This is a genomic window from Inquilinus ginsengisoli, assembly GCF_050434925.1.
Taxonomy (GTDB): Bacteria; Pseudomonadota; Alphaproteobacteria; order DSM-16000; family Inquilinaceae; genus Inquilinus; species Inquilinus ginsengisoli_B.
The window spans coordinates 1,497,936-1,607,466 of sequence record NZ_JBNDJK010000001.1 but is presented as its reverse complement, the minus strand read 5'-3'; the positions used below and the strand labels follow the sequence as shown (position 1 = coordinate 1,607,466).

At 67.1% G+C, this 109,531-nt stretch carries 122 protein-coding genes, 1 tRNA gene, 7 pseudogenes and 1 other annotated feature (2 of these 131 only partly in view); of the genes and pseudogenes, 56 read left to right on the top strand and 74 right to left on the bottom strand.

The features are described from left to right. Nucleotides 1-944, top strand: partial view of a GDP-L-fucose synthase family protein gene (locus QFZ27_RS07920; RefSeq protein ID WP_429225594.1) — the 3' portion only. The gene continues 124 nt to the left of window position 1, outside the view; the window shows 944 of its 1,068 coding nt (coding positions 125-1,068); the start codon falls outside the window, past its left edge; the stop codon is at nt 942-944. Between the two features lie 398 nt (nt 945-1,342). Here the strand turns inward: QFZ27_RS07920 and QFZ27_RS07915 are convergent, their stop codons facing one another. Beyond that, on the bottom strand, nt 1,343-2,155 hold the full coding sequence (locus QFZ27_RS07915) for a LuxR family transcriptional regulator (protein ID WP_429225593.1): 813 nt from the start codon (nt 2,153-2,155) through the stop codon (nt 1,343-1,345). A gap of 994 nt (nt 2,156-3,149) precedes the next feature. Next, entirely contained in the window at nt 3,150-4,484 is a 1,335-nt protein-coding gene (ltrA, locus tag QFZ27_RS07910) for a group II intron reverse transcriptase/maturase (RefSeq protein WP_429232426.1), read from the bottom strand. 1,131 nt (nt 4,485-5,615) lie between these two features. On the opposite strand from ltrA (QFZ27_RS07910), the gene QFZ27_RS07905 reads away from it, so the two are divergent. Beyond that, nucleotides 5,616-5,900, top strand: a complete 285-nt coding sequence (locus QFZ27_RS07905; protein ID WP_429225592.1) for a DUF6894 family protein — start codon at nt 5,616-5,618, stop codon at nt 5,898-5,900. On the opposite strand, the gene QFZ27_RS07900 is transcribed toward QFZ27_RS07905, so the two are convergent. The 7 genes from QFZ27_RS07900 to QFZ27_RS07870 form a co-directional block, all read right to left on the bottom strand. Further along, the gene (locus QFZ27_RS07900) at nt 5,885-6,394 is read right to left on the bottom strand and encodes a sigma-70 family RNA polymerase sigma factor (RefSeq protein WP_429225591.1); all 510 of its coding nucleotides are present in this window, start codon (nt 6,392-6,394) and stop codon (nt 5,885-5,887) included. The genes QFZ27_RS07905 and QFZ27_RS07900 overlap by 16 nt on opposite strands. A 386-nt stretch (nt 6,395-6,780) precedes the next feature. Beyond that, the gene (locus QFZ27_RS07895) at nt 6,781-6,930 is read right to left on the bottom strand and encodes an ATP-binding protein (RefSeq protein WP_429232425.1); all 150 of its coding nucleotides are present in this window, start codon (nt 6,928-6,930) and stop codon (nt 6,781-6,783) included. Further along, entirely contained in the window at nt 6,930-7,271 is a 342-nt protein-coding gene (locus QFZ27_RS07890) for a hypothetical protein (RefSeq protein WP_429232541.1), read from the bottom strand. Before QFZ27_RS07890 ends, QFZ27_RS07895 begins: the two co-directional genes overlap by 1 nt. Nucleotides 7,272-7,506: 235 nt before the next feature. After that, a complete protein-coding gene (locus QFZ27_RS07885; RefSeq protein WP_429225589.1) occupies nt 7,507-8,493 on the bottom strand; it encodes an HWE histidine kinase domain-containing protein in 987 nt (328 codons plus the stop codon). Between the two features lie 433 nt (nt 8,494-8,926). Then, nucleotides 8,927-9,589: a tyrosine-type recombinase/integrase gene (locus tag QFZ27_RS07880; protein ID WP_429225588.1), complete on the bottom strand. Its 663-nt coding sequence runs from the start codon at nt 9,587-9,589 to the stop codon at nt 8,927-8,929. Between the two features lie 168 nt (nt 9,590-9,757). Next, nucleotides 9,758-9,982: a hypothetical protein gene (locus QFZ27_RS07875; RefSeq protein ID WP_429225587.1), complete on the bottom strand. Its 225-nt coding sequence runs from the start codon at nt 9,980-9,982 to the stop codon at nt 9,758-9,760. Beyond that, a complete protein-coding gene (locus QFZ27_RS07870) occupies nt 9,979-10,224 on the bottom strand; it encodes a hypothetical protein (protein WP_429225586.1) in 246 nt (81 codons plus the stop codon). Before QFZ27_RS07870 ends, QFZ27_RS07875 begins: the two co-directional genes overlap by 4 nt. Before the next feature lie 13 nt (nt 10,225-10,237). On the opposite strand from QFZ27_RS07870, the gene QFZ27_RS07865 reads away from it, so the two are divergent. Then, nucleotides 10,238-10,603, top strand: coding sequence for a hypothetical protein (locus tag QFZ27_RS07865; RefSeq protein ID WP_429225585.1), 366 nt, complete (start codon nt 10,238-10,240; stop codon nt 10,601-10,603). Between the two features lie 102 nt (nt 10,604-10,705). Here QFZ27_RS07865 and QFZ27_RS07860 read toward each other — a convergent pair whose 3' ends face one another. Both QFZ27_RS07860 and QFZ27_RS07855 read right to left on the bottom strand, forming a co-directional pair. Beyond that, the gene (locus QFZ27_RS07860) at nt 10,706-12,766 is read right to left on the bottom strand and encodes a glycoside hydrolase family 65 protein (protein ID WP_429225584.1); all 2,061 of its coding nucleotides are present in this window, start codon (nt 12,764-12,766) and stop codon (nt 10,706-10,708) included. A 7-nt stretch (nt 12,767-12,773) separates the two neighbouring features. Continuing rightward, nucleotides 12,774-13,658, bottom strand: a complete 885-nt coding sequence (locus QFZ27_RS07855; RefSeq protein ID WP_429225583.1) for an SDR family oxidoreductase — start codon at nt 13,656-13,658, stop codon at nt 12,774-12,776. 235 nt (nt 13,659-13,893) lie between these two features. On the opposite strand from QFZ27_RS07855, the gene QFZ27_RS07850 reads away from it, so the two are divergent. The 3 genes from QFZ27_RS07850 (at nt 13,894) to QFZ27_RS07840 (ending at nt 16,630) form a co-directional block, all read left to right on the top strand. Further along, nucleotides 13,894-14,430 carry a DUF4142 domain-containing protein gene (locus tag QFZ27_RS07850; RefSeq protein ID WP_429225582.1) on the top strand — a complete coding sequence of 179 codons (537 nt, stop codon included), beginning with the start codon at nt 13,894-13,896 and terminating at the stop codon, nt 14,428-14,430. Between the two features lie 492 nt (nt 14,431-14,922). Continuing rightward, nucleotides 14,923-15,387: a DUF2243 domain-containing protein gene (locus tag QFZ27_RS07845; RefSeq protein WP_429225580.1), complete on the top strand. Its 465-nt coding sequence runs from the start codon at nt 14,923-14,925 to the stop codon at nt 15,385-15,387. A 313-nt stretch (nt 15,388-15,700) separates the two neighbouring features. Next, complete coding sequence (locus tag QFZ27_RS07840) at nt 15,701-16,630, top strand: sigma-70 family RNA polymerase sigma factor (RefSeq protein WP_429225579.1); 930 nt, start codon at nt 15,701-15,703, stop codon at nt 16,628-16,630. A 109-nt stretch (nt 16,631-16,739) separates the two neighbouring features. On the opposite strand, the gene QFZ27_RS07835 is transcribed toward QFZ27_RS07840, so the two are convergent. After that, nucleotides 16,740-17,494 (bottom strand): IS5 family transposase gene (locus tag QFZ27_RS07835; protein WP_429225578.1). Its coding sequence is split into 2 segments (ribosomal slippage): nt 16,740-17,153 and nt 17,156-17,494, totalling 753 coding nucleotides; the frame shifts between segments, so codons are not numbered across the junction. A gap of 240 nt (nt 17,495-17,734) precedes the next feature. On the opposite strand from QFZ27_RS07835, the gene QFZ27_RS07830 reads away from it, so the two are divergent. After that, nucleotides 17,735-17,902 carry a hypothetical protein gene (locus QFZ27_RS07830; protein WP_429225577.1) on the top strand — a complete coding sequence of 56 codons (168 nt, stop codon included), beginning with the start codon at nt 17,735-17,737 and terminating at the stop codon, nt 17,900-17,902. A 119-nt stretch (nt 17,903-18,021) separates the two neighbouring features. On the opposite strand, the gene QFZ27_RS07825 is transcribed toward QFZ27_RS07830, so the two are convergent. Further along, nucleotides 18,022-18,255: a hypothetical protein gene (locus QFZ27_RS07825; protein WP_429225576.1), complete on the bottom strand. Its 234-nt coding sequence runs from the start codon at nt 18,253-18,255 to the stop codon at nt 18,022-18,024. A 609-nt stretch (nt 18,256-18,864) separates the two neighbouring features. Here QFZ27_RS07825 and QFZ27_RS07820 point away from each other — a divergent pair. Further along, nucleotides 18,865-19,347: a cupin domain-containing protein gene (locus tag QFZ27_RS07820; protein WP_429225575.1), complete on the top strand. Its 483-nt coding sequence runs from the start codon at nt 18,865-18,867 to the stop codon at nt 19,345-19,347. Nucleotides 19,348-19,418: 71 nt separating this feature from the next. On the opposite strand, the gene QFZ27_RS07815 is transcribed toward QFZ27_RS07820, so the two are convergent. From QFZ27_RS07815 to QFZ27_RS07795, 5 genes are all read right to left on the bottom strand, one after another. Continuing rightward, entirely contained in the window at nt 19,419-20,579 is a 1,161-nt protein-coding gene (locus QFZ27_RS07815; protein WP_429225574.1) for an FUSC family protein, read from the bottom strand. Nucleotides 20,580-20,837: 258 nt separating this feature from the next. Next, nucleotides 20,838-21,311, bottom strand: coding sequence for an NUDIX hydrolase (locus QFZ27_RS07810; protein WP_429225572.1), 474 nt, complete (start codon nt 21,309-21,311; stop codon nt 20,838-20,840). Between the two features lie 832 nt (nt 21,312-22,143). Next, complete coding sequence (locus QFZ27_RS07805; RefSeq protein ID WP_429225571.1) at nt 22,144-23,535, bottom strand: FAD-dependent oxidoreductase; 1,392 nt, start codon at nt 23,533-23,535, stop codon at nt 22,144-22,146. A gap of 61 nt (nt 23,536-23,596) precedes the next feature. Next, the gene (locus tag QFZ27_RS07800; RefSeq protein WP_429225570.1) at nt 23,597-24,334 is read right to left on the bottom strand and encodes an SDR family oxidoreductase; all 738 of its coding nucleotides are present in this window, start codon (nt 24,332-24,334) and stop codon (nt 23,597-23,599) included. 111 nt (nt 24,335-24,445) lie between these two features. After that, the gene (locus QFZ27_RS07795) at nt 24,446-25,366 is read right to left on the bottom strand and encodes a LysR family transcriptional regulator (protein WP_429225568.1); all 921 of its coding nucleotides are present in this window, start codon (nt 25,364-25,366) and stop codon (nt 24,446-24,448) included. Between the two features lie 356 nt (nt 25,367-25,722). Between QFZ27_RS07795 and QFZ27_RS07790 the strand changes: the two genes are divergently transcribed. Further along, nucleotides 25,723-26,421, top strand: a complete 699-nt coding sequence (locus QFZ27_RS07790; RefSeq protein ID WP_429225566.1) for a peroxiredoxin-like family protein — start codon at nt 25,723-25,725, stop codon at nt 26,419-26,421. Here QFZ27_RS07790 and QFZ27_RS07785 read toward each other — a convergent pair. Beyond that, a pseudogene (locus QFZ27_RS07785) lies at nt 26,418-26,863 on the bottom strand (Tn3 family transposase); the annotation flags it as partial. The gene QFZ27_RS07790 and the pseudogene QFZ27_RS07785 sit on opposite strands and share 4 nt — an antisense overlap. Before the next feature lie 56 nt (nt 26,864-26,919). On the opposite strand from QFZ27_RS07785, the pseudogene QFZ27_RS07780 reads away from it, so the two are divergent. Beyond that, nucleotides 26,920-27,620 (top strand): annotated as a pseudogene (locus tag QFZ27_RS07780) (IS6 family transposase). A gap of 179 nt (nt 27,621-27,799) precedes the next feature. Here the strand turns inward: QFZ27_RS07780 and QFZ27_RS07775 are convergent. Next, nucleotides 27,800-28,009: a ribbon-helix-helix domain-containing protein gene (locus QFZ27_RS07775; protein ID WP_429232424.1), complete on the bottom strand. Its 210-nt coding sequence runs from the start codon at nt 28,007-28,009 to the stop codon at nt 27,800-27,802. Between the two features lie 508 nt (nt 28,010-28,517). On the opposite strand from QFZ27_RS07775, the gene QFZ27_RS07770 reads away from it, so the two are divergent. Then, on the top strand, nt 28,518-28,658 hold the full coding sequence (locus QFZ27_RS07770; RefSeq protein WP_429225564.1) for a YHYH domain-containing protein: 141 nt from the start codon (nt 28,518-28,520) through the stop codon (nt 28,656-28,658). A gap of 330 nt (nt 28,659-28,988) precedes the next feature. Continuing rightward, nucleotides 28,989-29,456, top strand: coding sequence for a hypothetical protein (locus QFZ27_RS07765; protein WP_429225562.1), 468 nt, complete (start codon nt 28,989-28,991; stop codon nt 29,454-29,456). Between the two features lie 489 nt (nt 29,457-29,945). Here the strand turns inward: QFZ27_RS07765 and QFZ27_RS07760 are convergent, their stop codons facing one another. After that, entirely contained in the window at nt 29,946-30,872 is a 927-nt protein-coding gene (locus QFZ27_RS07760) for a methyltransferase domain-containing protein (protein ID WP_429225560.1), read from the bottom strand. A 184-nt stretch (nt 30,873-31,056) separates the two neighbouring features. Next, nucleotides 31,057-31,112: a sequence feature (sul1 is cis-regulatory element that is thought to sense ions involved in sulfur or methionine metabolism; They are found in Alphaproteobacteria), on the bottom strand. Between the two features lie 475 nt (nt 31,113-31,587). Continuing rightward, complete coding sequence (locus QFZ27_RS07755; protein ID WP_429225559.1) at nt 31,588-32,046, bottom strand: thermonuclease family protein; 459 nt, start codon at nt 32,044-32,046, stop codon at nt 31,588-31,590. A 198-nt stretch (nt 32,047-32,244) separates the two neighbouring features. Between QFZ27_RS07755 and QFZ27_RS07750 the strand changes: the two are divergent. The 5 genes and pseudogenes from QFZ27_RS07750 (at nt 32,245) to QFZ27_RS07730 (ending at nt 35,998) form a co-directional block, all read left to right on the top strand. Next, nucleotides 32,245-32,984 (top strand): annotated as a pseudogene (locus QFZ27_RS07750) (DUF2243 domain-containing protein). A gap of 333 nt (nt 32,985-33,317) precedes the next feature. Continuing rightward, complete coding sequence (locus QFZ27_RS07745; protein ID WP_429232423.1) at nt 33,318-33,608, top strand: sigma factor; 291 nt, start codon at nt 33,318-33,320, stop codon at nt 33,606-33,608. Further along, a complete protein-coding gene (locus tag QFZ27_RS07740; protein ID WP_429225558.1) occupies nt 33,520-33,825 on the top strand; it encodes a sigma factor-like helix-turn-helix DNA-binding protein in 306 nt (101 codons plus the stop codon). Before QFZ27_RS07745 ends, QFZ27_RS07740 begins: the two co-directional genes overlap by 89 nt. Nucleotides 33,826-33,947: 122 nt before the next feature. Continuing rightward, entirely contained in the window at nt 33,948-35,342 is a 1,395-nt protein-coding gene (locus QFZ27_RS07735; protein ID WP_429225557.1) for a hypothetical protein, read from the top strand. Between the two features lie 23 nt (nt 35,343-35,365). Next, nucleotides 35,366-35,998, top strand: a complete 633-nt coding sequence (locus QFZ27_RS07730; protein WP_429225556.1) for a DUF4142 domain-containing protein — start codon at nt 35,366-35,368, stop codon at nt 35,996-35,998. A gap of 54 nt (nt 35,999-36,052) precedes the next feature. Here the strand turns inward: QFZ27_RS07730 and QFZ27_RS07725 are convergent, their stop codons facing one another. From QFZ27_RS07725 to QFZ27_RS07715, 3 genes are all read right to left on the bottom strand, one after another. Then, on the bottom strand, nt 36,053-36,271 hold the full coding sequence (locus tag QFZ27_RS07725; RefSeq protein WP_429225555.1) for a hypothetical protein: 219 nt from the start codon (nt 36,269-36,271) through the stop codon (nt 36,053-36,055). Nucleotides 36,272-36,489: 218 nt separating this feature from the next. Then, the gene (locus QFZ27_RS07720) at nt 36,490-36,975 is read right to left on the bottom strand and encodes a hypothetical protein (RefSeq protein WP_429225553.1); all 486 of its coding nucleotides are present in this window, start codon (nt 36,973-36,975) and stop codon (nt 36,490-36,492) included. Then, complete coding sequence (locus QFZ27_RS07715) at nt 36,938-37,951, bottom strand: PAS domain S-box protein (protein ID WP_429225551.1); 1,014 nt, start codon at nt 37,949-37,951, stop codon at nt 36,938-36,940. Before QFZ27_RS07715 ends, QFZ27_RS07720 begins: the two co-directional genes overlap by 38 nt. 668 nt (nt 37,952-38,619) lie before the next feature. On the opposite strand from QFZ27_RS07715, the pseudogene QFZ27_RS07710 reads away from it, so the two are divergent. Further along, nucleotides 38,620-39,024, top strand: a pseudogene (locus QFZ27_RS07710) (transposase); the annotation flags it as partial. Between the two features lie 12 nt (nt 39,025-39,036). Further along, the gene (locus QFZ27_RS07705; RefSeq protein ID WP_429232422.1) at nt 39,037-39,285 is read left to right on the top strand and encodes a DUF2934 domain-containing protein; all 249 of its coding nucleotides are present in this window, start codon (nt 39,037-39,039) and stop codon (nt 39,283-39,285) included. Nucleotides 39,286-39,626: 341 nt separating this feature from the next. On the opposite strand, the pseudogene QFZ27_RS07700 reads toward QFZ27_RS07705, so the two are convergent. Further along, a pseudogene (locus QFZ27_RS07700) lies at nt 39,627-40,379 on the bottom strand (IS5 family transposase). 188 nt (nt 40,380-40,567) lie between these two features. Here QFZ27_RS07700 and QFZ27_RS07695 point away from each other — a divergent pair. Continuing rightward, on the top strand, nt 40,568-40,933 hold the full coding sequence (locus QFZ27_RS07695; RefSeq protein ID WP_429225550.1) for a hypothetical protein: 366 nt from the start codon (nt 40,568-40,570) through the stop codon (nt 40,931-40,933). 120 nt (nt 40,934-41,053) lie between these two features. On the opposite strand, the gene QFZ27_RS07690 is transcribed toward QFZ27_RS07695, so the two are convergent. Next, entirely contained in the window at nt 41,054-43,162 is a 2,109-nt protein-coding gene (locus tag QFZ27_RS07690) for a phage protein GemA/Gp16 family protein (RefSeq protein ID WP_429225549.1), read from the bottom strand. A gap of 42 nt (nt 43,163-43,204) precedes the next feature. Here QFZ27_RS07690 and QFZ27_RS07685 point away from each other — a divergent pair, with 42 nt between their 5' ends. Further along, entirely contained in the window at nt 43,205-43,396 is a 192-nt protein-coding gene (locus tag QFZ27_RS07685; RefSeq protein WP_429225548.1) for a hypothetical protein, read from the top strand. 5 nt (nt 43,397-43,401) lie between these two features. Here QFZ27_RS07685 and QFZ27_RS07680 read toward each other — a convergent pair whose 3' ends face one another. Continuing rightward, the gene (locus QFZ27_RS07680; protein ID WP_429225546.1) at nt 43,402-43,575 is read right to left on the bottom strand and encodes a hypothetical protein; all 174 of its coding nucleotides are present in this window, start codon (nt 43,573-43,575) and stop codon (nt 43,402-43,404) included. A 296-nt stretch (nt 43,576-43,871) separates the two neighbouring features. Next, a complete protein-coding gene (locus QFZ27_RS07675; RefSeq protein WP_429225545.1) occupies nt 43,872-44,096 on the bottom strand; it encodes a hypothetical protein in 225 nt (74 codons plus the stop codon). Between QFZ27_RS07675 and QFZ27_RS07670 the strand changes: the two genes are divergently transcribed. The 4 genes and pseudogenes from QFZ27_RS07670 to QFZ27_RS07655 all read left to right on the top strand — a co-directional run bounded on the left by QFZ27_RS07670 (nt 44,082) and on the right by QFZ27_RS07655 (nt 45,475). Beyond that, nucleotides 44,082-44,204 (top strand): hypothetical protein, encoded by a 123-nt coding sequence (locus QFZ27_RS07670; protein ID WP_429232540.1) that lies wholly within the window; start codon nt 44,082-44,084, stop codon nt 44,202-44,204. The two genes, QFZ27_RS07675 and QFZ27_RS07670, sit on opposite strands and share 15 nt — an antisense overlap. Next, complete coding sequence (locus tag QFZ27_RS07665) at nt 44,183-44,635, top strand: CheR family methyltransferase (protein WP_429225544.1); 453 nt, start codon at nt 44,183-44,185, stop codon at nt 44,633-44,635. The genes QFZ27_RS07670 and QFZ27_RS07665 overlap by 22 nt, the downstream gene beginning before the upstream one ends. Further along, nucleotides 44,632-44,913 (top strand): annotated as a pseudogene (locus tag QFZ27_RS07660) (hypothetical protein); the annotation flags it as partial. The gene QFZ27_RS07665 and the pseudogene QFZ27_RS07660, both read left to right, overlap by 4 nt. A gap of 37 nt (nt 44,914-44,950) precedes the next feature. Beyond that, nucleotides 44,951-45,475, top strand: coding sequence for a mandelate racemase/muconate lactonizing enzyme family protein (locus QFZ27_RS07655; RefSeq protein WP_429225543.1), 525 nt, complete (start codon nt 44,951-44,953; stop codon nt 45,473-45,475). Between the two features lie 47 nt (nt 45,476-45,522). Here the strand turns inward: QFZ27_RS07655 and ltrA (QFZ27_RS07650) are convergent, their stop codons facing one another. After that, entirely contained in the window at nt 45,523-47,001 is a 1,479-nt protein-coding gene (ltrA, locus tag QFZ27_RS07650; protein WP_429225542.1) for a group II intron reverse transcriptase/maturase, read from the bottom strand. A 357-nt stretch (nt 47,002-47,358) separates the two neighbouring features. On the opposite strand from ltrA (QFZ27_RS07650), the gene QFZ27_RS07645 reads away from it, so the two are divergent. Then, the gene (locus QFZ27_RS07645; RefSeq protein ID WP_429225541.1) at nt 47,359-47,532 is read left to right on the top strand and encodes a hypothetical protein; all 174 of its coding nucleotides are present in this window, start codon (nt 47,359-47,361) and stop codon (nt 47,530-47,532) included. A 7-nt stretch (nt 47,533-47,539) separates the two neighbouring features. Beyond that, nucleotides 47,540-49,168 carry a GMC family oxidoreductase gene (locus tag QFZ27_RS07640; protein WP_429225540.1) on the top strand — a complete coding sequence of 543 codons (1,629 nt, stop codon included), beginning with the start codon at nt 47,540-47,542 and terminating at the stop codon, nt 49,166-49,168. Between the two features lie 274 nt (nt 49,169-49,442). On the opposite strand, the gene QFZ27_RS07635 is transcribed toward QFZ27_RS07640, so the two are convergent. Beyond that, nucleotides 49,443-50,240 (bottom strand): Crp/Fnr family transcriptional regulator, encoded by a 798-nt coding sequence (locus tag QFZ27_RS07635; RefSeq protein WP_429225539.1) that lies wholly within the window; start codon nt 50,238-50,240, stop codon nt 49,443-49,445. Nucleotides 50,241-50,469: 229 nt separating this feature from the next. On the opposite strand from QFZ27_RS07635, the gene QFZ27_RS07630 reads away from it, so the two are divergent. After that, nucleotides 50,470-50,856, top strand: a complete 387-nt coding sequence (locus QFZ27_RS07630) for a hypothetical protein (RefSeq protein WP_429225538.1) — start codon at nt 50,470-50,472, stop codon at nt 50,854-50,856. Nucleotides 50,857-51,168: 312 nt separating this feature from the next. On the opposite strand, the gene QFZ27_RS07625 is transcribed toward QFZ27_RS07630, so the two are convergent. From QFZ27_RS07625 to QFZ27_RS07545, 17 genes are all read right to left on the bottom strand, one after another. Continuing rightward, on the bottom strand, nt 51,169-51,537 hold the full coding sequence (locus tag QFZ27_RS07625) for a sigma factor (protein WP_429225536.1): 369 nt from the start codon (nt 51,535-51,537) through the stop codon (nt 51,169-51,171). 720 nt (nt 51,538-52,257) lie between these two features. After that, entirely contained in the window at nt 52,258-52,713 is a 456-nt protein-coding gene (locus tag QFZ27_RS07620) for an HD domain-containing protein (protein WP_429225534.1), read from the bottom strand. 659 nt (nt 52,714-53,372) lie between these two features. Further along, a complete protein-coding gene (locus tag QFZ27_RS07615) occupies nt 53,373-54,182 on the bottom strand; it encodes an autotransporter outer membrane beta-barrel domain-containing protein (protein WP_429225532.1) in 810 nt (269 codons plus the stop codon). Between the two features lie 3 nt (nt 54,183-54,185). Next, a complete protein-coding gene (locus tag QFZ27_RS07610; protein WP_429225530.1) occupies nt 54,186-54,317 on the bottom strand; it encodes a hypothetical protein in 132 nt (43 codons plus the stop codon). A gap of 158 nt (nt 54,318-54,475) precedes the next feature. Continuing rightward, the gene (locus QFZ27_RS07605) at nt 54,476-55,024 is read right to left on the bottom strand and encodes a c-type cytochrome (RefSeq protein ID WP_429225528.1); all 549 of its coding nucleotides are present in this window, start codon (nt 55,022-55,024) and stop codon (nt 54,476-54,478) included. Beyond that, nucleotides 55,005-55,916 (bottom strand): cytochrome c oxidase assembly protein, encoded by a 912-nt coding sequence (locus QFZ27_RS07600; RefSeq protein ID WP_429225526.1) that lies wholly within the window; start codon nt 55,914-55,916, stop codon nt 55,005-55,007. Before QFZ27_RS07600 ends, QFZ27_RS07605 begins: the two co-directional genes overlap by 20 nt. Next, entirely contained in the window at nt 55,913-56,257 is a 345-nt protein-coding gene (locus QFZ27_RS07595; protein WP_429225524.1) for a hypothetical protein, read from the bottom strand. The genes QFZ27_RS07600 and QFZ27_RS07595 overlap by 4 nt, the downstream gene beginning before the upstream one ends. Continuing rightward, a complete protein-coding gene (locus QFZ27_RS07590; protein WP_429225522.1) occupies nt 56,257-56,853 on the bottom strand; it encodes a cytochrome c oxidase subunit 3 in 597 nt (198 codons plus the stop codon). The genes QFZ27_RS07595 and QFZ27_RS07590 overlap by 1 nt, the downstream gene beginning before the upstream one ends. Then, complete coding sequence (gene ctaD, locus QFZ27_RS07585) at nt 56,850-58,778, bottom strand: cytochrome c oxidase subunit I (RefSeq protein WP_429225520.1); 1,929 nt, start codon at nt 58,776-58,778, stop codon at nt 56,850-56,852. Before ctaD ends, QFZ27_RS07590 begins: the two co-directional genes overlap by 4 nt. Beyond that, on the bottom strand, nt 58,775-59,785 hold the full coding sequence (coxB, locus tag QFZ27_RS07580) for a cytochrome c oxidase subunit II (RefSeq protein WP_429225518.1): 1,011 nt from the start codon (nt 59,783-59,785) through the stop codon (nt 58,775-58,777). Before coxB ends, ctaD begins: the two co-directional genes overlap by 4 nt. Further along, nucleotides 59,782-60,327 (bottom strand): c-type cytochrome, encoded by a 546-nt coding sequence (locus tag QFZ27_RS07575; RefSeq protein ID WP_429225515.1) that lies wholly within the window; start codon nt 60,325-60,327, stop codon nt 59,782-59,784. The genes coxB and QFZ27_RS07575 overlap by 4 nt, the downstream gene beginning before the upstream one ends. A 1-nt stretch (nt 60,328) precedes the next feature. Continuing rightward, entirely contained in the window at nt 60,329-61,141 is an 813-nt protein-coding gene (locus QFZ27_RS07570; RefSeq protein ID WP_429225514.1) for a substrate-binding domain-containing protein, read from the bottom strand. Next, on the bottom strand, nt 61,122-62,921 hold the full coding sequence (locus tag QFZ27_RS07565) for a methanol/ethanol family PQQ-dependent dehydrogenase (RefSeq protein WP_429225513.1): 1,800 nt from the start codon (nt 62,919-62,921) through the stop codon (nt 61,122-61,124). Before QFZ27_RS07565 ends, QFZ27_RS07570 begins: the two co-directional genes overlap by 20 nt. Before the next feature lie 77 nt (nt 62,922-62,998). After that, entirely contained in the window at nt 62,999-63,781 is a 783-nt protein-coding gene (locus QFZ27_RS07560; RefSeq protein ID WP_429225511.1) for an SDR family NAD(P)-dependent oxidoreductase, read from the bottom strand. Further along, nucleotides 63,774-64,286, bottom strand: a complete 513-nt coding sequence (locus QFZ27_RS07555; RefSeq protein WP_429225509.1) for a cyclase dehydrase — start codon at nt 64,284-64,286, stop codon at nt 63,774-63,776. Before QFZ27_RS07555 ends, QFZ27_RS07560 begins: the two co-directional genes overlap by 8 nt. A gap of 9 nt (nt 64,287-64,295) precedes the next feature. Beyond that, nucleotides 64,296-65,465 carry a zinc-dependent alcohol dehydrogenase gene (locus tag QFZ27_RS07550; RefSeq protein WP_429225507.1) on the bottom strand — a complete coding sequence of 390 codons (1,170 nt, stop codon included), beginning with the start codon at nt 65,463-65,465 and terminating at the stop codon, nt 64,296-64,298. Between the two features lie 38 nt (nt 65,466-65,503). Continuing rightward, entirely contained in the window at nt 65,504-66,010 is a 507-nt protein-coding gene (locus tag QFZ27_RS07545) for a ferritin-like domain-containing protein (protein ID WP_429225505.1), read from the bottom strand. Nucleotides 66,011-66,038: 28 nt separating this feature from the next. Here QFZ27_RS07545 and QFZ27_RS07540 point away from each other — a divergent pair, with 28 nt between their 5' ends. From QFZ27_RS07540 to QFZ27_RS07480, 13 genes are all read left to right on the top strand, one after another. Next, nucleotides 66,039-66,701, top strand: coding sequence for a PRC-barrel domain-containing protein (locus QFZ27_RS07540; RefSeq protein ID WP_429225503.1), 663 nt, complete (start codon nt 66,039-66,041; stop codon nt 66,699-66,701). 68 nt (nt 66,702-66,769) lie between these two features. Continuing rightward, nucleotides 66,770-67,078 (top strand): hypothetical protein, encoded by a 309-nt coding sequence (locus QFZ27_RS07535; RefSeq protein WP_429225501.1) that lies wholly within the window; start codon nt 66,770-66,772, stop codon nt 67,076-67,078. Between the two features lie 15 nt (nt 67,079-67,093). Continuing rightward, nucleotides 67,094-67,681, top strand: a complete 588-nt coding sequence (locus QFZ27_RS07530; RefSeq protein ID WP_429225499.1) for a hypothetical protein — start codon at nt 67,094-67,096, stop codon at nt 67,679-67,681. A 124-nt stretch (nt 67,682-67,805) separates the two neighbouring features. Continuing rightward, nucleotides 67,806-69,113 (top strand): Nramp family divalent metal transporter, encoded by a 1,308-nt coding sequence (locus QFZ27_RS07525; protein ID WP_429225497.1) that lies wholly within the window; start codon nt 67,806-67,808, stop codon nt 69,111-69,113. 9 nt (nt 69,114-69,122) lie between these two features. After that, on the top strand, nt 69,123-70,874 hold the full coding sequence (locus QFZ27_RS07520; RefSeq protein ID WP_429225495.1) for a hypothetical protein: 1,752 nt from the start codon (nt 69,123-69,125) through the stop codon (nt 70,872-70,874). Between the two features lie 187 nt (nt 70,875-71,061). Next, nucleotides 71,062-72,174, top strand: coding sequence for an NAD-dependent epimerase/dehydratase family protein (locus tag QFZ27_RS07515; RefSeq protein WP_429225493.1), 1,113 nt, complete (start codon nt 71,062-71,064; stop codon nt 72,172-72,174). Beyond that, nucleotides 72,171-73,274, top strand: a complete 1,104-nt coding sequence (locus QFZ27_RS07510; RefSeq protein WP_429225491.1) for an NAD-dependent epimerase/dehydratase family protein — start codon at nt 72,171-72,173, stop codon at nt 73,272-73,274. Before QFZ27_RS07515 ends, QFZ27_RS07510 begins: the two co-directional genes overlap by 4 nt. After that, the gene (locus QFZ27_RS07505) at nt 73,271-74,563 is read left to right on the top strand and encodes a TIGR04295 family B12-binding domain-containing radical SAM protein (protein ID WP_429225489.1); all 1,293 of its coding nucleotides are present in this window, start codon (nt 73,271-73,273) and stop codon (nt 74,561-74,563) included. The genes QFZ27_RS07510 and QFZ27_RS07505 overlap by 4 nt, the downstream gene beginning before the upstream one ends. Beyond that, on the top strand, nt 74,560-75,684 hold the full coding sequence (locus QFZ27_RS07500; protein ID WP_429225487.1) for a glycosyltransferase family 4 protein: 1,125 nt from the start codon (nt 74,560-74,562) through the stop codon (nt 75,682-75,684). Before QFZ27_RS07505 ends, QFZ27_RS07500 begins: the two co-directional genes overlap by 4 nt. Further along, a complete protein-coding gene (locus QFZ27_RS07495) occupies nt 75,681-76,793 on the top strand; it encodes a CgeB family protein (RefSeq protein ID WP_429225485.1) in 1,113 nt (370 codons plus the stop codon). The genes QFZ27_RS07500 and QFZ27_RS07495 overlap by 4 nt, the downstream gene beginning before the upstream one ends. Continuing rightward, nucleotides 76,790-77,887, top strand: a complete 1,098-nt coding sequence (locus QFZ27_RS07490) for a CgeB family protein (RefSeq protein ID WP_429225484.1) — start codon at nt 76,790-76,792, stop codon at nt 77,885-77,887. The genes QFZ27_RS07495 and QFZ27_RS07490 overlap by 4 nt, the downstream gene beginning before the upstream one ends. Next, nucleotides 77,884-79,047 (top strand): CgeB family protein, encoded by a 1,164-nt coding sequence (locus QFZ27_RS07485; RefSeq protein WP_429225482.1) that lies wholly within the window; start codon nt 77,884-77,886, stop codon nt 79,045-79,047. The genes QFZ27_RS07490 and QFZ27_RS07485 overlap by 4 nt, the downstream gene beginning before the upstream one ends. Before the next feature lie 28 nt (nt 79,048-79,075). After that, nucleotides 79,076-80,119, top strand: coding sequence for a UDP-glucuronic acid decarboxylase family protein (locus tag QFZ27_RS07480; protein ID WP_429225480.1), 1,044 nt, complete (start codon nt 79,076-79,078; stop codon nt 80,117-80,119). 3 nt (nt 80,120-80,122) lie between these two features. On the opposite strand, the gene QFZ27_RS07475 is transcribed toward QFZ27_RS07480, so the two are convergent. The 11 genes from QFZ27_RS07475 to QFZ27_RS07425 all read right to left on the bottom strand — a co-directional run bounded on the left by QFZ27_RS07475 (nt 80,123) and on the right by QFZ27_RS07425 (nt 89,951). Then, a complete protein-coding gene (locus tag QFZ27_RS07475) occupies nt 80,123-81,052 on the bottom strand; it encodes a methyltransferase domain-containing protein (protein ID WP_429225478.1) in 930 nt (309 codons plus the stop codon). Beyond that, nucleotides 81,049-82,032 (bottom strand): GNAT family N-acetyltransferase, encoded by a 984-nt coding sequence (locus tag QFZ27_RS07470; RefSeq protein WP_429225476.1) that lies wholly within the window; start codon nt 82,030-82,032, stop codon nt 81,049-81,051. Before QFZ27_RS07470 ends, QFZ27_RS07475 begins: the two co-directional genes overlap by 4 nt. Further along, on the bottom strand, nt 82,029-83,087 hold the full coding sequence (locus tag QFZ27_RS07465; protein ID WP_429225474.1) for a glycosyltransferase family 4 protein: 1,059 nt from the start codon (nt 83,085-83,087) through the stop codon (nt 82,029-82,031). The genes QFZ27_RS07470 and QFZ27_RS07465 overlap by 4 nt, the downstream gene beginning before the upstream one ends. Further along, complete coding sequence (locus QFZ27_RS07460) at nt 83,078-83,908, bottom strand: PIG-L deacetylase family protein (RefSeq protein WP_429225472.1); 831 nt, start codon at nt 83,906-83,908, stop codon at nt 83,078-83,080. The genes QFZ27_RS07465 and QFZ27_RS07460 overlap by 10 nt, the downstream gene beginning before the upstream one ends. Before the next feature lie 3 nt (nt 83,909-83,911). Next, the gene (locus tag QFZ27_RS07455) at nt 83,912-84,841 is read right to left on the bottom strand and encodes a glycoside hydrolase 5 family protein (RefSeq protein WP_429225470.1); all 930 of its coding nucleotides are present in this window, start codon (nt 84,839-84,841) and stop codon (nt 83,912-83,914) included. After that, entirely contained in the window at nt 84,838-85,599 is a 762-nt protein-coding gene (locus QFZ27_RS07450) for a TIGR04290 family methyltransferase (protein WP_429225468.1), read from the bottom strand. The genes QFZ27_RS07455 and QFZ27_RS07450 overlap by 4 nt, the downstream gene beginning before the upstream one ends. Nucleotides 85,600-85,613: 14 nt before the next feature. Continuing rightward, on the bottom strand, nt 85,614-86,432 hold the full coding sequence (locus QFZ27_RS07445; RefSeq protein ID WP_429225466.1) for a nucleotidyltransferase family protein: 819 nt from the start codon (nt 86,430-86,432) through the stop codon (nt 85,614-85,616). A 3-nt stretch (nt 86,433-86,435) separates the two neighbouring features. After that, entirely contained in the window at nt 86,436-87,527 is a 1,092-nt protein-coding gene (locus tag QFZ27_RS07440) for a CgeB family protein (RefSeq protein ID WP_429225464.1), read from the bottom strand. 9 nt (nt 87,528-87,536) lie between these two features. Then, nucleotides 87,537-88,133 carry a histidine phosphatase family protein gene (locus QFZ27_RS07435; protein WP_429225462.1) on the bottom strand — a complete coding sequence of 199 codons (597 nt, stop codon included), beginning with the start codon at nt 88,131-88,133 and terminating at the stop codon, nt 87,537-87,539. Then, entirely contained in the window at nt 88,130-89,227 is a 1,098-nt protein-coding gene (locus tag QFZ27_RS07430; RefSeq protein WP_429225460.1) for an inositol-3-phosphate synthase, read from the bottom strand. The genes QFZ27_RS07435 and QFZ27_RS07430 overlap by 4 nt, the downstream gene beginning before the upstream one ends. Before the next feature lie 220 nt (nt 89,228-89,447). Continuing rightward, complete coding sequence (locus QFZ27_RS07425) at nt 89,448-89,951, bottom strand: sigma-70 family RNA polymerase sigma factor (protein ID WP_429225458.1); 504 nt, start codon at nt 89,949-89,951, stop codon at nt 89,448-89,450. A 275-nt stretch (nt 89,952-90,226) separates the two neighbouring features. Here QFZ27_RS07425 and QFZ27_RS07420 point away from each other — a divergent pair, with 275 nt between their 5' ends. From QFZ27_RS07420 to QFZ27_RS07385, 8 genes are all read left to right on the top strand, one after another. Next, nucleotides 90,227-90,472 carry a hypothetical protein gene (locus tag QFZ27_RS07420; RefSeq protein ID WP_429225456.1) on the top strand — a complete coding sequence of 82 codons (246 nt, stop codon included), beginning with the start codon at nt 90,227-90,229 and terminating at the stop codon, nt 90,470-90,472. A 469-nt stretch (nt 90,473-90,941) separates the two neighbouring features. Continuing rightward, nucleotides 90,942-91,583, top strand: a complete 642-nt coding sequence (locus QFZ27_RS07415; protein ID WP_429225454.1) for a PAS domain-containing protein — start codon at nt 90,942-90,944, stop codon at nt 91,581-91,583. Continuing rightward, nucleotides 91,471-92,037 (top strand): HWE histidine kinase domain-containing protein, encoded by a 567-nt coding sequence (locus QFZ27_RS07410; RefSeq protein ID WP_429225452.1) that lies wholly within the window; start codon nt 91,471-91,473, stop codon nt 92,035-92,037. The genes QFZ27_RS07415 and QFZ27_RS07410 overlap by 113 nt, the downstream gene beginning before the upstream one ends. A gap of 209 nt (nt 92,038-92,246) precedes the next feature. After that, on the top strand, nt 92,247-92,591 hold the full coding sequence (locus tag QFZ27_RS07405) for a hypothetical protein (RefSeq protein WP_429225451.1): 345 nt from the start codon (nt 92,247-92,249) through the stop codon (nt 92,589-92,591). Between the two features lie 3 nt (nt 92,592-92,594). Then, complete coding sequence (locus tag QFZ27_RS07400; protein WP_429225450.1) at nt 92,595-93,197, top strand: hypothetical protein; 603 nt, start codon at nt 92,595-92,597, stop codon at nt 93,195-93,197. Between the two features lie 92 nt (nt 93,198-93,289). Beyond that, complete coding sequence (locus tag QFZ27_RS07395) at nt 93,290-93,895, top strand: hypothetical protein (protein WP_429225449.1); 606 nt, start codon at nt 93,290-93,292, stop codon at nt 93,893-93,895. Next, nucleotides 93,871-94,179, top strand: coding sequence for a hypothetical protein (locus QFZ27_RS07390; protein WP_429225448.1), 309 nt, complete (start codon nt 93,871-93,873; stop codon nt 94,177-94,179). The genes QFZ27_RS07395 and QFZ27_RS07390 overlap by 25 nt, the downstream gene beginning before the upstream one ends. Further along, complete coding sequence (locus QFZ27_RS07385; protein ID WP_429232539.1) at nt 94,176-94,616, top strand: hypothetical protein; 441 nt, start codon at nt 94,176-94,178, stop codon at nt 94,614-94,616. Before QFZ27_RS07390 ends, QFZ27_RS07385 begins: the two co-directional genes overlap by 4 nt. A gap of 13 nt (nt 94,617-94,629) precedes the next feature. Here the strand turns inward: QFZ27_RS07385 and QFZ27_RS07380 are convergent. The 4 genes and pseudogenes from QFZ27_RS07380 to QFZ27_RS07365 form a co-directional block, all read right to left on the bottom strand. Then, nucleotides 94,630-94,857, bottom strand: a pseudogene (locus QFZ27_RS07380) (CHC2 zinc finger domain-containing protein); the annotation flags it as partial. Nucleotides 94,858-95,317: 460 nt separating this feature from the next. Next, complete coding sequence (locus QFZ27_RS07375; RefSeq protein WP_429225447.1) at nt 95,318-95,515, bottom strand: MGMT family protein; 198 nt, start codon at nt 95,513-95,515, stop codon at nt 95,318-95,320. 32 nt (nt 95,516-95,547) lie between these two features. After that, nucleotides 95,548-95,949: a type II toxin-antitoxin system VapC family toxin gene (locus QFZ27_RS07370; RefSeq protein ID WP_429225446.1), complete on the bottom strand. Its 402-nt coding sequence runs from the start codon at nt 95,947-95,949 to the stop codon at nt 95,548-95,550. Next, on the bottom strand, nt 95,949-96,194 hold the full coding sequence (locus QFZ27_RS07365; RefSeq protein ID WP_429225445.1) for a type II toxin-antitoxin system VapB family antitoxin: 246 nt from the start codon (nt 96,192-96,194) through the stop codon (nt 95,949-95,951). Before QFZ27_RS07365 ends, QFZ27_RS07370 begins: the two co-directional genes overlap by 1 nt. 222 nt (nt 96,195-96,416) lie before the next feature. Between QFZ27_RS07365 and QFZ27_RS07360 the strand changes: the two genes are divergently transcribed. Continuing rightward, nucleotides 96,417-97,562 (top strand): type IV secretion system DNA-binding domain-containing protein, encoded by a 1,146-nt coding sequence (locus tag QFZ27_RS07360; protein WP_429225444.1) that lies wholly within the window; start codon nt 96,417-96,419, stop codon nt 97,560-97,562. A gap of 243 nt (nt 97,563-97,805) precedes the next feature. Here the strand turns inward: QFZ27_RS07360 and QFZ27_RS07355 are convergent, their stop codons facing one another. From QFZ27_RS07355 to QFZ27_RS07320, 8 genes are all read right to left on the bottom strand, one after another. After that, on the bottom strand, nt 97,806-98,465 hold the full coding sequence (locus QFZ27_RS07355; protein WP_488168140.1) for a sulfite exporter TauE/SafE family protein: 660 nt from the start codon (nt 98,463-98,465) through the stop codon (nt 97,806-97,808). Nucleotides 98,466-98,508: 43 nt separating this feature from the next. Continuing rightward, a complete protein-coding gene (locus QFZ27_RS07350) occupies nt 98,509-98,859 on the bottom strand; it encodes a cytochrome c biogenesis CcdA family protein (protein ID WP_429225442.1) in 351 nt (116 codons plus the stop codon). 9 nt (nt 98,860-98,868) lie between these two features. Then, nucleotides 98,869-99,552 carry an SCO family protein gene (locus tag QFZ27_RS07345; protein ID WP_429225441.1) on the bottom strand — a complete coding sequence of 228 codons (684 nt, stop codon included), beginning with the start codon at nt 99,550-99,552 and terminating at the stop codon, nt 98,869-98,871. Between the two features lie 80 nt (nt 99,553-99,632). Next, entirely contained in the window at nt 99,633-99,923 is a 291-nt protein-coding gene (locus QFZ27_RS07340; RefSeq protein ID WP_429225440.1) for a hypothetical protein, read from the bottom strand. A gap of 58 nt (nt 99,924-99,981) precedes the next feature. After that, nucleotides 99,982-100,284, bottom strand: coding sequence for a hypothetical protein (locus tag QFZ27_RS07335; protein ID WP_429225439.1), 303 nt, complete (start codon nt 100,282-100,284; stop codon nt 99,982-99,984). Beyond that, nucleotides 100,281-100,910, bottom strand: a complete 630-nt coding sequence (locus QFZ27_RS07330) for a TlpA family protein disulfide reductase (protein WP_429225438.1) — start codon at nt 100,908-100,910, stop codon at nt 100,281-100,283. Before QFZ27_RS07330 ends, QFZ27_RS07335 begins: the two co-directional genes overlap by 4 nt. A gap of 8 nt (nt 100,911-100,918) precedes the next feature. Continuing rightward, complete coding sequence (locus QFZ27_RS07325; protein ID WP_429225437.1) at nt 100,919-101,359, bottom strand: DUF411 domain-containing protein; 441 nt, start codon at nt 101,357-101,359, stop codon at nt 100,919-100,921. Nucleotides 101,360-101,386: 27 nt separating this feature from the next. Beyond that, a complete protein-coding gene (locus QFZ27_RS07320) occupies nt 101,387-102,775 on the bottom strand; it encodes a multicopper oxidase family protein (protein WP_429225436.1) in 1,389 nt (462 codons plus the stop codon). 1,484 nt (nt 102,776-104,259) lie between these two features. Here QFZ27_RS07320 and QFZ27_RS07315 point away from each other — a divergent pair. Next, the gene (locus QFZ27_RS07315) at nt 104,260-104,463 is read left to right on the top strand and encodes a hypothetical protein (RefSeq protein ID WP_429225435.1); all 204 of its coding nucleotides are present in this window, start codon (nt 104,260-104,262) and stop codon (nt 104,461-104,463) included. Between the two features lie 14 nt (nt 104,464-104,477). Here QFZ27_RS07315 and QFZ27_RS07310 read toward each other — a convergent pair whose 3' ends face one another. Further along, nucleotides 104,478-104,732, bottom strand: coding sequence for a hypothetical protein (locus tag QFZ27_RS07310; RefSeq protein WP_429225434.1), 255 nt, complete (start codon nt 104,730-104,732; stop codon nt 104,478-104,480). Nucleotides 104,733-104,918: 186 nt separating this feature from the next. On the opposite strand from QFZ27_RS07310, the gene QFZ27_RS07305 reads away from it, so the two are divergent. Next, nucleotides 104,919-105,263 carry a hypothetical protein gene (locus tag QFZ27_RS07305; RefSeq protein ID WP_429225433.1) on the top strand — a complete coding sequence of 115 codons (345 nt, stop codon included), beginning with the start codon at nt 104,919-104,921 and terminating at the stop codon, nt 105,261-105,263. A gap of 463 nt (nt 105,264-105,726) precedes the next feature. Further along, nucleotides 105,727-106,772, top strand: a protein-coding gene (locus QFZ27_RS07300) for an IS630 family transposase (protein WP_429225432.1) whose coding sequence is annotated in 2 segments (ribosomal slippage) — nt 105,727-106,213 and nt 106,213-106,772 — 1,047 coding nt in all. Because the reading frame shifts where the segments join, the coding sequence is not laid out codon by codon here. Nucleotides 106,773-106,803: 31 nt separating this feature from the next. Here QFZ27_RS07300 and QFZ27_RS07295 read toward each other — a convergent pair. Further along, nucleotides 106,804-106,968 carry a hypothetical protein gene (locus QFZ27_RS07295; protein WP_429225431.1) on the bottom strand — a complete coding sequence of 55 codons (165 nt, stop codon included), beginning with the start codon at nt 106,966-106,968 and terminating at the stop codon, nt 106,804-106,806. Nucleotides 106,969-107,259: 291 nt separating this feature from the next. Then, nucleotides 107,260-107,334, bottom strand: a tRNA-Gly gene (locus QFZ27_RS07290). Between the two features lie 167 nt (nt 107,335-107,501). On the opposite strand from QFZ27_RS07290, the gene QFZ27_RS07285 reads away from it, so the two are divergent. The 3 genes in view from QFZ27_RS07285 to QFZ27_RS07275 are tightly spaced (at most 60 nt apart) and all read left to right on the top strand, a layout consistent with a single transcriptional unit that may run on beyond the window. Then, nucleotides 107,502-108,116 (top strand): prolyl-tRNA synthetase associated domain-containing protein, encoded by a 615-nt coding sequence (locus tag QFZ27_RS07285; RefSeq protein WP_429225430.1) that lies wholly within the window; start codon nt 107,502-107,504, stop codon nt 108,114-108,116. A 60-nt stretch (nt 108,117-108,176) separates the two neighbouring features. Continuing rightward, nucleotides 108,177-109,094 (top strand): thioredoxin, encoded by a 918-nt coding sequence (gene trxA, locus QFZ27_RS07280; RefSeq protein ID WP_429225429.1) that lies wholly within the window; start codon nt 108,177-108,179, stop codon nt 109,092-109,094. Nucleotides 109,095-109,107: 13 nt separating this feature from the next. After that, on the top strand, nt 109,108-109,531 hold the 5' portion of the coding sequence (locus tag QFZ27_RS07275) for an LON peptidase substrate-binding domain-containing protein (protein WP_429225428.1). The gene runs 236 nt beyond the window's last position; the window shows 424 of its 660 coding nt (coding positions 1-424); its start codon is at nt 109,108-109,110; its stop codon lies off the right edge, out of view.

Below are 109,531 nucleotides of genomic sequence, written 5' to 3'. Positions count from 1 at the left end.
TGCTGGCCGACCGGTCGGCAGTGGACCTGACCTGTCAGGCCGCCACGCAGGCCTGGATGGAACGGGAGCGGCCTGAGATCGTGTTCGCGGCAGCGGCGCGGGTCGGCGGGATCGTCGCGAACGCGACCTATCCCGCGGACTTCCTGTACGAGAATCTGATGATCACCGCGAATGTGATCCATGGGGCGTACCGGACCGGGGTCGAGAAGCTGCTCTATTTCGGCTCGAGCTGCATCTATCCTCGCGACGCCGTCCAGCCGATCTGCGAGGACGCGCTGCTCACCGGCCCGCTGGAGAAGACCAACGAAGGCTATGCGATCGCGAAGATCGGTGGCGTGAAGCTCGTCGAGACCTATGCGCGCCAATATGGCTGCCGCTTCGTCTCGGTGATGCCGACCAACCTCTATGGCCCGAACGACAATTTCGATCTGGAGACGTCGCATGTGCTGCCGGCGCTGATCCGCCGGATCTATGAGGCGAAGCGACAAGGCCAGCCTGTTGTCACGCTTTGGGGCTCGGGCCGACCGCGGCGCGAGTTCCTCCATGTCAACGATGTCGCCGACGGATGCGTGGCGGTGATGCAGCGCTACGATCAGCCGACTCCGATCAACATCGGCGCCGGATCCGACATCACGATCGTCGAGCTGGCCGCGCTCATTGCCGAGATCGTGGGATATGAGGGCGGCTTCAGCTTCGATAGCAGCCGACCAGACGGCACACCACGGAAGCTCCTCGACGTGAGCAAGATAACGTCCCTCGGCTGGTCCCCAACGATCGGCCTCGCCGAGGGCATCCAGGCGACATTCGAGCATTGGCTCGCGGTTGAGGCGGCACGCGCCGAATCCATGACGACGTCGAGAGACCAGATCCTGTTGCCTGTCGGCGTCCACGAAAGGCAGCCGTCGCACGGGCAGGTTGGGCTCATGTCCGAACGGCCAACCTGACAGGCGACGGCCGGTCGGGCACTCTCGTCTTTTGCCGCTGACCTCGATCAGCGGACCTGATCTCGAGCACGGGATCGGGCCGGCGGCGAGGCGCGCCAGCACCCGACGACACTTGCCGCCGGTGACTGGCGCCCGCGCCTCAAAAAGAATCCCGCCGAAGCGAGGCTGAGGCATCCAGCGACGGGAGCTAGGACGCCGCCGTCCCGTCATCCATTCCAAGAAATGTCGACGGCTGTCCTGGGTCTGGCCAGCCGAGCGCAAGGCTCGCCTCCAACCGTGCCCTGCCTTCGGTTTCGACATTGCGATGTCGAGTGGGGAGGCAGCGAGCGGCCTGCGCGCCATGGCGCGTCTCGTTCGGTCTGGTACGCGACCGGGTGCTCAGCGCTGGTTTGGAACGGCTAACAAGGCGCCATGGGCCACCTCGGGCCCGCCTTGGTTGCGTGCAGCCTGAACGCCACCTCGGTCCGGTTCCGAGCCTGCAGCTTCTTCATAATGCCGCGGATGTGCACCTTTACCGTGCTTTCGGAGAGGTTCAGCTCATAGGCGATGACCTTGTTCGGTTTCCCACGGCAGATGCCGTCGGCGATCGCCGCCTGCCGCGCGGTCAGACCGAACACGCTCCTGGCATCCGGCGGAAGCTGCCGCGGTGCGCCGCTCGTGTCGAGGAGCGCGCTGGCCGGCACGAACACGCCGCCGGCGATCGCCAACGACAGTGCTCCGATCGCGACGCCGAGGCTGGCGGTGGTCGGGATGCAGCCACGCACGCCATGGGACAGGAATTCGATGATCTGATAAGGATCCTCGATATCGCCCATCACGAGCACAGGGATCTGTGGATACTCCCGCGCCAGGCATCGCAGGTCTGCAGCCAGATCCGGATTGTCGCTGCCGATTCCACCGATCCCGAGCAGGATTGCCGATGTGCTGTGCCGGTTTTCGTCGATCAGCCATTCGCCGATTTCGGCGTATGTCCGGCTGTTGAAGCCCCCATTTGCTGTCGCAAGGGCGGTCGTGAGTACCTCCCTGCCAAGAGCACGGCGATCGACGATCGCAATCAATGAGGTGTCGGGACCATCCTTCGCGACGGCCTGGGTGCTCGATTCGTCGGTTGGTGCAAGAGCGCACTTGGTTTCCGCCTCGTATGGCGGCGTCCACTCCGCAATAGCGGCAGATCTGTTGAGATTGTGAGCTTTTTGTTTGTACGCAAGCATTAGCCTCTCCTGTTCTGGCTGAAGGTCCGCCTCAGCAAGTCGCTCAATCGAACTTACGGCATTTCCGTAAAATGGAAGAAGGTATGCGAAATAAAACAATGAATGGTACGACGATATCTGTTCGGTGATGATAATTATCACAAGCATTCGCATTGCATCTGGCCGCGCACACCCAAGATCACATTTTCAACGGCGGCCTAGACAAAGGTCGGACAATACACGCCTCTCGCGCGGCGACAAGTTGCTAATCTGCTAATCGACTGCTGATCGTTATTCGTCAGTTGTGGCTCTTTTATTGGCGGTCCACTCACAACAACATTGAGTAAGGTAAGACTCAACCTCCGCACGCCGTCAAGCGGGAATCATAACAATTTAGGTAAATCCGGCAGATCGGCGCACGGGTGCACGGTCGGTGCCACCCCGGCCCGGAGAGGATCCGCATCCGCGCATCGAGGCCGCGAGTACCGGCGTCTGGGTGCGGTCACCGCCACCGGTGGCGTCGCAGCCCCTCTGAAGGCTTCGGAACGCCGGCCCCGCTCCCGGCCTCATCTCCCGCGCAAGGGCCGGCATCCGAAGCCCTAAACATATGCGGTCACCGCGTTGTCGCCGCAGCGACACCGGACATTGCCCGCACCTGCGACATCCGGTCCTTCCGGCCCAGCCCAACCCGATGATGATCCCCGAGACCTGCCATCGGACTCGACCCTCCGATCGGACATGGCCGGCCTCGATCGATCGCAGCATTTCCTGCGGCTCTGTTCTCATCGGCTCTGACCCAAGGCGCGTCGGAGCCGGAGTGCAAGGATAGCCTCGGCAGCGACATCGCGCTTCGGCACGCGATGGGATGTCGGCTTAGGTGTAACGATGGAGTCGACACCGGACTGTGATGCGCGGGCTGTGACGCGCCATAGATCGGGATAGGGGGACGCCTCACGGCGCCGCCCCTCCCACACCACCGGGCATACGGGTCACGTACCACGGCGGTTCGACCGGATTAAGCTTGGACAGAGACATAGAGGCGGGGGAGACCGAGCGACTCGATGTGGTGGTTGCGCAGGGCCTGTTGGACCGCCGGGTGTCCTGACATGCGCCAGAATCCCGTCGGCGAACCGGCGGCAACCGCGGCACGGAGCTTTGGTACGCCACGACGGCGCAGCTCTTTGTAGCGGTTGTGCCCGTTCCCCCATTGCCGCCAAAGATACGAGCGCAGTCGTCGGCGGATCCACGCTTCCAAGTTCGTAAGCACCCGGGGGGTCTGGCAGAAGCCGAAGTAGCCGCGCCATCCGATGAGGTATGGCTTCAGCTCTTTGATCAGCTGCGCCAGACTGATGCCCCGTGTCCGGCGTGTCATGTCCCGGATCAGCGTCTCGAATTTGTCGAGGGCCTTCGGCGCAATGCGCCGCTCGCCCCCGTCATTCGAGATGCTGAATCCAAGGAACTTCCGCTCCTCCGGACGCGCCACCGCGCTCTTCGCCGCGTTGACCTTCAGCCGTAGCTTCTTGGTCAGGAACCGGCTGACGGAGGCCATGACCCGTTCGCCGGCGCGGCGGCTGCGGACATAGATGTTGCAGTCGTCCGCGTAGCGGCAGAAGCGGAGCCCCCTTCGGGCCAGTTCCCTGTCGAGGTCGTCGAGCAGGAGATTGCTTAGGAGGGGCGAGAGCGGGCCCCCTTGCGGGGTCCCCTCGTCCACTGGACGGACCAGGCCGTTCTCCATCACCCCCGCATTGAGGAATGCGCGGATGAGTTTGAGCACACGCTTATCGTGCACCCTCGCGGCAACGCGCGCCATCAGGTTGTCGTGATTGACTCGGTCGAAGAATTTTTCGAGATCGATGTCAACCACATAGCAGTAGCCCTCGGCAACGTAGCGTTGCGCTTGGGCTACAGCCTGATGGGCGGAGCGTCCCGGGCGGAAGCCGTAGCTGTGCTCGGAGAACGTCGGGTCCCACTGCTCCTGGAGAACCTGCAGCAAGGCTTGCTGGATCAGTCTGTCGACGACGCAAGGCACGCCGAGCTTTCTGACCCCGCCGTCCGGCTTGGGGATTTCGACCCGCTTGACCGGCTGCGGCTGGTAGGTTCCCTCAAGCAATTGGGACCGGATGTCTGGCCAATGCTTACGCAGGTAGTCCTTGGCATCGTCGATGGTCATCCCATCCACGCCCAGACTACCTTTGTTGCTTCGAACGCGTTTCCACGCTGTTTCCAGATTCTCCCGGTTACACACCGTCTCCATGAGGTGTTCTGTCCAGGCCGGGCTTTCGGGTGCCGACTTCGCCACGGATGGTTCGGCCCCTTCGTGGCCGCTGACCGGGGGTTCACCCCTGCCCATCGGTTCGAGGGCCAGTACGCACTGGGTCTTCTGCCGCTTTCCATTCATGAGTTGTCGGTCCTACTTGCCACTTCCCATCGTTCGGGCCTTCGGTGATCGTTCCCGGCTCGGCCTATCCGTTGCTCCGCCTTTCGGCTTTGGAGTGCCTCACCAGCCTTGCCGACAGCATCACCTACCACGCCCTCTGCTGACTCCTGCGTCACGGTCAGGTCATCTTGCGATTCCCTCAGTTCCGAGATCGGAACATGATGCAGGCCTCCCCAGGTAAGCTCGATCGCCTTCCCCGCACCCCTGCCGGATCTACAGCCCTGTCCCTTGATGGATATGGACTTCGCGGCTAGTCGCCCGCTCGTCCGGCCAGGGATGCCTCCTATCCGGTTTCTGTTCGTCAGGTCGCGGTTTGCTCCACGCTTCCTTCAGACACCACCTCGCGATGATGCCCTTGCGCTTCACTAGGCCTTCACCTCCATCAGGTTGGCCAGGGGACTTGCACCCCCAGGCGGTCGAACATGCTGGGCACACGACTAAGCCGCTCCGCGGCATAGGAGGGCGGCGCTGTTGAGCCGGTCTGGGCCACGATCGCGGGTGTCTGAAGCAGGGGTCCACTCCCTGCAGACAGGAGGCTTCCGTGATCTCTGCACCCGTCGCCTCGCTGCGCCAGCGGATGATCGAGGACATGAGGATCCGCCGTTCGGGCCCAAGACCCAGCACGACCATGTCCGGGTGGTGCCCGACTTCGCCCGGTTCCTGGGCCGGTCGCCGGACCGGCCGAGCCGGAGGATCGCGTCGGTACCAGCTGCATCTGGCCGCCAGGGCGCCTCACCCGGCAAGATGAACCTTGCGGTGTCGCCGCTCCGAGGGTCGCTACAAGAGTAGGAGCGTAGGCGTCCGGAGTCCACGAACAAACCGGCAAACCTCATGCGATTTCCGCGGAGGAGGTCATGCTGCGGCCGGGACGTTGGTCGCCGTTCTGCGCAGGGGACGAAAGGCGCCGCTGGGGGGAGATCCTGGCGCACTGAGACAGCCCGAAGGAACATCCTCGACGGCGGGTGGATGACGGACGCTGCGGCACCGCTTGGGCCATCTGACCGTTGACTGCCTGAATATCCTTGAGAAGAGGCGATCGATAGGGTGCCGCGCTACTATTTTGAGCTCGCGGATGGTGGTCGTGAGTCTGATGACCGCGGCACGGAATTGCCCGACCACGATGCCGCCAGACTGGCCGCCATTGTGTTCGCAGGTGAGTACATCTCAGACCATCCGGAAGTGGTCGTCGACCACCGATCTCTGAGGGTGCTGGTGACCGGCGAGGCAGGCGTCGAACGCCTCGCGGTAGCCATCACCGTCGCAAGCGCCGGATCGCCACAGTCAGGCAGAGACGGCGGGGCAAAAACCTCGATTCACCGTCCGGAATAGGCAATTCCAGTATCGCGTCGGAGGAATTCCCGCGCTCGGCCGAGCCGCGATCTTACCGTTCCAATTGGAATGGCGTGGGTAAGCGCCGCTTCCTCGTAGGACTCGCCGTCGATCGCGACTGACTGCACCAAGTCCCGATGATGTGGCTCCAGGCGCTCTATCGCAATCCCGAGCCGCGCTAGGTCCAGGCTGTGCTCCTGACTGGGCATCATTGGCCGATCGAAATCCTCGATCGGTGCCGTCACGTACCGCTTTCGCTGCTCGAACTGCGACAGAAACACGCGCTTCATTACGACGCAAAGCCAGCCGGCGATGTTGGTGCCGGGCTGCCAGAGATGGAACTTGGTGTAAGCACGCAGAAGGGTGTCCTGGAGCAGATCCTCGGCATCAGCGCTGTTGCGGGTAAGGAACCGAGCATACCGGCCGAGCTCCGCCAGGACCGGTGCCACTGTCGCGGTATATTCCGTACGGCTGACAAACACATGATCGGCCATCTATTCCACCTTCCCAAATAATAAAAAGGACGAGATCGAAGCGAGGCGAAGCGAAGTGATGAATTACCGCGGCAGTGATGAACTAACCGTGGCTGGCCGGCAGCGTTCCCCGCTCCAACGAGGCGGAGCGGCAATAGTTTTCCCTTGATCATCTGTCTGGAGCGACGGTGGCTATTGACCGTGTTCCTGCTTTTGCGGAGCGACACAAAGCCGCGTTGCGGCAACCGTCGAATTGGTTGGCTTCAGCTCTCGCTGAAGGAGAGGCGCGCGAACGCGGCTGGCGGAGCGAAGCGCAAAAGGTTCCTGAGGTCTCACGGGGTTGAGCCGCGGGGGTGGGGTTCGGGCTGCGTCATGCAACCGTCTCCCGTCTGAGGGTTCATACTTGATCAGGCCGGCGCGGCGTTTCTCGCGCAGCCGGCGCCTGTCGCCGCGGATCGCAGGACGTGGCTGTGGTGCAGCCGGTCGAGGATGGCAGTGGCCAAAACCGGGTCGGGGAAGACCTCGCCCCATTCACCGACGGAGCGGTTCGAGGTGATCAGCAGACTGCCGCGCTTGTAGCGGCGGGAGACGAGCTGGAGAACAGGTGCCCGGAGTTGGGCTCGAAGGGCAGATAGCCGAGCTCGATGATCAGCAGCTTGTGCTGCCGCAGCCGAAGCCGCAGGAGATCCTGACGGCGCCGCAGAACCAGACGCCGGTGGATGACCCAAGGCGATCCCCTCGGCGTCGCTCGCGGCCCCGGCTCAGGGCCCGATAGCCTCACGCAGGGCCGCCAGGAGCGGTGTTCGTCGAGCGGCTTGCCGATGTTGTGTACTCCCGCCAGAGCCTCTCCCCCAACAAGCTCCGGCCGGTCATAGGCGCTCGCCACGATGAAGGGCACGTTTCGCTCTCGTAGACAGGCGATACCGCTCCGTCCTGCAGGGTGACATCGAGAACCGCAACGGCCGGCTGCTCGGCTTGTAAGAGGCGCAGAGCCTCAGCGACAGTGGCAGCGGGTCCAATGACGGTCCAACCATGCCGGCTCAGGATCAGATCGAGATCCATGGCGATGAGGAACTCGTCCTCGACGATGAGAACTGCTCTCGCCACAGCCACAAGCTCACCTGGATCTCAGATCACGGCATTGGAACCACAATCTCCAAGCTTAAACCGGAAGGCAGGTATTCGAGTTCCACTCGACCACCGAGCTCGCGCGTAGCGACGAAATCGATGAGACGGGTGCCGAAGCCGGCGGTGGCCGGCGGCGTCACCGGGGGCCCGCCGCGTTCCTGCCAGCGAAGCCCGAGCTTCGGAGCGCTGTCTTTGGACACATCCCAGAGGATCCGGACTTGGCCCTCGGGCGCCGAAAGGGCGCCGTGCTTCACGGCGTTGGTTGCGAGCTCGTGCAGGATCAGGCCAATGGGCACAATCTGAACCTGTGCGAGCGTAACGGCCGGGCCGGGTTCAACGATGATTTTCTTCTCACCGGCGGCGTAGGGCGCGACGGTCTTCTCGATCAGTGTGCGCAGCCCGATCTCACCGGGCTGGCCGAACGCCAGATCATGAGCGGTCACGAGCGCCTTGAACCTGCCAAGGAAGTCGTCCCGATACTCCACTCCGGAACGGCCCTCTGCCACGGTCTGTCGCGCCATCGCCTGGACCATGGCGAGCAGGTTCTTGATCCGATGCCGCAGCTCGCCGACAAGCATGTCGGACTCGGCTTCGCGCTGCCGGCTCAGCGTGGCATCGACAATTGACACCAGCATGCTCTGGCTGGACCTGTCGGGCTGGAATAGCCGATGAGCGGAAACGAGCATCGTGCGCCGGCCGATGTTCGGGTCGTGCACGACTTCATAATCGATGACCGCCATGCTCTTGGTGATGACGTTTTCGAGCAGATGGCGCAGATCGGGAATGTCCCACTGGCCATCGCCCAGATCGTAGATCGGCCGGCCAAGGGTCTCGTCCTGGGCCACCTGGAAGGTGTCATAGAAGCTTCGGCTGACGGATTCGACGCAGTGATGGTTGTCGAGAACGAGCAGTGGCTCGGGAATGGTATCGACAATGCTCTGCGCCTGAATGTGCGCATTGCGCATCAGGCGGTAGATGTCCACGAGATTCATCAGCCTTCCCCGTCCTCCCGATCGGAGCGGTTCGGGCCAATCAAGGCTCAGCCGCTGGTGAGAGAATGCTCTTCATTTGCGCTAAGAGCTAGACAGGGAGGTGTGTTCCCAGGGGCGCTGTCAACCATGCAGCGGAGTTGTGCAATGCCGGCCGCATCAGGCTGAGCCGATGCCAGCGACGAGTGCCGCTGGCTTGATGAGCCGCCAGCCACTCCGGACTTCCGCTTTCCGCCCAGTTGCCGCCGGATAGGCCGAACTGCGGGTGCTGGAAGCAGCTGTCGCCTCGGTGCTGAATAACCGGTCTGACCCGATCCGACCCGAAGCGATCCTCTCCGCTTCGGGGCGATTGGATCGCCGGAAATGTCCGCTTCCGGGAAGCCAGGAGGGCCGGCGACCGTCCGCAAAGAGCCGATCGCGGAAGGGAACCGAGCGCCTATCGGCCCTGCAACAGCTTGCCCGTAAAATTCCCAGTCCATAGACTCGAGTGCCGCCGATAGATCCGGGCCGCGCTGTAGCTCTTCCAGCGCCCGTGCTCCATCGCCTGTTCGAAGGGCACGCCGAGCCGGTCCGCCGCGGTCATCATCCCGGCGCGCAGGCTGTGCGCCGAAAACTCTCCCGCCTCGACCCCGGTGCGGATCAGCACCCGCTTGACCAGGCGTGCGATCGTCGCCGGGTCGACCGGCAGCAGGCGGCCGTCAGCGCCGGGCATCAGGTTGCCGCCGCGGTCGAGCCGACCGAACAGGGCGCCCGCGGTTTCGCCACGGACTTCGAGCCAGCGGCGCAGCGCGGACACGGCGCAGAGCGGCGAGCCGGGCACCGCCTCGATGCCAACCTCGGCGCCGTGGCGCTCTTGGTCGGCCGTGGAGCGGCCGACGAACAACACCAGGCCCTCGGCAGTGAAGCTAACGTCCCGCAAGCCGAGGGCGGCGAGCTCGGAGCGGCGGAAGCCGCCGGCGAATCCAGTCAGCAGCAGCGCCATGTCCCGCCGGGCCCGGCGTCCCTCCCCTGCCCTGACGGCGAGGTTGGTGCCGGCCAGGTCGGAATGCGCGCCCGGGGTCAGCACCAGGGCGGCGGCGCGTAGGTTCGGCTCTAGCACGGCCGCCTTGCACACCGGCCGGGCGCCCTTGGTGCGGCGCAGGCCCTTCAGGAACGCCTCGAACTCGGCGTCAATCGTGCCGTAGCGGCCGCTTCAGCCGCTTGCGGATCGGCACCACGGCGGCGCGGCGCAGCGTCGGCCGCGGCCTCGGGGTTCTCCCCGGTTGGATCAAGGCCGAAGCCAAGGCACCAGTCGCTCCAGGCGTGCCAGCCCTTGCCGTAGGCGATCCGCGTGTTCTCGGAAAAGCGAGGCTTCGACCAGCCGGCCGGCCTGCTGCGCGAGCGCCTTGATTTCGCCGATCTTCGCCTGGCTCAGGGCAACCGGCCCCGCCGGTGGTGTCCATGGCAACGCCGCGGGCATCGGCGTGGCGGCGTCCTCGATCCAGTCGGTCATGGCTGGACCGTCGCGCGCAGCCGCGCCAGCGCGGCCGCCTCCTCCTGCCGGATCCGCGTGATGGCGGCGGCGACCGCCGCCGGCGCGCCGTCGGCCAGCGCCCGGCGGAGGCGGTCATCCTCGGCATGGTCTATTCGGGCGTCGGATTTGGAACCGACCCGCCGTCCAGCGGTGTTGGCAGGCGGCGCCGCCATCGAATTCGAGCTGCGTTCGGGCGCGAACTGCCCAAGCCTACCTGACATATGGTGATCTTCCATGATCAAGCTTCTTTCCGGTTGTGCCCTCGTCGTCACTCTGTCGAGCTGCACTGGCCAGGCTCCACTCTCGGCACCGCCCGACCCAGCCGTGGCTGAGAGGGTCCGCACGGCATTGGGAAACGACATCTGCGCCGACCGACTCGCCAGTGCTCTGACGGCGCATCACCTCACTGCCAGCGGCATCTCCCGTATCGAACTGGCCCCGGTGCTGCCCGGCTACCCGACAGAGTATAGCTTAGCGCTCCGCCAGATGTGGGTCCGGCCGGCCGGCCAGCCCGGCGCGATCGTGGTGCAATACGACCCACGGGGCTGTCGGATTGCGCAGGTCTATGCCCGGGACGGGGCTACGCTGCCGACCGCCTGACGCCGTCGGCCAGGACCAGCTTCGCTCCGTTGCCGATCCGGACGCCATGGCCTTCCCGGAGCCTGCACGCGACCTTCGCCGGGAGATGCCGACTGACTGTCGTCAACTGTCGAGGCTCGCCCTGTGAGCGCCGTGCTCGGCAATCAGCCGCGCCGGTTTTCCCCGGATCGACAGCTCATCGACCTCGATGCGGTCCCATCCCTCCGGCAGCACGACAGGGCGCTCCGCCCAATCGGCGGGTTCGGCGGCGGACGGGCGCAGGCCGGTGAAGCCGAGCAGGAGGCTGATCAGAAAGCCACCGATATTCGCTAGGAAGGGACTCGCCCTCGGCTGGTCCGGGAAGACGTCGGGCCGGTATTCGAGCGTCTGCATGACGGGGCCGGTGCAGAAGCGGCCATAGCCGTCGTCCAGGAGCTTCGCCGCGAGCGGGCGATCTCCCGTCCTGGCCGCCCAGGCGCCGAACAGGGCCGACAGCATCGGCGCCCCGACATACTGATCGGCGAGCCCGAGATAGAATCTCAGGGTCGCCTGCTCGACGGCCCGGTCCAAGGGATGGCCGATGGGGAAGATCCCCATCAGCGGATCCGGCGTGGCCCCCTTCTCCTCCGACGGCTGGAAGCCGTCATGCGAGATGACGACGTCGCCGCGCCGCGGAAGGACCAGCCCTTCGCGGATCCTGGTCCAGGCCGGGTCGAATCTGCGGCCGAGGCGGCCCGCAGCATCGATGGCGTCGTCGAGCACCTTGCGGGCGGCCATGACGGTGTAGGCCGCATTGTCGCAGGGGGATTCCCGCTCCGCGATCCCCATCGTCTGACTGATCTCGTAACCGCGGTCTGTCTTGGTCGCGCGCGAGACGAGCCAGTCGGCCACGCCGGAGAGCACGGGCCAAGCCTGGTCCTGCAGAAACCGTTCCTCACCGGTGACATTTGCGTAGAAGCTGAAGCCCAGAGCGACGTCCAGCGAGACATGGTCCTCATACCAGGAGGCCGAGCCGGGCATCGGTGCCGCCTCCTCGCCGGTCGACGGCGCGCTCTCCCACGGGAACTGGGCGCCGCGGCGGCCGACCAGCTTGGCATTGCGGTGCGCCGCCTGCAGATGCTTGGACCGATAGCCCAGCAGCGTCGCCGCCGCTTCCGGCTGGAACAGGGTGACCGGCGGGATGGCGAAGGCCTCGATGTCCCACATCACATGGCCATAGTAGTAGTGATAGTCGCGCCAGGCCGAGAGCCCGAAGATCGAGGTCGACGCCGGCGACGACGCATGCACCGATGCGTTCAGGTAATAGAACGCGGCATCGGCCATCGCCTGCCAGCGCTCATCCGCGCCGATCAGGCGGATGCGGCGGGTCCACAGCCTGGACCAGCAGGCCCGGTTGGCATCCCGGAGCGTGTCGAAGCCGTCGCGGAGCGCCTTTCCCAGCAACCGGACGGCCTGGTCGTCCGGCTGCTGGTGCAGCGTGCTGGCGACGACGCTCACGATCTGCTCTAGCCGGAAGGCTTGGCCAGCCTTGGCCTGGAAACCATACTCGGAGACGACGGTCTGGGCGTGCAGGCTCGGCTTGTCCGGCTCGGTGTGCGCCCCGTGCAGCTTGGTGTGATATGCGATGCCGCAAGTGGCGAGCGCGCCGGCGCTCTGCCACCGCAAGGCGCCGTCGCAGGATGCCCCGTCATCGCCGGTGCCGTCCCGCTTGAGGCGGATGGGGAAGCCGTTGACGCCGCGGCCGTCGATGAGGGCACGCAGCTTGACCTCGGAGGAGCCCTCCAGGCGCAGTTGCACGGACTGGCAGGCGATGGTGGGCCGGTCCCGGCTGCAGAAGGTCAGGACGGTGGCATGGGCCCGGACGCCGTCGAGCGCGAAGACCAGCTCCGTCGTCAGCTCCGCCGCAGAAAAATCGTAGGCTTGCCGGGTCACCGTGACCTGGCTCGGCACGTCCGACATCCAGATCCCGTTGAGCGCCAGATCGACCGCGAGCGGGTAAGGTGCCGCGGCGGCCGCTTCGACGTGATGGATCGGATCCTCGCCGGAGAAGCCCGACACCATCATGACCCCGGCGCTGAGCGCGTTCGGGCGAACCCTGAGGCCCAGGAGGCCGTTCGAGAGATAGGCCGGCAGGTCGTTGCCGCCGGTGCCTTCGACCGGGGGCGGACTGATCGGTGTCGACATGCCGGTTCTAGGTCCAGTGGGCGGAATCGCCGGCGTCGATGCTGAGGGTTTCGCCGCTGATGAAGCGCGCCTCGTCGCTCAGCAGGAACAGCACGGCGGCGGTGATGTCCTCGGGCTTGACCCAGGCGATGCCCATCGGGGTCGCGTCCTTCTTGGCCTGCAGATAATCGTCCCGCGTCGGCTCCGGCTTGTCCGGCACGGCCTGGCGGTAGCGGATCGGGTTGTCCATCATCGGCGTGTCGACGGGCCCGGGCAGGATCACGTTGACGGTCACGCCGCTCTTCGCCACCTCGAGGGCCGCCGTCTTGGCCAGCCCGATCAGGCCCCATTTCGACGCGACGTAAGGCGCAGCGTTGGCTTCGGCATGCCGGCCGGATCCCGAGCCGATGACGACGACCCGTCCGCGCCCCTGGCCCGTCATCACTTGCAGGCTGGGCGAAAGCACATTGAACACCCCCTGCAGGTTGGTCCGCAGCACCAGGTCGAAGGTTTCTGGCCGGGTCTCGGTGATCGGCCCTTCGATGGTCACGGCCGCATTGGTGATGAGGTAGTCGAGGCGCCCGAGTTCCCGGGTGGCGCGGTCGACCAGAGATGCCGCCTGGGACGGCTCGCCGACATCGGCCTTCAGCGCGATGCAGCGCCGGCCGTGGGCTTCGACCCGGCGTGCCGTTTCATCGAGATTGGCGGCGGTCGCCTTCGGATAGGGGGTGCCGTCGGGCAGATCCTCCAGGATGTCGCAGAGGACTAGGTCGCAGCCTTCCCGCGCCAGCGCGACGGCGTGCGACCGGCCCATGGCGCGGGCAGCGCCGGTGATGATGGCGACACGGCCCTGGAACCGCGGCGACGTGGAGATCGGCGGAGCGGGCGACGGATCTGGAGAGGGTGACACCATGAGAGAGCCCCACTGAATGTCGCACGAAAGGCGATGGAGACGTGTCGAACCGCGTTGGATCGGCGCCTGCCGCGATCATCCGGCCGCGGAGGTCAGGTGCAACGCCAATACAGGTTGCCAGTCGATGGTTCCGGGGCGCTCCCGGCCGCCTCGTACATGCCGCCCGCTCTCTTCGGAACGCGTGTGCCCATTCCACCCGTTGAACCGGCACCACCCTCTTTCACAGGACAGACCCATGCGGCGTCATCTCCTCTCATTCGCCATCGCGATCGCCACGGCAGCGCTCGCAGGGCCCGCGAGCTTTGCTCAGACCACGGCCACGACCCCGTCGCCCGGGCAGTCGCCGACCGCCATCTACGTTCAGAAGGCAGCGGCGAGCGACCAGTTCGAGATCCAGTCGAGCACGATCGCATCGCAGAAGTCGACCAGCGCGGACGTCAAGACCTTTGCCCAGATGATGGTCGACGATCACACGAAGTCGTCCGAGAAGATCGCGGCAGCGGCGAAGGCCGACGGGGCGGCTCAGGTGCCGACCACCCTCGATCCTGCCCACAACGCACAGCTTCAGAGCCTCGAAAAGGTGTCAGGGCCGGAGTTCGATCGCCTTTACATGTATATGCAGGTCAAGGGTCACACCGACGCGCTGCAACTGCACCGGACCTACAGCGAATCCGGCGACGACGCGAAGCTGAAGGCAGTTGCGACCGAGATCGTGCCGGTCGTCAGCCATCATCTCGACGAGGCGAAGCGCATTGCTGGCGCTCTGCAGTGATCTTCAGCCCTTCGCGAGGGCACATGGAAGCAGCGAGGGGCACCAGGCCTCCATCAGGCGTCGAGGAGGAGCGAAGGCTCGCATTTGATTGATGTCCCGGGGAACCACGGCCCGAGTTGTCTGGCCGTCAGGGCCGTTGACGACCGGAACAGGCTTGAAAGGACCGATTCATGGGGCGCCATCGGGGCAGGTCGGCGCACTTCCCGTCCGGTTTGACGAGGATGGCACCCTCGAGATCTTCCTCATCACCAATCGCCGCTCGCGGAATTGGATCATCCCAAAGGCAATCCGATGAAGCGCCTGGCCCCACACCATGCCGTGGCCCGCGAGGCGTTCATCGCAAACGCAAGGCGCGGCGGCAGGTCCGCTGCCGGGTGGCCGTCCATGTGATGACGGTGGAGCGGCGCCTGGAGCGGTTCCGAAAATGGGCACGCGCGCCGTCCGTTGGTTCAAGGTCGACGAGGCGCGGAGCGCAGGTGAAGGGAGACGGTCATGCGATCGAGCACGAAATGGAGCGTGGCGCTGGGTTTCGCCCTCGGTGGCTTTTTCGACGGCATCCTTCTGCACCAGATCCTGCAATGGCATCATCTGCTCAGTCTAGTTCCGGGCATCGGCGATCTGCGGATGCAAGTACTGTGGGACGGCTATTTTCATGCGCTGATGTATGTCATTGCGGCCGTCGCAATCTGGGGTCTGTGGCGGGTGCACCTGACTGTAACTGGCCGGCCGCTGTTCGGCGCGGTCCTCATTGGCTTCGGCCTGTGGCACGTCGTCGACGCCGTGCTCGCGCACTGGGTGCTCGGCATCCACCGGATCAGGATCGACAGCGCCAGCCCTCTGGCCGCGGGGTCTTCGGCCTCCTGCCGATCGCGCTCGGCTGGACGATGCAGCGGTGCGGCGGCGAACCGAAACGGACCGGAGGTCCAGCAATCGCCCTCCTGCTCCTGGCCGGGCTGACCGGAGCTGCCGGCGCGTGGGCAATGCGCCCCCCGCCCGCTCAGTCCTTTACTACTGTCGTGCTCTACCCCGGGAATACAGGACAGCTAACGAATAGATCAACCACTTGGGCGAATTAACATTCTACATTTATGCGAATTTAATGCTGCTGTATCAGCCTGTTCGGAACTTGTGCAGTACTTTTGGCAAAAGTATTTTCGTGCCGAGCCACATTGTTATGGAACGTTGACCCAGTTGCGCCCCGTTGTTCCGATGGAGCACGGAGGACCAGACGGCGATTTCGCCAACGACCAGGCAGCTGTTCATCACGGAGGTGCTGCCGCACATTGCCGAATTGCGTCGCTTTGCCTATTCGCTGACCCGGAACCGGGCGGATGCCGACGACCTGCTCCAGGACACGATGGCGCGCGCCATGGTCAAGCTCCATCTCTGGGAGCCGGGGACGCGCATCGTCCCATGGATGGCCGTGATGATGCGGAACATCCGCCGTTCCGCCTTCAGCCGGGCCTGGAACAAGGTCCAGTGGTGCGAATTAGAGGATTTCGATTCCGCTGCGCCGGCCCCTCAGTTCGACAGCGTCGCGCTGAAGGAGACGAGCAAGCTCTGGTCCGAGATGCCGCGTAATCAACGCGAGATTCTCGAGCTCGTCGCATTGGACGGCTTGTCCTATGAGGAGGCGGCGGACCGGCTGGCCATCCCGGTCGGGACGGTACGATCTCGCCTGTCCCGGGCCCGGGACGCTCTGCGGCTCTCGACCTTGGGGAGCGAGGCGCCCGAGGGGCCAGTCGCCGGCCGCGAGCAAGCCTCGGCGGACCGGCGCCGCAAGCCCGGTCATCATGGGCAGGTCCAGGCCGGTCGGCTGTCGAAGTCCGCGGCCCGCCCGGACCGCAGGGTCATGGTGGTCGAAGACGAGATCTGGCTCGCCATGGCGCTCGAAGAGGCCGTCCGGGGCGCCGGATTCGAGGTCATCGGCCCGGTGGGCCGCCTGCAGGACGCCATCGACTTGGCGAAATCGGAGGCCATCGACGCCGCGGTGCTGGATATCCGATTGGATCACGAGATGGTCTTTCCCGTCGCCGACATCTTGCTCGACCGGGACGTCCCCTTCGCCTTCGTGACCGCATCTCCGGACTCCGAGATCCAGTTGCCGTACCGGAGCAGACCCGTGTGGAACAAGCCGATCAGCCGGTCCCGGTTCCGGCAGGACATCGAAGCCCTCGTCGATCGCGACACCGTTGGATAGGCACGAGTGCTCGGCGACTCCGGCAGCAAGCTTTCCAACGCGCGATGATCGCCCATATCGTGCGTTGTTATCAACGCGTTATACCAACCGCGCTAGGCTCCAGACTCAATCAGATCCAGAAGACAAGCAAAGTTGCGAGGGCGACGGCGGACAAGAAGTTTCGGGCCAGCTTGTCGTAGCGAGTGGCGATACGTCTGAAATCCTTCAATCGGCCGAAAGCATTCTCGATCAGATGGCGAGATTTGTAGCGAGCCTTGTCGAGCGGGATCTTGCGCTTGCGGTTGGCCTTGCCGGGGATCACTGGCCGGCCGCCGCGGGCGCGGATCATCGCGCGCAGGCCGTCGGCATCGTAGCCCTTATCGCCGATGAGATAGCCCAAGCCCGCCGCCCGCTCGATCAACTTCGGTGCAGCGGTCACATCGGCGACGTTGCCGGGCGTGAGGTCGACGACGAAAGGGCGGCCGATCACGTCGGTGAGCGCATGGATCTTCGTTGTGTTCCCACCGCGCGAAGGCCCGACGGCCTGCGCCTTGGCCCCCCTTTTCCGCCATAGGCGGCGCGCTGGGCCTTCACGTAGGTGGCGTCGATGGCGACGGCGTTGGTCGCCGCACCGGCGCTGGCGAGCGCTTCCAGCATGCCCGTCCAGAAGCGCTTGCGCGACCAGCGGTTGAAACGGTTGTAGATGGTCGTGGCCGGGCCATACGCCCCGGGGCAATCTTGCCAGCGATAGCCGGTCCTCAAGACGTGGAAGATGCCCGACATGACGCGACGGTCGTCCTGGCGCCGCGCCCCAGGCTGGTTCGTCGGCATGAACGGCTCGATCGCCGCCCACTGCTCGTCGTTGAGCCAGAACAGATTGCTCATCAGTCGTCCCCGCTCCCTTCTGGTCGATCCGGGATCCGGGCGAATCACGATTCACCGACTTCATCAAGAGGATGATTGGGTTTTAACCCTAGGAAGACCGTCAACTGGCTTTGGCCCTCTGCCTATGAGAGACTGCGCAAGACTCCAACACGGCCGACTTTGATATTCCTGCGTAATTGGCGGGGCATCATGTTATTTAGAAAGATCCCAGCGACTCTCAGACCTTGGCCGAGCCAGTTCGTGCCCATTGAGTTCAACGACGCCCAGCGGGTGGCTGTGTTCGAGCTGATCGCCATGGCGGTCAAGGACGGCACCGGGGTGATCCGTGTCGAGCTCAACGACCTCAATGCCGAGGATGGCCGGAGGCTGGGCAGCTGGGAAGTGGTGGTCCAGAGGACGGCGGAGTAGGAAGGGCGAGGTCGCGCCATTTCCGGCCGTTGCTGCGGGCTCTCCAAACCGGACGTGGCCGCAGGCGACCCTTGGATCGGCGACGGCTATGCGGTGCTCCTCGCAGGGCCGAGTTTATGTCAGAATATCAATTTCTCGAGCCTAGCGATTTGCTTCCTGAGGGTCTCGATTCTCTTCTTTCGCATCTCCTCAGCCCTGGCGACCGCCCCTTCGCGAGACTCATGCCAGTGTGGCTTCGCGATCACGCCCCAGAAGCCGTCGCCCTTCGGCAGGACAACATCGTCGCCGCGGTGCTCGGCCTCGACCTCCTGAATGCCGCGTGTCAGCGCGTACTTCGTGATCCAGACCTTCACTTTCAGTTCTCCCCAGCGTCAGTTGGTCGAGCGTCCAGGGCGGTTCGACCTTCGGGCATCAATCCGGCGTCCCAATCGTCGTCATAAGTCTCGCTACAAGGATAGGACATAGGCCGTCCGCGATCCCTGAACAGATCTGGAACGAGCGTGGTCAGAGAGCGGGCTCTGATGGTGTTCTTGAGGTGGCGGAAGCTTAGATCCTGCCAGTTGCGTCCACGCTCTTCGGCCATCGGATCGTGCACGCCACCCGATATGAAGACGCGCGGGGGATGGCCCTTCCCTGCCGGCCTGGCGCGTCGGGACGGCGCCATTTCCGGCCACGATATCTCCGGCTCAACACCGGACGTCGCCAGAACCTAACGGCTCCGCGGGTTTGCGGCTGATCGGGTAAGCTGCGCGCACCACAAGCGGTCATTGGGGACCTTCCCAACAGCGGACACACTGAGGGACGGCGGCGATGGCTCAGACCACGCGGGATACGAGGGGATTTGCGGAGCTTACGTGACCTGCCCTCCTCAGTCCGCTGGCCATCTGTACCTCGGAGCAGTTCCGGGCGCATGTCGCGCTCGGATCCTATCGGCCCTCCAGCGGCATCGTGAGGATGGACGCATGAGCATATCCTTCCTTCATTCCCGGGGCACGCAAGCCCCCATCCGGATCCCCGCCATCGGTCTCGAACTGTTTATCCGTATGCCCCTTGTCGCGAGCGCAGGCGAGTTCTGCTTCATCGAGACGATCAATGCGCCGGGTGCGGGCCCACCGCGGCATCGGCACCGCGAGGCGGAGATCTTTCGCGTCATCGAGGGATGCTACCTCTACGAGGTGGACGGCCGGCGGTTCTTCGCCGAGGCTGGCGATGTCGTGAGCATTCCCGGTGGCGCAGCCCATGGCTTCGTCAACGTGACAGACGCTCCGGCCCGCCAGTACATCCTCATCACCCCGGCACTCGATGCCGAAGCCTTCTTCACGGAGCTTGCGGGCACGATGCGGGCTGGCATTCCGGATCGGGAGGCGCTCAACGCCTTCGGGGCCAGGTGGGGCGTCGAATTCCTCGGGCCGCCGCTGACCCGGGGCGATCTTCCTGCCCACTGAGCCGGGCAGGGCACCACCGGGCGCCCTCCGCAGCCGCCGAGGAGCTTCCTGCGAGTATTTCTCCCTGAGCCTCATCCCCCGTCGGGCGGCGGCCGACCCGTCCGGGCGGTCTGCAGCGGCGCCAGGAGCATGGCAGCCGCCAGTCCGAGCGCCCCGCCGAGCAAGGTCTCCCAGGCCCGTGCTGCGAGCAGCCAGATCGAATGCTCGCCCGTGACCGCCAACGTCACGACGAGCGTGAAGGCGTACGCTCCGCAGGCGATATCGTATCGCTCGGGCAACGCCATCGCATAGATGATCATGGCAAGCGCCGCCGCGGCCCAGATCAGGAGCGGCGCATCGACGGCGATCGGGAGGCAGATGAGCCCCAGCGGGACACCGACTGCGGTGCCCATGATGCGGCGGCGCACCCGCTCGATCGTTCCGGTCGGCGAGCTGGTCACGACATACGCGCACGCCGTGATGGCCCAAGCGGATTCGGCAAGCCCGATCATGTCGTTGAGGGCAACGATGACGAGGGTGGAAGCCGCTGCCTGCAAGCCGGCGACGAGCTCCGGCGACAGGCCGTCCCGACCGCCGATGGAGGCGGGAGCCGAGGGGATCGGCGGCGGGCGTTCGGCCGGGCCGCTCAGAACGCGGGGGACGATCGCCGCAAGCGTTGCGACGGCGGCAGCAACCCCGACCATTGCGATATCCGCCTCGGTCAGGCCGGCGCCATAGGCGAGGAGCTGGCCGATGAAGACCTGCGAACCGATCCCGGCGCCCAGAATGCCGAAGCGCTTCAGATACCCGACCAGAAAGGCACCCGTCGCGAGCGTCAGCTCCGATCCGGCGTGGCCGATCCCCGTCAGCAACGGGCTCAGGAGGATGAAGATAGCCGCGCCCAACGCTGCGGCGGTGCACAGAAGGAGCAAGTCGCGGCTGGAGTCGCCCCTCGTGGAGCGGCCTTCAGACACGCTCGCCCATAATGCGAATCCGCCGGCCAGCACGCTGGGCGACGCGCCTCCGGCGATGCCGCGATCAATCTCCGGCATGCCCCCCAGCATCACCGCGATGCCGTATGCAGTGACCAGGCGCAGCCCCTTGATACGGCGATGCGTGCTCGGATCGATGCGGTCCAGCCATCCTGCAAGCGATGCCAGGAGTCCGGTGACGCTCCGGCGTGCACCGTCGGATGCAGCCTCGTGGTTCGATCGGCTGGGCTCGGCGGGAGCCACCTGCTTGTCGTCGTCCACGGCCGCCCCCTACGTCGCATGGCACTGGGCTGACCACATCACGCAATGGAGTTCGAAACAATGGTCCGCCAGTGTCCGGAATGCCGGTCGGCTGCGCAATAGCTTTCGCCGGCCCTACTACGTGTGCTTGGATCTCAGATCACGCCAGAGAGCGGACATGACCGGACGCGACTCTTCCCGGCCAACCCAAACCGGCGCGTGGCCCGAAAGCGGCCACCGCCGTCGTCCCTGGGAAGTGGACATGGCGGAAGCCGACCCTCAGCTGCCGCTTGTGTCCTTGGCCGGCATCTTTCGATCAACAAACGCCGAGACGAGATCCTTGGCGCCCGGTTCGTCGAGCAGTGCAATTGCCCCGCTCGGCTCCAGCCACCGAACTTCACGTTCAAGCTGCTCGGGCCATGTCCTGTGCTGCCGTTCGACGAGGAGGGGAAATACGTGAATCTCGCAAGGGACGATCCGCCCATCATCGTCAAGGATCTTGTCGTAGGTGAAGCTCCCGATCGGCCTGGTGCCGACAACGCCGCGAACACCCGCTTCCTCAAACGCCTCTCGGGCAGCGGATTTCGCTGGCTTGAGCCCTTTGATCGGCCAGCCCTTGGGTAAGATCCACCGCTTCGTCTGTCGCGACGTGACAAGCAGGATCTGCAGCGAGCCATCGTCCAACTGGCGGTAAGGCAAGGCTCCATACTGGACCCGGATCGCCTTGCCCTTAGCCTTCTTCTTTTCCGACATGAGCTGTTGGATCGACCTGGATTTTGTAGACGGAGCGACCGGTTGAGCCGACCGCCCGGTCAAGATGGAGGGTCATCCCTAGAAGAGGCAACTCTATTCGGCCATCACGGGCGCGCGCCGTTCTATGGCCCCTTTCCGCCCTTCCCGGCCCGGCAAGAGGGCGCCACAACCGCTCATCGCGCCGGTACCTCCAAAGCCGATAAGCGCTTTTGAATTCGGCGCTGCGGCTGATTAGGGTCCGACCCGGAGCGTGGTGGGGAGAGCCCCGGGTCGGGCCGGATGACACTCAGGAGCATGGCATCCACGCGCATTTAGCGCCCGCTGCGGAGGGCAGTCGATCCCCCATTTCGAGGGGATCGCTCCGTCGTTGTTGTGCAGTGGCTGCTCGATATTCGCCAAAGCGCTCGCTCGCCGTGTCAGAGCGCACCAGCGGCGGGAGCAATGAGAGCCTCAGCCGATCGGCAGTCTGCCGAAAGCTGCCGCGGTGGGTCGGGCGGAGGTGCGCCAATAGCGGTCATGGCGGTGGCGTCCCGATACTGGACACGTGCCGGACCCGCCGCAGTCTATCGAGAAATGACGATCGGGGCTGGTCGGACCTCGCTCAAACCGGACATCGCTCCGGCGGCTCGGAAGCGGACATGCGGCTGGCCAGGCGGTGCCGTCTCCGGACTGCCGGCCAAGGTAACTTATCGCCTCGAGGTTGACCTGGCCCGCCATATGCGGGTGGCGGGCCAGACCCATGCTGTCGATACGAGGTATGAACCGCCGCCCGTTTCCGGGCGGCCGGCCAGTCGTCTGGATCTCGTCGATGTCGTGCCGCCAAGCCGTTCTTTCATTGTGCCGGCGGCACATTCGACAGGAGCGGCCCGAGTCCTTCTGCGATGGTCAGGTGCGAAATCACGGCGTCGCGGAGCTTCTGGTAGGGCAGCCCGGCCAACATCGCCGTCTGGATGGCGGCCAGGACCTCACCGGCCTCAGAGCCGATCATGGTGAAACCGACGATGCGGTCGTCCCCACCGATGAGCACCTTCATGAAGCCCTGTGTCTCGTCCGTCGCCTCCGTGCGCAGCACGTTGGCCATCGGCAGCATCGCGACGCGGACCGCGATCCCTTGACGCTGCGCTTCGCCCTCGCTGAGCCCGATGCGGGCCAGCTGCGGGTCGGTGAACATGACATAGGGAACCAGCCGGTCACGCGTGCTGCGGCTGCCGCCCGCCATGTTGTCCCGGACGATCCGATGATCGTCGACCGAGACATGGGTGAATTGCGGGCTACCGGCCGCCTCGCCGATCGCCCAGACGCCGGGCGCGCTGGCCTGCAGCCGGTCGTTGACGCGGATGAAGCCGCGGGCGTCCAGCTCGATTCCGGCCCTGTCAAGACCGATCCCTTCGGTGTTCGGGACGCGCCCGACCGCGACCAGCAGATGGCTGCCCTCGACCGCCCGCTGACCGGACGCCATGCGGACCGTGATGATGATCTTGTCGCCGGACAGGCCCTGCACCGCCGCCGGCTCGGCACCCGTCAGCACCTCGATGCCATCGCCTTCGAGAATCCGCTGGATCTCCTCAGCCACGTCGGGATCCTCCCGGCCCATCAGGCGGGGGCCGGGCTCGACGATCGTCACCCGGCTGCCGAAGCGGCGATAGGCCTGGGCCATCTCGATGCCGACATAGCCGCCGCCGAGCACCATCAGATGCTCCGGCAGGATATCCAGCTCCAGCGCGCCGATATGGGTCAGCGGGCGGGCGGCCTCGATCCCGGGAATGGCCGGAATGGCCGCATGCGTGCCGACATTGACCACCACCTGGTCGCCCGTCAGCAGGCGCGTCCCGCCCCCATTCAGGGCGACCTCGATGGTCTTCGGCGCCACGAAGCGCCCGGTGCCCATGATCAGCTCGGCCCCGCTCTCCTTGTAGGCGTTGAGGTGGAAGGCGATCTCGCGGTCGACCATGCCCTGCTTGCGGCTGCGGACCGCCGCCATGTCGGTGTGGACGGGGCCGGTCACGCTGCCGAATTGCGTCGCGTGCTGCGCCAGATGGGCGACCCGCGCGCTCCAGATCTCGTTCTTGCTGGGCAGGCAGGCCACCGCCGGGCAGGAGCCGCCGACCCATTGGCGCTCCACCACGGCGATCTTCTGTCCCGAACGGGCCAGGGTCCAGGCGAGCAGCTTGCCGCCCTGGCCGCTGCCGAGGATCAGGGTGTCGAAACGTTCCGGTTCGGTCATCTGCGTTCTCCGGTTCGATGGATGTGCCGAGGCGGGACGCTCGCGGTCCCGCCCTTCGGGCTCAGTACTGGGCGACGCCGCCGTCGACGAAGATCTCGGCGCCGGTGACGTAGGCGCTGTCGTCCGAGGCCAGGAAGACGGCGGCCTTGGCGATGTCGTCGGATGTCCCCAGCCGGTCCAGCGGGATGTGAGGCACCAGCGACGATTTCACATCCTCGCTCATCAGCACCCCGAGGCCAGGGGTCTCGATGTGGCCGGGGCTCAGCACGTTGATGCGGATGTCGCGGCCCTTGAGATCGAGCATCCAGCCGCGGGCGAAGGAGCGCACGGCCGCCTTGGTCGCATCGTAGACCGAGAAGGATGGATAGCCCTTGATCGACGCGATCGAGCCGGTGAGGATCACCGACGATCCCTTGGACAGCAGGGGCAGGGCCTTCTGCACGGTGAAGAGCAGGCCGCGGACATTGGTGTTGAAGGTCTTGTCGAAATGCTCCTCGGTGATCTCGCCGAAGGTGCCGAGCTCGTAGACGCCGGCATTGGCGAAGAGGATGTCGATGCGGCCGGCCTGCGCCTTCACGACCTCGTAGACGTGGTCGATGTCGGACAGGCTGGCGGCGTCCGCCTGGATGGCGGTGACGTTGCGGCCGATCTCGGCAACTGCCTTGTCCAGCTCCGACCGGCGCCGGCCGGTGATAAACACCCGGGCGCCTTCCTCGACGAACCGCTTGGCGGTCCCGAGGCCAATGCCGGCGCTGCCGCCGGTGACCACCGCGATCTTGCCCTCGAGTTTTCCTGCCATGGCTCCGTTCCTTCTGCTGCGGCCCGCTGATGGGCCGCGGAAGCCCTCGTTTCGGGATGACGCGACAGAAGGTACGGCCGGCTGGATGCGGCAGGTAGGAAGGGTGCCGGACTAGGATCTATTCTCGCCGGGAATGAGCGCGTCGGGCGACACCGCCAATTGTTCCTCGACGAAGGCGGCGAAGGCCCGGGCCTTGGCGCTGGCGATGCGGCCGACGGGGAAGACGGCCCAGAGATCGATCGGCGCGATGGTCCAATCCGTCAGGACCGCCTTGACCTGGCCGGACGCCAATTCCCGCGAGAACATCCATTCCGACGCCACCGCAAGCCCCATTCCGGCGAGGACGGCCGAGCGGACGCCCTCCGCGGCCGACATCCGAAGGCGCCCCCTCACGGTCACCGAGATCTCCGACGATTCCTTCCGGAACATCCAGGCGTCCCGTCCCGGTCCTTTGGCGTAGACGATGCATTCATGCGCAATCAGTTCGCCCGGGATGCGCGGCTCGCCGGCCCGCTGGAAATAGGTGGGCGTGCCGATAACCAATCGGGGCGCCTGGGCGATCCTTCGCGCCGTGAGGCTCGAATCCGTCAGCTCGCCCATGCGCAGGCTGATATCGATCCCCTCCTCGATCAGGTCGATCTGGCGGTCGTCGAGCACGACCTCCAGGTCGAGATCCGGATGGCCGGCCAGGAACTTCGGCAGATGCGGGATGACGTGCAGGCTGGCGAATGTGGGCGCCGCGCTGACGCGCAACCGGCCGGTCAGGCTGGCGCCGGCCCCGCGCGCGGCAAGATCGGCCTCGTCCGCCTCCTCGATCGCGCGCTTGGCCCGGTGGTAGAAGTTATCCCCCGCCTCGGTCGGAGCCAGCCCGCGCGTGGAGCGCAGCAGCAATTTGACGCCGAGCCGCTCCTCGATCTGGGCAATGGTCTTGGACACGGCCGGCTGGCCGACGCGGAGCTGGCGCGCCGCCTCCGAGAAGGAGCCCGTCTCCAGCACCCGGACAAAGGCTTCCATCGCCGCCAGCCTGTCCATGCCATGCTCCTTCGGAATAGGGCGATGCCTCATGCCTGACAGAGGACAGATCATAAGCATCGTCATTCCATTCGGGAATGAATCTTATTCGGACCGGCCGGCTACCTTGGTTGCCCGACCACCGTCACCTTGAGAGCGGGCCGGCCGCGGATATCGCGGCCGGCACCCTCTCAACGGAGACCGACCATGTCACTGCAAGCCAAGCTCGACGCCTTCAAAGCCGATTTCGAGGCTGGGAAGCCGCCCTACAACGTCCCACCCTCCGTCATCGAAACCATGCATCGCGCGACCGCGGAGCTCATCGTCTCGGGCGCAGCCGACAAGGCCCTGAAGGCCGGCGACAAGGCGCCTGCTTCATGCTCAACGACCCCGAGGGCCGACCCGTCAGCTCCGCCGACCTGCTGCGAAAGGGCCCCCTGGTCGTCAGCTTCTACCGTGGCGTCTGGTGCCCGTACTGCAACATGGAACTGCAGGCGCTGGAAGCGGCCAAGCCGGAGTTCGAGAAGCTCGGCGCGACCCTGGTCGCGATCTCGCCCCAGACGGCGCCGAACAGCGGGAAGTCGATGCGCCAGAACAGCCTGACTTTTCCGATCCTCTCGGACGCCAAGGGTGCGGTCGGCGCCGCCTTCGGCCTGCGGTTCCAACTCCCGGGCTATCTGGTCGAGCTTTACAAGGGCCTGAAGAACGACCTGCCGGTGTTCAGCGACGATCCGAGCTGGACGCTACCGATGCCGGCCCGCTACGTCATCGCCCAGGACAGGACGATCCTCTACGCCGAGGTCAACCCCGACTACACGCGCCGCCCGGAATCCGGAGGACATGCTGCCGGCCTTGCGTCAGGCCTCTGCGAGCCGCGCCGCCTGACGTTCTGTTTTAGAAGGCGCAGGCAACTTCGCAAATGCCGCATCGACCGCCCGGGTCATCTCGGCCCGGGTGGTTTGCGGCGCTCGAGTGCACAGGCCTGCCAGGCACAGAGTTCCGCCCAGTTCCACGCTAGGGGTCACGACACGAAAGTGCTCAAATTGTCCGGTTCATGGGAACGGAAAGGGAATTAGGCCGCGAGCAAGGACACCGGCCGGCGGAGAGGCCTTAGACCATCGGCCGGCACGGGGTCGGCACCCCAGACATAGTCGCCGGTGAGGCCGATGTGCTCCCAGCCGAGCGGCGCGACGTGGCGGGCTAGGTCCGGGCGAACGTCGATCCCGCGCTTGTCGAGATCCCCCAGCGCGGCCTGCAAATACCGGTGTTCCACAGGATGATCGCCGATACGAGCAGATTCAATTCCGAGGCGCGGTAGGTTTGGTTCTCGAAGCTGCGGTCGCGCATCTCCCCGAGCCGGTTGAAGAAAATAGCCCGCGCCAAGGCATTGCGCGCCTCGCCCTTGTTGAGTCCAGCGTTGGCCCGCCGACGGAGCGCCGGATCGCGCAGCCAATCCAGGGTGAACATCGTGCGCTCGATGCGGCCGAGCTCGCGCAGAGCCAGGGCCAAGCCGTTCTGCGGGCTTGTCACGTTCACGGTCTTGCGGGGCGCCAGCGCTGAGCGTAGCGATAGTCATGACCCCGCCTTGCTATTCCGGTTATTGCTTTCCATCGGACGTGATTCAGCGCGCCGTCTGGATGCATCTTCGTTTCACCCTGAGTTCCCGCGACATCGAGGACCTGCTCGCCGAGCGCGGCATCGAGGTGACGTACGAGACGATCCGCCGCTGGGTGAATGCGTTCGGCCCGATGATCGCCGGCGCCTCCGCGCGAAACGGCCAGCGCCGCACCGGCGCTGGCACCTCGACGAGATGTTCGTCCGGATCGGCGGCAAGCCGATGTATCTCTGGCGAGCCGTCGATGCCGAAGGTGAGGTGCTCGAGGTTCTGGTTCAGGCCAGGCGGGACGCCGCTGCCGCCGGCAAGCTGATGCGCAAGCTCCTCCGTAGGCAGGGCATCGCTCCAACCGCTTGGGTCACCGACAAGTGTCCGGCTTACGGCGCGGCGCTTCGTGATATGCAGCTCGACGGCATCCCCCACCTTCGAGGCAAGCGGCTGAACAACCGGGCCGAAAGTTCCCACGTCCCGGTCCGGCGTCGGAAGCACAAGCTGCAGCGGTTCAAATCGGCCGCCTCGGCGCAACGGTTCCTGTCTTTGCACGCCGCGACCTACAACACCTTTAATGTCTGCCGCCACCTCACCACCGCCCGCACGCACCGCCGTTTTCGCGCCGAGGCATTTGCGGCATGGCGGGATGCGGCTGGCGTCACGGCCTGAGCCTGGCGGATGCCGGCCCAATCCCGGCCACGCTCGACAACGTGACAAGCCGACGAAAGAAACCGTCCAATGCGCGATACTGCCATTATCGCATGTTATTCAGCGTCTTAGCTTACCCCCATCGGGCGACCTCGCGCCGGAGGAGGTGGGGCAGCCGACGGGGTTTGCCCCTGTCACCCTCAACGCTCGGTGGAGCCAGGAGGTACTCTGGGCGTGCGCCCGTTCGCCAGGGCCCAAAAGTACCTCAGCACAAAGACGCGGATGGCACCGGACAGGTTGACACCATCCGGGCTGGCGGTCCAAATTCTGGACACTAAAGAATTAATGGAGATGTCTTCCCGCCGCACAATGTCCTCAAATGCGTCCCAGAACGGCTGCTCCAATCGCATGCTAGTCCGGCGCCCCTGTACGGAGATATTTCGGGTCAGATGGATTGCGGCCTCTTTCGGATTCCATATCGACATCGTCTCAATTTCCACAGCAGTACTTTATTGTCTGATTGTTAATTTTGAGCAGTTTAACAGAAGGATTGCAATACGAGTTTAGGCCCTTGCGAGGCTTTCATTCATATAACTCGAATTCCCACAACAGTCTAAGATTTCCTCCGGAGGTCCGCGTCAGAGGTTTCGTCCTTGTCGACCATTGCTCGGATGCATTCGGCACCGGGAACCGGATATCCACTATCGAAAGCGGCCATTCAGCGGTCGTGGGTGCAAGTTCCGCGTTCCGGCACCGACGGTGACGACCGCTTTCGGGCGCCTGGCTGCGGCACCGGCCGCCCTGGCCCATTTGGGACGATTGCGCGCATGCCGCCGACCGTACATTATCCCGACAGGGTGATTTTTATCTCAATTCGACCCTAACTTTCCTGAGACCTTTTCGACTCCGGAGACTGTGATGCTCAAGATCATTCTCGGCGCACTGTTCTCGGTCTTCCTGCTTACCGGCACGTCTTTCGCCCATTCAGGCGGAACCGACGCGAGCGGCTGTCACCAGGACCACAAGAACGGCGGTTATCATTGCCACAAGCGAAAGTGAAAACGGGAGGCAAGCAAGTTCCTCCTGCCATGCGGGAATCGGCATAGGATCGGACAGGCTATCGTCCCCTGCCGGGGGTTGAGAGTACCTGTCCGGTCCCATGTGCCGGAGCTGCAGGGACGTATGGCGGGGGGCCGACCCTGCGAACTCCAGGGGGAAGCGTAGGCCCTGTAGTTGGTCTCGGCCTAGATGGCTTTCCGGCTGCAGCCGCGGTGACCCGACGATAGGCACCGGTCCATCAGCGGGTGGATGGTCTACTCCATCTTCGCGCGTTGGCCGGGCGGCATCATGTCTGCGAATGGAAGCCGATGGGCAGCGGAGTGAGCATCCATGCCGAGTCCGACCTGGGTCACCCCTGAAGAACTTGATCAGATCCGGCGCCTAGAAAAGCAGGAGGCGGAGAGCGGCGTCGGCCTAGCTGCCTGCGAAGCGGCCTACAAGCTCAAGGCGCTAGCGGAGACGTTACCCGAGGCGGCGGCGGAAGCTGGCCTGGCATACGGACTCGATCCGCCGTCCGAAGACACCGATGGCATGGAGCATTCCCACTTTGCCTGGAGGTGGGCGGACCGGGATTTCCACCTGTATCTCATCGTCGACGGGGCTCATCCGCCTGGCGAGAACGCAGATGGCTATCTGCCGCTCTACATCGACGATGTCCTCGTGCTGAGCATGAACACGTATCGTGCTGCCGCTGACGGCTATCAGAAGGTCCACGTCGACCAGGTCACGACCTTCGCGCCTGGCGACTGGCCCGCGCAGCTGTGGCCTTCGTGGAAACGCTCAACGGCTAGTGGTTGAATCTAACGCTTGGTACCGGAGTCGTAAGTCCGAGAGGGGCGGGAAGAGGAAGTTCGAAGCCGGTGCCGAGCATTTCCGCATCGCGCGATAGCGGTCACAGCGCCGGCTAGTCGAGCCGACATCTCCAGTCTTGGCCGGTGCGGCCGATCGCTTTCAAAGCATCGGCTTCAGAACGAGCGCTGGTCTGCCGATTGCGAGGCCACCTTTGCAAGCGCATTTACCTTTCGGGCGGACACGCTTGCGACCTTGAGCGCAATTGCCAGGCCGCGCTACTCCCCGGCGGCCCAGATGACCGGCCGCCGCGCCTTCGCGCTGAAGATCACGCAGGGGCCATTGCCGCCTTTGCATTCGACTCCCGTCGGCATCGGATCGAGGGCGCGTACCATGAGTCGGCCGAGCCGGAATGCGCCACACGATGCCGCGTCGGCATCTCCAAGACGGGCACGCCCAAGTCCTGCCCGCCTCGGCTAAGCCGCCCGAAATCCGGACTCAACCCTTCTCGTGCACGGAACGAAAGGCTACAAACCGATAACCGGCCGTTGTCTCGTGTAGTCTATTGAGCTCGTTTAGGTGTTTAGCCGAACGAAACACATACTTCAGCCTCCACAACAGCTTGTGCATCAATTCGGCCGGCACGACCGGTAGCCTGCGCAGCCAGTTCGGGAGTCTGATCGGATACAGCGACATCTCGGCTTGGGCCCGCAATCCAGACCACGTTCGGTTGGGAGCAATTATTGCTGACGAGAAACCGGCATCACGTAGCGTCTGGTAGAGACCGAGATGAGACATATGATGATAGCTATTGAGGTGGAACGGTTCGAGAAAGGCAACGGTCCCTATCATGACCCCGCCGGGCTTCAAAACGCGATACGCCTCCGACATTGCGATCCCTGGCCGCGCTATATGCTCAAGAACAGCAACACAGGTTATCAAACTAAAACTTTGGTCTCGAAATGGCAGCGCATGCGCGTCAACAAGCACGTCAGCGGCGGAGCCCGAATAATCCACGCCGACATATGAAAGGCCTGTCAGATTTTCAAACAACGGCTTATTTAGAGGATATTCTCCGCAACCCAAATCAAGCATCCACTCGTCGCGACCAGAGTGAGGCATATAGCTCAGTTGCTCGGGTATGAGCCGGTTGCCGTAGGTCGGCTCAAGTTTGACATTGTGCCAATTGCGGATCGCCGAATACGAACTGGGTTGCAGTGCCTCCACAAAAGTGCCTGCCGGCGGCTCTTCCATATTCCCGACGACCACCGAGAAAGACGCGGGTATCGGTCCGTGTGGACGTAAATCAGGACGATCGTCGTCCCGCGTATAGACCGCGTTGCATTTGGGGCAGGTTAAAATCGCATTGGCAGACCTCAAGTCAGAATGGCAGGATGGGCAAGCCAGTATTTCGGTTAGCATCATGGGTTTATCAGCCAGGCTACGCGAGCGATTGGCACGAAGTATCCAGAACTGGCCATCTGCGGGACATTCCGGCGATGTGAATTGATCTGAAATTGAATTCCCCCATACGGAGGAAATCGCATCACATTGAGGGCGGTATTCGCAGCAGACGGCAGCTACAGAGGAGCTGCCTCTCGCTCGCCAGCGTTATCCGGCGGATCGGCGGCCGGAAGAGCCACCCGGGTTTTCACCGGGTCCATGTGAATAAAATTACAATAAGAGCTTTTGGCGTTCGTGCAACGGGCCTGCAGGATGCGCGACCTCATCAGTTCGGATATCAACTTATCTAGAGGGATTGTCAAAGGATGCACCCCACTTGAAGCCTCTCCGCAAGGTGCTTACTCGAACCCTTCTCGTTCTTAGGGGCTGCATGCGCAGGCCGATTGTGAGCAGGCTCGCGACCACGATATAGATCAGCATCCGAACGCCTGCCAGCTCAGCGGCACGCAGATGTCGTGGCGAGGCGCCTGGCGCTCACGATCGTCGCCTCGACCGCCGAGCGGGGCCCGGCCGAGATGCCTCGGACCCTAAAGGTCCACTGAGAGAGCGGTGGTCAATTCGGATCTTCCGCAAAGGGGTGGATACCGGAAATTATGGCTTTCGTTACTGGTGGGCCGCTTCGGGTCGAAGGGCGTCTTCCGTATCGGGTACCAAGCGGCAGCCTTTTACCACTAGATCACCGCCGGTGCTGCTGTCGGAACCGCGCTGGCGCCTCGCAATTGGCATGCCCCGCCCAGACGCCGCGGCCAGCCTGTTCTGCCTCCTCCTGCGCCGAGAGGAAGCGGTCTTTGCTGTACCGCGGCAGCGCCCAAGCCCACCCGGACCACACCATCGCGTCGCCGATGCTCCGGCCGCCTACCGAGCAATCGGCGACCGTACGGCCATATCGGTCGCGGTCCTTGGTCTCGCACTGCAACTGACCGCGCGCCACAAGCGACCGCAAGGCCTCCGTTGCCTCCTGGCCGATCGGCTCCTCACGGCCGTTGGTCAGACACTTCTGGCGCTTCTCCGGAGCGTCAAAGCCCCACAGCCGGACACGGTCGCCGTCGATCCGCAGGGTGTCGCCATCGACGATCTCGACGCCGGCGAGGGCAGGGGAGGAGAGGGTGAGGAGGAGGGCGAGCGGAATGCGCATGGGGCAGGTGTCTACTGCCTTGTGCCTTCTTCATTCAACAGCGCCGCGCGCTGTGATGCTCACCGGCGGGGTCGCCATGTTCCTGCATTGTATCCGCCGCCGAACGGGGCCAGAATCCCCCTCACAAATAGAACCTGTGTCAGCATCCGGTGAGGACCGCAGAGAGATCTATTGGGAGGATCCAGGCTTGGGCGGCGCGTGACCAGCGGCGCGTTGATCGGCGGTTTCGCCCTGGGCGGCTTCTTCGACGGCATCCTGCTGCACCAGATCCTGCAATGGCATCATCTACTCAGCCTGGTCTTCGGGTCGGCGATTTGCGCATGCAGGTGCTCTGGGACGGCTATTTCCACGCGCTGATGTACGTGATCGCGGCCGTCGCGCTCTGGGGTCTGTGGCGGGCGCGCCGGACGATTGCGAACGATCGGCCATTGACCGGGGCCGTCTTGATCGGCTTTAGCCTATGGCATGTCGTCGACGGCATCCTGTCGCATTGGGTGCTCGGAATCCATCGCATCAGGATCGACAGCGCCAGCCCGCTCGCCTGGGATCTCCTCTGGTTCGCCGTCTTCGGCCTGCTGCCCCTGGCGCTCGGCTGGCTGGCGCTGCGGCGCGGTGTCGGCGGGCCGATGCGGCCCGGGGGCTCCGTCGTCGGCCTTCTCCTCCTCGCCGGCTTGACCGGAGCCGCCGGCGCCTGGGGGCTGCGCTCGTCAGCTGGCCAACCTTTCACCACCGTGGTCTTCCGGCCTGGCCTGGGGCCGCAGCAGGTGCTCGGCGCGCTCGACGTTGCGGACGCCCGGCTCGTCTGGTCCGACCCGGCCATGGGCGTGGTCGTTGTGGCCGTCGCGCCGCAGCGGCGGTGGAGTTTCTACCGCCACGGCGCGCTTGTTGTCAGTGGCTCCGGGTTGCCGGCCGGCTGCATCGCCTGGAGCCGCGGCTGAAATCCACCCGGTGCATCCCCACGACTGCCCTGTGTAACCCCCGACTGTCAGCGTCCGACAGGACGGAAGCACGCACTCCGAGCACGACAATTTGACGGAGCTCGCAGCGCTCCGCTTCTCAAAAAAACCTTTTTGCGAAGCGACCGTGTTCCCGGGGAGCTTCGGGTCGGACGTTTTCGTAGAAGTTATTCTCGTCTCGCTCCGTTTGAGCACGGAACGCACCGGCTGAGCTGAAGCTAGTTTAATTGTTGCCAACGCTATTCATGCTTCGACTCGATGCGCTTGCGGCGAGCCGCCCCTCCATGAACCTCCTTTTTAAGGAGTGCGGAGTTGATGCTGGAACACCCTGCCAGCCGCGATAAGTACACCGCCACGGCCGCTCCGGTGATTGCTGAGCTACGGCGGTGTGCGCGGACCCTTACCCGCAACAGCGCAGATGCGGAAGACCTGCTCCAGGACACCCTTCTGCGGGCCTACACCAAAATTTCACCTATGGCAGCCGGGCACCAACATAGCTGGCTGGCTGTGCGTCGTGATGAAGCGAGTGTTCCTGTCCCAGTTCGAGCGCCGCAATCGATATATCGCCGCGCCTATCGAGGATTTCGACCGCCCGATGCAGCCTAGCCAGGAAGATTGCTTGGACCTATCTCGGCTCAACCACGCCATTGAACGGCTTGGAAGTCGTCATCGTGAACTCGTCGAGGCGGTCGCGATAAACGGCGACTCCTACGAGGAGACGGCGCTCGCGCTCGACATCCCGATAGGGACCGTCAGGTCGCGGCTCGGGCGAGCCAGGGACTATCTCCGGCGCGAGACCGGCATCGCTTATGGCGGGCGATGACAACTCGTATGCCGGTGACGTAGCGCGACGGTGGAACCGGTGAGCGCGACCATCCGTTGGCCACGCACCAGCAGCCCGCAAAATGCGGGCTTTCGCGTCGGATATATTGCCTGAGGTGCCTGATGTCCCGCCGCCTGCTGCCCCTGTCCCTGCTCACGGCCGGCATCGTCGCCGGCGTCGGTGCCCTGGCCGGGTCGCTGCCGCCCGACGCGACCTACCGGCCCCTCCCCACCCAGCCCTTCGATCAGGTCAAGACCGATGACGAGGCGGCCAAGCCGGAGGTGATGCAGCGCCAGCGGCAGCTGCTGGAGCAGCGCTACGACCTGGCCGACCGTCCGATTCCGGGCGTGATGATGTCGGGCGGGCGCAAGCCGGTCCAAAACGGTGTTCGGGTCAGGCTGCCGCAAGGGGCGAGCTGGGACGAGCTGGCGGCGATGAGCCCGGACGAGATCCGCCAGAGGGGTCTGTTTCCGGCCGGCTTCCTGCCCTTGCCGCACGTCAAGCAGGCGACAGGCGGCCAGGTGTTTCCGAACCACCAGATCGATGAGGTCGCGCGGCAGGAGCAGCGCAACCTGCGTCGCTTCGACGTCGATTTCGACCTGCCGGACGCCTTCACCCCGGAATTCCCGCCGCCGATCTTCCTGACCACGCATCCGGAGCTCGGCGACGTCTCGCGCGGGCAGTTGCTGACCATCAAGAATTACTACGCGCTGATGGTCGGGCTGATCACCCCGGTGCAGATGGAGGGGCTGCGCCTGCTGCTGACGCCGTTCCCGCAGGAAGAGTTCAACCAGACCGAGGACCGCAAGAGCGCCGACCAGAGCCTGGGCGTCACCTGCCTGGACTGCCACGCCAACTTCCACAGCAACGCCGCCTTCCACCTGACTCCGGACGTCCGGCCGCAGGCGGATCGCTTCCGGCTGGACACGACCAGCCTGCGCGGCCTGTTCAACCAGCAGATCCATGGCTCGAAGCGGTCGCTGCGCTCGGTCGAGGACTTCACCGAATTCGAGCAGCGCACCGCCTATTTCAACGGCGATCAGGTCAGCGCCCAGCGCAAAGGCGTGAACCTGCCGGACCGCCACGACCAGACGTCGATGATGGCGCAGATGCAGAACATCATCGATTTCCCGCCGGCACCGAAGCTGACCCCGCTGGGCCGTCTCGACCCGGCCAAGGCGACCGAGCAGGAGCTGGCGGGCGAGCGGATCTTCATGGGCAAGGGCCAGTGCGCCACCTGCCACGTGCCGCAGAGCGCCTTCATGGACAACCAGATGCACGACCTGAAGGCCGAGCGGTTCTACCAGATCGGCCAGACGGTGAACGGGCTGGTGATGCTGCCGGACGGGCCGATCAAGACCTTCACCCTGCGCGGCATCAAGGATTCCCCGCCTTATCTGCATGACGGCCGCCTGCCGACCCTGGCCGACACGGTCGAGTACTTCAACCTCGTGCTCGGGCTGAAGCTGGCCCAGGACGAGAAGGATTCGCTGACCGCCTATCTGCTGACGCTGTGAGCGGCCATGGAAGGAGAACCGGCATGACGGATCGGATCGCGGCCGCGGCGCTGGCGGCCATCCTGCTGGGGGCGACGCCGGGCTGGGCCCAGACCGTCGACCCGACCACCCCGGCGCCGGGCAATCCGGCGACCACGCCGGCCGGAACGCCGGAGCGGAAGCCCGGCACGCCGGCGCCGCACCGGCCGAACACTTCGGATCAGGTCTTCGCCGTCGCGGCCGCGCAGGCCGGCCTGGCGGAGGTGGTGTTCGGCAAGCTGGCCGAGGCGCAGGGCGGCAGCGACGCGGTACACGACTTCGGCCGGCAGATGGTGCGCGACCACGGCAAGGCGAATGACCGCCTGGCCGAGCTGGCCAAGGCGGCCGGCATCGTCCTGCCCGACGAGCTGGACACCGAGCACCAGGCGATCCATGACCGGCTGGAGGGGCTGAAGGGCGACGATTTCGACCATGCCTACATCGCCACCCAGATCGCCGACCATCAGGTCACGGCGCAGCTGCTGGAATACGAGATCGGCGCCGGCCAGGACGAGGGGCTGAAGGGCTTCGCCGCCGAGACCCTGCCGGTCGTGTTCGAGCATCTGCGGATGGCGCAGGGGCTGGCGACCGAGATGTCCGCCCAGGCGACCGCGCCGCCGGTGCCGAAGGCGAAGTGACCGGTCGCATCGATGTCTGCGTGATTCTTCGCACCTGCCGGCCGCTGATCGGCCTCAATCCGGCAGTTCCCCAGGCGAGGCCGTCAGCAGTCCTGCGGGACGTAATCGGTCAGGGTTCTGCTGATTCTTACTCCTCTCCGAGCAGCTTGCCGGTAAAATTCGCTGCCACAAACTCGAATGCCGCCGGTAACCGCGGGCGGTGCGCGCGTCCTTCCAGCGGCCGTGCTGCATCGCCGCCGCGAGCGGCACGCCCTCGCAATCGGCGGCGGTCATCTTGCCGCCGCGCCGTCGGTCGCGGACAGCGGCTCCAGCCCGAGGCCCTGCGCCGTGTCCTCCGCCCTCATCCGCACGAAGGGCTCGTCTTCCACGATCAGGATCGCGGCCATGCCGTCTTTCGGTCAGCGCTGATTGGCTGGGACACCAGTTGCGCGTGCAACGCGCGGTGTCGCGATCGGGCTCCGCGGATACGACCAAGGTCTGGTCCGCCACCGTCACCCGGCCAGGCGGTCCAGCGGCATGGTCATCAGGATGACCAGGCCCCCGGCGTCCCAGCGGCGCGCGATCTGCCCCTGAAGCTGGCCTTTGACGGCGCCGTCGACCAGCGAGGTGCCGAAGCCTTCGCTATTGCCCGCCCCGTCGACCGGCGGGCCGTCCCGCTCCGCCCAGCTCAGCGACAGCACGTCCTTCTCGACCGTCCAGGCGACGGCGATCCGGCCCGATGCCGTGGACAGGGCGCCGTATTTGGCCGCGTTGGTCGCCAGCTCGTGTAGCAGCAGCGCCAGGCTGGTCACTGCATGGCCGCCGACTACCACCTCCGGCCCGGCGATGGTGACGCGCCTGTCATTCTGTTCCTCGAAGGGCGAGACGATGGTGCGCGCCAGGGCCGCAAGCGTGGTCGGCGTTGCCGCCTGTTCGCGCCTCAGGTCCGGCAGGGTCAGCTCATGCGCGCGGGCCAGGGTGCCGAACCGGTTGCGCACCTGCTCCGCCAGCTCCCTCCGGCGTCCGCGCGGTGCGGGCGCTCAGGGTGATGACGGCGCCGGCCAGGGCGAACAGGTTATTGACCCGGTGGCTCATCTCCCGCAGCAGCAGGGCCTGGCGCTCCTGGGCCCGCTTTCGCTCGGTGATGTCGCGGGCGATCTTCGAGGCGCCGACGATCTCACCTGTCCGGTTCCGCACCGGCGACACCGTCAGCGAGATCTCGACCTGGCTGCCGTCCTTGCGGCGGCGGATGGTCTCCAACTGCTGGACCCCCTCGCCCCGGCGGATGCGGGCCAGGATCTGCGTCTCCTCGTCCAGCCGGTCCGGCGGGATCACGATCGTGATCGGCTGCCCGACCACCTCCTCGGCGGCGTAGCCGAACAGACGCTCGGCCCCGCGGTTCCAGCTCATGATGACGCCGTCGAGGTCCTTGGCCACGATCGCGTCCTCGGAGGATTCCACGATTGCAGCCAGACGCTGCGCCGCCTGCTCACCGCGGGCACGCTCCTCGGCCTCGCCAAGCAGCTGCTGCTCGGCACGGTGCCGATCCGTGATGTCGACCAGCATGTTCATGGCGCCGATCAGGCGGCCCTCCGCGTCGAACAGCGGTGTCGGATAGGGGATGAAGGGGACACGCGTGCCGTCGGGCCGTTCTGCCACCGCCTCCATGCCCCGGATCGCCCTGCCCTGCTTCAGGGCCAGGGCCATCGGGCACTGGTCGTGCGGCAGCGGCGTGCCGTCCGGCCAGTACAGCTTCCAGGAGCCGCAGAACTCGTTCTTGCCCAGCTCCGGGCGGCAGCCCCACAGTGCCGCCGCGGCCTCATTGTAGAAGGTGATGCGCCCTTCGGCATCGGTGGTGTAGATCGCGGCCGGCAGCGCCTGCAGAATCTCCTGCGCCGTGCGTTCCCCGGCCAGGACGACGGGCAATGCCGGCCATGGGGTCGCAGGCGACGCAGCCTTGGGGGTGCCGTTCATTCAGTGCCCTCTGGGGCAGATCAGCCCCACGCCGAAGCCGATGGGGAGTGAGGGCCGCCGAGACCAGCCGGCCGGATCCGGAACTGTAGCCCAGCGTGACGCAGGCCTCAACATGGGAACAAACCAATGGAGATGGATGCGAACGCCGTTCGCGATCCAGCCGCTCCCCGCAACACATACTGCTGCGGCGAGATTGTCGTCCATTCTACTCGCGTCATGACCCCTCCTGGGTGTCGCCAGGAGGGTCTAGTTTTACGTGTCGCCCGACAGCACCGTGAGTTGGACGCCCTCTACAGATGTACCCCAGGCCGCTGAATGGCCGCTTCGAACTGGACATGCCGGCACTGCGACTCAATAGGTTGACCGCGCACTCCTCAGCCACCGGAAATGCCCGTGCTCCGTTAGCCAACGAGCTCGGGCGAGATGGCTGTCATAGCTATGCCGGGCTCGTTTCGGGTTCTGACGTGGATCTATGCCCAAAATGAGCTGCGCAACCTCGCGCCAATCAGTCCTATCGTCGGCTGCATCAAGTATCCTCCGGTAGATTTTCTCATGCTCGCGATCATAATCCGTCACCTCGGCAAATGTTGGCGCAAATTCCGCCGTTGGTTTGACCATTGGTGGCCCCTCCCTGTTCAGCGTCTCGTATGCCTGGGACAAGAGGTAGTATGAAGGGGTGCGATGTCGATCGAAGCCAAGCGGCAGTCTGTACCATCGGGCCTTCGCGCGGTGGGAACACAACGAAGATCCATGCGCTCACCGACGTGATCGGCCGCCCTTTCGTCGTCGACCTCACGCCCGGCAACGTCGCCGATGTGACCGCTGCACCGAAGTTGATCGAGCGGGCGGCGGGCTTGGGCTATCTCATCGGCGATAAGGGCTACGATGCCGACGGCCTGCGCGCGATGATCCGCGCCCGCGGCGGCCGGCAAGCTCGCTACAAATCTCGCCATCTGATCGAGAATGCTTTCGGCCGATTGAAGGATTTCAGACGTATCGCCACTCGCTACGACAAGCTGGCCCGAAACTTCTTGTCCGCCGTCGCCCTCGCAACTCTGCTGCCCTTTCTATGTCGTCACCCCCATATGTACCGTGTTGGTTCGCCTTACACATTGGAGGAAGGTATGGTCGAGGATCGTTTGGAGAGGATCCGGCAGCGAGCCTACGACATCTGGCACAGGGAAGGCCGGCCGGACGGTCGGGAGCAGGAGCATTGGGATCAAGCGGTGGCGGAGATCGAAGCCGAGGATCGCCCAGCAGCCGAGAGTACGCCCGAGGGCGTCGACCCTCATGCGATCGTCCCGCCGGGAAAGCGCTCGAAAAAGGCTCTGTAGCCACCGTCTCCGGCTATCTTCCTATCCTGCGAAATCAGGCACTTTCGGTGCCGGTCGGTTCGGAGATCATGCCGGTAGCATGCTGTGGACCCGTACGCGCCGGAGTTCGTCATTGAGTCCGTCCTTGCGGTCCGCGGCGTGCGCGACGCTGTGCTGACCAAATCGGCCGGTGCCACTTGGGCGGAACGGAAGCGATGCTCCCCTGGGTCGGTTCTCAAAGCAGCAGCGTTCCCTTCGCTGCTCTGGCGTCCCAGTTTACGACCTTGCCCCGCTTCGGCGGGGCAATTTGTCGCCGCCAGATTGAGTCTGCTCGCGCGAGGGTCCTTAGGCTCCAGACTCAATCAGATCCAGAAGACAAGCAAAGTTGCGAGGGCGACGGCGGACAAGAAGTTTCGGGCCAGCTTGTCGTAGCGAGTGGCGATACGTCTGAAATCCTTCAATCGGCCGAAAGCATTCTCGATCAGATGGCGACTTGTAGCGAGCCTTGTCGAGCGGGATCTTGCGCTTGCGGTTGGCCTTGCCGGGGATCACTGGCCGGCCGCCGCGGGCGCGGATCATCGCGCGCAGGCCGTCGGCATCGTAGCCCTTATCGCCGATGAGATAGCCCAAGCCCGCCGCCCGCTCGATCAACTTCGGTGCAGCGGTCACATCGGCGACGTTGCCGGGCGTGAGGTCGACGACGAAAGGGCGGCCGATCACGTCGGTGAGCGCATGGATCTTCGTTGTGTTCCCACCGCGCGAAGGCCCGATGGCCTGCGCCTTGGCCCCCCTTTTCCGCCATAGGCGGCGCGCTGGGCCTTCACGTAGGTGGCGTCGATGGCGACGGCGTTGGTCGCCGCACCGGCGCTGGCGAGCGCTTCCAGCATCCCCGTCCAGAAGCGCTTGCGCGTCCAGCGGTTGAAACGGTTGTAGATGGTCGTGGCCGGGCCATACGCCCCGGGGCAATCTTGCCAGCGACAGCCGGTCCTCAAGACGTGGAAGATGCCCGACATGACGCGACGGTCGTCCTGGCGCCGCGCCCCAGGCTGGTTCGTCGGCATGAACGGCTCGATCGCCGCCCACTGCTCGTCGTTGAGCCAGAACAGATTGCTCATCAGTCGTCCCCGCTCCCTTCTGGTCGATCCGGGATCCGGGTGAATCACGATTCACCGACTTCATCAAGAGGATGATTGGGTTTTAACCCTAGGCCCGTTTCGGATCAGTGCAGCCTCAATCGGCTTTGCGACGTGGGTCCGATCCGACGCGCGAGGCGCCCGACGCCACCGGCTTATGGTGATCCTACATGATCAAGCTTTGTTCCACTCTTGCCCTTGTTCTGGCCCTGTCGTGCTGCGCTGGCCAGGCTCCTCTCACGGCAACGCCTGATCCGGCTCTAGCGGAAAAGGTCCACAGGGCGCTGGGAAACGACATCTGCTCTGGCCGCGTCGCCGGTGCTCTGGCGGCGCACCACCTCACCGCGGGCAGCATCTCCCGGATCGAACTGGCACCGGTGACGCCAGGCTATCCGACCGAGTACAGCTTGGCGCTGCGCCAAGTCTGGGTCAGGCAGCCCAGCCAGCCCGGCGCGATCGTGGTGCGGTACGACCCGCGGGGCTGCCGGATTGCGGAGGTTTATGGCCGGGACGGAGCGACGCTGCCAACTCTGTGACGGCCGTGGAACACGGTCGGCTTCGGCCCGTTACCGACCTCGACGCCTGACTGCGTCCCCGGAGCCCGCGCAGAGTCGTCGCGAGGGAGACATCCCGACCAGTTTCCTGACCAACCTTCGTCAGCTATGCTCGATTCTCTGGAGGCTCGCCCTCTCAGCGCCGTCGGTGGCAATCAGCCGCGCCGGTTTTCCCCGGATCGACAGCTCATCGACCTCGATGCGGTCCCATCCCTCCGGCAGCACGACAGGGCGCTCCGCCCAATCGGCGGGTTCGGCGGCGGACGGGCGCAGGCCGGTGAAGCCGAGCAGGAGGCTGATCAGAAAGCCACCGATATTCGCTAGGAAGGGACTCGCCCTCGGCTGGTCCGGGAAGACGTCGGGCCGGTATTCGAGCGTCTGCATGACGGGGCCGGTGCAGAAGCGGCCATAGCCGTCGTCCAGGAGCTTCGCCGCGAGCGGGCGATCTCCCGTCCTGGCCGCCCAGGCGCCGAACAGGGCCGACAGCATCGGCGCCCCGACATACTGATCGGCGAGCCCGAGATAGAATCTCAGGGTCGCCTGCTCGACGGCCCGGTCCAAGGGATGGCCGATGGGGAAGATCCCCATCAGCGGATCCGGCGTGGCCCCCTTCTCCTCCGACGGCTGGAAGCCGTCATGCGAGATGACGACGTCGCCGCGCCGCGGAAGGACCAGCCCTTCGCGGATCCTGGTCCAGGCCGGGTCGAATCTGCGGCCGAGGCGGCCCGCAGCATCGATGGCGTCGTCGAGCACCTTGCGGGCGGCCATGACGGTGTAGGCCGCATTGTCGCAGGGGGATTCCCGCTCCGCGATCCCCATCGTCTGACTGATCTCGTAACCGCGGTCTGTCTTGGTCGCGCGCGAGACGAGCCAGTCGGCCACGCCGGAGAGCACGGGCCAAGCCTGGTCCTGCAGAAACCGTTCCTCACCGGTGACATTTGCGTAGAAGCTGAAGCCCAGAGCGACGTCCAGCGAGACATGGTCCTCATACCAGGAGGCCGAGCCGGGCATCGGTGCCGCCTCCTCGCCGGTCGACGGCGCGCTCTCCCACGGGAACTGGGCGCCGCGGCGGCCGACCAGCTTGGCATTGCGGTGCGCCGCCTGCAGATGCTTGGACCGATAGCCCAGCAGCGTCGCCGCCGCTTCCGGCTGGAACAGGGTGACCGGCGGGATGGCGAAGGCCTCGATGTCCCACATCACATGGCCATAGTAGTAGTGATAGTCGCGCCAGGCCGAGAGCCCGAAGATCGAGGTCGACGCCGGCGACGACGCATGCACCGATGCGTTCAGGTAATAGAACGCGGCATCGGCCATCGCCTGCCAGCGCTCATCCGCGCCGATCAGGCGGATGCGGCGGGTCCACAGCCTGGACCAGCAGGCCCGGTTTGCATCCCGGAGCGTGTCGAAGCCGTCGCGGAGCGCCTTTCCCAGCAGCCGGACGGCCTGGTCGTCCGGCTGCTGGTGCAGCGTGCTGGCGACGACGCTGACGATCTGCTCTAGCCGGAAGGTTTGACCAGCCTTCGCGCGGAAGCCGTATTCGGAGACGACCGTCTGGGCGTGCAAGCTCGGCTTGTCCGGCTCGGTGTCTGCCCCGTGCAGCTTCGTGTGATAGGCGATGCCGCATGTGGCGATCACGTCTTTGGTCAGGCCGAGGACGCGGCGGATCATGGACCGGAGGGACGCCTCCGACTTCTCTCGGGACGCATCGCGCAAGAGGGCGCGGATCAGGCGGCGGGTCGGCGTCCGGCCGGTTCGCAGATCGCCACCGCCCTTCCACCCGAGCCGGACGAATTCGCGGATGACGTTGCCGAGTTGCACGTTATTGATGTCGGCGGTGCTGTCCCGTCCGGTGACCCGGCGCAGCACGTCCCGATAGGTCTCCTCGTCCAGCCCAAGCTGTTTTTTGGCCACGTGGACTTTGGCGATCAGGCGAGTTCGCGTCATTCCGCGACCTCCCGATGATGAGCCTTGCCACTCCTCAGCTTCGGTGCGTTGAGCCGGTTGCAGGGAACTCTTGCAGCTGGAGCCGTCTTTAGCCGAGTGGGGGGTGATGAGAATGCGGTGAGAGGAGAATGTGCGATGAACGGCCTCACCCGGATCGAGCCGCCTATTTCCTTTCGATGCAGAGATGGCCGCCCGGCTGTCATTCGAGATGCCAACACATTGGCCGAGTGGCTTGATGGTCTCTATGGCGCCATCGTGGATCCGCATCGTCCCGAAGGTGAGCGGAGCTGGGAGGTCCGATCGGTCCAGTTGTATGAGATCGAGCAGGTGCTCGTTATGCTGGCCGAGGAGAGCGCCAGCGATGCTGATGCGTTAAGCGCGGGCCTGCGGGCAACCTGTGAGGCTGTTATTGCCTGCTATCGCGATTTGATCGTGACAAGTACATCCGGCACGAAGAGCATCCGGTGCGTTGGTGAAGCGCGCAGCCTCGCCACTCACTGACCTGGTCACGGCCGCACCTCGATCTCACCCAGCAGCTGGCGGAGCAGTTGCTCGCAGTCAGCCCGGACGCGGTCGGCGTGGAACTTTGACGGCGCGACGACGACCCACCGATCGCGTTGCAGCTCCAGTTGCAGCGGCCGGAACCAGGCCGACCACTTCTTGATGCCTACGCGGTCCACCAGGCCGGCAAACGGGTGGACGCCTGTGTCCAGCTCCGGCGCCGGCCGGCCGCCTCCGTCGGGACGTAGTCGCGCCAGCGCTCCTCCCTGAGGAAGGTTGACGCCATCCAGTTGAATTTCGGGTCGGCCTTCGCCGCTCGGTGGCGCAGGCGCGGGCTGCAGCCGTCAGTTCGTCGGCCGTCGCGGTGCCGGCCGTGACCAGGCCCCGGAACATTTTGCGCGCCCGCTCGCGCGGGTTCGGCCGCCGCTCGGGATAGGCGGCCCAGAAGGCATTGAACACGGGATCGTCAGGGGGATTACGGGGCATCGGTGGACTCCGGCGCCGAGACGGGCATGCCGGCCGCCAGCGACATCAGCACGTCATTGCGGACCAGCACGAAGCCGTTCGGGATCTCGGGGGTGGGCAGAGGCGGCCGTGCCACCGGCGAACGCAGGCCGCGGATGACGATATCGAACAGGGCGGCGATGTCCGGCCTCGCGATGCCGGCGCCCTCCATGATCTCGACATGGATGGCGGCCACCTGCTGATCGGCAAGGAGGTCCGCGACTTGTGCATCTTCTCGCCGCATAGCGTGCTGCGCGATCCGCCGTTCTCGAAGCTGGACTGGTGTCATGCCGGAACCTCCTAATCTATTTCGGCCCCGAGGCGCAGAACCATGTGATCCCGGTTTTCCACTACGCGCTGCGGCCCGGCGGCTACCTGTTCCTCGGCACATCGGAAAACGTCAGCCAGTTCTCCGACGTGTTCGCAGCGATCGACAAGAAGCACCGGATCTTCCGCAGCCGCGAGAATGGTGGAGCAATGGCCCGGCGGCTGCCGCTTTCGATCGCCGGGTTGGCGCCGGGCCACTCACAGGAGTCAGGCATCCGGCGGGTGATGCCGGCCGCGCCGGGGCTGCGGCACGTCGTCGAGACCCGGGTGCTGGAGCAGTTCGCACCCGACCACCCTGAGATGCTGGCGAATGGATCCATCTGCGTAATCGTGTCCGACGAATCTTGCGACGAGAGTTTCAGGGTAATTGTCACAGTCGCGAGCACCCCGCGGCGAATCCGACCATGAGGCCATGGCCGGATCTGCTTCGCAAGCACAGGCTAGGCTCGCAGGTCGGCGGAACCTATACGGTGGGTCGGAACGGGGCAGCGATCGACGCCATCCTGACCCGCGAGATGCCGGAGATCTTCGCGGGCGAAGAGGCCGACCATATCGAACGGCTTTGGCAGAAGGCTTGGTGGGCGCTGCATTATGGCGGCCGCGGCGGGCCGACCGTCCTCGCCATCTCCGCCTTCGACATGGCGTTGTGGGACCTCAAAGCCCGGCGCGCCGGCCTGCCTCTCTGGAATTTCCTCGGCGGGTTCGATCCGAAGGTGCCGTGCTATGCCGGCGGCATCGATCGACCTGCCCCTGGACGACCTCCTGCGCCAGACCGACGGCAATCTCGCCAAGGGCTTCCGCGCCATCAAGATGAAGGTCGGCCGCGAGCGTCTCGGCGAGGATGTGGCCCGGGTGAAGGCGATGCGCGCGCATCTGGGAGAGGAGTTCCCCCTGATGGTCGACGCCAACATGAAATGGACGGTGGACCAGGCGATCCGCGCTGCCCGGGCCCTGCAGCCCTATGATCTGACCTGGATCGAGGAGCCGACGATCCCGGACGATCCGGCCGGCCACGCCCGCATCGTGCGCGACGGCGGGGTGCCGATCGCGGCCGGGGAGAACCTCCGCACGTTATGGGAGTTCAAGCAGTACATCGCCGCCGAAGCCGTGACCTATCCCGAGCCGGACGTGACCAATTGCGGCGGCGTCACGCCCTTCATGAAGATCGCCCGGCTGGCCGAGGCCTTCAACCTTCCGGTGACGACGCACGGCGCGCATGACGATCGCGGTAGGGACGCCCATTGCTGAGCGCCCCCCGCACAGATCCGTACGTGCCCGATTAAGGCATACGGCTCCTACCTTGGGTGTTTGACGGCGAAGCGCAGTTGTGGCCAGGGATGTAGGACTCGCGGTTTGGGGAGCCAGTCATTGGCCAGCCGCGTCATCCGCGTCCAGGTCATGCTGTCCTTCTGGCTGCGCCGCCGAAGCGTTCGCCGCCAGAGTTCGGTGACGAAGAAGCGGAACGTGACCAGCGCCTGACTGTTGGTCGGCACAGCGTGATAGTTGAAGTAGCCTTTGACGACCTGCCCCAGCCATCTGCCCTGATCGGGGATGGGCTGGTGCATGCGTTGCCGCAGTTCCTGTTTGATGGCTTGCAGCTTCGCCCGCATGCGATCGCGCCGGGTCTTGCGCTTGACCAGGAACTTGCCCGCCCGCGATCGCCCGCAGATGAAGGTGAAGCCCAGGAAGTCGAAGGTTTCCGGTTTGCCGAGCCCGCGCCGCTCGCGGTCGGCCGCCGCATGGCGGCCGAACTCGATCAGGCGGGTCTTGTCCGGATGCACCGACAACGCAAACGCCTCGAACCGCTCGCGCATCGCCTCCAGGAAGCGCCGGGCGTCCGCCTCGTGCTCGAAGCCGACGACGATGTCGTCGGCGTAGCGCACGATGATGACGTTGCCCGTGGCCTCTCGCCGTCGCCAGCGATGGGCCCACAAGTCGAAGACATAGTGCAGGTAGACGTTGGCCAGGAGCGGTGAGATCACCGACCCTTGTCCCGTCCCCTGGTCACTGGCTGTCACGACCCCGTCTTCAAGAATGCCCGCCCTGAGCCATTTGCGGATCAGGCGGAGGACGCGCGGGTCGCCGATCCGGTGCTCCAGGAAGCGGACAAGCCAGGGCTGGCTCACCGTGTCGAAGAAGCTGCGGATATCGGCGTCCAGGATGAAGTTCACCTTGGTGCTGGTGATCCCGACCACGAGCGCATCCAGCGCATCATGCGCCCCGCGCCCGGGTCGGAACCCATACGAGAACCCGAGGAAGTCTTCCTCATAGATCGCATTCAGCACCGCGGCCGTCGCCCGTTGGACGATCTTGTCCTCCAGGGCGGCAACCGCCAGCGGCCGCTGCCGGCCGTCCGGCTTGGGAATGAAGACCCGCCGGCTCGGCAGCGCCCGATACGCGCCCCGCTGGACCCGGGCGTGCAGGTCTGCGAGCTTGCGCTCCAGATCTGCCTCATAGTCCTGCCATGTCAGCCCGTCGACGCCGGGAGCGGCATTCTTCTTCAGATCGAAGAACGCCTCCTCGAGCAGGGCCAGGCTGAGATGGTGGAACAGCGCGTTGAACCTCTCCTTCTTCCTTTGCCTTGCGGCTTGCCGTATGCGGTCCAGCGCCTGGGACACGCTTGCCCGGTTCTGCGCCCGGCGCGTGCGGTTCCGGCCCGCATTCCCCTCGGTCGCCGCCCTTGGCTCCACCGGCTCCGCAGCGGATCGCTCCGCCTTGTTCGTCGGCTTCACAGCTACTATGGCGGCGTCTGACGTCCCGCGCCCGTGCATCATCGGCTACGGCTCCTCACCTTCCCGATGCGGGCCGCCGCACCACACGGCGGTCGGACGCGGGACCTCCCGGTTCCCGAACAAGGAGCGTCTGCACATGCCAGGGTCTGCGACCACGCCGGGCCGGACGGGTGCTCGCATGACGCGCCCGTCCATGTTGCCTTCCACCCTGTCAACGGCGTCGGCGCCCGGATTTGTGCCTTTCGCGGCTCGATGGCTGGCCTATGCTCTCCCCTGCCGACGCTTCGCTCCTGCCCTCACGGACAACAACGCACGGCTCGGGGCCGATGTGGATCGCTACTCCTTCATCGCAGTGGACTTCCACCACCTACTCCTTGCCGGTCTCCCGGCGCTCTGACTGTGCATCTGCTCGCCGCCTGCCCGAATCGCAGCTTCCTCGAAGCCCACGGCTTCGGGCTCGAGCACTACATTGCCGAACCATTGCGGGTCGAGGAGGGCTTCGCCATCGCGCCGGACCGGCCGGGACACGGCATCGCCTTCGACTGGGCGGGGCTGGACAAGATCAGAGCCTGACCGAACGATGACCGAGCGTTTCGACTATATCGTCGTCGGGGGCGGTTCCTCCGGCTGCGTCGCCGCGGCCCGCCTCGTCAAGGAGGCCGGCGCCCGCGTGCTCCTGCTCGAGGCCGGCCACTCCCACCGGCACCCCCTGCTCGACATGCCGCCGGGCATCTTCAAGATGATCAACGGCAGCAAGTTCATGCGCTATCACCGCACGGTGCCGCAGGAGCATCTGAACGGCCGGATGCATGACATCCCCCAGGCGAATGTGCTCGGGGGCGGCTCGTCGGTGAACGCCCAGGTCTATATGCGCGGCCGGCCGTCGGACTATGACGCGTGGCACCAGGTGCTGCGCGGCGACAACGATTATCCGGGCTGGACCTGGGCGGACGTGCTGCCCCACTTCCGCGGCATGGAGGGCAACAACCGGCTCAACGACGAGCGGCACGGCGCGGACGGGCCGCTGCTGGTGTCGGATCCCGGCCATATCAACGATGTCTCGCGCTGGTTCGTGCAGAGCGTGCAGGCGCTCGGCGAGCCCTTCAACCACGACTTCAACGGGCCGGGCCAGCGGGGCGTCGGCTTCTACCAGTTCATGAACCGCCGCGGAAAGCGCAGCAGCGCGGCCTATGCCTTCATCGCGCCACTGCAAGGCGACCCCAGGTTGGCGGTCCGGCTGAACGCACGGGTCCGGCGCATCGAGATCGCCGCGGGCCGGGCGGCCGGGGTGACCTATCGCGATGCCGCGGGCCGGGAGCAGACAGCCTTCGCGGAAGCCGAGGTGATCGTCGCGGCCGGTGCGCTGGTCACGCCGCAGCTGCTGATGCTGTCGGGCATCGGGCCGGCCGACCAGTTGCGGGAGCACGGGATCGACTGCATCGTCGACCTGCCGGGTGTCGGCGAGAACCTGATCGACCATCCGGAGGTGCCGATCGTCGCCATGGCCAATGGTCCCCACGGCTACCATAAGCAGGGCGTCGGCTGGCGCATGCTGCTGAACGGCCTGCAGTTCAAGCTGTTCGGCACCGGGCCGATCACCTCGGCGGGGGTCGAAGCAGGGGCCTTCGTGAATCCGAGCGATCCTGGGGCCGAACCGTCCATCCAGGCCTTCTGCGTTCCCATCGTCTATGTCGACCGGGACACGCTCGGCCTGGTCGAGGACACCTACGGGCTCACCGTCACGACGGTGGTGGTGAAGCCGCGGTCGCGCGGCTTCGTGCGGCTGGCCTCGGCGAATCCGGACGACATGCCCCTCGTCTCGCCCAATCTGCTGAAGGATCCCGCTGATGCCCGTGCCATGATCGAGGGCCAGCGCTTCTTTCTGCGTGCTTTCCAGACGCGGCCGCTGTCGGATCACATCGCGCGGGTGGCCATTCCCGACCCCAGGGATCTCAGCGACGAAGCCGTCATGGAGCACTGCCGGCGCTTCGTGAAGACGAACTATCATCCCAGCGGGACCTGCCGGATGGGGCCGACCGGCGACCGGCTGGCCGTTCTCGACCCACGGCTGCGTGTCCGCGGCATCGAAGGCCTGCGTGTCTGCGACCTCTCGGCGATGCCGAACATCAATGCCGGCAACACGAACGCACCGGCGCTGATGATGGGAAGCCGATGCGCCGAGTTCATCATGGCCGGGCAGAAGCAGTGAGATCCGGAGCACCGCTGCGGGGTCCGGTATACGGCCCAGTGGGGATCTGCTCGGCTATCGGCCGTCATGCCTTCGACAGCTGGTCTACCTGCTCAGGTCAGCGCCGCCTGCGGATCGTCGGACGCCTCGCAGATCACGTCGATCCCCCACTGGGCGAGCACCGTCTCCTGCGTCGGAATTGCCCGCGCCATGAAGACGACGGAGCGCGGCCGGTCCTGCTCGTGGCCCGAGGTGCGTCATGTCTGCCACAGGCGGTGCAGCAGCATGCTGATGTTCATGTCGGAGACGCCGTAGCCGATGAACAGCAACGTCTTCCCGAGCGCATAAGCGTCGGAGCCGCCGCCGGCGGGCAGGTCAGGCCCGCATCGAAAGATGTGCCGCCGCTCGCTCGTGATCGTCGACCAACGGATAGGCCAGGCCGGCCGGCGCTTTCGCGCTTGGTGGCCACTCCCGCCTCATGGAGCCATTTCAGGGTCCGGTTGACGTGCACCGTCGAGATTCCGAGATAGTCGCCCATCTGCAGCTGCGTCATGGGCAGCTCGAAGCTCCAGGCATCCGGCTGGATCGACCCGGACAGCACCAGGCGGGTCCGGGTCTCGTTGAGGAAGAAGGCCAGGCGCTCCTCCGAGGTGCAGCGCCCGAGGCTGACAATCCAGTTGTGAAGCCGGCGCTCCTCTTCGATCACCTGCCAGATGCACCGGGTGGCGACATCGCTGTCCTGGTCGAAGGCCTGCCGCAGTTCCTGATAATGGATTTGCTCAAGCACGGCATCGGCCATGACCTGGATCGCGTCGGGATGGGAGGACACGAACATACTCTTCACGGCGAACAAGTCGCCGGGGAGGAAGATCAGAATATACTGGCTACGGCCGTCCGCCAGATGGCGAACTCGGCCGGCCCAGCCGCTTTGGAGACGATAGACATAGTCGTGGCTTGTGCCGCCGCGGACCAGGGTCGTGCCGGCCTTCACCGGCCGGGATTGCAGGCCTGGCAATACAGCGATCTTCTGTTCGCCACGGGTTAACGCGTCTGAGACTTCGTCACGATGCAGCGCGAATCCGGATGAATCCATGTTCTCGGTCCGACAATGTGTGGGCGGGACGCACGCTCACGAACTGCGCTCTCACACAGGCAACGGGCATGTGCGCGAACTGGTTCACCTGTTCGACGGGTACCGACCGGACCGCAAAGGGTGCACCGCAGAGAGGAACTCCGGACACGGAACCGACGCCGGTCAGAATGCTGTTGGTGCGCTCATAGGAACCACAACGAATGATGGAACAAGGCTCGGCCAACGCAGCATGCCGAACACCTGGTCAGCGGAATTCGAAAGCGCCGTGGAAATGGTCCGAACGATGCTGAGGCATGTGCTCGGCGGGCATATGGCGCCGGTGGAGTTGGCAGCCTGGCTGCGCCGCACCATGACGAACGACCAGCATCCCATGTCCGACAACGAGAAAAGCGCGATCACCTGCGCGCTCGTGCTCATGCTTCTGGGCGATGACATCGAACTGGCGAGCGATCGAAAACGCCGTCGATCACTCGCCGGAAGCCGAAGCGATCGCCAAGCTGATCTGATCTCCGCGGCAGTGTTGGCTTGGCGACGGCTCAGTGCGCCGACGCGTGACGGAACGGCGCCGGCCATTCGGGAGCCCTGGGCCGGAGCGTCGACAGCGCCTGCGAGATGAAGGTGTTCGCATAGTCGATCGACGCCTCCGGGTGCCGGCTTCTGAACTCCGCCAGTGCCGCTTCGCAGGCAGTCCATTCATCCAGCCCGGCCCCACGGCTCTGGCGATAGGCCTCGATGACCAGGATCTCGGTGGATGCTCGTCGACGCCGCATCATCTCGGCTCTCCTTGCAAGGATGCGCTGCTCATTGCGCGAGAAGGCTCTTCAACTGGCTGCGCGCGCGACTCAGGCGAGACCGGACGGTTCCGCCCGGAACGCTGAACGCTCCGCGGCCTCTTCATAGGGGAGCTCATTGACCGCCACGAGCCGGATCATCTGCTGATGGCTTTGAGACAGCTCGCAAATGCCGCGTGCGACGTCCCGGACCTCATCGCAAGATCCTGGTCCGGCTCCGCCGCCCCGTCCCCGTCCTCTATCGGCGTTGTCTCCGCGCGGGCCCGCAGGGTGGCAACGCCCGACGGAAAAATCCGGCGCATCATGACGACGAGCCAGGCCGTCAAGTTCGTGCCGGGCTGCCACAGGTGGAACTTCCGATAGGCCCCCAACAGGGTTTCCTGCAGCAGATCGTCGGCATCCGTCGAATTTCGTGTCAGGCTGCGCGCGTATCCGAGCAGCTCGCCGAGCAATGGGGCGATGTGGTCTTCGAAGGCCTGCTTCGGCAGCGAGCTGACTTGCAGCATCGATTGCTCCCTTTGCGGAACTCGGTACCAAAACAACTCCTCCCCGCCCTTGTTCCAGCATAAAGTCGTCACGCTAATCAATATCGTCGCCCATCATCTCCGAAAAATGCAGATCCCGCCGCTCTTCGCGCCTCGATCCTAACAAAGGTTAGAACATTTTCAGTTGTGCGCGGGCCGCAGCCATGAGACCGCTTATATAACATTTGATGTACTTGCGGTCCGCAATGACAATGGATCTCTCCGCAGCGGCCGTCATCGAGCGCCGGGTGGACGGCGTCGCGCCTGGCACGAATGCCTCCGTCCCAGCTTGAAGTCGCAGTACCTGTCGCGCGTGATGCCGCTTGCCGTCGAGTTCGATCAGGCGATCGAAGCTGGAGAGCGTCTGCGCGCCCGCAGCATCCCTTTCAATGCACGAATATCGCCCCTGGCTCACAAAATCACATACCTAGGTGGCTTTCACAATCAGGTCGTCAGGCTGGGTTTGTAACGTCGCCGTCGGGTGTGCGCCATCAGCGGCTGCTGTCGTCAGCTCGAACCCGACGTTATTCGCCGTGCCAGGAAATCCACCGCCTGCTCCACCGGGCGGTCATGGATCAACCGGTCAATACCGTCATTGTGAGCCCAAGATGATGCTGCAGAGGTCTGCTCGCCGGAAATTCGGATCCTTGAACGCGAGGATGTTGTCGTTGAAGGTGCCGAACGTGCTGTCGGGCCGGTGCTTCATCCCTGATAGAACGCCTCGATCATCTCATGCTTGAAGTCGCGGCCGCGGGGATAGGCGGCCACCACCGCCTCGCGCTGCTCCTCCGCAAGGTCGTGATCGCCGCGGCCCACGACATCCATCGCCGCGCCTGCCTGCACCAGGGCGATCTCCGGATGCATATGCTCCGGGATCCCCGGCCTGGTGTGGAGAGCGACGGCGGCCCAGACTCTCTCCAGGTCGCGATCGGAGATGCCGTGGCCTTGCAGAAAGTCGCGTGCGGCATTCGCGCCGTCCACTTCGAAGCGAAGCTGGCTGTTCCGATAACGCGGCGTCAAGCCGATGTCGTGGAATATGGCCGCGACGTAGAGCAGCTCCGGATCGAACGTCAGGCCCTCCGCATCCCGACCAGGGCTCCCAGAAATAGACCCGGGTGGAATGGTGGAACAACAGGTCGCTCTCGGTGTCGCGGACAAGCTGTGTCGCCTCGCGCGCCAGTCTGCTGTCGGGATTCCTGACGCCGGCATTAGAAATGGAGTGGGGTTTTATTTTTCGATGTATCGACAACCACATTTGCCGGTCATTTCATTGACCTGATCAGAACTCCGTGCCGCAATTCTCTGGCCGAGACCGAATTCAGCCTAAAAGGCGAATGGGCTGATTTTGGCCGGCTTGGCTGAAGCGACATCCCCGCCGAGGCACCTGCCCCCGCCAAGCCACGGACGCACTGAATGACAAACGGCGACACCCGGACGCATACGTTCGATCCGGAACAGGTCCGGGCGGAACTCGACCGAGCTGCAGAGGTGGCCGTGGCGAGTCCCGCCAGCCAGGCCGCCTGCGATATCATGAGGCTCGTGAAGCACAAGTCGCCCGCAATCAAGAGCATGCCGCTGCGCACCCGCTTCCAGTGGGTGGCGCCAAGAACGACGGCTGGGATAGCTCGTGGGCAAGCTGGGGCTGCAACGGCCAGAGCTTCTCGATGCACATCTCGATGTACGGCCCGTTCACCAGCAACCGGGCTACGCCCCCGGCCGATCAGGTCGGTGGAACTAGAAGCATGTGTGAATCCGCACCAGCCCCCGTCAAAGCCCCGTCGCTCGCAACTATCGCCGGGGCGATCGGGCTGGCGCGATCAGAACCGGTAGGCGAAGGTCGCAGTGCCGCCGTGCCTGGTGGCTTCGGAACCGATCTCACCATCGCACTGCACCCGGACGTCGATGCTCTCGCCCTGGAACAGCTGAACGCCGGCGCCGACCCGCGCCGCCATCTCGTCCATGGGCGCACTCAGCGCGAAGCCCTGATGGCGCTGGCCGCCGTTGAAGGAGGCGTCGCCCTTCCACGTGTCGTTCGAGCGCAGGCTGACGCCGGCGGAGACGAAGCTGCGCAGCACCATGCCGTCCGAGAGGTCGAGACGGCTGCCGAGTTCAACGGCCGGCGTCAGGATGGCGGTGCTATATTCGCTCTGGTCGACGCGCAGGCCGAGATCGTCGACGCCGTCTTCCGAGAACGATCCGTTGCGGGCATGCACCAGGTCGAGGTTCAGATACGGCCGCAGATCAAGGTGATCGGTGCCGACCGTGTAGGCAGCCCGGGCACGCAGGCCGGCGATGTAGAACTCCGCATCGGACTCGGCCGTTCCGGCGAATCCGGGCACGGCAACATGGCGCTGGATGTCGTAGTCGCCGACACTCCCGAACAGCGCGCCGGTCAGCAGCCACAGCCCGGTCTGATACTTCAGCGTAACAGCCCCCTGCGCGCTCGAGCCGGTGGCCGACACCCCGTCGCGGGCGCCGAACCAGTCGGTCTGATAGGACAGCGAAGCGCCCAGCAGCAGGCCGGCACCGACCTCGGCCTGCGCGCCAAGCTGCCAGGCGACGGAGTCCAGGTGGGCGCTGCCGCGATCTGAGTCCCCGCTCAGCGTCGCATGCTGGCCGCGCGTCATGACTTAGATGCACTCACCCTCCGTGAGGCTGGCCTGCTCGCCGGTGCCGCCGTTGGCGGCGCCGAACCTGGGACAGATCATCGAGGAGTCGGCGATCTCGGGTGAATCGGCCGCGGCGCGGGAGAACAGCGTCATGGCGCTGCGCGGCGACAATTCGCCGAGGACCTTCCGGTACGATGAATCAACATTTTTTAACGCTCATCGTGCCGAGTCCGGTATGCCGGCCACTCTGAGAGCGTCGGCAGTTCAGTGCCCCAGGTTGAAACTAGATTTCTGGATTCCAACCCCGTCGCTCATGGCCGGCTTCGCAACGCATAGAGATAGGCGGCGATGTCGCGCGCTTCGGAATCCGAAATCCGCGTGCTCGGCATCGCCGTGCGCGGGTTCACGCCGCGGGAGTCGCGGATCCATCGCACCAGATTCGCCGGGGTGTTCGGCAGCGTCCCGCCGATGAAGGCGCGGTCCGCCAGGCCGGACAGGACGGGGCCGGCCATGCCGCGCGCCGCGCCGATGCCGGGGATGATGTGACAGCCGGCGCAGCCGTTGCGGAGGATCAGGGCCGGCGCGCGGTCTGGGTCGCCGCCGGTCAGCGCAGCCGCCCAGCGTTCCGCCGCCCGCTGCTGCTGCAGGGCGTAGACCACCGCGCTTCCGCCCAGCAGCAGGACCAGCGCGAGCGGGGCCACGGACCAAACCCAGAGATGCCTTCGTCGCCGGGTGTCCGGTGCCGGCCGGCTTGCAGCCGGGGCCGTCGGCTGCGGCCGCCGCAGGCCGCAGGCCGCGAGCACCGCGATGGCCGCGGCAGCCAGCACCGCGGCGAAGCCTCTACCGCGCCCCGACGGCATGGCGCCCCTCCCCTTCCCGCCGGCCGGCTCCCGCGATCCAAAGCCCGGCCAGGGCGAGGCCGGCGATCGGATAGGCGAGGCAGGCCGGGATCCACATCACCAACCCGGCCAGCTGCTGGTCCTCCAGCGCCGTCAGCCCCCAGCGCGCCGCCTCCCCGGCCTGATCCACGAACCACAGCCGGTTCGAAAAGACCAGGAGGGCACCGAGCAGGCCGGTGTGCAGCGCCGTGGTGAAGAGGTGCCCGATCGCGGCGCCGCGGGCGGCCCGGCTGCCGCGGCGGCACAGCAGCGACCACCAGAACAGCAGCGCGGTGACCAGGAAGCTGGCGTGCTGCAACGCGTGCAGGCCCTCGTGCTCCAGTGCTGCCGCGAACAGCGCCGGCACATGCCAGGTCCAGATCGCGACCGCGTGCAGCACCGTCGCCGCCAGCGGGTCGGTCAGCGCCCGCCACAGGCTCCGCCAGATCCGCGATCCGACCGCGGCGCCCAAGGCCCGGCGCCAGCCCTGTGGCAGGCCCCACAGCATGGCGCCGATCGGGCGCGACAGCGCCAGCAGCGGCGCCGCAATCACCATCAGCACCTCGTGCTCGACCATATGCGCCGTGAACAGCCGCTCGCCCAGCCCATGCAGCGGCGTGACCAGCGCCGCGGCGAGCGTCAGCCACCCGGCGGCGAACATCGCCGCCTGCCCGGTGCCGACGCCCCGCCCCGGCCCGGCGCGGCGCCACAGCCGGGCGACGCCGCCGGTGTAGAGCAGCGCCGTCAGCGCCAGCGGCCCGGTGATCCACGGATCCCACGTCCAGGGGTAATCCGAGCCGTGCTCGTGCCCGGCATGAGCCAGCGCCGAAGTCGGCATCAGCGCGATCAGAATGAGGAGGGCGAGGCGCCTCATCGTTCGCACCCCGTAAACACCAGCCCGGCCGAGCCCTGCAGTGCCACGACCAGCGCGAACAGCAGCGCCGCGCCGATGCCGATCAGGGCGATGAAGCGCTCGGTCCTGACCGGCCGGGCGGTGATATCGGGCCGTCGCAAGGCGCGCCAGGACAGCGCCCCGCCAGCCAGCGCGAACAGCACCAGCAGCAGCGCCGTCCATGGCACGACACCGAGCTGGCGCGGGCAGTCCCAAGGCACCAGGGCATAGTTCAGCTGGGTCGACAGCGCCCAGGCACCCGGACCCGACAGCAGCCCGGCCCAGGACAGCCCGTTCGGCCGGATCCGGGTGAAGGCGCCCATCACTGCACCCAATAGAGCAGGAGGTAGATCGGCAGCCAGGAGGCGACCACGAAATGCCAATAGAAGGCGTTGTCGCTGACGTCGCTGAAGCGCTTCCCGCTTTTCGCGTGGCGGGTGAACATCAGCACCGTCAGGACGATGGTGTCGCCGGCATCGGTCAGCAAATGCGTCGTGTGCAAGCCGAGCAGGAACCAGACCACCGAGCCATAGGCGTTGGTGTCCCACAGCACCGTCAGGGCATCGAACTCGAAGATGCGGACGATCAGCGGCGCGATGCCGAACAGGCTCATCACCACCAGGCCGAACCGCACCTTCCGCAGGTCCTGCTGCCGGGCCCAACGGTCGAGCAGCATATTGGGGACCGCGCTGACCACGAGCAGACCGGTAATGATCGTCGCTGCCCAGATGTCGTGCTGCGGCGGCGCGATCGGCCAGGTCGGGGCCAGATGGGCGAGGTAGAGATAGGCCCCGATCGCCAGGGCGAAGCCGGTGCCTTCGAGCGCAACGAAGCCGAGCGTGCCCCACCAGATCGGGCTCTGCGAGCCGAAGCCGTAGGTCGGCAGATCCGACAGGTCGGCGACGGGGCGGTGCCTCATTCCTCGTCCTCCGGCGTGCCCTTGGGCCAGAACCAGCCGATCAGCGCGATAGCGACGGGGATGCCGCCCCAGACCACCGCCCAGGGGGTGAAGATCGAGGCGATGAAGGCGGCGCCGACCACCAGCGCCGCCACCAGCGGCCAGACCGAGGGCTCGGGCGAGGCCTCGCGCAGCTCCGGCTCGGCCTCGCCCAGGGTGCCGGAGATCAGCTCCCGCGCGTCGACGCGCAGCCCGGTTGCAACCGGCAGCTCGCCGCGCTCGGCCCAGAGCGGCTCGGCATGCGTCACCACCGGGATGCGCGCGAAATTGTAGGGCCGCGGTGGCGAGGTTGTCGCCCATTCCAGCGTGCCGGCATCCCACGGGTTCGGCCCGGCGATCTCGCCCCGGCGCAGGCTGCGGATCACGTTGACCGCCAGCAGCGCGAAGCTGGCGGCCAGCACCACGGCCCCCGCGCTGACGAACAGGTTGATCCCGCCCCAGCCTGATGACTCGGGGTAGGTGTAGACCCGGCGCGGCATGCCGGACAGGCCGAGGAGATGCATCGGGAAGAAGGCGGCATTGAAGCCGATGAAGGCGAGCCAGAAATTCCAGCGCCCCAGCCGCTCGCTCAGCATCCGGCCGGTGAATTTCGGGAACCAGTAGTAGACGGCGCCGAGCAGCGGGAACACCGCGCCGCCGATCAGCACATAGTGGAAATGCGCCACCACGAAATAGGTGTCGTGCACCTGCAGGTCGATCGGCACCGAGGCCACCATCACTCCGGTCAGGCCGCCGATGACGAAGACGATGATGAAGCCGAGCACGAACAGCATCGGCGTCTTCATGACCGGCCGCCCGCCCCACAGCGTCGCGATCCAGCAGAAGATCTGCAGCCCGCTGGGGATCGCGATCAGCATGCTGGAGGCGGTGAAGAAGGCGGCGCCGAGCTGCGGCAGCCCGGTCGCGAACATGTGGTGCACCCACAGGCCGAAGGACAGGAAGCCGGTCGCGATCAGCGCCAGCACCATGCCGAGATGGCCGAACATCGGCCTCCGCGCAAAGGTCGGCAGGATGGCGGAGACCATGCCGGTCGCCGGCAGGAAGATGATGTAGACCTCGGGATGGCCGAAGAACCAGAACAGGTGCTGCCACAGCAGGGCGTCGCCGCCCTCGGCCGGGTTGAAGAAGTGGGTGCCGACCAGCCGGTCGAGGATCAGCATGGTGCTGGACACCATCACCGCCGGCATGGCGAACAGGATCATGAAGGCGGTGACCAACGCCCCCCAGACGAAGAGCGGGATGCGGTCCAGCATCATCCCCGGTGCCCGCTGCTTGAACACGGTGACGATGATCTCGACCGCCACGGCCAGGGCCGAGACCTCGGTGAAGGTCACCATCTGGGCCCAGAAGTCGCTGCGCTTGCCGATGCCGTATTCCGGCCCGGCCAGCGGCACATAGCTGAACCAGCCGGCATCCGCCCCGGTGTTGAGTGCGAACGCGACCCAGATCATCAGCCCGCCGAAGAGATAGACCCAGTAGCTGAAGGCGTTCAGCCGCGGGAAGGCGATGTTGCGGGTGCCGACCATCAGCGGCACCAGATAGATGGCGAAGGCCTCCATCACCGGCACGGCGAACAGGAACATCATCGTCGTGCCGTGCATGGTGAAGAGCTGGTTGTAGAGGTCCGGTCCGACCACCCCGGCCTCCGGCCGCGCCAGCTGCAGCCGCATCACCACCGCCGCCAGCCCGCCCAGGATCAGGAAGAAGAAGGCGGTCAGCATGTAGCGGCGGCCGACGATCTTGTGGTCGACGGTGGCCAGCCGCGCCAGCAGCCCCCGGCCCGTCCCCCAGGTCCGGGTCAGCAGGCGGTCGAGCGTTCCTTCATCCAGATCGGTGTCGCGCAGGCCGCGCGGCGCGGTGTCGGGCGGCAGCACGTCCGCGCTCATTTCAGCCCCTCGAGATAGGCGACCAGGGCGTTCAGCTCGTCGGCGTCGAGGCGGACCCGCGGCATGTTGCTGCCGGGCTTGATCGCCTGCGGATCGGCGATCCAGGCGGCCAGGGCGCCGCGGGTCATCGGCAGCGCCCCGGCCGCGATGGTCTCGCGGCTGGCGAGATGGGTCAGCTCCGGCCCGGTCCGGCCCCCGGCAGTGGTGCCGCGGATCTGGTGGCACATCATGCAGGGCCTGGACTGGAAGACGTCGCGGCCCTTCCGGGCCTCGTCGCCCTGCGGCTCGGCGGCGGGGGCCAGCTGCGCCTGGCGCCAGGCGTCGAAATCCGCGCGCGGCTCGGCGATCACCAAGAGCGCCATCTTGGCGTGCTGCAGGCCGCAGAACTCGGCGCATTGCCCGCGATAACGGCCCGGCTTGTCGGCCTTGAGGGTGAGCACGTTCTGCCGGCCGGGGATCAGGTCCTCCTTGCCCGAGAGCTGGGGCACCCAGAAGGAATGGATGACGTCGGTCGCCTCCAGCTTGATCTGCACCGGCTCGCCGACCGGGATGTGAATCTCGTTCGCCGTGGTCAGCACGCGGCTGGGCTGGTCGTCCTCGTACTGGACCTGCCACCACCATTGATTGCCGGTGACCTTCAGCGTCAGCGCGGGCCGCTCGCCGAGGGCGGCGAGGCTCTTGCCGGTCCACCAGCTGAACCCGGTCAGCGCCAGCAGGATTACGCCGGTGATGGCGACGCAGGTGCCGACCACCCGATAGGCCACGCGGTCGCGCCGCGGCTCCTGCGCCAGCGGGTCGGGCCGGTCGGCGTGGCGGCGGGCGACGCCGAGCGCCAGCGCCAGGACCACCAGCAGCCAGACGACGGCGCAGACGGCGGTGAACAGCCAGAACAGCCGGGCGATCCGGTCGCTGCCCTCGCCCATCGGCGACAGCGCGCCCGGCCATCGGCTGCAGCCGGCCAGCAGCGCGGCGCCGAGCAGGGCGGCAAGCCGGCCCAGCGGCTTCACTGCGGCACCCCGACGGGTTTCGGCTCGGCCGGCGGCAGGCGGTTCTCGGCGGGGCGCGACTGCATGCCGTCATTGCGCGACGGCGCCGCGTCCTTCGGCACGAACCGGCCCATCGAGCGGACATAGGCGGCGATCTGCCAGATCTCGTCATCCGGGATGCGGCCGCGGAAGGACGGCATGCCGTTTGGCCGGCCCTCGCGGATGGTGGCGACGATGTTGTCGATGGAACTGCCGTAGATCCATTTGTCGTCGATCAGGGCAGGACCCGAGCCGCCGCCGCCATTGCCGTGGCAGCCGCTGCAGTTGAACCACTGGAACAGCCGCTTGCCCTGCGCCATGGCGTAGGCGTTCTGCTCGTAGTCCTGTCCCTTGGGGTTCGAGGCCGTCTGCGGGCCATTGCCGCCGGGCGAGATCGGCGCCAGCGCCACGATCGTCTCAGCCGAGGACTCGGCACGCGGCGCGTCGTAGCTCCGCTCCTCGCGCCGGCAGGTCGCGACCAGCAGCGCGGCGGAGAGCAGCAGGAGGATCGATACCTGGCGCATGTCACGGCCCCGCATGGTCTGAGCGGTCCAGCCGCGGTACGCCGTACTGGGCCAGGATGGCGTCGATCTCGCCGCGGCGATGGCTCAGGGCGGCGTTCACCTCCTCCGCCAGCGGCTTGTCCTCGCGGCGCGCGCCCATGGCGATGTCGAACACCATCGGCACCAGCCCCTCCGTCTGCGGCTGCACCGGGGTGACCGTCAGCGCCACCGGCTGGCGCGGCGCGAAATAGCCGGCAAAGGGCCCCCAGACCACGGCGACGTCGACCTCGCCCTTGGCCACTGCCGCGACGATCCGGCCGGCGGGGTTGGGCTGGGCGTAGTCGCCGTAGAGGGTATAGCCGACCACGTGCCCGGCCAGGCCGCGCCGGGCCAGCGCCTCGGCCGGCGGCGCGTTGACGCCGTCGTCGCCGACGAGCTGCACCCCGATCCGCAGATCGCGCAGCGCCGGGTCGTCGAAGGACCGGACTCGCGGACCGTCGGCACGGGTGACGAAGACATAGCCGGAGCGGTAATAGGGCCGGGTCGAGCGCAGCATCTCCAGCCCCAGCATGGTGCCGGGGACCAGGTCGCACAGCCCGGCCTTCAGCGTCTCACGGATGAAGCCGCGGCGCTGCGCCCACCACGTATAGGTCACGGTGGCGCCGAGATCCTGCGCCACCAGCGCGGTGATGCGGTTCTCGAAGCCCTCGCCCTTCTCGTTCGAGAACGGCAGGTTGTTCGGATCGGCGCAGACCCTGAGCTCGCGCGCCCCGGCGTCGCCGGCGGCCAGCGCCAGCGCCGCGGCCAACAGCAGCCTAGGGAAGACGGAAGACATACAGCATGCCTCCCCGTGTCGTCGCGTCCTTGAGGTCGCCCATGGCGCCGACGAAGCCGAGCGCCGCGGTCTGGTCGCGCGGGTCCAGGTCGCCGGCGACGATCGCCCCGGCCCAGCCGCCGGCGCCGGACAGGATGGCGACATATTGATGGCCGTCCGGCCCGCGATAGGTGGTGGGCTGGCCGATGATCCCGGACCCGGTTTTGAACTGCCACAGCGGCTTGCCGCTGTGCGCGTCCAGCACCTTGAACCAGCCCTCGAAGGTTCCGTAGAAGACCACGTCGCCGGCGGTGACCAGCGCCCCGCTCCAGACCGGGAAGTTCTCCTTCACCGTCCAGGCCGGCTCGGCCTTGGCGATGTCCCAGGCGGTGAACTCGCCACGGTGGCCGCCGGGACCCGGCTTCATCCGCACCTCGGCGCCGACATAGGGAGTGCCGGCGATGTAGTTCGCCTCCATCCCCAGCAGGTCCTCGCACAAATTGTTGTGCGGGATGTAGAGCAGGCCGGTCCGCGGCGAATAGGCCGAAGGGTTCCAGTCCTTGGCGCCGGGCGCCGCCGGGCAGATGTCGCGGATCACCCGCCCGGTCTGCGGTGCCTTGTCCGCCACCATCGCCAGGCGGCCGGTCGCGAGGTCGACGCCGCTGCTGCTGGTGATCGGGACGAAGGGCTTGGCCGACAGCACCTCGCCGGTGGTGCGGTCCAGCACATAGACGTAGCCGTTGCGCTCGGGACGAACGAGGACCTTCCGCGGCTGCCCCTGCCACGGCATGTCGAGCAGGATGTTCTCGTTGATGCCATCATGGTCGTAGAGGTCGTGCGGGCTCCACTGATAGCCCCAGCGGGCGGCGCCGGTGTCGATGTCGCGGGCGAAGATGCCGGCGGTCCATTTGTTGTCGCCGGGGCGGAGATCCGGGTTCCAGGGGCCGGGATTGCCGGTGCCGTGATAGATCAGGTTCAGGTCGGGGTCGTAGGAGATCCAGCCCCAGACATTGCCGCCGCCCTGCTGCCAGGCATCCGGCGGCCAGGTCGAGACGCCGAGATCCTTGCCCCGGTCCGCCTCGTAGAACGGCTTGAAGTCCGGGCCGATCAGGACGTCGGCGTCGGGGCCGGTGCTGTAGGCCTTCCAGGCCAGCTTGCCGGTCGCGGCGTCGAGCGCCGCGACCCAGCCGCGCACCCCGTATTCGCCGCCGGAATTGCCGACCAGAACCTTTCCCTTGGCCACAAGCGGCGCCATGGTGATGGTCTCGCCGAGATTGATGTCGCCGAGCCTGGTGCGCCAGACCTCCTGCCCGGTCGCGGCGTCGACGGCGATGGTGTTGCCGTCCAGCGTGTTCAGGAACACCCGGCCATCGGCATAGGCCGGGCCGCGGGTGACGACGTCGCAGCAGGCGACACCCTGGGCCGCGGCCTCCGGCTTCGGCTCGAACTTCCATTTCAGCGGCGCGCCGGGCTTGGTGAGGTCGAGCGCATAGAGGATATTGGGATAGGGCGTCGCGACATACATCGTGCCGCCCACCACCAGCGGCGGTGCCTCCTGCCCGCGGTTGACGCCCAGCGAGAAGGTGAAGGCGGGCTGAAGCTTGGCGACATTGCCGGCGTTGATCTCGTCCAGCCCGCTGTAGCGAGTGCTGGCGTAGTTCTTCGCCGGCATCGTCCACTGCCCGTCCTCGGGCGGCGCCGCCGAGGCGGGCGGCTGCGGCAGATCCTGAGCTTGCGCTGTCGCGACGCCGGCCACGGCCAGCGCGACAAAGCCCATCGCGACGAGGATCCGGTGGGGCAATTGGATTTCTCGCTCCTGCACTCCGACTTCTGGCCAACGGGGTCGTGGCGGCCGACGTTCCAAGTACGATTCTTGCGTCAGTCGGCCCGGGCCATTCCGGCCACCATCCGCTCCGGCAGCACCGCGGTCAGCACGGTCTTCAGCTTTGCGGTGAATGGGGCGATGACATGGTCCTTGCCCTTCATCATCGCGTCGTAGCCGGCCCGGGCGATGTCGGCCGGATCCGCTTTCGAGGCTTGGCCGAGCTTGCTGTCCTCCATTCCGGCGCGGATGAAGAACTCGGTCTCGGTCGCATCCGGCATCAGCGCCGTCACGGTGACGCCGGTGTCCGAAAGCTCGTTGGCGATGCCCTCGGCGAAGGCGTATTCGAAGGCCTTGCTGGCCGAGTACACCGACTGCAGCGGCGACGGCGCGATCGCGGCGACCGAGGAGGTGATCAGGATCCGCCCCGATCCACGCTCGACCATCGCCGGGACGAACAGCTTGGTCAGCCGAACGACGGCGACGACGTTCAGCTGGATCAGCCGCAGCTCGTCTTCCCACCGCGTCTCGCGGGCGAAGTCGCCATAGACGCCGATCCCGGCATTGTTGACCAGGAACTCGGGCAGCACGCCGATGCGCTGCACCGCGGCGTGGAGCTCGTCCGGCCCCTCGGGACGGGAGAGGTCGACCACCACCGTCTCCACCCGCGGCGCGCCGGCCTGGCGGAGCATGGTCGCCGCCTCCAGCAGCGGCCCCTCCTCCTCCTCCGCCACTACGATCAGGCCGTGGCCATCATCCGCGAAGCAGCGGGCGAGCTCGAAGCCGATGCCGGTCGACGCGCCGGTCACCAGCGCGAGAGTGTCCGAGTTCTCAGCCATGGCCCACCGCCTCCTGGATCGACATCGTGGTCCGCGCCTTGCCGCGCATCCGCTCCGGCGCGTCCGGGAAGCCGCTGCGGTCGCTGTAATCGCGCACCGGAATGCGGTGCCGCTGCCGGGTCGAGAGCGACTGGGCGCAGAGCGCGTCGATCACTGTCACCCCGATCACCGCGGCCACGGCGAAGCCCAGCCGGCCGCGGGACCGGCTGCCGCCGGCGACGGCGGCCAGGGTGGCAAGGTCCAGTGCGTCGCCGGCGACGCGGGCCCAGACGAAGGGCGTCGGATCGCGCGACCGCCCGAGGATGGCAAGACCGGTCGCCACCTCGCGGGCGCCATAGGCCTGGACGAAGCGCGGAGCGCTGCGCAGGCCCAACCACTGCGACAGTCGGCGCGGCGCAAGCAGCTCCAGCGCGCCGAGCGCGATGCTGAACAGCCCCAGCCCGTGCGCGACACGGCGGGCGGAGGGGAACGGGTTCGCGGGCGCGCCGCGGAAATCGGATCTCATCGCCGGCCTCTAGGGTTTGAGCACCACCTTGATGCAGCCGTCATGCTTCTCCCGGAACGTCTTGTAGAGCTCCGGCCCGTGCGACAGCGGCTCGGTGTGCGTGATGACGAAGGACGGATCGATCTGGCCCTCCTCGATGTGGCGCAGGAGGTCGTCGGTCCAGCGGTTGACATGAGTCTGGCCCATGCGGAAGGTCAGCCCCTTGTTCATGGCGGCACCGAACGGGATCTTGTCCAGAAGCCCGCCATAGACGCCGGGAACCGATACGGTGCCGGCCGGGCGGCAGGCATAGATCGCCTCGCGCAGCACATGCGGCCGGTCGGTGCCCAGCATCACCGCCTGCTTGGCACGGTCGATCATCGAATCGACCGGGCGTCCGGCATGGGCCTCGAGCCCGACCGCATCGATGCACTTCTCCGGCCCGTGGCCATGGGTCAGCTCGCGCAGCCGGTCCAGCACGCTCTCAGTGTCGAAATTGATCGTCACCGCGCCGGCGGCCTGGGCCATGGTCAGCCGCTCCGGCAAATTGTCGATGGCGATCACCTGCTCGGCCCCGAGCAGCAGCGCGGCGCGGATCGCGAACTGGCCGACCGGGCCGCAGCCCCAGATCGCCACGGTGTCGGTCGGCTCGATCTCGCATTGCGCCGCCGCCTGCCACCCGGTCGGGAAGATGTCGCCGAGGAACAGCACCTGCTCGTCGGTCAGCCCGTCCGGGATCTTCACCGGCGCGACATCGGCATAGGGGACGCGGACATATTCGGCCTGGCCGCCGGGGTAACCGCCGGTCAGGTGGGTGTAGCCGAACAGCCCGGCCGTGGTATGGCCGAACATCTTCGCCGCCAGCTCGGCATTGCGGTTGGTGCGCTCGCAGACCGAGAAGTTGCCGCGCCGGCACTGCTCGCATTCGCCGCAGCAGATGGTGAAGGGCACCACCACCCGGTCGCCGACCTTGAGCCGCTTGTTCCCCGGCCCGACCTCGACCACCTCCCCCATGAACTCGTGGCCCATGATGTCGCCGGATTCCATGCCCGGCATGAAGCCGTCATAGAGATGCAGGTCGGAGCCGCAGATGGCGCAGCTCGTCACCTTGATGATCGCGTCGCGGGGATGCTCGATCCCGGGATCGGGCACGGTGTCCCAGCGGATATCCGCCTTGCCGTGCCAGCACAGCGCCCTCATGCCTCACCTCCTGAAATCAGGTCCTCAGGCCAAGCTCGTCAGCGCTTCGCCGTGGCGCCGACCTCGGAACGGCTGAGATATTCCTGGGTCAGGGTCGGCATCTGCTGCCAGATCCAGTCGCCCATCTCCTCCTCCTCGGCCTGGATGCGCTCGCAGGTCTCGGCGATGCCAGGCTCGCCCGCCTCGCGGGCCGCCGCTGCCAGCATCCTGTAGCTGCCGGCCTCGAACTGCTCGAAGGAGTAGCTGCCGAGGGCGTGCTTCAGCACCTCGTCCTCGCTCATGGCGTGGAACATGCCCTGGACGTTGGCGATGGTCTTCTGGGTGATGTCCTTCAGCGTGGAGGGGTCGGCGCCGAGCTTGGCCAGGCAGTCCTCGACATCCTGCCGCTGCCGATGGGTCTGCTGCAGATGCTCCTGCACCTTCGCCCGGGCGTCCGGATAGGTCTCGAGCCGGCTGATCTGGGTCTCCAGCAGGGAGACGGCCTGGCTCTCCATGGCGTAGGCGTCGCGCAGCCAATGCGTCAGATGCTCTTTCGGGTCGGTCATCGGGATCTCCTGTTGAACTTCGGCGACGATGCGCTCGGACGCCGCTACGGTCACAACAGCCCCGCGCGAACTCCCGTTCGAGCGGTCGAGCAAAATTGCCGAATACTCCGCGAAACCGGCCGTCGGATCCTCACTGATCCGGGCTGCGCAGCCCGGATCATCGGAACCCCAGGCTGGCGCATCCCATTGTCCCCCCGAGATTTGCGCTCCGACCGAGGTCGACACGGAGACACGAGATGCCAGATCAGCAAAGCGCCCGCGCGAAAGGCCAGCGACATCACCGGCGCGGTCGCATCCGAATGGCCGGCCTGGCCGGCTCGATCGCTTCTTCCTGGCCGGAACCGCACACGGCCAGCCTCAGCCGGTCGAACCCGGCTTCCCGTCTTCGACCCCGCAGGCCCCGGTCGCCAATCCGCCCCCGGAGCTGCGGGGCACCAGCCTGATCGGTGCCAAGGTGACGGACACGGCCGGCCGCAACATCGGAACGATCTCCGATTTCGCATTCGACGCCCGGGGCGGCGCGATCCGCTACGTCCTGGTCGGCGTCGACCAGATTCTCGGTCTTTCGCTGAAGCAGGTGAAGATCCCCAGCGACAAGCTGCGGCTGGCCGATGCGACGGCGGACGAGGTCGTGACCGACCTGAGCGAAGACGACCTGAAGGTTCTGCCGGAGGCCGATGACGGGCCGTGACCGGCCGGAACCGTCCTTCGGCACACCCCATTGCCCGTCATAGACGCGAACACACGTGGAGGTTACCCATGGCCACGCAGCATCACAGCGGCAAGAGCGAGTCCCACGAGACTCGCGACCACGACAAGATCCGGCGCTGGGCGGAGGAGCGGAAGGCCGTCCCCGCCACCGTACGCGGCACCGCCCGGGGCGGCGATGAGGCCGGCATCCTGCGCTTCGACTTCGTCGGCGACGGACAAAAGCACGAGGAGGCGCTCGAAGAAATCTCCTGGGACGAGTTCTTCGAGAAGTTCGACGAGGCCAAGCTGACCTTCCTGTACCAGGACCGCACTGCCGACGGGCATGTCAGCCGCTTCAACAAGTTCGTCCGCCACTAAGTCCCCGGAGCCGGCATGACGGACCCGGCGCTGGCGGTCCTGCTCTGGTTCATCCTGCCGCTGTGGTTCGTCGCCGGCTTCGCCGACTGGCTGTGTCATCGCGCCAGCAAGATCGAGGCGACGGCCGGAGCAAAGGAATCCCTGATCCATCTGCTGATGTTCGCCGAAATGGCGGTGCCGCTGCTCGCGGCGCTGTTCCTCGAGGTCAATGCCCTGATCATCGCGCTGATGATCGTCGCCTTCCTGGCGCATGAGGCAACGGCGCTGTGGGACGTCAGCTATGCCGTCACCCGGCGCGAGGTGACGCCGTTCGAGCAGCACGTCCACAGCTTCCTCGAAATTCTGCCGCTGATGGGTACCGCCTTCATCGCCGTGCTGCACTGGCCGCAGTTCCTGGCGCTGTTCGGGACAGGGCCGGAGCCGGCCCGCTTCGACCTGACCTGGAAGCAGAAATCGCTGCCGGTGGCCTATATCGCCGCCGTGCTGACCGCGGCGCTGCTGTTCGAGCTGCTGCCCTATCTCGAGGAGCTGTGGCGCGGCCTGCGCACCGCCCATGGCCGCTTGGTCCCGAACCGGGGCGGGGCCCGGCCGCCCCGGCACTGACAGGCAGCCGATCTCCCTCCGGCCCGACCTCCCTCCGGAATGCATCCCGATCACCGCCCGTTGTCACCGAGGCCAGCGCTGCCGACGCGCTGAGCCGTGACCCTCATGAGAGGCGGCCCAGCCAGTGCCAGACGAGGACAGCCGCAAGTCTCCCAAGACCGGCGCCGACCAAGCCTCCCCACCCAAGCAGGGCGCCCTGCGGACCCTGGGCCTCGGGCTGATCACCGGGGCGGCGGACGACGACCCCTCCGCGATCGGCACCTATGCCAGCGCCGGCGCCGCGCTGGGCCCGTCCTTCCTGTGGACCGCCCCGGCGACGCTGCCGATGATGTTCGCGGTGGTCTACCTGTCCGCCAAGCTCGGCCAGGTGTCGGGCCGCGGCCTGTTCCACGTCATCCGCGATCATTTCCCGCGCTGGGTGCTGTACCCGGCGCTGATCGGCGTGCTGATCGGCAACACCATCGAGGCCGCGGCCGATATCGGCGGCATGGCGGCGGCGATCGGGCTGCTGCTGCCGGTGCCTTTCACCGCGATCGTGGTCACGGTCACCGCCGCGATCCTGGCGCTGCAGATCTGGGGCTCCTACACGCTGATCCGCAACGTGTTCCGCTGGCTAGCGCTCGCCCTCCTCGCCTATGTCGGCGCCGCGGCGCTGGCCAAGCCGGACCTGGCGGCGACCCTGGCCGGGACGCTGGTGCCGCGACTCCAGTTCAATGCCGAGTTCCTGTCGATGCTGGTTGCCGTGATCGGCACCACGCTGTCCGCCTATCTCTACACCTGGCAGTCGAACGAGGAGGTCGAGGAGGAGATCCAGATGGGCCGCCGCACCCTGGCACAGCGCCGGGGCGCGACCAACGCCGAGCTGCGCAAGACCCGCATCGACGTCCTGATCGGCATGACCTTCTCGAATTTGATCATGTATTTCATCATCCTGTCGACCGGGTCGACGCTGCACGCGGCCGGGCAGACCGAGATCAGCACCGCGGCCCAGGCGGCGGAGGCGCTGCGCCCGCTGGCCGGCGACGCCGCCGGCATCCTGTTCGCCGCCGGTATCATCGGCGTCGGCTTCCTGGCGGTGCCGGTGATGACCACGGGCGCCGCCTACGACCTGGCCCAGACCTTCGGCTGGAAACACAGCCTGCACGCCCGCCCGTCGGAGGCGAGGCCGTTCTACCTGGCGATCGCCGGCTTCACCCTGCTGGCCATGGGGCTGAACTTCCTCGGCTTCAATCCGATGAAGGCGCTGGTCTGGTCCGGCATCGTCCAGGGCTTCTCGACCCCGCCTTTGATGCTGCTGATCATGCTGATGACCGGCAGCCGCCGGATCATGGGCGACCAGGTGAACAGCCCCGGCATCGCCATCCTGGGCTGGGCCACGACCGCGATCATCTTCGCCGCCAGCACCGGGCTAGTGGCGACCTGGTTCCTCTGAGGCGCCGCCATGCTCGTCTATGGCGACGGAACGCGGGTGGAAAAGCCGCTGCGGCAGATCGGACGGGTGGTGACGGCGCTGGAGCGGGCCGGCGACGCGCGCTCCGGGCTTGACCGCCATGATCATCTGGTCGAAGCCCTGATCGATGCTGGCGAATTCGCGCAAGGAGCGATCGACGCCGAGTTCGAAGCCGCCGGCCGCGACGCCCCCTCCCCTCTGCGCGATGCCGCGACCGCCCTGCTGGTCGCCCTGGCCGTGGAGATCCGGCGGTCCTGGGTGACAGGGTTCCCCACCGGGCCTGTCGACCAGAATCTCCGCCGCCACATCGACACGCTGGCCGGAATGCCGTTGCCGGCGGAGATCCGTTGCCGGCTGGCCGAGGGCTTCGCCTTCTACGCCCTGTATCCGGAATCCTATCTCGAAGCCGCGGCCGCACTGGCCCGGGCGCGGCCGCTCAAGGTCATCGGCATCCGCAGCATCGGCCTGCCGCTCGCCGCGGTGGTGGCGGAAGCCTGCGGCGCGGACGGGCTGGTCTCGGTGCGGCCGGTCGGGCACCCCTTCCAACGGACCCTTGCGCTCCACCCGGCCCTGACCGCCGAGCTGCTGGGCGACCGGTCGGCCACCTATCTGATCGTCGACGAAGGCCCCGGCCTGTCCGGCAGTTCCTTCGGCGCGGTCGCCGACCATCTCGAGGCCCGAGGCGTCGATCGCGGCCGGATCCGGTTCTTCCCGAGCCATGGCGGCGAACCAGGACCGCAGGCCTCGGCCGCCCATCGCGAACGGTGGCGCGGCGCGGCCCGGCACTGGGTCGATTTCGACACGCTGGCGCTGCGGCCGCGCCAGCCCTGGCATGGGCTCGCCGCCTGGGTCGAGGATCTCGTCGGCGGCCCCGGACGGCTGGAGGAGATGTTCGCCGGCGACTGGCGGGCTGGCCACGGGCAATCGCACTGGCCGCCATCCTGCCGCCAGCAGGAGCGGCGCAAGTTCCGCCTGGACACCGGCGGCCACCGCTTCCTGGTGAAGTTCGCCGGGTTGGGCCGGCACGGACGCGACAAGCTGGCGCGCGCCCGGGCGCTGTATGAGGCCGGCTTCGGCCCGGAGCCGGTCGGCTATCGGCGGGGCTTCATGGTCGAGCGCTGGGTCGACGGCGCGCGGCCGCTCGATCCCGCGGCCTGCGACCGTCCCGCCCTGCTACGCCGCGTCGCGGCCTATATCGGGTTCCGGGCTCGCCGGCTCCCGGCTTCGACAGACAGCGGCGCCAGCCTGGCGACCCTGTCCGACATGCTGTGCGTCAATGCCTCGGAGGCGTTGGGGGAGGAGGCCGGACACGCGTTCAGGCGCTTTGCCCGCATCGCCGACGACCTGGAGCCACGGGTCCGCCGGGTGCAGACCGACAACCGGCTACATCGCTGGGAATGGCTGCTGGACCGCGACGGCACGCTGCTGAAGACCGACGCCCTCGACCATTGTGCGGCCCACGACCTGGTCGGCTGCCAGGACATCGCCTGGGATGTTGCCGGAACCGCCATCGAGTTCGACCTCGGCCCGGAGGAGGAAGCCGAGCTGCAGATGCGGGTCGGGCAGGAGGCCGGATGGCCGGTCGACCCCGATCTGCTGCGGTTCCTCACCCCCTGCTACGCCGCCTTCCAGCTCGGCTCCTGGAGCATGGCGCGCGCTTCCGACGGCGACCCGCACGAAGCCGTGCGGCTAGATCGGGAGGTGTCGCGCTACGCCCGGCATCTGCGCCGCCTGCTGCCCTGACGGTGAGGCGATACGGGCCCGAACGCGGAAGTGGAACCGGGTAAGTACCCATCCCGTTGGCCCCCTAGGTGAGCGCCCGTCACGCGCTCGAAACGCCACAGCGACAGTGCCGTCAACGGGTCCGGATGCGAAGCACGCACGGCCCCGGCCGGACATCCGCGTCCAGGATTCGAGAGGGAGCACACTTATGCCTGAGACCATCCTGATCACCGGCGGCAAAGGCTTCATCGGCAGCCATGTCGCCGGGGCCCTGCTGCGGCGCGGCCATAGGATCCGGATCCTCGACAGCCTGCTGGAGCAGGTGCATGGCAGCGACGGCGGAGCCGCCGCCCTGCCGGACGATGTCGAGCTGCAGGTCGGCGACGTGCGCGACGAGGTCTCAGTGGCCCGGGCGCTGAAGGGCGTCGACGCAGTCATCCATCTCGCCGCCGAGGTCGGCGTCGGCCAGAGCATGTATGCGGTGGACCGCTACGTCTCGGTGAACGACCTCGGCACCGCGACCCTGCTGCAGCGGCTGATCGCCCATCCGGTGCGGCGCGTGGTCGTCGCCTCGTCGATGAGCATCTATGGCGAGGGCCTGTACCACACCGCCGACGGCGATCCGGTCGAGGACGTGATGCGGCCGGAGCGCCAGCCCGGCAGTTCCTGGGACCCGTTGGATCGGCAGGGCCGGCCGCTGATCCCGGCGCCGACGCCGGAGTGGAAGCGGCCGATGCTGGCCTCGGTCTACGCGCTGACCAAATACTGCCAGGAGCGGCTGGTCCTGACCGTCGCCGGCGCCTACGGCATGGAGGCCGCGGCGCTGCGCATGTTCAATGTCTACGGTCCCGGCCAGGCGCTGTCGAACCCCTATACCGGCGTGCTGGCGATCTTCGCCTCGCGCATCCTGAACCGCCAGCGGCCGCTGGTATTCGAGGACGGGCAGCAGCGCCGCGACCTGGTGCATGTCTCCGACGTCGCCGAGGCCTTCGCCCTGGCGCTGGAGCATCCGAAAGCTGTCGGCGGCGTGTTCAATGTCGGCAGCGGCCGCGAATGCACGGTGCTGGAGACGGCGCAGGCCCTGGCCGACGCCATGGGCCGGCCGGAGCTGGAGCCGGAGCTGGTCGGCAAGGCTCGGATCGGCGATGTGCGCCACTGCTTCGCCGATATCGGCAAGGCGCAGGCGGAGCTCGGCTTCGCCGCGACCAAGGATTTCGGCGAGGGCCTGGCCGAGCTGGCCGAATGGGTCGCCGCGCAGCAGGCGGTCGACCGGGTGGCGGAGGCGCGGCGCGAGCTGGAATCCCGCGGGCTGGTGGCATGAGCAGGCCCGCTCCCGCCGTGACCGGCCTGCGGCCCGTCCTGGTGACCGGCGGGGCCGGCTTCATCGGCTGCAACCTGGCCGACCGGCTGGCCCGTGACGGCCACCATGTGCTGGTGTTGGACGCGCTGGCACGGCCGGGTGTGGAGCGCAACCTCGACTGGCTGCGCCGCACCCATCCCGGCCGGATCTCCACCGTCATCGACGACCTGCGCAACGGCGAGGCCGTGGCCGCGGCGGCGCGGAAGGCGCAGGCGGTGTTCCACCTCGCCGGCCAGGTCGCCGTGACAACCAGCCTGGACGACCCCTGGTCCGATTTCGAGGTCAATGCCGCCGGCACGCTGCGCCTGCTGGAGGCGCTGCGCCGGCACAATCCCGGCGCGCCGCTGGTCTTCGCCAGCACCAACAAGGTCTATGGCGACCTGGCCGATATCGGACTGGAGCTGGCCGACGACGCCTATCGCCCGGTCGACACGGCGTTGCGTGGCCGCGGCATCGGCGAGGACCGCCGGCTGGACTTCCACACGCCCTATGGCTGCTCCAAGGGCACCGCCGATCAGTACGTGCTGGACCATGCCCGCAGCTTCGGCATGAACACGGCGGTGCTGCGGATGAGCTGCATCTACGGCCCACATCAGATGGGCACCGAGGACCAGGGCTGGGTGGCGCATTTCCTGATCCGCGCCCTGGCCGGCCAGCCGATCACCCTGTTCGGCGACGGCCGGCAGGTGCGCGATATCCTGTTCGTCGATGACGCCGTCGCGGCCTATATCGCGGCGTGGCGGCGCATCGAGGCGGTGCGCGGCCAAGCCTTCAATCTCGGCGGCGGCCCGGCCAATGCGGTCAGCCTGCGGCAGCTGATCCGCCACATCGAAATGCTGACCGGTCGTTCGGTCAATGTGGAGTTCCGCGACTGGCGGGCCGGCGACCAGCGCTACTACGTCTCCGACATCGGCCGCGCCCGCCAGGCGCTGGGACTGCCGGAGCCGCTGCCCTGGCGCGACGGGCTGACTCGGCTGGCCGACTGGCTGGGCCGCAACCCGGTCGACGCCATTCCTTCCACCCCCCATCCCCGCGAACAGCGAGCGGAGGCCATCTCGTGAAGATCGCCCTGATCAACCCGCCCTGGCGCTACGACCACAGCATCTATTTCGGCTGCCGCGAGCCGCATCTGCCGCTCGAGCTCGGCTATTCCAGGGCGCTGCTGGAAGCCGCCGGGCATCAGGTGCTGATGCTCGACGGTCCTCTCTGCGGCACGGAGATGCAGGACCTGGCCGACCGCACCGCCGCCTTCGGGCCGGACATGACCGTGGTCACCACGGCGCCGACCTATCTGTTCTGGCGCTGCGCCCCGCCGGAGCTGCGCATCCCGCGCGAGTTCATCGTCGCGCTGGACGGCCGCGGCGGCCGCACCGTGGCGGTCGGCCCTCACGCCTCGGTCACCCCCGAGACCACGCTGCGCAAGCTTGGCGCCGATATCGTCGTCCGCGGCGAATGCGAGGAGGTGGTGGCGGCGCTGGCTGACGAACCGGATCTGCGCCGGGTGCCGGCGGTGGCCTTCCGCGACGGCGGCGAGGTGGTGGTGAACGGCGGGCTGAACGCCAGCCGCTTCACCGATCTGCCGGCGCTGCGCTGGCCCGACGAATGGGTCCGGCGGCACGACCACCACCATCACCGCTTCGGCACCGAGGCGCATGGCCCCGGCGCCGAGGTCGAGGCCTCGCGCGGCTGCCCCTATCACTGCAGCTTCTGCGCCAAGAACGAGTTCCGCGACGCCTATCGCCGCCGCGACCTGACGATCCTGCTGCAGGAGATCGACGGGCTGATCGCCCAGGGCGCGACCTATCTCTACTTCGTCGACGAGATCTTCCTGCCGCAGAAGCCGCTGCTGGAGGCCCTGGTCGACCGCCCGATCGAGTTCGGCGTGCAGATGCGCATCGACCTGTGGAAGCCGGAGATGCTGGACCTGCTGGGCCGGGCCGGCTGCGTGTCGATCGAGGCCGGGGTCGAAAGCCTGACCCGCGAGGGCCGCGACCTATTGACCAAGAACTGCAAGATGACGACCGACGAGCTGGCCGACCGGCTGCTCTACGCCCGTCGCAGCGTGCCTTTCGTCCAGGCCAATCTGATCAAGACGGCGGAGGATGATCCCGACCTGATCGCCACCTGGCGCGACAAGCTGCAGCGCAACGGCGTCTGGGCCAACGATCCCGTGCCGCTGTACCCCTATCCCAGCTCGCCCGACTATCGGCGCCTTTGGGGCCAGCCGGACGACCGGGCCTGGGAACGGGCGCATGAGCACTATCTCGGCCAGTTCGATCATTTCAGCGACATCCAGGACGAACGCCCGCTGCCACTGAGAGAGTTGGAGGCATCGTGCGGTCCGGCGTGAGCGTGCCCCGACGGCTGCTGATGACGGCGGACGCGGTCGGCGGGGTCTGGCCCTATGCGCTGGATCTCGCCGCTGCCCTGGCCCGCCGGCATGGCATCGAGACGACGCTGGCGGTGCTGGGGCCGCTGCCGGATGACGACCAGCGCTGGTCCGCCGGGCTGGTGCCGGGGCTGCGGCTGGTGGAGACGGCGCTGCCGCTCGACTGGCTGGCCGGGCAATCGGAAGAGGTCGAGACCGCCGGCCGCCGGATCGCCGCACTGGCGGCCGATGCCGGTGCCGAGATCGTGCAGCTGAACAGCCCGGCCCTGGCCGCCGAGGCCGCGTTCCCGGTGCCGACGGTCGCTGTTCATCATTCCTGCGTCGCCACCTGGTGGGCCGGGGTGCGGACGGGGCCGCTGCCGGACGACTTCGCTTGGCGGGCGGAGCTGGTTCGCCGTGGCCTGCACGCAGCCGACGCGGTGGTGGCGCCGAGCCGGGCCTTCGCCCGCGACACCCGGGCTGTGCACCGGCTGCCGACCCTGCCCGCCGCGGTCTGGAACGGCCGCGCGGCCCCGCCCGGGCCCGAGGCGGCAGCCGAACCGGCGGAGTTCGTGTTCAGCGCCGGGCGGCTGTGGGATGAGGGCAAGAACGTTCAGGCGCTGGACAATGCCGCGGCCCGCCTCGGCGTCCGGCTGCTGCTGGCCGGTCCGCTGACCGGGCCGAACGGCGCCCGCGCGATCCTGCGCCATGGATTGTGCCTCGGCACGTTGAGCGGCGACGCGATGCGCGACTGCCTGGTCCACCGGCCGGTCTTCGCCTCGACCGCGCTGTTCGAGCCTTTCGGCCTGGCGGTGCTGGAAGCGGCCCAGGCCGGCTGTGCCCTGGTGCTGTCCGACATCCCGACCTTCCGCGAGCTGTGGGCCGACGCCGCGGTCTTCGTGCCGCCGCGCGATGAGACCGCGATCGCCGCCGCCCTCGACCGGGTGCTGCGCGACCGCGGCCTGCGGGACCATCTGGGCGAATCCGCGCGCCGGCGTGCGGCGCGCTACACCATCGCCGCCATGGCCGACCGGATGGCCGGACTCTATCGCGACCTGGCGGCCACAGCGGCGCGGCGGCCCGCGCGGGAGGCGGCGGAATGAGATTTGTCTATTTCACCCACTCCCTGCGCTCCTGCTGGAACCACGGCAATGCGCATTTCCTGCGCGGCGTGCTGCGCGAATTGGTCCAGTCCGGGCACGAGGTCGCGGTGTTCGAGCCGGCCGGCGCCTGGAGCCTGGAGAACCTGCTGCGCGACCATGGCGAGGAGGCCCTGGTTGCGTACCAACGAACTTATCCCGAGCTGTCCTCGACCGCATATCAACCGGACATCGACCTGGAGCAGGCACTGGACGGCGCCGACGCCGTGATCGTCCATGAATGGAACGACCCGGGGCTGGTCGCCGCCATCGGCCGGCTGCGGCGCCGGGGTGCCCGCTTCACCGCCCTGTTCCACGACACCCATCACCGCGCCGTCAGCGACCCGGAGGCGATCCATCGCTTCGACCTCGACGGCTATGACGGCGTGCTGGCCTTCGGCGCCGCCCTGGCGGAGGTGTATCGGCGCTGGGGCTGGGGCCGCCGCGCCTTCATCTGGCACGAGGCGGCCGACACCCGCCTGTTCCGGCCGCCGGACGAGGGAGGCGCCCGAGCCGGGCTGATCTGGGTCGGCAACTGGGGCGACGAGGAGCGCAGCGCCGAGCTCGACACCTTCCTGTTCCAGCCGGCCCGGGCCGCCGGGCTGCCGCTCGACATCCACGGCGTGCGCTATCCGCCGGAGGCGTTGGCCCGCCTGGCCGCCGAAGGCGCGCATTATCACGGCTGGCTCGCCAATGCCGAGGTCCCGGCGGCGTTCGCCCGGCACCTGGCCACGGTTCATGTCCCGCGGCGCTTCTATGTCGAGCAGCTGCCGGGCATCCCGACGATCCGGGTGTTCGAGGCCCTGGCCTGCGGCATCCCGCTGGCCTGCGCCCCCTGGCACGACGCCGAGAGCCTGTTCCGGCCGGGCGAGGACTATCTCGTCGCCCGCGACGGCACGGAGATGGCCGGTCACCTGATCGCCCTGCGCGACGATCCGGAGCTGCGCCGCAGCCTCGCGGCGAATGGGCTGGAGACGATCCGCGCCCGGCACAGCTGCGCCCACCGCATGCGCGAGCTGCTGGCGATCCTGGTCCGGCTGCGCACCGCCACCCCGATGGAGTCCGTCGCATGAGGATCGCCTTCTACGGTTCCAGCCTGCTGTCGTCCTACTGGAACGGCGCCGCCACCTATTATCGCGGCCTGTTGCGCGATCTCGCCGGCCGCGGCCACCGGATCACCTTCTACGAGCCCGACGCCTTCGACCGGCAGGCACATCGCGACATCGATCCGCCCGACTGGGCCGAGGTCCGCGTCTATCCGGCGACCGAGGACGCGCTGCGCGGCGTGGTCGCCGAGGCGGCGCTGGCGGATGTGGTGGTGAAGGCGAGCGGCGTCGGCGTGTTCGACGAGCTGTTGATCGAGGGCACTATGGCCGCGGCGCGGCCGGACGCGATCCGGATCTTCTGGGACGTCGACGCCCCCGCGACCCTGGCCGAACTGCAGCGCGGCGGCGCGGACCATCCGCTGCGCCGGACCCTGCCGGGGCTGGACATGGTGCTGACCTATGGCGGCGGCCCACCGGTGGTTTCGGCCTATGAGGCGCTCGGCGCCCGGCGCTGCGTGCCGATCTACAACGCGCTGGACCCGAAGACCCATCATCCGGTGCCGCCGGACCCGCGCTTCGAGTGCGACCTGGCGTTCCTGGGCAACCGGCTGCCGGACCGCGAGGCCCGGGTCGCCGCCTTCCTGCTGGCTCCGGCCGCGCGGCTGCCCGATCGCCGCTTCGTGATCGGCGGCGCCGGCTGGGACGGACGCGCCATGCCGCGCAACCTGCGCTGGATCGGCCATGTCGGCACGGCCGACCACAACGCCTTCAACGCCACGCCCCTGGCGGTGCTGAACATCGCCCGCGACAGCATGGCGGCGACCGGCTTCTCGCCCGCCACCCGGGTGTTCGAGGCGGCGGGCGCCGGCGGCTGCCTGATCACCGATGCGTGGGAAGGTATCGAGCTGTTCCTGAAGCCCGATGAGGAGGTGCTGGTCGCCCGCGACGGCGCCGAGGTGGCGGCGCATCTGCAGGCGCTGGACCGCGAGCGGTCGCAGGCCATCGGCGCGGCCGCCCGCGCCCGGATCCTGGCCGAGCACACCTATGCCCGCCGCGGCGCCCAGGTCGACGCGCTGCTGCGCGAGACCGCCGCGGCGAAGCGCGAAAGGACGGCCGCATGACCCGTCCCCTTCGCCTCGTCTTCATCGGCCTCAGCCTCTCCTCCTCCTGGGGCAACGGCCACGCCACCACCTACCGGGCATTGCTGCGGGCTCTGGCCAAGCGCGGCCATGACATCCTGTTCCTGGAGCAGGACCAGCCCTGGTACGCCGAGAACCGCGACCTGCCGGACCCCGATTTCTGCCGCCTCGAGCTCTATTCCGGGTCAGCCGGGCTGTCGGCCCATCGCGCGGAGGTCGCCGAGGCGGACGCCGTGATCGTCGGGTCCTATGTCGCGGACGGCGTCGCGGTCTCGGCCTGGGTGCAGAGTGTCGCGACCGGTGTGACCGGCTTCTACGACATCGACACGCCGGTGACCCTGGCGAAGCTGGAGCGCGGCGACTTCGAATACCTGTCGCCCGACCTGATCCCCGGCTTCGACCTGTACCTGTCCTTCACCGGCGGGCCGACCCTGGGGCATCTGATGGAGCGCTACGGTGCCGTGGCGGCGCATCCGCTGTACTGCTCTGTCGACACCGAGGCCTACCGGCCCGCGCCGGAGGCGCTGCGCTACGGCCTCGGCTATCTCGGCACCTACAGCCCGGACCGCCAGCCGACGCTCGAAAGGCTGCTGCTGGAACCGGCGAGGAGACTGCCGGAGCTGCGCTTCGTCGTCGCCGGGTCGCAATTCCCGCGCGACATCCGTTGGCCGGGGAACGTCACGCGCATCGATCACGTGCCGCCACGCGACCACTGTGCCTTCTACAATTCCTGCCGCTTTGCCCTGAACGTCACGCGGGCCGACATGATCCGCGCCGGCCACAGCCCGAGCGTGCGGCTGTTCGAGGCTGCCGCCTGCGGTATCCCGGTGATCTCCGATCGCTGGGACGGCATCGAATCGATCTTCGCTCCGGGCATCGAGATCTGCCTGGCCCGCGGCAGCGACGAGATCGTCGGGCTGCTGACCCAATGCCCCGAGCCGCTGCGCCGGAGCATCGGCGAGGCGGCGCGGCACCGGGTGCTGGCGGAGCATTCCTCCGAACGCCGCGCCGCGGAGCTGGAAGAGATGCTGCGGCATCGGATGGGCGATCTGGCGGACCAGCAGCGCATCCGCGCCGCGGCAAGCGGCGGCGACAGGGTCCGGAGCCACGGGGCGCGCCCGCATCTGCGGGTCGTGAAATAGTCGTCGGCGTCAACGAGGAAGGATGATCATGAAGAACGGCAAACAGCGCACCGCCATCGTTGCCGGGGGTGCCGGCTTCATCGGATCCCATCTCTGCGACGCGCTGCTCGCGGACGGGTTCAGGGTCCTCTGCCTCGACAATCTCCGCACCGGCCGGCGGCAGAATCTGCAGCACCTGGCGCGCGATCCGCGCTTCGACCTGGTCGAGGGCGATGTGATCGCGCCGCCGCCCGCCTCGCTGGCCCGCGGATCGGTGGATCTGGTCTTCAACCTCGCCTGCGCCGCCTCGCCGCCGCAGTACCAGTCCGACCCCGAGCACACGATGCTGACCAGCGTACTGGGCACCCGCAACCTGCTGGCCCTGGCCGAACGCAAGAAGGCCCGCTTCCTGCTGGCCTCGACCAGCGAGGTCTATGGCGATCCGGAGGTCCACCCGCAGGCCGAGAGCTATTGGGGCCATGTCAATCCGACCGGCCCCCGCGCCTGCTACGACGAGGGCAAGCGGGCGGCGGAGACGCTGACCTTCGACTTCGAGCGTGCCGGCCGCGCCGAGGTGCGGGTGGCGCGGATCTTCAACACCTATGGACCGCGGATGCGGGCGGATGACGGGCGGGTTGTCTCGAACGTGGTCACCCAGGCGCTGGCCGGCGACGACATCACCGTCTACGGCACCGGCGAGCAGACCCGCTCCTTCTGCTATGTCGACGACCTGGTTGACGGGCTGATGCGGCTGATGGCCTGCCGCACTTCCCCGGGCGGCCCGGTCAACCTGGGCAACCCGGCGGAGATGACGGTGCGCGAGCTGGTGACGCGGGTCCTGGCCCTGACCGGCTCGCGCTCCCGCATCGTGCGGAAGCCCTTGCCGGTGGACGACCCGCAGCGGCGGCGGCCCGATATCCGGCGGGCGAAGAGCCTGCTCGGCTGGTCGCCGCGGGTGGCTCTGGAGGATGGTCTGGAAAAGACGATCGCCTATTTCGGACGCCCGGCCGCCCCGCGCCCAGTGACGGCTGGCTTCCGCGCTGTCCGACCGGACGCCGCACTGCCGGTCAAGGCGGGCGCCGTCACGCCCTGAGCGTCACCCGTTCCGGACCAGGTGGAAGGCCAGCCCGTCCCACAGGGCGAAGGGACGGGTTCCGGCCTGGCGCAGGCGAAAGCCGCTCACAGCGGCAAGGTCTGCCAGCTCGCGGCGGTCCGCTGCCGCATCCCCCCGATAGGAGTAATTGAGGATCAGGAGCTGGCCATCGGGCTTCAGCACCCGCGCCGCCTCTTCAACATGGCGCCGGACCAGCGCCGGGCCGCCGAGCACGAGATAGGGAAAGCTGTCGGCGGCCAGGATCGTGTCGATGGCGCCATTGGCGATCCCGGCGAGGTCACGGCCCGATGTGCGGCGGAGCTCGACATTCGCCAGGCCGGCGCAGCGCCGCTGCGCCTCCACCACCATCCGGGCCGAGATGTCGAGGCCGAGGACACGGCGGACCCGCCCGGCGAGCGCCACGGCAAAACGGCCGATACCGCAGCCGAGATCGAGCACCGTGCGGTCGCGCCCGAGCAGGCCCCACTCGTCCATCCGGCGCACCACCTCCTCGGTCGCCAGCGCCAGCCGGCCGGGATCGCCGAAGGAATGCAGCGCGACGCTGGCCTCGGGAGAGACGACGGCAGCGCGATCGAACGCTTCGGCAAATGCCTTCACGGTCGCCGCTTCGTCCCGGGCCGTGGCATCGTGCCGGACCTCGTGCAACACGGCATGGACGGTGGCCCAGGCGGCCGGGTGTTCCGCATGCATGCGACGCAGCGCCTGCAGACGTCGTCGGGGGGCGATCTGATCCGCGGCGATCACCGCATCGAGCGTGTCCAGCAGCGTCGTCAGCGCCTGCCCGCTCTCAGCCCGGATCAGCAGTTGCACCAGCGCCGATGCGGCCGGCAGGTCTCCCGACAGGCAACTCTGCAAGGCAGGACGCAACGCGCCGGGGCATGCGGCTGCCTCGATCGCCCCGTCGACGGTCACGCGACGCCCCTCCGGAAGCTGCGCCGGCGGTTCCAGCGGTCGAGAGCACCCCACTCATATTTGTAGGGCTCCCGGCCGCGCAGGAAATGGAACTCGCTCCCGCTCTCGCGGATCGCGGCGGCTATGGCATGGCCGACCAGGAGCGCGCCGGGACTCTCACGCGCGTAATCCGGATCGAAGCCGCCGAGATAGAAAAAGGTGCGACCATGGGCGGACAAGCCATGGAAGACACCGACGACGCTGTCTCCGATCCGCAGCCGATAGAGCCGCGCCAGCCGGGACCGGAGCAGATCGGGCAGCGCCGCACGGTGGAATCGCTGGACCGCGTCGTCCTGCAGCAGCCCGGGCTGGCCTCGATCCGACCACCGGGCCTTATGCAGATGCAACAGATCGTCGAGGAAGCCGTCTGCACCTTCCTCAACCTCCACGGGACCTCGCTTGCGCGCCATGGTCAGCGCCCGCCGCAGCCGCTTGCGACGGTGGGCCGGGACGCAGCCCGACAGGTCATCGGGCCCCGCCAGAGCCAGGGTCGGGCAGGCGCTGTGGCCGGCAGCGGCTTCAGCGCAGCCTTCAGGACAGCGCAGCCGCAGAGCAGCGGCACCCGGCGCCAGTTCCTCCAACTCCCATGCATCCCAGTCGAGATCAATGGTTGCGCTGTTGATCGCTGCAGCCGCCGGGCCGGCATGCTCCGGATCGATCAGCAGGTCCAGATAATCGGTGGTGCCGAGCCCGAGCAGGAGCAGGCGCCGGCCGAGCGCACCGTCTTCGAGATAGAGTGGCGCCAGGCCAATCAGGCGCCCATCCCGCCGGACTGCGATCGCCCGCAGCCGGCCTGGCGCGAAGCTGCGCCACCAGGGCAGCAGCCACGCCGGGGATTGGAAAGGCGTCGCCGCCGGGCAGCGGGACCACAGGTCCCACCATTCCGGCTCGAGCGCGGCCAGCGCCGGCTCCTCCGTCAGCACCTCGGCGACGGTGCTCATCCCGAGGCGCGCAACGCCGGCGCCGGCTCGGCGGCCAGCCGGTGGTAGACGGAGAGATAGCGCTGCACCATGCGGTCGAGCGAGAAGCGGCGGACGGCCTCGGCCCGGCACTCGGCCGGATCGAGGTCGGCGGCGGCGCGGATCGCCTCCGCCATTTCCGACACGTCGTGGACCAGGAAACCGGTGCGGCCGTGATCGACGATCTCGGGCAGGGCGCCGTTCGGGAAGGCGACGACCGGCGTGCCGCAGGACAGCGCCTCCATCGCCACCAGCGAGCTGGTCTCCGGGCACAGGCTCGGCACCACGAGGCAGCGCGCCGCGGCCAGGAAGCGCCGCTTGCGCCGCAGGCCGAGCGGTCCGACGAAGCGCTGCCGCGGGTCCAGCCGCGGCACCACCTCCTGCTCGAAATAGCGGATATGGGCATCGTACGGGAACAGCCGGCCGGCCACGATCAGCGGCACATCCGCCTGGCGCGACGCATCGAGAGCGAGGTGGACACCCTTCTCCGGGCAGATCCGGCCAAGCATCAGGGCGAAGCCGCGCTTGGCGTGCGGCAGCGTGCCGTCGCCGATTGAGACTCCGTTCGGGATCGGTGGCAACAGCCCGGCGCCGGCTGGCGCGTCGCGGCACTGGGCGTCGGACACGCCGTGCAGCCACAGGTCCGGGCGCGCGGGCTGCAGCGCCTCGGCCGGATACCAGCCCAGCGGCAGGTGCAGGGTCACCAGGGTCGGCCCGTCCGCCGGCAGATAGGCGTCGAAATCGATGCCGTGCAGATGAACCAGATCGACCGGCCAGCGGCGCCGGCACTCGGCGATGGCCTGGCGCTGCGCCGTCCAGGCCCGCTGCCGCGCTGCATCGTCCAGCAGTCCAGGCTCCGCCGGGATCGGGCACAGGGTGCCGGCAACCTCGGAGCCTTCGCAGGCCACCACCAGTGAGCGGTGCCCGGCGTCGATCAGGGCGTGGTCGAGGGCGGACAGCACCTGCTCCGCCCCGCCGACCGCGTCGGGGCCGACCGGCGCCAGCGGGTAGGCGACGTTGAGGACGGTCAGGGCCATGGCGGCGGGTCCAGCTCCAGCTCGGCTATGGCCGCAGCGACGAGGCCGGGCCATTCCAACCCGGTCAGACCCCAGGGATAGGCATCGTAGTGCAGCCGGCCGCCATTCGACAGCCGCGCGAAATCATAGGCTGGTGCCCGCCGGAACCGCTCGACCCGGTCGGTGAAGGGCGCCAGGGTCCGGCGCTGGGTCTCATGGCAGGCCAGCATCCGCCGCTTGGTTTCCCAATTCGGCTCATCGAGCTCGAGGACGATCTCCGGAGACGCCTCGTCCGGCGGGAAGCGCTGCAGCACCAGGCCGTCGGCGCCGAGGTGATAGAAGGCCATCTCCGCGATCACGGGCGCCGCCGCGCCCTGGCGCTGCAGCAGGCGGCGGGCGGCATGGACGGCGAAGCCCGTGGCGTCATGGTCCGGGTGGCCGCCCTCATAGGGATGGGTCAGCACCAGCCGCGTCTCCCGCGCCGCGAATTGGGCGGCCACGGCACGGGTGATGGTGGCGAGACGCCGACACGCCTGCTGGTCCGGCACGTCGAGGCACAGCAGCTTCGCGGCCGGGATGCCGGCCGCTTCCATGGCGGCGACAAGCTCCCGCTGCCGGGCTTCCGCATAGGCCTGCCAGGTGGCAAAGCCATAGAGCCGCGCATCCTCCAGCCCGCGCGGCGCGCCGTCGGTGACATGCAGCACGGCGATGCCCGGCAGGTGCCGCAGTTGCCCGCCGATGCCGATCGTCTCGTCATCCGGATGGGCAACCACGACCGCTGCCTCGGCCGGGGCGATCGGAGCCTCCGCCAGGGACGACAGCAGCGTCGCCGCGGCGCCCATCGATCAGCCCAGCGCCAGCTTCGGCGTGCGCGTCTCGACCCGGCCGGCCGTGCCGTAGCGGCGGATCATCTCGGCACAGAAGGCGGCGAACTCCTCCTTCTCGACCGGCGGGCTGGTGTGGTGGGGCATCAGGCCGCGATGCTCCGGCGTGAAGCAGAAGGTGACGGTGACGTCGAAATCCGCCAGCGCCTCCATCTGCCGGTCGAACCAGGCCAGCGCGTCTGGCCGGAAGCTGTCGGCCCAGGACAGGCCGGTGCGCAGGTGGGTGACGCCCAGCCGCTTCATCCAGGCCACGGCATCGTCCAGCCGGTGGTCCTGGTAGTGAAACCATTGGCACAGGCCCATGGCCGGCGCGTGCCGGGCGAAGCGCTCGAGCGCCGGCTTCGGCGTGCCGTCCTCGCGCAGCAGGCCCATGTAGAAATGCCGATAGTAGGACGAGCCCTCGGCCTCCCGGTGCCGGGTCGTCGCCTCCCAGGCGCTGGGCAGGTCGTACAGGCTGTACCAGTGGATGCGCGGCGCCCGGCCGACGAGGAGTTCGGCGGTGCGGTCGACGCCCCAGGCCTGCACCTCCTCCGCCCCGAAGCTCGAGACACCGACCTCGCTGACCCAGACCGGCAGATCGGTGACGGCACGGATCTCCTGCAGCTTCTCCGGCCATTCCTGGATCTGCCACAGGTTCCAGTCCAGCGGGAAGCCGTGCACCGCAACGGCGTCGAGGCGGTCAAGGAGGCCACGCTGCTTCATGCTCTCGATGAACACCGGGTCGATCGGCGAGATGCCGCCCAGCACCTTCGGAATGTCCGGGTTCTCGGCGGCGATGGCATCGGCCGCGGCGATCGCCATGTCGGCGAACAGCGCCCAGTCCGGATCGAGCTCGCGGTCCCAATGGGACTTGTTGTTCGGCTCGTTCCAGATCATCGCCGCTTCGATCATGCGTTCCTCCCGCGGTTCGGATAGACGGCGCCTTCCCCTTCCGGCCGGCCGGCGGGGCGGCAGAGATAGACCTCCGGCTCGGGATGCCCGGTGATCTCGAAGCCGGCGCTGCGCAACATCGCCTCGACGCAGGCGCGGTTCGGCACCCACCAGTTGGTCGGGTCGTCGGCGTAGCGCTGCTCGATGAAATGCAGCTTGGGGAAATCCGGCCGGTCGAACAGCGCCTCGTTCCAGAACGGATAGTTCGGCTCCAGCGGCTCCACCTCGGTGCTGCCGCGCTGCATCGACTGGAACACCATCAGGTCGCCGACCACATGCTCGCGCACCAGGTCCAGCGCCAGCAGCGGGTGGCGCAGGTGATAGAGCACGCCCATGAACAGGACGATGTCGAAGCGCTCGCCCAGCGCCGCGACGTCATAGACCGACAGTCGGCGGAACTCGATGTCCAGGCCGGCGACATCGGCGGCGAAGCGCGCCTGGGCCAGGTAGCTGTCGTCGAAATCGACGCCGAGCACCCGGTCGGCGCCGCGCCGTTTCATCTCCAGCGAATAGAAGCCGCCGTTGCAGCCGATGTCGAGCACCGTCCTGCCGTGCAGGTCCTGCGGGATGGCGTCGGCGAAGGCCTTCCACTTGACAGCCGGATAGTCGCCGAGGAAGTGGTCGGGCGCGGTGGCGACGCCCTCGAGGTCGATGTTGTGGAACCATGGGCCGAGGGCCTGGGCCCGACGGCGGATCTCCTCACCGGACAGGCGTTCCATGCCTGATGCCTCCGTCATTGGTCGTAGCGGATGGGGGCGCCGAAGGAGCGGCCGGCAGGCCAGCCGATCGCCACTCGGGCGGCCGCCGCGGCGCCGGCGTCGGCACCGGACGCGGCGTCGCCGAGCAGCCCGATCGCCGCGCGGTAGCCGTTCAGCGTGCCGACATCGACATAGGACAGCCCCGATTTGACGCCCACGGCCCGGCCGCCCTCAGCCAGCCAGGCGTTGACCAGCGTGCCGATGTACTCGTCGCGCCAGCCGCGCCGCAGCCACAGCGCGTGCAGCTGCCGCAGCACCGCGCCCGGCATCTTGAACGCACCCCAGATCCAGCGCGTCTCGGCATCCGCCTGCTTGACCTGGATCTCGCGTACCGCCCCCTGCCCGTCGAGCACCACGGCGTCGAAGAACTCCGGATGGTCGACCGGAAACAGCAGGAAGGACAGGCCATCCTCCGGCAGGTCGGCGAAGCCGTCCTTCGGGAACCAGACCGTGTCCGGCAGGCCGACCAGGACGGGCTCGTCCGGCTGGATCAGCGGCAACGCCCGGAAGATCGCATCGCACAGGCCGGCAGCCTGCGACTGCACCACATAGGCGGCGGCCGCGCCGCCATAGTCGCTGCCGTAATATTCCAGGATGTCGGATTTGCCGGGGGCGATGACGAAGCAGATCTTGTCCGCTCCGGCCTCGATCATGCGCTCCAGCAGGTATTCGCTGACGGCGCAGGGCCTCTCCTCGCCGCCGTCGATCCGGCTGCCGACCGGCAGCAGCTCCTTGGAAAACGCCAAGGGCTGGATTCGGCTGCCGCGTCCCGCGGCGGGCACGATGCCCCACATCGATCAGGCCTCCATGGCAATGGGTGACGCCGGCCGCGCCGAGGCGAGCAGCGCCTCGAATTCGGCGGCACGGTGGGCCGAGGTGTGCTCGTCCAGCACGCGCTCGTGGGCGGCGGCGCCGATCCGGCGCAGCTCGGCCTCCGGCAAGTCCAACGCCGCCAGCGCATCGTCGGTGCCTCGGGCCAGCAGGATCTCCCGGCCGGGCGTGAAGAATTCCTCGAACCCCGGCCAAGCGTCGCTCAGCACCGGCACACCGCAGGCCGCCGCCTCGAACAGCCGGCCGGACGGGCACCAGCCCATCTCCGCCATGGCGCGGCGGGTGATGTTCAGGGTCAGCCGCGACGAGGCGTAGAAGCCCGGATGGTCGGGCGGCGCCAGATGGCGCAGGAAGAAGATGTTGCCGCTCCACGGAAAGCTGTCCGGGTATTGCGCCCCGGCGATGACGAAGCGCAGATCGGGCCGCTGCCGTGCCGGGTCGACCAGCAGCGCCTCCAATGCCGCCTGCCGGTCGGGCGCATAGGTGCCGATATAGGACAGGTCGCCGGCGAATTCGGACCGCGGCGCCGCCGGGCGGTGCACGTCCGGGTCGACATGGCCGTAGAGCGGCACCACGACGCGGGCGCCGAGCCGGTCGCGCAGCGCGTCGAGCGCGCCGCCGCCGGTGTAGCTGAGAACGATGTCGAAATCGGCGAGGCCGCGCGGCCCGACATAGGACAGCGGCTGCCTCTGATCCAGCCGCTCCAGCGTCACCGGCGTGTCCAGGTCGTAGAAGACGTGCAGCGGCCGGGGCGCCTGCAGCACCAGATCGGTCGCCTCGATCCCGTCCGGGCAGAAGGAGGTGACCATGGCGGCGTCGGCATCGGCCAGGTGGCGCGCGGCGAGATCCCGGACCTGCGCCCAGGCCGGATACAGCACCAGCTCGCCCTGCTCCAGCGCATGCAGGTCGCGGGCGCCGGCGTAGTACGGCACGTCGCGTTCGAAGAACACCACCCGCCAGCCGCGGCGGGCCAGCGCCCGGATCAGGCCGCGCCAGAGCGTGGCGTGGCCGTTGCCCCAGGAGGAGCTGACGGTGAGGCCGAAGACGACGAGCTTCATCGCGACCTCCTAGTCGACGGTCTCGTTTAGGCCGAGCAGCCGGGCACCCCATTCCCCGATGACCAGCCGGGTGATCGAAGCGGGGGCGATGTCGAAGCGCGGCCAGGCATCGATCCCCAGCCCGAGATGGTGCAGCACCGCCGCCTTGATCACATCGGCATGGCTGACGAGGGCCACGCATTGGCCGCCGCGCTCCTCGACCAGCCGTTCCATCAGCCCGAGCACGCGCCGCTGCACGTCGAGCATGGTCTCGCCGCCGGGGGTCCGGATCAGGCTGCGGACGGCATTCCACCGCTGCCACAGCGAATCCTGCTGCAGCGCCTCGAAATCCTGGCCCGACCAGCGGCCGAAATCGATCTCGTCCAGCTCCTCCGCCGTGGTCATGCGAAGGCCGCAGGCTGCGGCGACGGCCTGCGCGGTCTGCTGCGTCCGCTCCCGCGGGCTGGCGAAAATGGCGTCGATCCGCTCCAGCCGCAGACGCCGGGCCAGCCGCTCCGCCTGGGCCCGCCCCGCCTCGCCGAGGACAACGCCGCTCATGCGACCGGCCAGGAAGCCGCCGACATTGTCATGCGCGGCGTGGCGCAGCAGCAGGAAGGTGGTGATCATGCCGTCCCTTGCGGCGGATCGCCGGCGATGAAGCGCAGCGTCCGCTCTCGCGCCACGGCGTCGGTGAACTGTTCCGGCGGCGACTTCATGAAGTAGCTGGACGGGCCGATCAGCGCGCCGCCGATGCCGCGGTCGAGACCGAGCCGGGCGCAGCGGACCGCGTCGATCACGATGCCGGCGGAGTTCGGGGAGTCCCAGACCTCGAGCTTGACCTCGGCGTTGAGCGGCACGCCGCCGAAGGTGGTGCCTTCGAGGCGGATATAGGCCCATTTCCGATCGCTGAGCCACGGCACGTAGTCGCTCGGGCCGACATGGACGTTCTCGGCGGAAAGCGGGATGTCGAGCTGGCTCATCACCGACTGGGTCTTGGAGATCTTCTTCGACTCCAGCCGCTCGCGCTCGAGCATGTTCTCGAAATCGGTGTTGCCGCCGAAGTTCAGCTGATAGGTGCGGTCCAGCCGCACGCCGCGCTCGCGGAACAGGTTGGTCAGAACGCGGTGGATGATGGTGGCGCCGACCTGGCTCTTGATGTCGTCGCCGATGATCGGCAGGCCCCGCGCCTCGAAGCGCTGCCGCCATTCCGGGCGCGAGGCGATAAAGACCGGCATGCAGTTGACGAAGGCGCAGCCTGCTTCCAGCGCCCGCTCGGCATACCATTCGGCGGCATGCTGGGAGCCGACGGGGAGGTAGGAGACGAGGACGTCGGTGCCTGTCCGCCTCAGGACGCCGGTAACGTCCGCCAGGGGCTCATTGGATTCCTCGATCCGGTCGCGCAGATACTTGCCGAGACCATCCAGCGTGTTGCCGCGTTCAACCCGCACCCCGGTCGCCGTGACGTCGGCGAAGCGATGGGTGTTGTTCGGCGGGGCGGTGATCGCCTCGGCCACGTCACGCCCGACCTTGGCGGCCGCGACATCGAAAGCCGAGGCGACCTCGATGTCGCCGATATGGTATCCGCCGAGCTCGATGTTCATCAGGCCCGGCGGCGGCTCGTTGCCGGCGGGGGTGTCGCGATAATAGGTCAGTCCCTGGACCAGGGACGAGGCACAGTTGCCAACGCCCACGATTCCCAGGCGAATGGGTTTCGAGCTCACGCTTACGACTCCCCTGCGTTGCGGCGCGGGTCTGATCGGGAAAGGCCAAGCCGGGGCGGCCCGCCTAAGGTTTGTTCCTGCAGGGCCAACGGCCTCATCGGAAGGCCGGTTCCGATCGTCGTCCGGCGGTGGCGAAATTTCGCGACGGGCCCGCTGGCCGTGACCGGCGACTTCCGGGATGGACGCTACCAGCAGGAGACGCGCCTGGCGGGCGGCGCCGCTACCAGGCGACGCCGGTCTCGTGCCGGAGATGGTCGCGGGCGCGGCCGAGGCGGGAGCGGACGGTGCCGATCGGGATGTGGAAGGCCTGCGCCGCCTCCTCATAGGAGTCGCCGTTGATCGCCACCGCCTCCACCAGCTCGCGGTGATGCTGCTGCAGGCCGTCGATGGCCTTGCCGAGACGGATGAGATCGACAACGTCGTCCTGGCTGGGCGGCTGCGGCCCGTCGAAATCCTCGGCCGGCACCGCAATCACCCGTCCGCGGCGCTCGAATTGCGACAGGAACACGCGCTTCATGACGACGCAGAGCCAGCCGGCGATGTTGGTGCCCGGCTGCCAGAGATGGAACTTGTTGTAGGCGCGCAGCAGCGTGTCCTGCAGCAAGTCCTCCGCGTCGGCGCGGTTGCGGGTCAGGGATCGCGCATAGCGCCGAAGCTCGCACAGCACCGGGGTGACGACGGCAGTGAATACGGCGCAATCCGCGGCACGATCTTGGTCCGGCATCGGGATCTTTCCTTTAACACTGGGTGCCGCCCGTCGCCTCATCCAACGAAACGATTCGGAACGGCAATAAATTTGAGGACCACAAAACAAACCTCACGCCGATAACTTCGTTCCGTCTTTTAATTTACTATCAAATGATAATTGATCGACCTGAATAACAAATGTTTAACCGCTCTTCCTGAATAGACGACTGCCGACCATGAACTCACCGGAACCGTCATCGAAGCTCCGGCATTCAGGAGGAAGGGTCCCACCATCCGATGGATCGCAGCGCCATGACCGTCCTCCGCCTTCCCGATCGCCAGCGCCCCGAGCCCGAGCATGTCTCCTGCGACCAGTGGGGACGGCCGATGTTCCGCTTCATGATCGAATACCCGCACCTGGCGGCGCAGGCGGGCGGGGAGCGCGTCTGGACCGCGACGATCTGGGCCTATGATGAGGACGACGCGGAGGCGCGTCTCGACGCCATCCGCGGCTCCGGCCGTCTCGCCGGCCAAGTGTTCGAGACCGGCTCCTGGTGAGGCGACCGGTTCTCGTCCCGAAGGGAGCGCCGGGCGGCCTGCCGCCTCGTTGCCTTTCGCAGCCCCAGCCTCTACGGTTCTCGTTACCGCTGGTCGTGCCATCGTCGGCCGGATGACAGCGGCTTCGACAAGGGGACGCCGGATGGTTGGTCTGCCGAACGCAGCCGAGTTCCGGGTGTCGCGGTTCAAGCTCGGCCGGCTTGCGGATGAGCTGCAATGGCAGGCTCTGCTACGAAGCCTCCGGTCGCCGTCTACATGACGGATGCCGAGGGCTGGATCACCTTCTTCAACGACGCGGCGGCACGGTTGTGGGGGACCGAACCGGAGATCGGAAAGGCAAGGTACAACGGCGCATTGAGGCTGTTCCGCCCGGATGGAACCCCGCTGCCGCATGACGAGGCGCCCCTGGCGCTGTCGCTGCGGGAGCGGCTGCCGGTCCTCGGGGTCGATACGATCGCCGAGCGTCCCGATGGAAGCCGGGTGCATTTTCGTCCCCTACCCGACACCTGTGTTCAATGCCGCGGGCGCGCTGACCGGCGCGGTCAGCATCCTGATCGACGTCACCGAGCGGTACCGCGCGGAGCTGGCCGCGCAGCGTCTGGCGGCGATCGTGGAATCGTCGGACGACGCCATCCTGGCGAAGGACCTCGACGGCGTCATCACGGCATGGAACGCCGGCGCGCAGACGCTGTTCGGCTATGCCGCGGAGGAGGTGATCGGCAAGCCGATCACCATTCTGATCCCACTCGACCGGCATGAGGAGGAGCCGCGCATCCTGGCGCGGATCCGGTCGGGCGAGCGCATCGACCATTTCGAAACGGTCCGGCGCCGCAAGGATGGCAGCCTGGTCGAGGTCTCGCTGTCGGTGTCGCCGGTCAAGGATGCCGGTGGCCGTATCGTCGGCGCGTCAAAGATCGTGCGCAACATCACCGAGCAGCGTCGGGCCCAGGAACAGCAGGTCATGCTGCTGCGGGAGATGAGCCACCGGATAAAGAGACTTGTTCGCGCTCACCGGGGCGGTGGTGACCCTCAGCGCCAGGTCCAGCGCATCGGTCGAGCAACTGACCGAGGCCGTCCAAAGCCGCTTCGGCGCCCTGGCCCGGGCGCATGACCTGACCCTGGCCGATATCGGGCGCGAGAAGGCCGCCACTGCCACCTCGCTGCATGGGCTGGTGCAGACCATCGTGTCGCCCTACGAGGAGGCTCCCGGCCGACGGGTGTCCATCTCAGGACCTGACCTTGCCGTCGAAGGCCATGTCGTGACCGGGCTTGCGCTGGTGTTCCATGAATTCGCGACCAACGCGGCGAAATACGGCGCCCTGTCGATGCCGGACGGACGGGTCGAGATCACCATCGCAATCGAGGCGGACCAGCTTCGCCTCGATTGGCGGGAACGCGGCGGACCGCCGATCGCGGCATCGCCCGAAGCCGACGGCTTCGGAACCCGACTGGCGGACGGCACGATCAAGGGCCAGTTGCAGGGCGACCTGACCCGGCGCTGGCTGCCCGAGGGGCTGGAGATCGGGATCACGGTTCCATTGGCCCAGTTGACATCCGGGCCATAGGCGCCGCGCCGCGGTTGTTGTTCTTGTATTGGCTTCCTCCTGATTGATGGTCGCGTCCAGCTTGGCCGAAAGGGGGCCTGGGTCTTCTTCATCGCTGGCACCGTGTGCTTCTTCATCGTCGACGCGACCACCGTCGTCGGCAACACGTTCGGCCTGAAGATCGGCATCGATAACATCTGCCAGATGCTCGACGATCCGGGAGGGCAGCCATGATCTGGCGCGTCCTCCGATTCCTCAACCCTGTGCGGCGGCCGAGCGAGCTGGGGGCGCTGGGAGCCGCGGCCTGGCGCTCAGCGCGGGACGCGGCCGAGGCGCCGCAGCCGGTCCTGGACGGGCGCCAGCCGAGCCGGGTGCTGAGAGAGCTGCGGCGTTCAGTCGTCCTCGCCCTGGTGTGCTGCGCCGTGACCGGCGGCGGTGCGCTCGGCCTCTATCTCACATCCGGGAATGAGCTTCAGCTCGTCGCGGCGGTCCTGCTGACGGCGGTGTTTGCGATTGGCGGGATCGTGGCCTGGCGCCGGGCCGGCAAGATCGCCCGTTGGCTTGAGAGGAACTAGGCGATGGCCGGAAGGAAGGTGCATTTCGAGGGGGTGGAGCGCCAGCAGGAGATCCGACACGGCACCCGGATTGAAGACGTCCGCAGTTTGCCGCAGAAGCTGTCGGACCTGGCGGATAGCCCCGCAGGAACCTTCAAGCTGTTTGGCGCCATGGCCGGGGCGTCCCTCCTCTTTTGCTGTGTGCCGCTTCTGCCGGAGGCGATCCTGCTGCTCGGCGCCATCCCGCTCTTCTTCCTCTACTACCGCCGCGGCCGTTATCGGCGCCGTCTGTGGGACATGCCGTTCCGGGTGCCGGCCTGGGTCAACGCCGACGGCTCCACCTTCCTCGACCGCACGACGGGCAAGCCCGGCGACGGCGAGGTCTATATCGGCCGTGAGTTCAATTCCGGCCGCGAGGTCTGGTCGAGCTGCCGGGACGTGACCACCCATGGCGGCATGGTCGGCACCACCGGATCGGGCAAGACCGAGGCGCTGCTCGGATTCGTCCACAACGCCATGATGCTCGGCTCCGGCGCGATCCTGATCGACGGCAAGGCCCATCACAAGACCGGGACTCGATGTTCCGGATCGCCCGGATCACGGGGCGGGATGAGGACTTCCTGGTGATGAATTTCATCAAGGGCGGCCGCGACCACGACGCGGTCTAGGACGTCAAATCCTCGCACACCTTCAACCCGGTCGCGCTTGGATCCGCCGACATGAAATCGGAGCTGCTGGTCAGCCTGCTCCCGGATACCGGAAGCGGCGATGGATCCTGGCAGGAGCGGGCGATCTCGTTCGTCCAGGGCGTGACCATGAGCCTGGCCCGGCTGAGCCGCGCCGGGCTCGTCGTTTCGAACCCTGAGCTCTTCGCCCGGTTCGTCAACCTGCAACGGATCGAGAACCTGGTGCATTTCGGGGTGTTCCAGGACATGCGCGGCAACCTGGTCGACCTGCGCAACGAGACGGTCAACGGCCGCAGGGTGCGCGGCAGCGGCTTCGCCCAGCTCTTCGCCAAGATGAAGGCGCATGACTTCGGGCTGATCGAGTTCTCGCTCAACTCCCTCCCCGCCTATACCGAGACGCGGCCGCGCGTGCCGCATCTGCTTCCGGAATTCGACCCGATGGTCTGGATCGAGTTCAAGCGCAGCTGGCGCGGCCCAGGGCCGGGCCCCAACGGCGAGGCCGAGATCTGCTACCCCCCCGGCCGGCGAGCGGCCGCGACGGCGATCCGCCCGGAGACGGGCCGAAGCTGTCGCGCGAGGAGACCCTCAACCAGCACGGCTACCTGGAATCGCAGATGGTGCCGGCGATCGGCACGCTGACCTTCGGCTATCGGGAGATCTACAACGACGAGATCGGCGAGGTGGACTTCCGGGATGTCATCCTGAACCGCCGGCTGCTGCTGGTGCTGCTGCCCTCGCTCGAGCGCAGCGAGAAGGGCTCGGAGATGTTGGGCCGCCTGTCGGTGGCCGCCATCAAGGGCGCCCTCGCCCAATTCCTCGACACCCCGATGGAGGGATCGCGGCGGCAGATCATTGAGGCCGCCGCCGGGAACGCGCGGACGCCGTTCTTCATCATCCTCGACGAGTCGGCTACTACCTGGTGAAGGGCCTCGCGAAGGCCTTCGCCCAGGCGCGCGGTTTCCTGGTCTCGCTGCTGTTCGGGATCCAGACCTATGACGACCTGCTCGCCAGTGACAAGGTCGAGGGCGAGAGGACCTGGGGCAACGCGAACGTCAAGTATGCGGGCCGCACGACCAGCGGCTACGATTCCGACACGTTCCGCAAGCTCGCAGGCGCCGGCGGCCGCACCCAGGTCCAGGTCATCCAGGAGGCGCAGTGCGCCGCTCGGCACCGCCCTGACCGAGGAGCATCGCGCGCCGCTCGGCCGGCGGCGCCGCGCAACTCGGCCTCGAAGAAGGCGCAGGCCGACTCGACCACGTCGTACAGCGTCTTCTGCCGCTCGAACCGGGCCCGGTCCTCCGGCGCGGCCTTCGGCACCTCCAGCCCAGCCTGGAGGCCAGCGTCTCGATCGCCTCCATGAAGGACAGGCGGTCGTGCTGCATCACGAAGGCGATGGCGTCGCCGGTGGCGCCGCAGCCGAAGCAGTGGAAGAAGCCCTTCTGATCGCTGACCGTGAAGCTCGGCGTCTTCTCCTTGTGGAACGGGCAGCAGGCCTTGAACTCGCCCTTGGTGCTGCGCTGCAACGGCACCCGCTTGCCGACCACGTCGGAGACCTGGAGGCGGGAGCGCAGCTCTTCGAGGAAGCCGGGAGGAATGGGCATGCGGGTCGGGCTAGCCGGCGGGGTTGGACTGCAGCGCGGGGAGTGCGATCTCGCGCGTTTCGGTCATTGCAGCTTCCGGCCTTCGGCCGCGGCGCGCTCCCGGGCGCGCAACTTGAGCAAGATCCTGATCTGAGCGTCGGACAGGTCGTGGACCCGCACAGTCGCCTCCTCAGTGAGGATGTTCCCGAATTACAGCTGGTAGCCGTGGCTCGACAGGACGTTTGCCATGTTCGACCCTCCCACGAGCCGGGCCGGCTGATGACCATCCCGGCATCATAGGCGAGCATAACAAGCAGCCGCTCGACCGTGAGGGGACCGTGCGTCGTCGCGCCCTCGCGGTCGGCACAGCTTGACCAGCTCGGCCGCCGCCTTATCGGTGATCTCGATGGTAACCTTCATGTTTCCCCTCATTGGTTGACTGGCGAGCCGGACCCGCCGCCGGGTTAAAACGACCCTCGAGTCAGTCATCCAGATCTTGCACCAGCGCGGTGGCCACCGCCCGGACCGCGGAGGGCCGAATACCGGTGAGTTCTGCGATCCTGCCCGACGGATGGCCTGCCCGTAGCAACGCGAGAATCGACTTGATTTCGTCCCAAGTCAGGTCCCGCCGCTCCTCTTCGGCCGTCGCGGCATCCGGTTCGTCGGGCTTGGGGTTCATCGTACCCTCCTTCGGTGCTGGCAAAATTTCGCTCAGGCAACGGCGATGTCGGTCCTGGAGAAGTCGTCGCCCTTGAACAGCAGGGGCGAGCGGTAGTAGCGGGCGCAGGCATAGGCGAAGCAGTCGCCCATGTTGAGCTGCGCCGGATGGCCCCGTCCCTTCCCGTACCGGGCAAAGGCATCCAGCGCGATAGGCGCGGCGGAGGCCGGTATCGACAGGACGTTGATGCCCATCAGGTCGAGGAAGCGGACGACGGCGTCCTGCGCCACGTCGACATCGAGGGCGAGAACCCGTGCGACAGCCGCGGTTGTCTCGAACACGGCGATCGGGGACGTGATCGGCTTGGCTCCGCCGGCGGCCAGCCGGCCGGCGAGGGTCGCCGCATCGGTCTCGTCGGTCATCATGGCGACCAGGGCGGACGCATCGACGAACATCAGGCGTTTCCGCTCAGATCGTCGAAGAACGCCTTGTCGGCGGGCTGGCCTTTCGCCGGATTGCCCAGCTGGCGCAACTCGCGGCAGAATTGCACGGCGAGGTCGGCCTGTTTTGGCTTGGAGCGCTCGCGGTCCAGTTCATGCTGCAGAGCCTCATGGACTGCATCAGTCAGGCCGATACCCTTCGCCTTCGCAAGCTTGCGGGCCAAGGCGTCAGTCTCCTTGTTTTTGATGTGAAACGCCACGGTGTATCCTCACTGGTGTAGCCGTATATCCAATGTAGTGTATCCCAAGATCAAAGTCACGAGACGGAGCGAGCGGCCGCCTGACGAGGCAGGCGTTCGCCCCGCCCTGACGGACAGGTCACGGACCATGCACTGAGGAACGGGCGGCCCCTCACACCTGGCGAAGCCCGGGCTGAAGCCCAGGTGAACGCGATCGGTCGGGCCGCGGCGAGGGACGGCCTGGTGCGCTTCGGCAACGTGCCGCTGCCGCGGCAACTCGAGACGCTTCGCGGCCTGATCTGCGCCTCGACGGGCACGGGCAAGTCCGTGGCGCTGCGCCAGCTCCTCGCCGACATCCGGCGCCGCGGCGATCGGGCGATCGTCGTCGACGCCGGCTACGACATGTCGGAGACGTTCCGCCGCAAAGGCGACAAGGTGCTATCGCCCTTCGACAGCGTGGCGGTCGGCTGGAATCTGCGGAACGAGATCAAGGCGCCGCATGAGTGGCAGACCTATGCCGCCAGCCTGTTCCCCGACCAGGCCGGCAAGAGCAGGGAATGGGCACGCCGGGCCCGCACCTTCTTCGCTAACGCTGCGATGCGAGCCGGTGCGCAGCTCAACAACGCCGAGCTGTTCAAGATGATCACGCAAAGCGATGTCGCCGAGCTGCAGGCGACACTCGAGGCCGAGAACAGCACGACGTTCCAGAAGGGCGCCGAAGGGATCCTGGGCTCGGTCCGATCGATCATCGAGACCAACCTGGCGGCCTGGCAGTTCACGCGGGACGGCGATTATTCGTGCCGCGAATACATGCTGGACGAGGATCCGGGCTGGCTTTGGCTGCCCTACCGGGACACGGAAAAGGGCGTGCTCGGCCCCAGCATCGGGGCCTGGCTCGACATCCTGATCCTCGCCGGCCTGGAACGGGCATCCGCCAAGGATGGGCGCTTCCCCCGAACCTGGATCGTGATCGACGAGCTGGACTCGATCGGTGCCATCAACTCGCTGAAGGATGCCGTCACCCGGCTTCGCAACAGCAATATCGCCGTGGTCTGCGCGATCCAGGACTTTGGGCAGCTGGTGGAACGGTATGGCGCGCAGACCGCGTCGACCCTGTTCGGCTGCTTCTCGAACAGACCCTTCCTGCGGTGCAACAGCAGTGACCTGGCCGAGAAGGCGTCGAAGGAAATCGGCTTGGCCGAGATGGAGGAAACACGGGTTCAGGCCGGGCAGAGTGCCAATGCCGGTTCGCGGACCACGACGGGCGTGAACGCCACCACGATGATCAGCATCGTGAAACAGGAGATCGTCATGGCGTCCGAGCTCCAGCATGTTCCCACGCTGGAAGGCTTCGTGACGCTGGCCGACAGGCCGTTCATCTACCGGTGACGCAGAATCTCTGGCCGGATGTGGCGGCGCCGGCGACGTAGACGCCCCCTTTCTATCGCTATCCCCATGCGGACGGCCGGTTCACCGTCGCCGGCGAGGCCATCCTAAGTATGGGCCGGCGGAAATGACGATGCATCGGCCGGACCTCGAGGCTGTCGCCTTGAGCACTGGTTTGACGTCATGCTTCAGACGCTTGACGAGCTCGGCATTTAAATGGCCCCAATCACTCCGGAATTGTCCGATTCAAAGTGACCCGAGGAGAGATCTATGAGCGTCAACGTTCGCATCCCCACCGTTCTTCGTGCGTACGCGGGCGGTAAGGCCGAGGTCGCCGCCGAGGGCGGGACCCTCTCTGAGATCATCGGCGATCTGGAGGCCAAACACGCTGGCATCGCGGCCCGCATCCTGGACGGCCAGGGCAAGCTGCAGCGCTTCGTGAACGTGTACGTGAACGACGACGTCCGCTTCGAGCAGGGCCTTGAGACGGCGACGCCGGACGGTGCCGGGGTCGCGATCATTCCCGTCGTTTGAGGCGAGGGGATCATCGCCATCGGAGGCAGGAGCATCGGCCGAGCGCGCCTCGTCCTCGGCTAACCAGGCGGAGATCTCCGTCATCTCGCCGGTGATCATGAAGACGCCCATGGCCACCATGACGACGCCGGCGGCCCGCTGGAGCTGCCGTCCGGCGCGCCGCGCCGAGCGGAGCCGGGCGAGGGCCTTGTCGGCGAACAGCGCGCTGAGCAGGAAGGGCACGCCGAGACCGAGCGAGTAGAGACCGAGCAGCGCCACTCCGTTGGCGGCCGTCGATGTCGATGCGCTCACCGTCAGGATGGCGCCGAGCACCGGGCCGATGCAGGGCGTCCAGCCAAAGGCAAAGGAGAGGCCGAGGGCATAGGCCGCGATCGGCCGACCACCTCGCAGATCGACGTGCAGGCCGGAGGTCCCGCTACAGCCATCCAGGCCGCAGCAAGCCGATCGTCAGCAGCCCGAACAGGACCACGAGCGCGCCGCCGATCAAATTCGTTTCGTACCGATAGGACAGCAGCAGTTGGCCCAGGGCCGTGGCGCTGGCGCCGAGCACAATGAACACAGTCGAAAAATCGAGGACGAAGCATGTCCCCAGGAGCAGCACCGCGAGTCGGTCGCCCGTCACCTTCCGATCTCGGATGTCTTCGAGCGACTGGCCCGCGACATAGGACAGGTAGCCGGGCACCAGCGGCAACACGCAGGGCGACAGGAACGAGACAATGCCGGCCATGAAGGCGGCCAAGAGGCTGATGCCGGAAAGCTCTGGCATGGCGAGCCGTCAGAGCCAGGCCCGCAGCCGATCCCAGAAGGATGGCTCCGGGTGCACGTCGTTCACCAGGGCGTTGACGTAGATGATGAGGTTGATCGGCTCGAAATTCAGCCCGTGGTAGTTGGCACGGAAACTCCCCTCACGGTCGATCACATGGGTCACGACGCCGTGGATCTCGACGCCGCCCTCAATCTCCTTGAACTGGTGGCCGAAGCGGCGAACGAGGCTCCGTGTGTCCTCCGGGCGGTCGGGGCCGCTGGTCAGGAAGACCCAGTTCACCGGGTCGAGGTTGTGGGCCTTTCCGTAGCCCTTCATCACCTCCGGCGTGTCCCGGACGGGGTCGGTGGTGATGGTGATGAACTCCACGCGCTCGCGCATCGGCGTCTTGTTCACCATCTCTTGGATGCGCGCGATCAGGTCCGCGTGCAGCGGGCATTCGTCGGTGCAGCTCGCATAGATAAAATGCAGCACGACGACATTGCCCCTGAAGTCGGCCAGCGAAACCGCGTGGCCATCGGCGTCCTGCAGCGTGAAGTCCGGAGCTGGCCGGCGCTCCTTCGGCTCGAAGAACCGCTCTTGCTCTTTGATCTGGCCTTCAACATCCTTCAGCGAATGGGCATCGGCGACCCCAGGGATCGCGAGGGCGAGCAACAGCCCGGACAATGCCGGCAGCGCGCGCTTCATCCAGTTCATGGCTCAGGTCCGTCTGCTTGGAGATTGGCGGAGGCCGGCCCGGAGGGTTGTCTCCGATCCGGGCCGTCCTTCGTCGTGGGCTAGCCGCCCTGCTTCTGCGGCACGGCGCCCTGATCCGACTGCTGCGCTTTCGTCTGCATCATCTTGTTGCAGTTCTCCATCATCTCGCTCATCTGCGTCATCATCTTCATCATGCCGTCGCCCTGGTGGCCCATCATGCCCTCGCCCTGCATCATGCCGGGCTCGGCCTGATCATGGGCCGCAGGCGGCTGGGTCGGGGTCTTCTGCTCCTGACCGAAGACGGTCGTGGCAGCGGTCAGCCCGGCCACGAGAGCCGCAGCAGCCACCAATGCCTTGAATGTGTCGCGCATGGTTCGTTCCTCTTGGGTTGGGGAGTGGTTCCGTGCCGAGCCCTGGGGCAGCATCGCCCTATGGTTCGGAGCCGTCCGGCTTCGAAACGGGAGCCGGGGTGGTGTCTGCCGGGATGGCCGATCCCGGCTTTGAACATGCCTTCATCGTGCAGATCCCGACGGCGCACATGGCCGCGCAGGGGGCGAGCGACAGCAGGACCGGCGCGATGCCGGCGGCCGCGAGCCACGGCCAGCCGAACCAGGCCCCACCGCCTGTCATGGCGACCGCGGCCAGGAGCAGGGCGCGTCTGCCGCTGAGCCAGCGGCGCGCCTGGTCGGCGAGGCCGGGTTTCGGCAACGCCGTCGTCGAGAGGTCCATCATGGCCTTCTCTCCTCGGTTGTTGGGGGTGTGCCGGACTCCGCCGGCCCCATGGCCTGACGGATGGCGGCCTTGATCTCGGCGCTGTCCCATTCGACGGGCCCGGTGGCCCGTCCAACCTCCCGGCCGGCACGGTCGATCAGCAGCGTCGTCGGGATGCCGAGGACATTCAGGGCGCGGGTGGAGGCGCTGGGCGGATCGAGATAGATCCCGAGATGAGCCAGCCCGATCTCGCGGTAGAAGGCGTGGACGGGGTCGAGGCCGCCGCGGTCGATCGACAGCGCCACCACCTGGAACGTGGGGCCGCCCATCTCCGCCTGCAGCCGGTCGAGCGACGGCATCTCCTTGCGGCAAGGTGCGCACCAGGTCGCCCAGACGTTGAGCAGCACGGTGCGGTCCCGGAAGCCGTCGAGGCTGAGTGGGGCACCGCCGGCATCGGTGAAGTCGAGGGCCGGCACCAGGTGCGGCTGGTCATGCATGACCAGACGGGAGACGGACGGTTGCACTGTCGTCGGGCCGGCCGGCCGGTCACTGGATCGGCTCGTCACGAGCACGATGCCGCCGACCGCGCCGGCGACGAGCCAGAGCGACAGGACAAGCGCCAGGCGCCGGCGCCGGAGGATGGGCAACCCAGCCATCATTCCACGGCGTAGACCTTGGGGGCCGCGCCGTCCTTGGTGACGGCGTAGATCGTGAACGGCTTGGCCTTTTCGCCGCCCATGCCGGGCGAGCCCATCGGCATGCCAGGCAGCGTGATGCCGGCGATCTGCGGCCGCTCGGCCAGCAGCTTCCGGATCACGCCGACCGGGACGTGCCCGTCGACCACGTAGCCGTCGACGAACATGGTGTGGCAGCCCTCCATATCGGCGGGCACGCCGGCGTCCGCGCTGATCTGGGCCAGGTCGTTCGACGGTTTGACGTCGACGGTGAAGCCGTTCTCGCGAAGATAGGCGGCATAGCCCTCGCAGCAGCTGCATTGCGGGTTCTTGTAGAGGGTCGCTGCGATCGGGTCGGCCAGGGCCGGCAGGGGCACGGCCAGGGTGGCGAGGACGGCGGCAAGGCGGAACATGCGGTTCATGTCAGGTCTCCGTTTGAGAATGTCGGTTCAGGCGACGCGAAGGACGGTCATGAGGCCGGCCATCTGGTGGTCCATGACGTGGCAGTGCAGCATCCAGTCGCCGGGGTTGTCGGCGACGAAGGCGAGATCGACGGTCTCCTTCGGCGGCAGCAGGACGGTGTCGCCCCATTCGTGATGCGGGGTTGGCACGCCGTTGCGGCTCAGCACCCGGAAGCTGTGCCCGTGCAGGCGCATCGGATGCCACCAGGCGGTCTGGTTGCGCAGGGCCAGCACGCAGGTCCGGCCTCGAGCGAGCGTCAGCAGCGGCGGCATCCCGGCATGGCCGTCACCGGTCATGGACATGCCGTTGATGGCCCAGGCGGCGTCGCCGTCCATCCCTGGCGTCGCCATGCCATTCATGCCGCCCATTCCGCTCAGGGCGCCGCCACCCATCATGCCGCCCTGCAGCGCCAATTCGTGGCGCTCGGCGCCGGCGAGATCGGGCTCGGGCAGGGGGTTTCGCGGCAGGCGCAGCGGCGTGTCGGGGGGCTGTGCCCGGATCGGCCGGCCCGCCTCGTAGGCGAGCGCAGTGAGCGGATAGGCCAGCCCGTCGTAGAAGTCGTCGATCACTTGGTAGCGCCGTCCGGGCTCGCCCTGCATATCGATGATCACGTCCATGCGCATGGCCGAACCAAGCAGCAGGCGGCCACCCTTCGGCTCGTGCGGATCGCAGGGCTGGCTGTCGATGGCGACCACGACCGGACGGTGGCCCTCTATGCGCAGCGCCATGATGCGGGCCAACGCGCCGTTGACCAGGCGCAGGCGGATGCGCTCGCCGGCCCGCACCCGCTGGTCTGCGGGAACGGCGCCGTTCAGCGTCATCGTGTTGCCGACGCGGCCGGCCATCGCCGCCTCCATGCCGTTGCCGAAGCCCGGCGCGATCCGCGCGTCCGACGACAGCCGCCAATCGGCGAGCAGCCAGACCAGGTCGCGATCGACTAGGATCGGCTCCGGCTCCTCGACGATCAGGACGCCGGCCATTCCGCGCCCGAGCTGCGTTAGGCTGTTGGCATGAGGGTGGTACCAGAAGGTGCCGGCATCCGGCGGCGTGAATGCGTAGGTGAAGGTTTCGCCCGGCTGGATCGGCGGCTGGGTCAGGCCGGGCACGCCATCCATCGCATTCGGCGCGCGGATGCCATGCCAATGCACCGTGGTGTCCTGATCGAGCCGGTTCTCGACGACGATCTGTAGGGGCTCGCCCCATCGGGCCCGGATCTCCGGGCCAGGCACGCGCCCGCCATAACCCCAGATCTCGGTCTCCGGGAATGCAGTTCCGCGCAGGGCTGCACGGCCGGGTGCCGCAGCAAGGCGGAGAGGCCTGGGCTGATCCGCAAGGGCGGTCGCGCCGCACCCGATCAGGGCGGCGCGCCGGCTCATGGCCGGTTGTAATGGGAATGGTAGCGTCACGTCCGTTCTTCCCGTCACCGGCAATCGCAGCGGCGATCGGCGATGACCATCGGCCTTGAGGACGGGTGTCCGTCAGGCCAAGAGCATCAGGGAGCGGCCCGCGAAGACTGGTCGCGGCTCAGGCGCGGACGGTGGGTCTAGGAGGGAATGGATCTGGAGGGATGACGAGGCCGGCATGGGTCCCGGCAACTGCCAGGACATGCACAACACGGCCGTGGATCACGGGCGCGCTCAGTAACGTCGGAAGCGCTGCGACAGGCGCACAGACATAACCGCAGGGCGCGCTCATCGTCGCCTTCAGCGGCATGTCTGTATCGCCGCAATCCGGCGTTGCATCGCCGTGATCCATCGCGACGTGAGCTGGATCGCAGCCGGCCATAGAGGCTCCCACGCTCGCCTGCATCGGCAGGGCAAGCGCGAAGACCAGAAGAGCCAGAAGCCCGACCAGCCGGCGCAGAGGGAGCGATCTCATGGCATCAACATAGTGGGCGCTGCTCGATCTGGCAAACTGCCCAGCTTGACGCAGGCCGCCAAAGTCATTGCTCAGGGAGCAGGAGCTTACCGCGTGATCGTGATGCCAATCACCTTCGCCGAAGCGGGCTGGCCGAAGGACTCATTCACCGGATGGATGACGAGTGTCCGGTATCGAGACGCACTCCAGCCTTTGACCCTAACGGCCGGAAATAACCGCTTTCCGCCCTTCCCCGCCGGTCTGACTGGACTGATCACGCGCAAAGCCGCCGCGGGGCAGCCTTCCCCTGACACTCGCACATGGGCTGTAGGAATGGGATCGATGACGGTCCGATCGCTCCGTATTCCGTGTCCGCTTTCGGGCGAGATCGGGTCGCCGGAGGTGTCCGCTTTAGCGAAGCAACGAGGGCCGGCAATCGTCGCCAACGAGCCGAATCCAGCCGTTCGAGCCTGCGACGGCAAACGATTGCCGCTATTCCGCTAGACCGACTCTGTTGTCCATAATCAATATTAACCGACATGTCGCTGAATAGTCGAATTTTATGCATTGCCCGTATAGGAATAAGAAGCGTGTACGTGCTACATCAGGCGTGCAGCCCACCTCCTCACCTCTGCTGGGCGCCGAATCGCGCCATAATGACCTGGCCGGAGGCCGATACCGCTTGACCGCGTGATTACGGCTTCTAGGCTCTTCTCTTTCGATTGGGGAGTTTGGATGTCGCGTCACGGCTTAGCGCCCTTGCCTCACGTCTTGTTTCATCGATCACCGATGCCGGTGTCTTCAAGCGCGTTGCACCAGATGCTCGCTATAGCGGCACCGCATGCCCGAGAGCTTTCCATCAGGGGGCGACGACGGCCGCGGATCGCTTGGCCACGGTTGAACACAGACGATCTAATGGCGGACGACTAAGACAACGACGCGCACGACGCTGGCGGCTCTCGACGCTGCCCTGCGCCAGGTCGCGCACCTGAGCGAGGCTCTAATGGCGCTGCGCGAGCAGCACGCGGCCGCCGATGTCGACCACGGTGCTTGGTGGAAGACGCCTGCGGGCCGCCTCAATGAAGCCGGCCTGCGGGCCATCCGACAAATGTTTCGTGAGGGTCTGCCGGATTCGGAGATCGCGCGACGCCTGAAAATCTCAAGCGCCGCGGCGTCGAGCCAACGGCAGAAGTGGCTTAGCGGGTGATGCCGGCCAGTAGGCTACTCCCGTCGCCCGGAAATTCGAGGCGGACCGGCTTGAACCACGCGCGTCGCGGCGTCGTGGTGGTCCACCAGCGCGCGGACGATGTCGAGCAGGACCTCCTGCGGGATCCCCCCGAAGTGCGCGAAGGCGCCTTCGACGCCGTCGAACCAGGCCGACTGCCGCTCGTGGCGAGACGCCTGCACGTAGCAGCGTCGCGAGTAGCCCAGAGTCGCCACGAACAAATACAGCCGCGTCGCTTCGCCGCCGATCACAACCCGCGGCCGGTTCCGTGCGGAGAGATCAGCCGGCTATACCCTTAATCCAGGCGCGATCGCGGTAACCGGCCGGCACTCCATTGCAGTAGGCGACGTGCCCGATCGGCCATCCTGACGTGTCGTTGACTATACGACAGTCTCTCGATGCCGCCGCTCCCTTGCGCGGCGGAACCGGTCTCATGCATGACGGACCGGACCGGCGGTGAGTCGTCTCCGCAACAGCGGCTCACCGCCGGGATCGAACGGAACTCCGCGCCCGCGCCGCCCCATTGCAGCGACATGGAGCACTGTAGTGACTGGCGCGACTGGACCATTCTTCCGACGGGCCACGGAACCGGATCCATAGGCTGCGGCGATCTCCGCGGCTGGTTCACGCGCAACAGCCATGGCCACATCCAGATCGATTGGACCAACGCACCTGAAGGCGGGCTTCCACCGGATGTCCAACGAGCCGCGACCGAAGCGTGCGAGAAGGCCGACGGCGGACAGCGGACGAGCAAGGCCGGCCGCAACAACGCGGGAGGCTGAAATGGCGAGTAGGCGCGACGCATCCGATTGGACCGTCGAGCATACCGGTGACGAGGGCACGATCTGGTGTCACGAGTACCACGGTCGGTTCCGCGTGCGCAGCGCCGGCGTAGTGCAGATCATCTGGCAGGGCGGCGGCCCGGGCCCAGGCGAGGATGGCCCGGTCGGACGCGCTGCCCACGAGGCGATCGAGGCGGCACTCAGGCCGCAGAGTGGATCTTAGGCCCAAGCGCAAAAAAGATTGGCCCTGCCGCAGGCGAGGCTTCAGCTCGCGGGTCGGGCCGTAGCGCTCCTGGGCAGCGCTTGCGTCTGTGGCGACCTCAGGGGGTGAGGATCAAGCCACTTGCCGAGTTGCGGGAGGAACGCGGCAACAAGTGATACCAACTCCCATAGAGGCTGACTCTCAGGGGATTCCCAAGCAGCCGCGGATATGATTCACCATGGTGAGCAGAAGGAGCTCGCCATGGCCGCACCGATTTCCTTGCGTTCCGACTACGATGCCGTCGCCTTGCGTGGCCTGGCCCGGCGGTCGGCAGATGCGAACCAGACGCGCCGGCTATTGGCGCTGGCCGTGATCTACGACGGCGGGTCGCGCGGGGATGCGGCGCGGTTGGGCGGGGTGACGCTGCAGATCGTGCGCGACTGGGTGCTGCGGTTCAACGCGCAAGGGCCGGACGGGCTGTTCGACCGCAAAGCGCCCGGGCCGATGCCGAGGCTCACTCCCGAGCAGCGCCGGGTGCTGGCGGCGCTGGTCGAGAGCGGCCCGATCCCGGCGGTGCACGGCGTCGTGCGCTGGCGGCTGGTCGATCTGGTGCAATGGGTGTTCGAGGAATTCCGGATCTCCCTCAGCCCGCAGACGATGAGCCGCGAGCTGCGGGCCATGGGCTATCGCAGGCTCTCCGCCCGCCCGCGCCATCACGCGCAGGATCCAGAGGCGATCCCGGCGTTCAAAAAAACTTCCCCGCCCTTCTGGCAGCGATCCGGGCGCGGCTCCGCGCCGGCACCGCGCGGGAACTCTGGTGGCAAGACGAGGCGCGCATAGGCCAGAAGAACGGCATCACCCGGCGCTGGGCCCGGCGCGGCACCAGGCCCGCCGCACCCAAGGATCAGCGCACCCGGCCGGCCTATCTCTTCGGCGCCATCTGTCCGCGGGAAGGCAAGGCCGCCGCCGTGGTCATGCCCCGCTGCAACACCGCCGCCATGAACCTCCACCTCGCCGAGATCTCCAAGACGGTCGCCCCAGGCGCCCATGCCGTCCTCCTGCTCGATCAAGCCGGCTGGCACACCACCCGGGAGCTGGACATTCCCGATAACATCTCCCTCCTGCCGTTGCCGCCCCGATGCCCCGAACTCAACCCGGTCGAGAATGTCTGGCAATTCCTGCGCGGCAATTGGCTCTCCAACCGCGTCTTCTCTTCCTACAACGACATCCTCGACCACTGCTGCCACGCTTGGAACCGGCTCGCCGACCAGCCCTGGCGTATCTTCTCCATCGGTCTCAGAGATTGAGCCCACCGGTTCTGATCAATGGGAATTGGTATTACCCATCTGCTGCGGTCGAAGGGAGGTCCTCGAAATCGGCTTCCGCCATCTTGCGCCCGAGCGATCGAACCAGATCGCGGCCGCTGACAGGGCAGGCCGGCACTTTGAACCGCGCCCGGACGGAACCGCATTCGATCACGCGACGTTGCGCGTCGGCGGTCACACTTGCTCAGCAGTCCGATTCGACGTGATATATTTGGGTGAAACGCCGGACCTAGGTTGAGTGCCAGCGTCGCGCGCAACGGACGGCAGCACGGACGGCTTCCGACCGGGTTGATGGAGGCAAGATGGCGAGTCGAACTCAAAAACAGCCGACGTCACAGCAGCCTCGGAGTGCGCCGCAACATGCATCCAATTGCTTCCCCCATGCTTCCCCGCTTGGGCAAACAGGGCCGGGGAAGCAGAAAACGCCCCTGCGGGCGTTTGCTAAGTCGCTGACTGTCCTGGGAAAAACTGGAGCGGGCGAAGGGATTCGAACCCTCGACCCCAACCTTGGCAAGGTTGTGCTCTACCCCTGAGCTACGCCCGCTCTGGCGTCGCGGCACCGCAGCGCCGTCGAGGTGGCGGGTTATATCCGATGCCGCGGGATTTGCAAGCACCTAAATGCGGAAATTTTCCGCGCCCCGCCGAGGTGCCGCTGGACACCCGCCGGGGCGGGCTTGGAAGCGCGGCCGCAGCCTCGTATAACACCGTGCCATGACTGCGCCCGACAGCACTGCCCCCGACTCGTCCCTGCCCGCCGCCGCGGCCCGCGCCTGCGCGACCCCCGCCGACCTGTTCGCCCGGCTGCGCTCGCTCGGCGTCGAGGTGACGACGCATGAGCACGAGGCCGTATTCACGGTCGAGGAATCGCGCCATCTGCGCGGCCTGCTGCCCGGCTGGCACTCCAAGAACCTGTTCCTGCGCAACAAGAAGGGCCAGGCCTGGCTCGTCGTCTGTGAGGAGGAGCGCCGCGTCGACCTGAAAGCGCTGGGCGAGATGCTCGGCGCCGGCCGGCTGTCCTTCGGGTCGCCCGACCGGCTGATGGAGGCGCTGGGCGTCACCCCCGGCTCGGTCACGCCCTTCGCCATCATCAACGACGACGCCCGGCAGGTCACCATCGTGCTGGATGCCGACATGATGCGGCACGGCACGCTGCACTTCCATCCGCTGGTCAACACCATGACCACGGCGATCGAGCCGGCCGGCCTGCTGGGCTTCATTGCCAGCTGCGGCCACGAACCCCATATCGTCGATCTCGACCCCGTCACCCTGCCGGCGGAGCCGGCAACTTCAACGCCACCGGCGGAGGATGCGCCTGCCGGCGGCTGACGCCGCCGCTTGCCGCCGCCGGCCATCGGCACAGATCAATACCAGACCTGGGACAACGCCATGGACGCCCTTCTCAATGCCGCCTCCGGCGGCGCCGTACCGGTGATCAAGGACAGCAACACCGCCGGCTTCCGCGCCGACGTGATCGAGGCCTCGATGGAGGTGCCGGTCATCGTCGATTTCTGGGCCACCTGGTGCGGCCCGTGCAAGACGCTGGGGCCGCTGCTGGAGAAGCAGGTCCAGGCCGCCCAAGGCAAGGTCCGGCTGGTCAAGGTCGACATCGACCAGAACCAGGCCCTAGCGGCGCAGCTGCGCATCCAGTCGGTGCCGACGGTCTACGCCTTCTACCAGGGCCGCCCGGTCGACGGCTTCATGGGCGCGGTGCCGGAAAGCCAGGTCAAGAGCTTCATCGACAAGCTGGTGCAGCTGGCCGGACATGATTCCCACGACCATGTCGACGAGCTGCTGGCCGAGGCCAAGAGCGTGCTCGACAGCGGCAACATCGAGGAGGCCGCCGGCATCTACCAGCATGTGCTGGCGCATGCCCCGGACAGCGCCGCCGCCGCGGCCGGCCTGGCCCGCTGTCTGATCGCGCTGGGCGAGATCGAGCAGGCCAAGCAGTTCCTGGAGAGCCTGACGCCGGAGATGGCGCGCCACGCCGATATCGCCGCGGCGAAGACGGCACTGGAGTTGGCCGAGCAGAGCGCCGTAGCCATTGCCGGACTCGCCGGTCTGCGCCAGCGGCTGGAGGCCAACCCGAACGATCATGAGGCGCGCCTGGAGTTGTCGACCGCCCTCTACGGCGCCGGCCAGCGCGAGGAGGCGATGGACGAGTTGCTGGAGGCGTTCCGCCGCGACCGCGAGTGGAACGAGCAGGCGGCGCGCAAGCAGCTGGTCAAGCTGTTCGAGGCGCTGGGCCCGACCGACCCCCTGACCCTGTCCGGCCGGCGTCGGTTGTCCTCGCTGCTGTTTTCATGACCCGGTCCGGGACATGAGGGGGCGGCCGCGCGCGCCAGCCTTCGATGACCTCGGCACCGACCTGCCGGTGTTTCCCCTGCCCGGGGTCCTGCTGCTGCCGCGCGGCCTCCTGCCCCTCAACATCTTCGAGCCACGCTACCTCGCCATGGTCGAGGACGCGCTGGCCGGCGGCCGGCTGATCGGCATGATCCAGCCGCGGCCCGGCCAATGGGGCGCGGCCCCCCCGCCGCTCTACACCGTCGGCTGCGCCGGCCGGATCACCAGCTTCGACGAGACCGATGACGGCCGCTACCTGATCACCCTGACCGGGCTGTGCCGGTTCCGGGTCGAGCAGGAGCTGGAGGAGCGGCGCGGCTATCGCCGGGTACGGCCGGGCTGGACCGGCTTTTCCGCGGACATGGCCGAGCCGACCCCGGCGGAGATCGACCGTGCCGGGC

Coding starts and splice junctions, on each gene's coding strand:
- QFZ27_RS07615 (WP_429225532.1), bottom strand. CDS start 54,182: ATGACGCGCGGCCAGCATGCGACGCTGAGCGGGGACTCAGATCGCGGC.
- ctaD (WP_429225520.1), bottom strand. CDS start 58,778: ATGAGCGCGGACGTGCTGCCGCCCGACACCGCGCCGCGCGGCCTGCGC.
- QFZ27_RS07915 (WP_429225593.1), bottom strand. CDS start 2,155: ATGCTTGCGTACAAACAAAAAGCTCACAATCTCAACAGATCTGCCGCT.
- QFZ27_RS07850 (WP_429225582.1), top strand. CDS start 13,894: ATGCGGCGTCATCTCCTCTCATTCGCCATCGCGATCGCCACGGCAGCG.
- QFZ27_RS07315 (WP_429225435.1), top strand. CDS start 104,260: ATGGCGCTGCGCGAGCAGCACGCGGCCGCCGATGTCGACCACGGTGCT.
- QFZ27_RS07515 (WP_429225493.1), top strand. CDS start 71,062: ATGCCTGAGACCATCCTGATCACCGGCGGCAAAGGCTTCATCGGCAGC.
- QFZ27_RS07810 (WP_429225572.1), bottom strand. CDS start 21,311: ATGTCGGAAAAGAAGAAGGCTAAGGGCAAGGCGATCCGGGTCCAGTAT.
- QFZ27_RS07590 (WP_429225522.1), bottom strand. CDS start 56,853: ATGAGGCACCGCCCCGTCGCCGACCTGTCGGATCTGCCGACCTACGGC.
- QFZ27_RS07575 (WP_429225515.1), bottom strand. CDS start 60,327: ATGCGCCAGGTATCGATCCTCCTGCTGCTCTCCGCCGCGCTGCTGGTC.
- QFZ27_RS07485 (WP_429225482.1), top strand. CDS start 77,884: ATGACCCGTCCCCTTCGCCTCGTCTTCATCGGCCTCAGCCTCTCCTCC.
- ltrA (WP_429232426.1), bottom strand. CDS start 4,484: ATGGGCAGGGGTGAACCCCCGGTCAGCGGCCACGAAGGGGCCGAACCA.
- QFZ27_RS07535 (WP_429225501.1), top strand. CDS start 66,770: ATGGCCACGCAGCATCACAGCGGCAAGAGCGAGTCCCACGAGACTCGC.
- QFZ27_RS07600 (WP_429225526.1), bottom strand. CDS start 55,916: ATGAGGCGCCTCGCCCTCCTCATTCTGATCGCGCTGATGCCGACTTCG.
- QFZ27_RS07715 (WP_429225551.1), bottom strand. CDS start 37,951: ATGAACGGCACCCCCAAGGCTGCGTCGCCTGCGACCCCATGGCCGGCA.
- QFZ27_RS07820 (WP_429225575.1), top strand. CDS start 18,865: ATGAGCATATCCTTCCTTCATTCCCGGGGCACGCAAGCCCCCATCCGG.
- QFZ27_RS07325 (WP_429225437.1), bottom strand. CDS start 101,359: ATGAACCGCATGTTCCGCCTTGCCGCCGTCCTCGCCACCCTGGCCGTG.
- QFZ27_RS07305 (WP_429225433.1), top strand. CDS start 104,919: ATGACGGACCGGACCGGCGGTGAGTCGTCTCCGCAACAGCGGCTCACC.
- QFZ27_RS07550 (WP_429225507.1), bottom strand. CDS start 65,465: ATGAGGGCGCTGTGCTGGCACGGCAAGGCGGATATCCGCTGGGACACC.
- QFZ27_RS07415 (WP_429225454.1), top strand. CDS start 90,942: ATGGAAGCCGGGTGCATTTTCGTCCCCTACCCGACACCTGTGTTCAAT.
- QFZ27_RS07670 (WP_429232540.1), top strand. CDS start 44,082: ATGGATGGCGGCCACCTGCTGATCGGCAAGGAGGTCCGCGACTTGTGC.
- QFZ27_RS07635 (WP_429225539.1), bottom strand. CDS start 50,240: ATGGATTCATCCGGATTCGCGCTGCATCGTGACGAAGTCTCAGACGCG.
- QFZ27_RS07760 (WP_429225560.1), bottom strand. CDS start 30,872: ATGATGCTAACCGAAATACTGGCTTGCCCATCCTGCCATTCTGACTTG.
- ltrA (WP_429225542.1), bottom strand. CDS start 47,001: ATGATGCACGGGCGCGGGACGTCAGACGCCGCCATAGTAGCTGTGAAG.
- QFZ27_RS07540 (WP_429225503.1), top strand. CDS start 66,039: ATGCGCTCGGACGCCGCTACGGTCACAACAGCCCCGCGCGAACTCCCG.
- QFZ27_RS07495 (WP_429225485.1), top strand. CDS start 75,681: ATGAGATTTGTCTATTTCACCCACTCCCTGCGCTCCTGCTGGAACCAC.
- QFZ27_RS07605 (WP_429225528.1), bottom strand. CDS start 55,024: ATGCCGTCGGGGCGCGGTAGAGGCTTCGCCGCGGTGCTGGCTGCCGCG.
- QFZ27_RS07725 (WP_429225555.1), bottom strand. CDS start 36,271: ATGACCGCCGCCGATTGCGAGGGCGTGCCGCTCGCGGCGGCGATGCAG.
- QFZ27_RS07655 (WP_429225543.1), top strand. CDS start 44,951: ATGCCGGCGGCATCGATCGACCTGCCCCTGGACGACCTCCTGCGCCAG.
- QFZ27_RS07765 (WP_429225562.1), top strand. CDS start 28,989: ATGCCGAGTCCGACCTGGGTCACCCCTGAAGAACTTGATCAGATCCGG.
- QFZ27_RS07480 (WP_429225480.1), top strand. CDS start 79,076: ATGAAGAACGGCAAACAGCGCACCGCCATCGTTGCCGGGGGTGCCGGC.
- QFZ27_RS07740 (WP_429225558.1), top strand. CDS start 33,520: ATGAAGCGAGTGTTCCTGTCCCAGTTCGAGCGCCGCAATCGATATATC.
- QFZ27_RS07705 (WP_429232422.1), top strand. CDS start 39,037: ATGTACCGTGTTGGTTCGCCTTACACATTGGAGGAAGGTATGGTCGAG.
- QFZ27_RS07795 (WP_429225568.1), bottom strand. CDS start 25,366: ATGGACAGGCTGGCGGCGATGGAAGCCTTTGTCCGGGTGCTGGAGACG.
- QFZ27_RS07460 (WP_429225472.1), bottom strand. CDS start 83,908: ATGGGCGCCGCGGCGACGCTGCTGTCGTCCCTGGCGGAGGCTCCGATC.
- QFZ27_RS07285 (WP_429225430.1), top strand. CDS start 107,502: ATGACTGCGCCCGACAGCACTGCCCCCGACTCGTCCCTGCCCGCCGCC.
- QFZ27_RS07595 (WP_429225524.1), bottom strand. CDS start 56,257: ATGGGCGCCTTCACCCGGATCCGGCCGAACGGGCTGTCCTGGGCCGGG.
- trxA (WP_429225429.1), top strand. CDS start 108,177: ATGGACGCCCTTCTCAATGCCGCCTCCGGCGGCGCCGTACCGGTGATC.
- QFZ27_RS07745 (WP_429232423.1), top strand. CDS start 33,318: ATGCTGGAACACCCTGCCAGCCGCGATAAGTACACCGCCACGGCCGCT.
- QFZ27_RS07400 (WP_429225450.1), top strand. CDS start 92,595: ATGGCCGGAAGGAAGGTGCATTTCGAGGGGGTGGAGCGCCAGCAGGAG.
- QFZ27_RS07625 (WP_429225536.1), bottom strand. CDS start 51,537: ATGCTGCAAGTCAGCTCGCTGCCGAAGCAGGCCTTCGAAGACCACATC.
- QFZ27_RS07440 (WP_429225464.1), bottom strand. CDS start 87,527: ATGAAGCTCGTCGTCTTCGGCCTCACCGTCAGCTCCTCCTGGGGCAAC.
- QFZ27_RS07405 (WP_429225451.1), top strand. CDS start 92,247: ATGATCTGGCGCGTCCTCCGATTCCTCAACCCTGTGCGGCGGCCGAGC.
- QFZ27_RS07755 (WP_429225559.1), bottom strand. CDS start 32,046: ATGCGCATTCCGCTCGCCCTCCTCCTCACCCTCTCCTCCCCTGCCCTC.
- QFZ27_RS07870 (WP_429225586.1), bottom strand. CDS start 10,224: ATGTCAGGTAGGCTTGGGCAGTTCGCGCCCGAACGCAGCTCGAATTCG.
- QFZ27_RS07690 (WP_429225549.1), bottom strand. CDS start 43,162: ATGCGGATCCACGATGGCGCCATAGAGACCATCAAGCCACTCGGCCAA.
- QFZ27_RS07350 (WP_429225442.1), bottom strand. CDS start 98,859: ATGCCAGAGCTTTCCGGCATCAGCCTCTTGGCCGCCTTCATGGCCGGC.
- QFZ27_RS07530 (WP_429225499.1), top strand. CDS start 67,094: ATGACGGACCCGGCGCTGGCGGTCCTGCTCTGGTTCATCCTGCCGCTG.
- QFZ27_RS07865 (WP_429225585.1), top strand. CDS start 10,238: ATGATCAAGCTTCTTTCCGGTTGTGCCCTCGTCGTCACTCTGTCGAGC.
- QFZ27_RS07420 (WP_429225456.1), top strand. CDS start 90,227: ATGACCGTCCTCCGCCTTCCCGATCGCCAGCGCCCCGAGCCCGAGCAT.
- QFZ27_RS07470 (WP_429225476.1), bottom strand. CDS start 82,032: ATGAGCACCGTCGCCGAGGTGCTGACGGAGGAGCCGGCGCTGGCCGCG.
- QFZ27_RS07900 (WP_429225591.1), bottom strand. CDS start 6,394: ATGGCCGATCATGTGTTTGTCAGCCGTACGGAATATACCGCGACAGTG.
- QFZ27_RS07395 (WP_429225449.1), top strand. CDS start 93,290: ATGAAATCGGAGCTGCTGGTCAGCCTGCTCCCGGATACCGGAAGCGGC.
- QFZ27_RS07735 (WP_429225557.1), top strand. CDS start 33,948: ATGTCCCGCCGCCTGCTGCCCCTGTCCCTGCTCACGGCCGGCATCGTC.
- QFZ27_RS07545 (WP_429225505.1), bottom strand. CDS start 66,010: ATGACCGACCCGAAAGAGCATCTGACGCATTGGCTGCGCGACGCCTAC.
- QFZ27_RS07340 (WP_429225440.1), bottom strand. CDS start 99,923: ATGCGCGACACATTCAAGGCATTGGTGGCTGCTGCGGCTCTCGTGGCC.
- QFZ27_RS07885 (WP_429225589.1), bottom strand. CDS start 8,493: ATGAATCTCGTGGACATCTACCGCCTGATGCGCAATGCGCACATTCAG.
- QFZ27_RS07630 (WP_429225538.1), top strand. CDS start 50,470: ATGCCGAACACCTGGTCAGCGGAATTCGAAAGCGCCGTGGAAATGGTC.
- QFZ27_RS07435 (WP_429225462.1), bottom strand. CDS start 88,133: ATGATCACCACCTTCCTGCTGCTGCGCCACGCCGCGCATGACAATGTC.
- QFZ27_RS07560 (WP_429225511.1), bottom strand. CDS start 63,781: ATGGCTGAGAACTCGGACACTCTCGCGCTGGTGACCGGCGCGTCGACC.
- QFZ27_RS07775 (WP_429232424.1), bottom strand. CDS start 28,009: ATGCGATTGGAGCAGCCGTTCTGGGACGCATTTGAGGACATTGTGCGG.
- QFZ27_RS07510 (WP_429225491.1), top strand. CDS start 72,171: ATGAGCAGGCCCGCTCCCGCCGTGACCGGCCTGCGGCCCGTCCTGGTG.
- QFZ27_RS07855 (WP_429225583.1), bottom strand. CDS start 13,658: ATGGTGTCACCCTCTCCAGATCCGTCGCCCGCTCCGCCGATCTCCACG.
- QFZ27_RS07845 (WP_429225580.1), top strand. CDS start 14,923: ATGCGATCGAGCACGAAATGGAGCGTGGCGCTGGGTTTCGCCCTCGGT.
- QFZ27_RS07445 (WP_429225466.1), bottom strand. CDS start 86,432: ATGTGGGGCATCGTGCCCGCCGCGGGACGCGGCAGCCGAATCCAGCCC.
- QFZ27_RS07425 (WP_429225458.1), bottom strand. CDS start 89,951: ATGCCGGACCAAGATCGTGCCGCGGATTGCGCCGTATTCACTGCCGTC.
- QFZ27_RS07345 (WP_429225441.1), bottom strand. CDS start 99,552: ATGAACTGGATGAAGCGCGCGCTGCCGGCATTGTCCGGGCTGTTGCTC.
- QFZ27_RS07490 (WP_429225484.1), top strand. CDS start 76,790: ATGAGGATCGCCTTCTACGGTTCCAGCCTGCTGTCGTCCTACTGGAAC.
- QFZ27_RS07800 (WP_429225570.1), bottom strand. CDS start 24,334: ATGGCAGGAAAACTCGAGGGCAAGATCGCGGTGGTCACCGGCGGCAGC.
- QFZ27_RS07390 (WP_429225448.1), top strand. CDS start 93,871: ATGGTGCCGGCGATCGGCACGCTGACCTTCGGCTATCGGGAGATCTAC.
- QFZ27_RS07320 (WP_429225436.1), bottom strand. CDS start 102,775: ATGAGCCGGCGCGCCGCCCTGATCGGGTGCGGCGCGACCGCCCTTGCG.
- QFZ27_RS07555 (WP_429225509.1), bottom strand. CDS start 64,286: ATGAGATCCGATTTCCGCGGCGCGCCCGCGAACCCGTTCCCCTCCGCC.
- QFZ27_RS07465 (WP_429225474.1), bottom strand. CDS start 83,087: ATGGCCCTGACCGTCCTCAACGTCGCCTACCCGCTGGCGCCGGTCGGC.
- QFZ27_RS07790 (WP_429225566.1), top strand. CDS start 25,723: ATGCTCAACGACCCCGAGGGCCGACCCGTCAGCTCCGCCGACCTGCTG.
- QFZ27_RS07335 (WP_429225439.1), bottom strand. CDS start 100,284: ATGATGGACCTCTCGACGACGGCGTTGCCGAAACCCGGCCTCGCCGAC.
- QFZ27_RS07370 (WP_429225446.1), bottom strand. CDS start 95,949: ATGTTCGTCGATGCGTCCGCCCTGGTCGCCATGATGACCGACGAGACC.
- QFZ27_RS07805 (WP_429225571.1), bottom strand. CDS start 23,535: ATGACCGAACCGGAACGTTTCGACACCCTGATCCTCGGCAGCGGCCAG.
- QFZ27_RS07695 (WP_429225550.1), top strand. CDS start 40,568: ATGATCAAGCTTTGTTCCACTCTTGCCCTTGTTCTGGCCCTGTCGTGC.
- QFZ27_RS07450 (WP_429225468.1), bottom strand. CDS start 85,599: ATGGAACGCCTGTCCGGTGAGGAGATCCGCCGTCGGGCCCAGGCCCTC.
- QFZ27_RS07860 (WP_429225584.1), bottom strand. CDS start 12,766: ATGTCGACACCGATCAGTCCGCCCCCGGTCGAAGGCACCGGCGGCAAC.
- QFZ27_RS07640 (WP_429225540.1), top strand. CDS start 47,540: ATGACCGAGCGTTTCGACTATATCGTCGTCGGGGGCGGTTCCTCCGGC.
- QFZ27_RS07375 (WP_429225447.1), bottom strand. CDS start 95,515: ATGAACCCCAAGCCCGACGAACCGGATGCCGCGACGGCCGAAGAGGAG.
- QFZ27_RS07730 (WP_429225556.1), top strand. CDS start 35,366: ATGACGGATCGGATCGCGGCCGCGGCGCTGGCGGCCATCCTGCTGGGG.
- QFZ27_RS07610 (WP_429225530.1), bottom strand. CDS start 54,317: ATGACGCTGTTCTCCCGCGCCGCGGCCGATTCACCCGAGATCGCCGAC.
- QFZ27_RS07770 (WP_429225564.1), top strand. CDS start 28,518: ATGCTCAAGATCATTCTCGGCGCACTGTTCTCGGTCTTCCTGCTTACC.
- QFZ27_RS07875 (WP_429225587.1), bottom strand. CDS start 9,982: ATGACCGACTGGATCGAGGACGCCGCCACGCCGATGCCCGCGGCGTTG.
- QFZ27_RS07570 (WP_429225514.1), bottom strand. CDS start 61,141: ATGTCTTCCGTCTTCCCTAGGCTGCTGTTGGCCGCGGCGCTGGCGCTG.
- QFZ27_RS07455 (WP_429225470.1), bottom strand. CDS start 84,841: ATGATCGAAGCGGCGATGATCTGGAACGAGCCGAACAACAAGTCCCAT.
- QFZ27_RS07520 (WP_429225495.1), top strand. CDS start 69,123: ATGCTCGTCTATGGCGACGGAACGCGGGTGGAAAAGCCGCTGCGGCAG.